We start from the raw sequence: 114,364 nt of genomic DNA on the forward strand, positions 1-114,364 counted from the left end.
GCGAGGACCGCGTATGGGGACCAGGTGGGCAGGTGCGAAGGGCGGGCGGCGGCGAGCAGCGCGACCAGCGTCACCAGGCCGAGCTGGAACAGCAACGCGGCGAGCAGCGGCCACGGCTCGGGAATCGCCGGGCCGGTGGCGGTGGTCAGGCCGAGGGAGGCGGCGCCGAGCACGGTGGCCGCGGTCGCCGTCGTGGCGAGGGTGTGGCGGGGTGGGTGCGGGGAGTCGGCCAGCGGGCGGAGGAGCGTCGCCAGCAGCGCGAACAGCAGCATGGAGAGCAGGAACGCCGCGCGGGCGCCGTCGAGCCGGTGGAGGAGGCCGTACGTGAGGAGCAACAGCGGGGCTCCGACGGCGCAGAGACGCGTCATGGGAGGAAGCGTGCGCCCGGGGCGGGCCGATGCTCATCGGGGTTCTTCCCCTAGAGGACCCGTAAATCGGTGGCCACGGGTGCGAGGATGGTGACGATGATTGATCAGATCGCGGTCACGGGCGGCCCCTACGGCATCACGGTCGATGTGGACGGATACGTGTGGACCACGTTGATCCACAGTGGTCAGGTGGCGCGCGTGTCGCCGGCGGACGGCGCCGTGACGGTGCACGATCTCGGCGCGCCGGAGAGCGGCCCGGCGGTGATCGTGCCGGGCGTGGACGGCGGCGTCTGGTTCACCCGCTCACGCGATCACCGGATCGGGCGGATCACGAGGGACGGGGAGATCTCGGCGACCGAGCTGAGCGGCGAGACCGGCCCCTTCGGCATCACGACCGCGCCCGGCGGAGCGCTCTGGTTCACCGAGATGACCGGCAACTCCGTCGCGCGACGAGACCCCGACGGCAATGTCACCCGCTTTCCCCTCCCGGAGGCCGGCGCCTTCCCCTCGATGATCGCCACCGGCGCCGACGACACTCTCTGGTGCACGCTGAACAGCGCCAACGCGCTGGCTCGCGTGACCCTCGACGGCACCGTCACCGTGCATCCCCTCCCCTCCCCGAACGCCGGCCCGGTCGGCATCGCCTGCGACTCCGAGGGCGCGGTCTGGTTCGCCGAGCTCTTGGCGGGCCGGATCGGCCGGCGTGCCGCGGACGGCACGATCACCGAGTTTCCCCTCCCCGACCCCCGGGCCAAGCCGCACGCGATCGTGGCCGATCCGGCGGGCGGGGTCTGGTTCACCGCGTGGGCCGCGAACCGCATCGGTCACGTCACGCCGGCCGGCGACGTCCGCCACTGGGACCTGCCGACGCCGGACTCCGAGCCGCACGGCATCGCGCTCGCCCCGGACGGCACCGTGTGGGCCGCCCTGGAGAAGGACGCGGTGGCACGCCTGAGACCGTGAAACCGCCGCAGGCGACCCGCAGGGCGAAACCGGCGCGCTGAGGAGCTTGAGCGCTCACGCCGACGATGGGGCCGCGGCATCGAGGAATAACGGTGGCGGCGCTTTCCCACCGCCGCAACCGCCTTGCAACTTCCGCGCGACGCGACGATTTCGTAACCGCTTGTCGGTCTTTCGGGGGTCGCCCGCTTAATGCTCACCCGCTACGTTGACACCTACTAGTCCCGGTTTGCCGCGCCGGGAAGCGCCGTTCGTGAGATCGGAAAGGCGGTCGGATGGGGCGTTCAGGCCGCGTACCTCGTACCCGTGGACTGGCGGGGCAGCAGCGGCCGGAGGCCGGTCTGCCGGCCGTAGAGCCCGAGCGCGTCCACCAGCATCGCCTGTACGGCGTAGGAGTCCGGCAGGCGCCACTGCACCTCCTCGGGCGCGACGGCCCAGCGCACCGCTCCCTCCGGCAGCCGGGTCGGCGGCGCGGGGATCCACGAGCCCGGGCCGTGCCGCACCACGTCCAGCGACTCGTCCAGCTCGGGCCGCAGCGGATCGCCGGGCGCGACCAGCAGCATCCATCGCGCGGTGGGCGTGACCGCGATCGGGCCGCGCACCTGACCGCGCCCCGGGCCGACCACGCCGGCCAGCAGCCGGGCCGCGCCCAGCACCCGCAGGCCCAGGTGCGCGGGCACCTCCAGCACGTCGAACGCGTGGCCGGTGGCGAGCAGCACGGAGTGCGGCCGGGACCGCCACCACGCCGCCACCCGGTCCGTGTCGGCGGTGGCCGCGCGCTCCCAGGATTCCTCGGCCGGGTGACACGCGATCGTGGGACATCCCGGCCGACCGCAGGCGAACCGCCCGCCGGTCAGGCACGCGCCGGGCAGCACCGGCCAGTCGTGGTCGGCGTACCGCAACGCGGCCCGGCGCAGGCGCGGGCGGCGCAGCACGCCGGCCATGTCGGACAGGCTCGTCGGAACGAATGGTGGTCGGGCGCTCCACCGCATGGCTAGAAACCCCCCAGGTCAGCGACTCTTCCGGATTCCAGGGTGATCAAGCCGTCACCCCGCGCACTCGACTTCGTTATCGAGTGTCGTACCGGTTGCAACTTGCATCTGAAGTTACGAACCGCCGTAGCTCGGCGAGCACACTCGCTGTGCGACCGGCACCGAACAAGTGACCCACCGGCACCGGAAATTCAAAGACGTTTTTCTCCGCTCGGGGTGCCGCCATATCGAGCACGCACGAACGTTCCTCCATCCGCGTATCGGGGGCGCCCGAATCGGAGCGCTGGTGGAGAAGCGTTCAGGAGCAATGGGGAGGGCCAGTGGACGAGCTGCCGATCGGACGCCGGGTGGCGTACTGGAGGGGCCGACGCAAGATGTCCCAGCAGGTCTTCGCGGACCGGCTGGGCAAGTCCAAGAGCTGGGTGGACAAGGTCGAGCGCGGGGTGCGCCGCCTCGACAAGTTCTCCGTCATCTACGAGATCGCCGACGTGCTGCAGGTCGACGTGCAGTTGCTGCTCGGCAAGGACCCGGAGCGCCGGCCGGACACGGTGAACTGCATCGACCAGGTCGAGGTCGAGGAGATCCGCTCCGCGCTGGAACGGTACAACCAGATCAGCGCGTTCTTCACGGCCACGCCGCAGGCGCCGCCGCTGCCGGAGATGCGCAAGGCGGTCAGCCACGCGTGGCTGACGTTCCAGCACGCGAAGTACGGCGTGCTGGCCCGCGCGCTGCCCAAGCTGCTCCGCGACGGGCAGGCGCTGGACACGTCCACGCCGGACCCGGACCGCCCGGAGGCCGCCCACCTGCTCGGGCAGGTCTACCAGATCGCCTCCTCCACGCTGCGCAAGCTGGGCGAGCACGAGCTGTCCTGGCTCGCGGCCGACCGGTCCATCGCGGTCTGCCAGCGCGCCGACGATCAACTGCTGGCCGGCGTCGCGACGTACCGGGTGGGCAGCTCGCTGCTGGCGCTCGGCCGCGCCCGGCCGGCGCTGGAGATCCACGTCAACGTCGCCAACCAGATCGCGCCGGCCGGCGACACCGACAGCACGCCGGAGCGACTCAGCGTGTACGGCATGCTGCTGCTCCAGGGCGGCATGGCCGCGGCCCGGCTGGGTGACACCGCCACCGTCCACGATCTGATGAACGAGGCCACCCGCGTCGCCGAGCACGTCGGCGGCGACGCGAACCACTACTGGACCTCGTTCGGCCCCACCAACGTGCAATTGCACCGCGCAGCCGCCCTGGTCGAGCTGGGTGACGGCCGGATGGCGGTCGAGACCCACGACCGGATCAACCAGACCGGCGGGTTCGACGCACTGTTGCCGGAACGCAGGGCGCATCATTACCTTGACCTCGCGCGCGGGTATTCGCAGATGGGCGAGATGGACAAGGCGGGAGAGATGCTGCTCGAGGGTGACCGGCTCGCACCGTCGGAGATCCGCTGCCGGCCGATCGCGCACGCGGTCATCTCGGATGTGCTCCGTCGCACCCGCGGTACGCCGTCTCCGGCCATCGCCGAGTTGGCTGAGCACATGGGAGTTGGCGTATGAAGGTGTACCGACCATGATCGGCGGCGGCGCATCGCGCGTGCTCTACGTCGTGGCCTGCGGTTCTCCGGTCGCCCGCAAGGTGGACGTGCTGGTGGACCTGGCGCGGGCCGACGGCTGGGACGTCTGCGTGATCACGACGCCGGACGGGCGCAAGTTCGTCGACGTGCCGGCGCTGACCACCCGGACCGGGCACCCGGTGCGCACCACCTACAAGAACCCGGGCGACGCGGACGTGCTGCCGGCCCCGGACGCGATCATCGTCGCGCCGGCCACGGTCAACACGATCAACAAGTGGGCGGCCGGCATCGCCGACACGCTCGCGCTCGGGCTGCTGGTGGAGGCGTACGGCAAGGGACTGCCGATCGTCGCCATGCCGTACACGAACGAGGCCATGGCGGCGCATCCCGCGTTCCGGGAGAACATCGAGCGGCTGCGGTCCTGGGGGGTGAGCGTGCTGTTCGGCGACGACGTCGTGGAGCTGCACCCGCCGGGCACCGGCGACCGCTACGTCGACCGGTTCCCGTGGGCGCTGACGCTGGACGTGCTGCGCGTCCGACTCCCCACGGACGGCAGCCTGGCCTGACCCGGCCGATAGAGTTCTGGCCGTGACCCCCAGCGAGCAGACGACCGTCGGCCGGTTGGTGGACGCGCTCGAGGCGCGCTACCAGCCGGCCTGGGCGGAGCAGTGGGACCGCGTCGGCCTGGTGCTCGGCGAGCCGGACGCGGTCGTGCGCCGCGTGCTGTGCGTGGTCGACGTGGTGGACGAGACCGTCGACGAGGCCTTCGAGGCCGGCGCGGACCTGATCGTGGCGCACCATCCGCTGCTGCTCAAGGGCGTGTCGTCGGTGGCGCCGACCACGTCCAAGGGCCGGATCGTGCACCGCCTGATCAGGGGCGGCATCGCGCTGTTCACCGCGCACACCAACGCCGACGCGGCCAGCCCCGGCGTCTCCGACGCGCTCGCCGCCCGGCTGGACCTGCGCGACCTCCGCCCGCTCGCCCCGCACCCGGCCGGCCCGGAGCTCGGCATCGGCCGGGTGGGCACGCTGCCGTCGCCGCGCACGCTGCGCGAGTTCGCCGCGTTCGCCGCGGCCCGGCTGCCCGCCACCACCTGGGGGGTACGCGCGGCCGGCGACCCGGATCGGATGATCCGCACGGTCGCGGTCTGCGGCGGTGCGGGAGACTCGTTCCTGCCGCAGGCGGCCGCCGCCGGGGCCGATGCATACTTGACCTCCGATCTACGGCACCACACGGCCGGTGAGCACCTGGCGAGCGGCGGGCCCGCGTTGCTGGACGCCGCGCACTGGGCCACCGAGCGCCCCTGGTGCGACGACGTGGCGGCCTGGCTGCGCGCCGGGCACCCGGTCGAGGTGATCGTCTCGGACCTGGACACCGATCCCTGGACGCTGCACGCGGCGTCCCCGCTCTCGTCAGAACTGAAGAAGGAGTCCTCGTCGTGAAGGCCGCGCCGCAAGCCCAACGCCGTCTGCTGGATCTGCAGGCGATCGACACGTCCCTGGCCCAGCTCGCGCACCGGCGCAAGACGCTCCCGGAGTACGCGGAGCTGGACACGCTGGCCCGCAACCTCTCCGCGCTGGAGGATGAGCGGGTGCGCGCCCAGGTCACGGTGGACGACCTGGACCGCGACATCGCCCGGCTGGAGCGGGACGTCGAGCAGGTCCGCGCGCGCCGGGAGAAGGACGACAACCGGCTGGCCGCCGGCACCGGCCCGGCCCGCGAGCTGGAGGCGCTGCAGCACGAGGTGGCCAGCCTGACCCGCCGGCAGAGCGAGCTGGAGGACCAGGAGCTCGAGCTGATGGAGCAGCGGGAGACCGCGCAGGCCACGCTGGACGAGATCGCCGGCCGGCAGCAGGCCGCGCGCGATGCCCGCGCCGCCGCCGAGGCCCGCCGTGACGCCGCACTGGCCGAGATCGCCAAGGAGGAGGAGTTCAAGGCGAAGTCGCGGACCCCGCTGGCCGCGGACCTCCCCGGCGACCTGGTCGCGCTCTACGACCGGCTGCGCGAGGCGAACGCCGGGCTCGGCGCCGCGCTGTTCCGGGCCGGTCGCTGCGGCGGCTGCCGCCTGGAGCTGTACGGACAGGAGCTGCACCGGGTCAAGGCCGCGCCGGCCGACGAGGTGGTGCGCTGCGAGGAGTGCGGGCGGATCATGGTCCGTACCGCGGAGTCCGGCCTGTGAGCCTGCGCGTCATCGTCGAGGCGGACGGCGGCTCGCGCGGCAACCCCGGCCCGGCCGGGTACGGCGCCGTGGTCATCGAGGCCGCCACCGGCCAGGTGCTGGCCGAGCGCTTCGACTCGGTCGGCGTCACCACGAACAACGTGGCCGAGTACTCGGGCCTGATCGCGGGCCTGGAGGCGGCGGCCGAGCTGGGCGCGTCCGCGGTGGACGTGCGGATGGACTCCAAGCTGGTGGTCGAGCAGATGTCCGGCCGCTGGCAGATCAAGAACCCGGGGCTGCGCCCACTCGCCGCCACCGCGGCCCAGCTGATCAAGAAGTTCGACGAGGTGGGCTTCACCTGGATCCCGCGCGAGCGGAACAAGGCCGCGGACGCGCTGGCGAACAAGGCGATGGACGGCGGCCGCAGCGTCTCGCCGCAGCCGGTCGCCGACGTGGCCACCGCCGCCCCCTCGGCCAAGGACCTGGCCCGGCGGATCGCGGCCGACGCGGCCGGGCCGGCCCGGGTGACGGTCACGCCGCCGGCGTCCTGGGCGCCGCCGGCGATGACCGCGGCGACCCGGATGATCCTGGTCCGGCACGGCGAGACCGGGATGACCGCGGAGAAGCGCTACTCCGGGCGCGGTGACGTGCCGCTCTCCGCGCACGGGCTGACGCAGGCGGAGGCGGCCGCGCGCCGGGTGGCCGCGCTCGCGCCGGACCTGGCCGCGGTGGTCACCTCGCCGCTGTCCCGCTGCGCCGCCACGGCCGCGGAGATCGCGCGCGCGGCCGGGGGCGTACCGGTGGAGACCGAGGCCGGCCTGATCGAGTGCGACTTCGGCGAGTGGGAGGGCCGCACGTTCGCGGAGGTACGCGAGCGCTGGCCGGCCGAGATGCAGCGCTGGCTAGAGTCGACCGCGGTGGCGCCGCCCGGGGGCGAGTCGTTCAAGGCGGTCGCGAAGCGGATCCGGGGCGCGCGGGCCGCGATCACGGCCGCGCACGAGGGCACCACGATCGCGGTGGTCAGCCACGTGTCGCCGATCAAGCTGCTGCTCCAGGACGCGCTGGCCGCGTCCGACGCGTTCCTGCACCGGCTCTTCCTGGAACCGGCCGGCATCTCCATCGTGGACACCTGGCCGGACGGCAACGTCGCGGTCCGCACGGTCAACGACACCGCGCACCTGGCGTAGCGCCGCCGATTGACGCGCCCCGGGAATCCCACGGGGCGCGATTCGGCGCACCGTTGAACGGTTTCGACCGCGGTCGATAGCCGCCCGGCGCACGATCACGACCGCTCGCCGATCTGTGAGGTGAGTCACTCCCAAGCCGTAATCTTCCCGTGGGTAGTCTCCCCGCGCCCGAGCGTGATCGTTGCACCGGGAGGCGGCGCGCTCCCGTCGCCTCCTGACGTACGCCATCTCCAGGAGGTAGCTATCCATGGCCGAGCCACCGAGCACCACGCCGCCGCCCGACCCGGAGACCGCGGACATCTCGGACACCGAGGCCGCGGCGTCCGCGCCGGCGCAGGCCCGCAGCGACCGCAGCCCGTGGAACTGGCTGCTGATCGTGCCGATCGTGGTGCCGCTGACCACGCCACTGTTCAACCACGACAATCCGCGCCTGCTGGGATTCCCGACGTTCTACTGGTTGCAGCTGGCGTTCATCATCCTCGGCGTCACCACCACCACGGTGGTCTACCGGATGACCGGGCGGGGTGAGCGTCGATGAGCGACCACATCGTCGAGATCGTCGTCTTCACCGCACTGTTCCTGCTGGTCAGCGTGATGGGATTCGTCGCGGCCCGGTGGCGGGCGCCGCAGGACCTCAACCACCTGGACGAGTGGGGCCTCGGCGGCCGCAACTTCGGCGGATGGATCACCTGGTTCCTGGTCGGCGGCGACCTCTACACCGCGTACACGTTCGTGGCGGTGCCGGCGCTGCTGTTCGGCGCGGGCGCGGCCGGGTTCTTCGCGGTGCCGTACACGATCATCGTGTACCCGATGGTGTTCCTGGTCCTGGTCCGGCTCTGGTCGGTGTCGCACCGGCACGGCTTCGTCACGCCGGCCGACTTCGTGCGCGCCCGGTTCGGCTCGCCGACGCTCGCGCTGCTGGTCGCGATCACCGGCATCGCGGCGACCATGCCCTACATCGCGCTCCAGTTGGTCGGCATCGAGGCGGTGCTGAAGACCATGGGCGTGACCGGTGACTCCGCGCTGGCCCGGCACGCGCCGATCATAGTGGCGTTCGCGATCCTGGCCGCCTACACCTATCAGTCCGGCCTGCGCGCGCCCGCGCTGATCGCGTTCGTCAAGGACACCCTGATCTACATCGTGATCCTGGTGGCCGTGATCTACCTGCCCGCCAAGCTCGGCGGCTGGAACTCCATCTTCGACGCGGCCGAGGCGAAATTCGCCGCGTCCCCCGCACCGAACGACGGGATCACGCTCAACGTCAACAACCAGCTGCAGTACATCACGCTGGCGCTCGGCTCGGCGATGGCGCTGTTCCTCTACCCGCACTCGATCACCGGCGTGCTGGCCAGCCGCGACCGCGGCGTGATCAAGCGGAACATGTCCGCGCTCCCCGCGTACAGCCTGCTGCTCGGCCTGATAGCGCTGCTGGGTTTCATGGCGATCGCGGCCGGCGTGAAACCGCTGCCCGGCGCGCGCGAGGGCACGGTGGACAGCAACACGGTCGTGCCGCTGCTGTTCGACCAGCAGTTCCCGGCCTGGTTCGCCGGCGTCGCGTTCGCCGCCGTCGGCATCGGCGCGCTGGTCCCCGCGGCCATCATGTCGATCGCCGCGGCGAACCTGTTCACCCGCAACATCTACAAGGAGTACCTGCGCAAGGACGCGACGCCCGCGCAGGAGGCGAACGTCTCGAAGATCACCTCGCTGGTGGTCAAGGTCGGCGCCGTCGCCTGCATCGTCTTCCTGGACCCGCAGTTCTCCATCGACCTGCAGCTGATCGGCGGCGTGATCATCCTGCAGACGCTGCCCGCGGTCGCGCTCGGCCTCTACACGCGCTGGCTGCACCGCGGCGCGCTGGTCGCGGGCTGGGTCGCCGGCATGGGCCTCGGCATGTGGATGCTCTACCAGATCCCCAACGCCGCCACCGGCCGCGCCCACTTCGGGGGCTCCGCGTTCCCGCTGTCCAAGTTCGGCTTCGACACCACCATGACGATCTACGTCGGCCTGGTCGCGGTCGCGCTCAACGTCCTGGTCGCGGTGATCGCCACGCTCATCCTCCGCTCCATGAACGTGGCCGAGGGCGAGGACGGCACCACCCGCGAGGACTACTTCGCGGACGCCACCACCGCCGCTCCCACCACCCCGGCCGGCTCCACCCCCGCGGCCCCGACCACCACCACGTAGCACTGTCCCCCGCCGCCGCCGGAACAACGGCGGCGGCGGGACGATCCGGATTTTCCCGCTCCCGGCGACCCCGGCCCCGCATGCTCCCGCGGGCAAACCTCGCGGCGCCTCCGCCGCCGCTCCGGCGCCGCATCGGAGCCGGTCCCGCCGCTGCTCACCCCAACCCCGCGGCGCCCGCCGCACTCGCGGCGGGTGCCGCGCGCCGGGGGTCAGCGGGTGGTCGGGGTGATGGTGGGGAGGCAGGCGACGAGGTCGTAGGCGGTGGCGACCGGGAGGTCCTGATAGGTGTCGAGGACGCGGCTGCGGTCGGCGGGCAGGGAGCGGACGTCCGCCAGCACCGGGGCGTCCGCGGCGAGCAGGGCCTCGATGCTGCCCTCCGCCGGGGGTTCCAGGTCCACCGGGACGACCTCGACACCCTCCGGGGCGGTGGCGGAGCGGCGGCGGGCCGGGACGCGGCCGGCGGCGGTGGTCAGCGCGATCACCACCAGGTCGTCGCCCAGGTCGGCGGCGAGGTGGCTGCCGAGGGTGGGCAGTTCGAGACCGGCGGTGGGCAGCGGCACGCGGGTCAGGTGCGAGTTCGCGGCACCGATGACCAGGCGTTCGCCCCGGGCGAGCAGCATGCGGGCGGTCTCGGCCATGGCGGTGTCGCGCGCGTTCACGGCCAGCTCCGCCGTGGCGCCGGCGGCGGCCCGGGCCTGTGCCCGCACCTGCGCGTCGAGCAGCACGGCGAGGCGCAGCTCGTGCCGGGCGGTCTCGCACGCGTCGCGGCCGGCCGCGCGCACGTGCAGCGGGCGCAGCGCGTCCAGGCGCGCGGCCAGGTCCGCCAGCCGGACGGTCAGCGCGTCCCGGTCCGCCGCGGGCAGCGCCAGGTAGGCGGCGAACGCCGGCATCGTGTGCGGCCCGGCCCAGCGCGCGGCGAGCTCGCGCACCGAGTCCACCGCGTCCCGGGTTCCCGCGTCCGCCACGGCCGCGGCGAACCGGGCGAGGCCGTCCAGCGCGGGCAGCATCGAGGCGAGGTCGCCGGGCAGGTCCAGCCCGGTGTAGCGGACCGTGCCGTGCGCGCGCAGCCAGGCGAACATCCGCCGGGTCTCCGGCGCGGTGCCGAACCGGTACGTCAGCCCGCCCGCCGGGAACTCCCCCGCCCCGCCCGCGACCCAGGCCGCCAGCGCCAGGCCCTCGCTGAAGCCGGACTCCTGTGCGTACCCGGTGAAGCCCATCCGCTCGACCAGGAACCGCAGCAGCCGGTGCCGCAGGAGTTGGTACTCCCGCACGTAGTGCGCGGACTCGCCGATCCCGACCACGCGCGCGCCGCCGATCAGCCCGCGCAGCGGTTCCAGGTCGTCGAGCGGGGCGTCCGGGTCCACTGTGCGCAGTGTGAGTCTCACGACCGCGCAGGATACCGCTCGGTCGCGGGCAGCACGGGCGCGCGCTCCGGGCGGATGCCGACGCCGACCACGCGCGCCGGGATGCCGCGCAGCACCGGGAAACGGTCCAGCAGGCGGAACGGCAGCGGCGCGTCGACCGGCCGCTCCGTGCGCAGCAGCGGTGCCAGCACGCCACGCTGCATGATCCGCTGCGCGCGCTGGGTCACCCGGGTCGGCAGCATGCGGCGGCGCTGCACCGCGGCCAGGTCCGCCTCGGTCAGCCGGCCCGCGCGCAGCGCCGGGGTGAGCAGCCGGGCCGCCGCCACCGCGTCCTGGATCGCCAGGTTGATGCCGACGCCGCCGATCGGGGACATGGCGTGCGCGGCGTCGCCGATCAGCAGCGCGCCCGGCACGTGCCAGCGGCGCAACCGGTCGACCTGGACGGTCAGCATGCGCACGTCGTCGAACGAGGTGATCTCCCCGACCCGGTCGGCGAGCCGCGGGAAGAGCGAGACCACCCGGGCGCGGAACGCGTCCAGCCCCTGCGCGACCACGGCGTCGTAGCCGCCCTTGGGGATCAGGTACGCGATCTGCCAGTAGCTGCCCCGGTCCAGCGAGATCAGCGCGCCGCCCGCGCCGACCAGGCCCTGAATGCCCTCCGGGTCCTGCTCGGTGCGCGACAGGCGGAACCACAGCACGTCCATCGGCGCGCCGAACTCCACCGGGGTCAGGCCGAGCTCCCACCGCACCCGCGATGATCGCCCGTCGCAGGCCACGGTCAGTGCGGCGCGGACGGTGAGCGACCGCCCGTCCGGGCCGTGCGCCCGCACGCCGCGCACGGTGCCGTCCGGGTCGCGGAGCAGCGCGGTCATCTCGGTCTCGCGCAGCAGCGTGAACGTGTCGTGGCGGGCCGCCTCCGTGGCCAGCATCTCCAGGAAGTCCCACTGCGGCACGAACATCAGGTACGGCGGCCAGCCGCGCAGCCGGCTGAAGTCGCCGATCCGGCGGGTGCCGTCCGCGAACGTGAGCGTGACGTAGCGGACCTTGCGGTGCGGCAGCTCCTCGGCGCGGCGCGCGAGGCCCAGCTCGCCGATCAGCGCCAGCGTGGACGGGTGGACGGTGTCGCCGCGGAAGTCGCGCAGGAAGTCGGCGTGCTTCTCCAGCACCACCGTGCGCACCCCGGCGCGGGCGAGCAGCAGGCCCAGCATCAGGCCCGCGGGCCCGCCGCCGACGACGCAGACCTCAGTGTTGATCTCATCGGTGCGGTTCATAGCGCACCTCCAATCTCATCGACTGTTGAATTATGGCACACGGCGACCGCCCGCGGATGTCGAACGCACGACATCCGAAACCAGCATGAAATCAAGGTTTATCGATCATCTGGGCGGATAACCCGAGGTCCTGGCGCCTCGACCGCCACCGGGGTGAACATTCCTTAAGGGTTTTCCCTTGCCGGGGCCGCCGACGACCGGCCCACGGACCTCCCGAGCGATGTTTTCCCTGCTCAGAGCCCTCATATCGTCCAGTACCTCATGCGGGAAATAGGCCTTGTGACGGACATTGACCGATGGGAGTCTTTCCGCATCTGGGGCATTGAACTCTGCTGATTCGAGTGGAATGTCCGCTGCCGATCCGTACCCCCACGGAGGACCACGTGAGATCCACAAGCTCCTCGATCCGGCGCTCCGCGACCATCATCGCGGCGCCCGCCATCCTCGTCGGCGCTCTCATCGCCCCCACCAACGCCCAGGCCGCCCCCACGCTCATGACCGAGGCCCACGCGGGCGCGGCCATGGCGCTCAGCACCGAACTCGGCGCCACCCGCACCGCGGGCGCCTACTTCGACGCGGACACCAACCGCATGGTCGTCACCGTCACCGACGCGACCGCCGCCCGCGCGGTGCGCGCCGAGGGCGCGGTCGCCGAGACCGTGACCTTCAGCAACGCGCAGCTCGACGCCGTGATCGCGGACCTCAACACCACCCCGATCGCCGGTACGGCGTGGGGCACCGACGTCATGGCGAACCAGGTCGTGGTCTCCGTCGACAACACGGTCAGCGACGCCGACGTGGCGATCATCAAGGCCAAGGTGGAGAAGGCCGGCGCCGCGGCCCGCCTCGAGTTCACCGGCAAGCTCTCCACCACGATCACCGGTGGCGACGCGATCTACGCCGGCGGCAGCCGCTGCTCGCTCGGCTTCAACGCGCGGTCCGGCTCCACGTACTACTTCGTGACCGCCGGCCACTGCACCAACATCGCGTCGACGTGGACCAACGGCTCCACGACGCTCGGCACCCGTACCGTGAGCAGCTTCCCGGGCAACGACTACGGCATCGTCCGGTACACGAACACCAGCATCGCGCACCCGAGCGCGGTCGGCAGCCAGACGATCTCCTCCGCGGCCACCCCGGCCGTCGGCACCCAGGTCACCCGCCGCGGCAGCACCACCGGCACCCGCTCCGGCCAGGTGACCGCGCTCAACACCACGGTCAACTACGCCGAGGGCTCGGTCTCCGGCATGATCCGGACCACGGTCTGCGCCCAGCCGGGTGACTCCGGCGGCCCGCTGTACCGCGGCTCGGTCGCCTACGGCATCACCTCCGGCGGCTCCGGCAACTGCACCAGCGGCGGCGTCACCTACTTCCAGCCGGTCACCGAGGCGCTCTCGCGTGGCGGCCTGACGGTGGGCGGCTTCTAGCCCCGATCCATCGCACCCCGGCCGAGCCGCTGGATCCCCGCACGGGTCCAGCGGCTCGGTGTTCCGGTCGTGCTCCCCGGGCGTGCGCGGATCAGGCCGCGACGATCGAGGGCTTGGCCGGGAAGAGGTCGTCGAAGACCTGGCCGCGGTCGAACGTCATCGCGTGCGCCCGCGCCCGGACCTCGAGATCACGGCGCTCCTCGGCGGACATCCGGAGCACCACGCGGTCGACGGCCGCCGCGATCCCGGGCACGTCGCCGGCCTCGATGATCACCGCGGCGTCGCCGACCGCCTCACCCGTACCGCCGGTGAGTGCCGTGATTATCGGCCCGCCACCGGCCAGCCCCTTCTCCGCCAGCGCGATGCCGAACGTCTCCACGAAGTCCGGCTCCGGCTTGGTCGGCAGCACGTACGCCGCGCAGCCGTTCATCAGCAGCGGCTTCTCGTCGTCGTCCACGTCGGTCAGGAAGACGATGTTCTCGTCCTCCTTGGCCATCGCCCGCACGTGCTCCAGCGCCGGCCCGGTGCCCGCGACGACCAGCTTGACCCGGTCCCGGCAGGCCATCTGGCCGTACGCCATGACCAGGTCGTAGATGCCCTTGGCGCGCGCCACGCGGGACAGGAACAGCACGTAGCCGTCGCGCTCCAGGCCGCGGCGGGCCAGCGCGGCGTCCACCGCGGCCGGGTCCAGATCCAGGTAGGCGGACGAGTCGATCGGCGGGTAGCTGACCGTGACGCGGCGGCGGCACTCCTCCGCGAAACGCGTGCCGACGGCCGCGTCCACCTCCTCGGCCGAGGCGATGATCTCGTCCCGCGTGTAGTCGGAGACGGCGACCACCTCGTCGCTGGCCAGGAACTGGGTGAGCAGCACGGTGGCGGCGCCGAACCGGCCCTCGCGCAGGCAGTTGCGGATCACGTTGGTGACGTCCGAGCCGACCGCCTTCGCCACCGTGTAGACGTCCGGCGTGAACCCGGCCGCCCGCACCGCGGTGACCGCGTCGTTGACCACCTGCGTGTGCGGCACCAGGTACATGGACAGCACCGTGGTCGGCACCGGCTCGGTGAGCAGCTCGACCAGCCGGCCGGTGAGCCCGGCCAGGTGGCGGCCGTCCGGCACGCGGTAGTCGCCGACCGGCTCCGGGCGCTCGACCGTGATGCCCTCGCTGTACGGCAGCAGCCGGTCCAGCGGCTTCAGCGGCAGGCCGGCCGCCTGCAACGTCGGGATGGGCCAGGTCAGCAGGCGCACGTCGTCGTACCCGCGGGTCAGCGCGACCTCGGCCAGGTTGCGCGCCTCACCCGAATGGCCGCAGATGACCGGATCGGCCCGGACCACGATCACGAGACGGCGACGGGGGTATTTCATGGTCTTTCCTTTTAAGGTGCTGCCGCCGAGTCTGACAGGGACGGCGGGCGGATCCCGCGCCCCCACGAGGACGGCTCCGGACCCAGCGTGAGCTGCAATCTTCCGCCGCGATGAATGTCCGCGGCACTCAGATGCGTGCCTTCCAGGGGCCTGCCGTTGAGGGTGGCGGCCTGAACGTACTGGACCGGCGGGGTCCGATCAATACCGTCGACCCCTATCGGCGAGTCGCGGTGTCCGGTGGTCTCGATAACGAACTCACCGTCCCCGGTCCGGATTGTCGCACTCCGAAACGCGGGCGAATTAATCAGGAAAAGATTCTGACCCGCGACCGGGAAAAGGCCGAGTGACGCCCAGACGTACCAGGCGCTCAGTCCACCCGAGTCGTCGTTGCCCGGCAGACCACCGCGCCCGGTGCCGAACTGCCAGGTCAGAGCCGCATGCACGACCTCGGCGGTACGGTCCGGACGGCCCGCGTAGTGGTACGCCCAGGGCGCCTCCATGTCCGGTTCGTTGTTCAGTCCCTCGAACCGGTTGAGCGCGTATCCGGCGGCCATCTCGGACGGTTTCGGCGCACGGCCGGGCTGGGTGACCGGGTCCGCGCCGTACCCGAAGAATTGGTCCAGAATTCGGGTGAAGGACTCGTCGCCGCCGGCCAGCGCGATTCGCGCGCGCATGTCGTGCAGCAGCCGGAACGAATAGTTCCACTTACCGCCCTCGTAGAACTCCGAGTCGCGCAGCAGCCCGGTCCCCGGGTCGAACGCGTTGCGCCAGCCGCGGCTGCGCTCCTCCAGGTCGTCGGCGAGCCGGCGGTCGTTGAGCGCGCGGGCCACCTTCGCGGTCACGTGGTGCGCGTACGCCAGGTCCAGCGTGTGACTGATCGGGTGCACCACGCCGTGCTCCCAGAAGTCCTCGCCGTACATCCGGCGCAGGTCGTCGACCATGTGCACCAGCGCCCAGTTCCAGTCGATGCCCTCGCGGCCGAGCGCGTGCGCGTCCGCGAGCGCGGTGTGCGCGAGCGCGCTGCCCTGCCGGAAGAACCGGTCCGCGCCGCGCGCCATCCGGTAGCCGATCGGGAAGTTGCCCTCCTCCTCGCACACCCGGATCAGCGACTCCAGCAGGTCGGTGGCCCGGTCCGGGGCTATCGCGGAGAGCAGTGGCAGCTGGGTCTTGTAGATGTCCCACATGGTGCAGACGTCGAACGCGTACGGCCCGGAGTCCGGCCAGAACGGGGACTCGTCGTCGCCGAAGCACGGCTTGATCAGCGAGTGGTAGAGCGAGGTGGCCAGCACCGTGCGGCGGGCCGGCGTGCCGCCCTCCACCTGCACCCGGTCCAGGTGGTCGCCCCAGCGCGCCCGGGTGCGGGAGCGCACCGCGTCGAACGCCGCCGCCTCCGTGCCGCACTCCTTCTCCAGGTTGCGCCGGGCCTGCTCGTGGCCGCGCAGCGAGAAGCCCATCCGGATCTCGACGGTCTGGCCGGCCGCGGTCGGGCCCATGAAGAGCATGCCGAACGGGCGCAGCGTGGTGTGCCGGATGCTGTCGAAGTCCAGCCGGGTGCCGCCGTTGATCAGGCGGCGGTCGTACCAGAGCATCTGCCGCCAGCGCGGCGCGTCGAACTGCATGAAGACCGAGAGCGGTACGCCCTCCATCCACACCGTGCCCTGCGCGAAGCCCTGGCCCATGCTCTCCACCTGGGCGCGCAGCGGGACCGTGCGGCCCAGCTCGATCGCGAGGCCGCCGCAGGACATGTCGATCACGACGCGCGAGCTGGTCGACCGCGGGAACGTGTAGCGGTGCACCGCCACCTTGTCGCCGACCGTGATCTCGCTGCGAATGCCGGTCTCCAGCGTGGCCGCGTAGTAACCGGGCTCGGCCGTCTCGTCGTGCAACGGCCAGGACTGGCCCAGGTCGTCCAGCGGCTGCACCATCGGCGTGACCCGCACGTAGTTGTAGTACTTGCGGATCGCGCCGGTGCCGGACTGCTGGAAGTGCGTGAAGCCGGACGCCTGCATCCGGTCGAACATCTCCTCCGGCACGCCCTCGGTGTTCTTGGCGTACCGGCCGTACCCGGTCGGGTAGGCACCGGAGTAGGCGCAGGCGGAGACCATGCCGAGCGGGGAGGTGGCGCCGGGGTGGGTGTTGCCGACCTGCGGCTTCGGCCACCACCAGGTGGCGGCCAGACCCTCAGCCCGAGGCAGGTCCGTGGCCGCTGTGCCGATGAACGGATCAACGTCGTCTAGGATGCCGAAACTTTACCCGCCGTACGATCTTCGGTCGGTTCCGGGGCTGTTTCGCGCGCCCGTTTTTCGATTGCCGCCGGTGTCCGCCCTTGTCATCCTTACCGAACGCCGTGATCTTGCGGCCCGATCCATCGAGGAGGGATCGACATGAGCTTCGACGTTCGCGCCACCGACCTGCGGGCGCTCAACTCCATGACCAAGTACCCGTCGATCCCGACCTACCACGCGCTCGACCCGCGCAACGGCGGGCTGCTGGACGAGACGGTCCCGTTCACCGGCACGGTGCTGGCCACCGAGAAGGTGGACGGGACGAACGCGCGGATCGTGCAGCTCCCGGACGGCGGCTACCTGCTCGGCTCGCGCGAGGAACTGCTCTACGCGAAGGGCGACCTGATCGGCAACCCGTCGCAGGGCATCGTGGAGAACCTCAAGCCACTGGCCGAGCGCCTCCCCGCGGTGACCGGCGACCTCATCCGCGTGCTCTACCTGGAGCTGTACGGCGGCAAGATCGGTGGCCAGGCCAAGCAGTACAGCACGCGCGGCACGGTCGGCCGGCGGCTCTTCGACACCGCGCTGATCGACGGCTACGTGCCGCTGCTCGCGGCGGCGCCGCAGGAGATCTCGGCGTGGCGGGAGGGTGGCGGCCAGCCGTGGGCGGACGAGGACGCGCTGCGCGCGATCGCGGCCGAGGCCGGCGTCGACCTGGCGCCGCGGCTGTTCACGCTGGACGCGGCGGAGCTCCCGGCCGGCCTGGAGGAGACGCAGGAGCTGCTGGCCACGCGGCTGCCGGCCACGCTGGTCCGACTGGACGACTCGGGCGAGGGCGCGGCCGAGGGCATCGTCTTCCGCACCCTCGACCGCTCCGCGATCGCCAAGGCCCGTTTCCAGGACTACGCCCGCACGCTGCGCCGCCGCACCCGCTAGTCACGCGCGAGGCCGACCGCGTCCCGGACGGTGCGTGGCGAGGTTCTCCACCGGGCTCGTCCGCTGTCCGCTCGGCGGGTACCCGCTCTTCGTCGCGTTCGCCACCACAGCCTGGAGCGCCTACACAGCGCTCACCGGACATCTCGGCGGGGTGATGTTCCAGGACGACACGCTGCTCGCGATCGCGGTCGGCCTGGGTCTCGCGCTGCGGGTGACCGGCGCCGTCGAAGCCGTCCGCCACCTCCGTGCCCGCCGGAGCGCCGCGGCCGGGTAGGCGCGGCGGCCACTACCACCGCACCGGCAGGGATGACAGCCGCCGCGTCGACGGGTCGGGCACCCAGGGCAGCTCGGCCGGGTCCACCGCGAGGCGCATGCGGGGGAACCGGTCGAGCAGCGCGGCCAGCGCCATCTCGGTCTGCACCCGGGCCAGCGGCGCGCCGAGGCAGAAGTGCGGGCCGTGCCCGTACCCCAGATGTGCTCCCTCGGCCCGGCGGAGATCCAGCCGCGCGGGGTCGGTGAAGGCGCGCGGGTCCCGGCTCGCCGCCGGCAGCACGACCGTGACCGGCTCGCCCTTCGGGATGCGGACGCCGCCGACCTCGATCTCCTCGCTCGCGAAGCGCGGGATGGTGAACATCTGCGGGGGCTGCCAGCGGGTCAGTTCCTCCACCGCGCCGGGCAGCAGGGCCGGCTCCGCGCGCAGCGTGGCGACCAGCTCCGGCTCGGCCAGCAGCGTGGCCATCGAGTTGGCGATCAGGTTGGCCGGCACCTGACCGGCCAGGATCAGGTGCCAGACCAGCGTGACCAGTTCGTCCTCGGACAGCCGGTCGCCCTGCGCGACGGCCAGCATCCCGATCAGGTCGTCGCCGGGGCGGCCGTCCCCGACCGCGCGGATCGCGTCGTCGATCATCTCGGGCACCGCGGCCATCAGCGCGCGCCCGTCGCCGGACAGGATCACCGCGCCGTGCGCACGCCACCGATCACGATCCTCCGCCGGTACGCCGGCCAGCTCGCAGATCACGTCCATCGGCAGCGGCTGCGCGAAGAACCTGCGCAGGTCGACCACGCCGTCCTCGGCGTGACCGGGCAGTTCGTCGAGCAGCCGGTCGATCAGCGGCGCGATGCGCGGCCGAAGGTCCTCCGCGCGGCGCGGCGTGAACGCCGGGCGGGCCAGGCCGCGCAGCCGCCGGTGCTCCGGGCCGTCCTGCTCCTGCATGGTGCGCAGGTATTTCCGGCAGTGCTCGGGCACGGCCATCCGCATGAAGCTCTCCGAGGACGGCGCGAGACGCGGGTCGGTGAGCGCGGCGCGGGCGTCCGCGTGGCGGGTGATGCCCCACATCGCCCCGAACCCGGGCGTGACCAGCCGCACCACCGGTGACGTCTCGCGCGCCCGGTCGTACCCGCTGATCGGGTCTTTCAGCAGTTCAGGGTCGGTCAGGTTCAGCTCGGTCACGATACCCCTTCACATGTCGTCGACATTCAGATGCCAACAGTATCTGAATCGCGCGACCGTCTACAGTGCGGGCATGGCAGAGATGGGCGTGATGGTGGTCGAGCTGCGCCGATACCGCACCCACCCGGGCGCGCGGGACGACCTGATCGAGCTGTTCGAACGAGAGTTCATCGAGCCGCAGGAGGCGGCCGGCGCCGCGATCCTGGGCCAGTTCCGCGACCTCGACGACCCGGACCGCTTCGTCTGGCTGCGCGGCTTCCGGGACATGCGGAGCCGGCGGGCCGCGCTGGAGACCTTTTACAGCGGCCCGGTCTGGCGGGAGCACCGCGACGCGGCGAACCGCACGATGGTCGCCTGGGACGACGTGCTGCTGCTCCGGATGCCCGAACCGGCCGTGTTCGACACCGGCGCACGGGCGCCGCTGGGCTCCCCGGTGCCGGCAACCACGATCAACATGCTCATCCAGTACTCGGACGCGCCTCCCCCCACCCCGACGACGCCCAGCGCGCTGGTCACGGAGTACGCGGAGAACGACTATCCGGCGCTCCCGGTGCGTACCGGCGTGCACGCGATCGTCGCGTGGTCCGACGGGCCGATCGACGACAGCACGCTGCCGCCCGGCCGCACCGAGCGCATGCGGCTCGCCCCGACCGCGCGGTCCTGGCTGAGGTGACCTCTTTCGGGGTCGGCCGGGTCGCCGCCCTGAAAGTCCGTTAAGCACCCTTAAGCGGTCTACGTACCCGATGTCGCATCGGCGACCGGCCGGGCAGAGTGGATGCCGGTCGCCCGGCGCGGTCACCGTCCCGCCGTCGGCGGCGTCGCCGTCGCCTCGGGCACCGTCCCGCCGAGGGTCACGGCGGGCGGCGGCCCGGGGCGACATCCAGACCACGACCAGGCTTTAGTGAAGTTCGTCCATGTATCGGGTTTCAGGCGGAGGCCTGGAATACCCCCAGACCGGACGAATACCGCTTTCCATCAACGGGCAGGTCAAGACGGGTTTGGACGTACCTAGATCACCCGAAAGGGTTGCCCGGACGCGCAATACTGCCATCGGATCAGCCCTGGTCAGGGGGATCAACGGCGGAAATCTCCCTTCCAGGGCATGCCGGAAACCTCACCCAGCACTACCGTCACTTGCGATTGGGCATATCCACGGTCATGTCAAGACGTCGAGAAGGAGGTGCAGCTGGTGGCGCGCAATCCCAACCCGACCCGGATCACTGACGAGATCTGGTCACTGTGGGAACGGTTCGACAGGTTGGAATCGTCCGCACTGCTCGGCGGCATCTACGCGGCCAAACCGGGCTACCACAACTACCGCAACGCGGTAGCGACCAGTGACTACTCCCGCGCGGACGTCGCCGCCGACCGGCAGGGGCCGGGCGACAAGGCGGCGGCGCTCGACCTGACGATGTCCGCGGCCGCCATGCGTGCGTACACGTCGCGCCTGGACGTGGCGGCGCGGGCGCGGGACGAACGCCTCTACATCGGCGGCGTACCGATCATCCGCGAGTTCATCGGCACCAAGGACAACCGGTCCGTCTACTGCTACGTCCTCACCGGCGGACGGCCGCTCGGCGTCGGTGCGGACGCCGGACCGGACCCGGGGCGTGACACCACGCACCTCTGGCACCTGCACATCTCGTTCATCCGGCGCTTCGTCAACAGCAGCGACGCGATGAACCGGATCTACTCCGTGCTCGCCGGCGAATCCCTCGCCGACTGGCGGGCGCACGGCTCTGAGGAGGGCGACATGGCTGCGGCCGAAGACATCTGGCGACTGCTCTTCAACGGCGGCTACCCGCCGGGCGTCGCACCGACCCACACCGGCGGCATCGACCGGGCCGAGATCTTCCGCCGGCTCCAGGCCATCCAGCGCGACCTGACGGTCCTCGTCTCGGCCAACCAGAGCACCGTGGACGCCGAGCAGGTCGTCACGAGCACCATGGCCAACCTCTCCCCCGAGCAACTCAGCGAGGCGATCAAAGCCTCCAGCGTCTCCCCCGAAGCCCTGGCCGACGCCATCCCCGACGAAGACGCCCCCGCCGTCCTCAACGCCCTCGCCGCCCGCGTCGCCGCCATCACCGCCCCCGCCGCCAACGCCGAACAATCCATCGACCGCCCCTGACCCCCTTCACCACCACCCGTCGAAGGGCCGGCTCCTCAGGAGCCGGCCCTTCGACATCTCCGGCAAACGCGGGGACAGCGACGACCCGCCTCACCGGCGCCGGTACGCCGCCCACGCCCCGTTCCAGGTGGCGAGGTCGTGCACCCATCCGGCGGTGCCCTGCTGGGCCCGGGCCGACCACTTCGCGGCGCTGTGCAAGGCGAAGTCGTCCAGGACGCCCCGGTCGATCGTCGCCCACGCGGGGAACCGCGCCAGCCAGTCCTCGGCCGCCGCGGGAGTGTGCCCGCTGCCGATCAGCCACTGGACGAGCATCGCCAGTTCCAGCCACGGCGCCGCCCTGGTCGCGTACGCCCAGTCGACGATCCGCAGCCCGGTCGCGGTGACGATCAGATTCGCCGGGTTGAGGTCGGAGTGCACGACGGTGCCGCCGTCCATCGTGGGATGCTCCCAGCCGAGCCGGCCCGCCGGGGTGAACCACGTCCCGTCCGGCGCGGCAATCTCCCCCAGGTCCTCCAGCGCCTCCGCGAGCAGATCGAGGTCCGGGCCGCCCGGGGACAGGTCGGGGTGCCGGCCGTCGAGGTGCTCGAACGCGCCGGCCAGCCAGCCACCGGTCTCGATCTGCCAGAGGACCGCCGGCGGCCACCGGCCGACCGCACCGGTGGCCGCCAGTTCGTAGCGCAACGACCGGAAACTCACGCTCTCCGGACCGCCGGAGGCGGCCTTGATGAACACCGTCCCGGCCGGTCCGGTCACCGCCGCGGCGATCTCCGCGTGATCGCCGCCGGCCGCCGGGCGCACGGTGAAAGGCCTGCCGACCCGGTCGGCGATCTCCGTGGTGACGGCGTCGGGCAGAGCCGTCCAGTCGCTACGCATCATGTCCCTCGCGTCGGTCGGACCACGCCGCCACCGGACTGCGGCGGATTCGGCTTCGCCGTCCCGCCCGCTTCGCTATGGATCGCCGGCGCCTTGTACCCGGTGAACTCCCTGAGCGGCTCCCCGGTGCCATCGTGCTTATCGAACTCAGCCCCCACCCGGGCCACCAGGTCGTCCCACTGCCTTTCGGTGAGCCGGGCGGAGGTGGTCGTCAGCTCCTCGTACTTCAGTCCCGTAGAGATCCATACCTGCGTCTGGTCGTCATCGGCGCCCGGCGGCAGCGACAGTTGCACGCGGACCGAGGCCCGCATCCACCGGGCGATCGAGCCGTCAGGCTCCGACCCGACCACGATCACGCGGCTGCGGTGCCCGCGGACGCTGCACGGGTGGCCCTCGTCCGGCACACACCAGCCCGGATGACCCGCACCGGCCGTCACGGCAACCACCCGGTCGGGCGCACCGCCCCGGGCAGCGCCGCGACCCGGGCCAGCACGGCACGCGCGTCGTTCACCGCCGTGCCGTCCGGGCCGAGTTCCGTGCCCACGATCCGCGCCCACTCCAGCGATGGATGGCCGAGACCATCACCGACCTCCCGCACGATCAGCAGCAGCGGCTCCTCGCCGGCCACGTCCCAGAGATCGGCCGGCTGGAGCGCCAGCGTGGCGCCGGGCTTGATCGACGCCGTGGACGCCTGCGCCGACGGCAGCCACGCGGACGCGCTCATCGCGGGCACCCGGTGCCGGCCGCGCTCCGCGCGCGCTTCGTGTCGTACCCGACCGCCTGACCAAGCGTGACGGGATATCGGATGGGAATCGTCGTCGCGGCCGGCCTCGGCCGTGGCGGGGTCGTCGGCAGGAGCCTGTCCGCCCGCCGAGGGCCGTACGAAGGGCCATGCAGCCACCCGACCACCGGGCACCTCCCTTTTCTCGGGGGCGCGGCAGCAGCGGGAAGTTGCCACGAGTTGCCACCGCACCCGGTTCCGGGGAGTGCGGCGGTGTCGGGGGCCAGCCCGCACCGCTGCGCTCATCGATGACGCGGCGGCGGCAAGAGGCACCGGCTCGGCAGCCGGGTCGGGAGTTCATCGAGCGCCGCCGCGTCGTGATGGAAACGCTACGGGTTGGCGTATCGGCAGGCGAGGGGCTACGCGTTCACTCCCTGTTCGCAGGACGGCGAACACGGAGCGAACGCGTTATGCCGTGCCGGGATGGTGTGCTGGCCGGTATTGCTGGTAGGCCTCGCGCAGTGTCGCGGCCTCGGCCACATTCGGGTCCACCGCCTTCAGGATCTCCGTTGCGCGCCACCAGTTACTGGCGACGATCCGGCCGGATGTGATCGCCTCGGTGGCGTGTGCTGCCGCCTCGTCGTGTTTCTCGGCAGCCAGCAGCGCGAGGCTGAGGTCGAGCTGCGCTGAAGCCATCCGGCGGGGGCGCGCTCCCTCCAGGCGCAGCGACTCGATGACCGTCTGCGCCACCCCCACCGCCGCGGCGTCGCCTGCCCAGGCCAGCGTGGTGGCCGAGTAGCTCTCGGCCTTCGCCGGGTCGTACTGGTAGTGGTGCTCCGGCCGATCCGGGCGAGCCAGGCCGGCCACCAGACGTTCGACGCGGCCGAGCGCTTCTCGCGTCTCCGCCCCCCGCCCCATCCGCGCCCACGCCCGTCCCTCCTGGGCGGTCGCCTGGATGAGCACCGAGCCGCCGCGGGGGGCGACGGCCTGCGCCTGCCGGGAGAGCGCGGCGGCCGCCGCGAAGTCGCCCGTGGTCAGGACCTCCCAGGCGCGGGTCTCCAGGCACCACGCGCGGATCTCGTCATGGCCGACGTGTTCGGCCATGGTGCGGGCGGTTCCGAGGCGAGCGCGCGCCGCCTGTCGCTGCTGAAGATCGATGTGCAGGGTCGCGGCGAGGAGGGACAACCAGGCGCCGGACACCAATATCCGCTGTCGCTGGTGAAGGGTCGCCCGGGCGCCGACGAGCCGGACGACGTAGCCGAGGTGATGCCGTACGCGCGGGAGCAGTTCCTCAGGAGGATCGGTGGCGTAACGCATCGCCATCTCGTCCACGGCCTTCTCCAGCCGGCCGAGGGTCTCGGCGCCCACGTCGCTCGCTTCGATCCGGCGCAGCAGTTCCCACGCGTCCAGTTCGTCGTCCAGGTCCTCGCGAGGCGACTCGGCGATCATGGCCGTCAGGCGTCCGCCGGTGTCGAGCGCCTTGTCCAGCGCCTTGGCGACGTCCGCGTTCGCGGGCTTCCTCCCATTGATCAAGTCGCTGATGTATCCAGTGCTGAAATGGGCGCGCCTGCTCAGCTCGCGATAGCTGAGTCGCCGGTCTTCGACGAGCTGACGCAGTGCGGCACCAAACTCGGGGTGCGGTGCCCCCATGGCGATCTCCCCAGGTAGCGGTCTGGGGGCGGCACGGCCCGGCCGCTACTCCGAGCGGGCCACCGACTCGCACGGTACAACGCGCGGATGCTTCGTGGGGGTTGCCGCCACGACGAAGGGACCTCGCATCCGGTCACGCCGGGCCACCATCGAGACCGGGCGGGTCGCGACGGATGTCGCGGCCCGCCTCTGTGCTGGTCGGCCGGTGGGCGCAGCAGGGATCGAACCTGCGACCCTTCGCTTGTAAGTTCTGCGTGAGGTCGTCCGGCTAGGATCAAAACGGTCCGTGAGCAGGGAATATGCCGCCTCCGAACTTCTACAACCGGCCTCAGACGCCGCCGAACGAGACCGCAAACGAGACCGCACCCCACACCTTAAGGATCCCTCTCGCGCTTCCGTGTCAACTAAAGATCACGGGTTGCCTAACTCGCCGCCTACCGCCTCCGACCTGGGCATCAGCATCCAGGCAAGTCCGCCGCCGTCCAGCATGGTCCCCGCAGTTGATATTCAGTTTGATACTCGGACCATCCTGGTACGCGGCGACAGAGCCTGGCATATCAACCTGATACGGAGCACCGCCAGGTGGTGTTCGTTTCTCAGCCCACCATCCCGGAGTCGTGGCAACTGAGCTTCTTCCCGTGGCCTTCGCGAAAAGCGAGCGGAGATCACCTCGGTCCCAGCTCCGCGCTCGGCCGCGCGATCACCAGCCCCGAGGGGATCACTCGGCGAGATCCGCTGGCTGACTACCCAGATCAACACGCATGGGTGCATAACCACGGACTACTACCCTCACCGCGCAACTGCATGCGTTCTAGGCGAGACCCGGGGGCGGAACACGCGGCGCGCTCGGCAATCAAATATGAGAGCCAAGCAACACTCCTCGTCACCCAACAAGTCCGCCACCTGCACAATTCGCGGCTGCGAGCGCACCTCACCCACTGACGGAGACGGGGCCGGCCCTGCGGTGCATTCCCTTCCAGACGGTCCACCTCTATCGTCTGTAACGGGGGTTTCACAGAACGTGACACCCTCGCACCTAATCGCCGCTCCGGGAGGTTCAGGGTTGGAAACAGTACGGCTGTGGCAGGGAGAGGACTGGGAAAAGTGGTGCCTGCAACTTCTTCAACTGGCATACGGCAGGGACAGCGTGCAGCCCGTCCCCGCACGCCATAAGGGCGATCTAGGCATCGAGGCATTCACCCACGACGGGCACGCATTCCAGTGCTATGCCGTACAAGAGCCCGTACCAACGAAAGAACGTTACGAGAAACAACGAGATAAACTCACTACAGACATTGGGAAGCTTCTAATAAAAAAAGAAGACTTCATACGAATGCTAGGCAGCATTCAACTACACTGCTACTTCTTCATGCTTCCACTATGGGACTCGAAAGAATTAGTTCAACACGCAACAACCAAGGCATTGGAAGTCAAGTCCTGGGATCTCCCATTCATCGATTCTAGCAATTTCCGCATCATGATCGCCAATGATGATTCCTTCGCCGATGCTCGCGGCAAACTTTTAGCCCGCCCCCCTGACTTAGTCTCGATTTCCCCAGTGAACAGTGACGATACAAGCGCTTGGATCAGCGAGAATTCGGAACCGTACGAGACGATAGATCGGAAGCTAACGAACATCTTCACAGAGGAAGAGAGGCGCAAAAGATACATTGAGAGTCTGCTAGGAAAGCATATCGAAAGTGGGAATACCCTCGAAAAGCTACGCACCCGGTTTCCCGACCAATGGGAAGTAGCCGTCGCTACAATTCGTTCACAGGAAAGTTTTCTCGATCTTGAACACCTAGATGGCAGCAAACCGCCGTCAACAACGCTCGTGAAGGAAATCGTCAACGACCTCCGAAACACCCTCACTCGCGACGTTAATCTGATCGGCCCGGGCGCCATTAACGGTATCGCGTGGGGCACAATCGCGGACTGGCTAATTAGATGCCCACTTGACTTCGAGGATGCAGCTTAATCCAATGGACGACATTCTAGAAGAGGCATTTGGAGCGCTGACAACGCCTGTGAGGTTTAGACATCGACCCGACCCAATTCCGGGCGACCTTCGCATCGGATGGCGCGTAACGATGCTAACGCTTGTGCTCGATCAATGTCGAAACAAGACCGCCAACTTGGATCAGGTACACCTTCTGCTCTGGGCTCTGCGAACAGAAAGCGGAAGACGTCTTATCGCTCGATGGTTTGCGGGCGACCGACGCCCGGACGACCCGATCCTGCGATATGACCCCTCCCTAACGCGAACGATTTCGCTCACCGTTGCCTCTGGCCTCGTTAGAAGAAACAAGAATCAAACTCTGACGCTAAGTCAGCAAGGACAGGATGTTGCCTCGGAGGCGAGGCAACAGCGTGTTCTGACAGAAGAGAAGAACACCCTTCTCATCTTGCCGAAATCCATTACACAGGCAAAGGTACGACAGATGCTGGAGTGGCACTGATGCTAAAGATTAGAGCGGTACAGCTTAGGGTTCTAACGCCTGGACCAGTGTGCGGAGCGGACTTCACGTTCGAGAATGGGTTGAATATCTTACGGGCCGACAATAGTAGCGGCAAGTCAACATGCCTGCAAGCGATACTGTACGCCCTTGGCCTTGAAGGAATGCTTAGCCCCAAGCGCGACATCCCGCTGCCGCACGCCATGACCGATGAAGTTGAAGTAGACGGAAAAGCGCACGCCGTACGTAGATCATTTGTTCGCTTGGAGATCGAGAATTCCAGCGGTGAGGTGATCACCGTTCATCGCTCGGTTCGGGACGAGAACGTCGACTCACGCCTCGTTTCAGTTTTCCACGGGCCAGTCATCACCGAAAGTCTAACCAACCAGCCCCGACAGGACTATTTCGTGCGCATGCCGGGTGCCGCGCAACGAAGCACCGGGTTTCATCACTTCCTAGCCGACTTTGTCGGCTGGGCAATTCCACGCGTCACGAAGACCGACGGAAGCGAAGTACCCCTATACGCGGAGTGCCTCTTCCCTTATTCATTTGTGGAGCAGAAACAAGGCTGGCTCAGTGTCCAGCCGAGAATCCCTGGCTATTTCCAAATCAGGGACGCGGTTCGGCGAAGCGCCGAGTTCACGCTGAATCTGGATGCGTACAATCTTGCGCTCCGAAGACAACGCCTTGAGTATGCAAAGACCGTCGCGGAGTCCGATTGGAAGGCACGTCTTCGCGCACTGTCTAACGAAGCAGCATCCGTATCCGTGACTCTGCGCAATGTGCCGGCAAATCCGGCAGCCACGCAAGACGGATTCAAGATCAACGCGCTCGTAGCGCAACCTGATAAAACGTGGTCGACCCTCGAAGAGGAGATTTCTAGGCTTCAGGACATGCTGGAGGAAGTCGCCGTCATTCCCAATACGGGGCCGGCATCCGAGGATCTAGAGGCGGACCTCTCCGAGTCGCAAGACCGTCTTGTTTCTCTAGGTGCGGTCGCAGTTGAAGCAATCGCCGAACATGACGCCGCTCAGCAGCGCGCAACACATCTTAGGGAACGCGTGGTAGCACTGGAGGAGGATTTACAGCGCCACAAGGACGCTGCGCTTCTAACGCGTCTAGGCTCTTCACATTCAGCTCTATTCGGCGAGAATCCTCACTGCCCCACGTGCAGTCAATTTCTTCCAGACGGATTCGATATCACCGTTACCCCAATGGCGGTCGATGACAACATCAAGTTGATCGAACAGGAGCTAATAACTTTTAAGGGCATGCTGTCCGATTCGCTTGCCCGCCAAGAAGTCGAGGCCACGAAAGTTCGTCGACTTCGCGGAGAAGCAAATTTGATTCGTGCGCACATCAGATCACTTAAGGACACCCTGACTGCTCCTTCCTCGATGCCGTCAATCGCGGCAATCGCGCAGCAGGTACGTCTAGAGGAACACATCGGTGTCCTTTTGAAGTTTTCCGACGAAGTTCGGACGGCCGAGACCGACCTAGTGGATCGTGCGCAAGCATGGCGCGTCATCGACGAGGAACTCAAGGCCGCAGGCAGAGACACCCTCAGCATTCTCGACAGAGAAAAGATTCATTTCATTAATGAATCTTTCAGAGACCAACTGCGGGCTTACCAATTCAGCTCCATGGCACCCGAAAATGTAACAATCTCAGAGGATACGTACAGGCCGGTCCATGAGGGGTTCGATCTAGGCTTTGATTTATCCGCAAGCGACATGATTAGGGCCCTATGGGCATACTTGCTTTCTTTTGCAGAAGTTAGCCTAAAGCATGCTACCAATCATCTTGGAGTCCTAGTGCTAGACGAGCCGCGTCAACAAGAAGTACATCGGCGCGACTTTGCTACATTCTTGAGACGACTTGGAAGGGACGGCAGTGACGGGCTGCAAGTCATCGTAGCTACCAGTGAAGAAGATGGAAGCCTAACAGCAATGCTAGGCGACACGCCTCACACAATGATTTCCCTTAGCGCCGGAAGTAAGGTCATTCGACCCTTGCGCTGATTCGATCACCCGGGCCACCGTCGCCCACTGCGGCAGCTCATCGCCGAAACTGTTTAGCAGTGATCTGTTGACTGGACACCTGAATAAATGCTCGGGGTTAGACGCCGTCCGCGGACTTTCCCTGCGCCACTGCCGAACTCGAATCATGCAGCCCATTAGTCAAATGGTCGGAGTAGACTCCAAGGGAACCACCAGTTGGGTATAAAACCTATCGCCCATATGGCGAACCAAACGAGAATCGAGAGTATAATCGCCGCACTTCTCCGTCGCTGTTTTCGACTCATTTTCCTTATCTGCGGGGCCAAACTCGCAGGATCACCCATCAATGAAAACACGCCATAAAATGTGCCACACAGCGCAACTAAGCTGGCGTTGTTTCCAAGCGCCTTATTATGAGATATGCTCATCACTGCTAGCGCCAGACTTAACACTACTGCCAATAGGCCATAAAAGTATGGCGCTACTACCCACTCCCGACGCTCATCTGAGTCACTTGCGGGTCTAAATTTCGCCTCGACAACGATCGCAACAATGAGCGCCGCGTCCACTTCGGCAAGGGTTCCCGCTGCGTCTACGTTCACCGAACAAGGTTCCTTGACTCTACGTCACATGTCAATATTTGATAGCTTGAAGTGAAGCAGCGGTACACACCCTTCCGGCAAGTCCGCCTGCCCGCACGGCGATAGCCGGGCGAAAAGCACGCGAATGCTCCCTACTTCACGGCGCTCCCCTAGCTAGGGCCATCGCAGCTCCTCGCTTGCATTGCAGCGGCATATACGTCTAGACGCATACGCGCCTCGTCGCCCCGATGTTGACACCTACCGTGATGTTGTGATCACACCGGATCGCGAAGGTGCCGCGTATCGGCAGCTCGCCACTGTGCTGCGTAACCGCATCCGCTCCGGCGATCTACATCCTGGTCATCGAATCCCGTCCGAGAAGGATCTCCACGACGAGTTCGGCTTGGCGCGGGAGACGATTCGCCGCGCACTTGCCGTGCTGCGACAAGAAGGGCTTATCGAGGTTCGGCACGGACACGGCACGTTCGTGGCCGAGCCGCCGTCGACGGTAGAGCTAAAGCCGGGCGACAGCGTAACGGCGGTCGGGGCCATAACGGTGACCCGCTTGTCCGGTGAGATCGAGACATATCCGGTCGGCACCACACTCACGGTCATCGAGTGAGCTGACGATGATGTCCCAACTCACGCTAGTGGCTAGCCGGGAACTCGTATGAGCCAGCCTGCGCGGCATACCGTCATCGACGAGTGGACCGGGCGCCACGCGTGCGCGCTCCAAGCCGCTTTTCGGATGTCGCAGGATGAGATGGCGGCGCTGATCGGCGTCGCGAAGCGAACGATCGCGGCCTGGCATGAGCGGCCCGAGGTCCGCATCCGCCCGGAACTACAGCGGGCGCTCGACACGGCATACGAGCGTTCTGCCGAGTCCGTGAAGATCCGGTTCGCGCGGCAGCTCAACGCCGAGGATCGCGCCGACGTTGAGGCGGCCGGCAGCGCAGCACCGCTCACGGTGGCGATAGCTGTCGTCGTCAACGGGGCGCGGGTGCTTCTCGTGTGTCGGCGCGAAGACGACCCGAACGGCATTACCTGGCAGTTTCCCGCGGGGATCGTCAAGCCCGGCGCGAAGCCGCGCACGGTGGCAGTCCGAGAGACGCTGGCCGAGACCGGCATTCACTGCACGGTCATGCGACCGCTGGGGAGCCGCATACATCCGGTCACCGGCGTGTTCGCCGAGTATTTCCTCTGCTCTTACCTGACGGGTGAGGTCGCCAACCGCGACACGGACGAGAACATCGATGCCGTCTGGATTCCCCGTCAGCGTCTCGGCGAGTTCGTGCCCGCCGACCGGGTCTTTCCTCCCGTGATTCAAGCCCTGGAAGACCTGGAAGCGGAGCCATGACTCAAACCGACGAACGCCCTGCCATCGCCGCCGCCATCATCGTTGACGAGGGGCGGGTGCTCATGGTCCGCCGGAAGGTCAAGGAGGGGTCGCTCTCCTGGCAGTTCCCCGCCGGCGAGGTCGAGCCGGGCGAGACCAACGAGCAGGCCGCAGCCCGCGAGGCGGAGGAAGAGACGGGCGTGACCGTGCGCCCCACGCAACTGCTCGGCGAGCGCATCCACCCCAACACGGGCCGGCTCATGCTCTACGTCGCCTGCGAGGTGGTCAGCGGCACCGCGCGCGTCGCCGACGAAGAGGAACTGGCGGAGGTGGCGTGGTGCGACCGCGCCACCCTCGCCGAATACGTGCCGTACCCACTGTTCGAGCCGGTGCAAGAACACCTCAACGGCGTCTTGCGCTGACGAATCCGCCTTACGCGGCGTCGAGCAGATCCGCGAGCCGGGACCGGACTACGCCCTCGTGGAAGTAGTCCGGCATCGGCACTCCGCCGATGGTCTGCCGGTCGGAGGTGACCTCGTCGAGCGACCGCGCCGGCATCGCCTTGGCGAGCTGGAGGCACGCGTTCGCGTACTTGCGTGCCTCCTCCGTCTCGCCGTTCTCCCGGAGGCGGACGGCAAGCGCGTACGCGTACTCGGCGGAGGCCCGGTCCTCCTGGTAGAGGCGCTCCTCCTCGTACTGCTGGCGCAGTTCCTCGATCGACGGCTTCGGCTCCGAGTCGTCAAGCATCAGAACAGGAACCTCTCGGCAACGGTCTGGTAGTCGAACAGCTCCGACTTGTCGAACCACAGGTCCACCTCGTAGGCGGCCTCTTCGACGTTGCCGGAGGCGTGGATCAGGTTCGCCGCGACGGTGCCCTTCTCCTCGGTGTACGCCTTCGACGTGTGCGCGAAGTCGCCGCGGATGGTGCCGGGGGGCGCCTGGTTCGGGAAGGTGCTGCCGACCATGCGGCGGACGTTCGCGACGGCCTCGACGCCCTCGAAGACGTACGCGATGACCGGGCCGGTCTGCATGAAGTTCGCGGTCACGTCGAAGACCGACTTGCCGAACCGCTCCTCCAGGTCGAAGTAGTGGCGCTTGGCGAGGTCGGCGTCCATCTGCACCATCTTGGTGCCGACGACCTTCAGGCCGGCCTCCTCGAACCGCTGCAAGATCTTGCCGACCAGTCCACGCGCGACCGCGTCGGGCTTGAGCAGTACGAGAGTCCGTTCCAGAGCCGCCATGCCTACCTCCAGTTTCACATTCTTCGTGGGACTACAGCTTGCACTATCGGCCTGTGCGCCCGGTCGGCCACCTGCGACATCAGCTCTCCGGGGTGAGGTCGATCCAGTAGTCCAGCTCGACGCGGTCGGAGGGAATGACGATGTCGGTCGCGACCTCGACGACGCGCTCGCCGGCGTACGTCTGCCTGGTGATCGTCACGACCGGCGTACCCGATGGAATGCGCAGTGCCTCGGTCTCCTCGCGGACCGGCATCCGGGCACGCACCCGCTCACGGATGCCGGTGATGACGATCCCGAGGCTGTAGAGCTGAGCGGTATTGCCGCCGGGCCACGGCTCGTTCGCCGGGTCGGCGACCGGTGTCCCCGCCACGTCCGCGAGAAGCAGACAAGACACAGACATTTGCTGCGGTACGCCGTGGGCGCGGAAGACGAAGCGCCGCTCCAGGAGCATGGTGCCGGGCTCGACGCCGAACAGCTCGGCGCGCGCCGACGAGGCCGGGACCTCAGCGAACTCCCTATCGAGGGTGTAGTCCGACCACTGCACCGCCTGGTCCGCGGTGAACGAGGTCTCCGGCCTGGCGGCACCGCGGATCTGGTCGAGTTCACGGCGGTAGCGATCTGAGCCCAGCCGGCGGACCGGCATGACGGGCCGGGCGTAGGTGCCGCGCCCCTGCTCGGTGACGGCGAGCCCTTCGGCGCGGAGAAGGCCGATCGCCTCGCGGACGGTGCCGCGCGAGACGCCGAACTCGTCCATCAGCGCGGCCTCGCTGGGCAGCAGCGACCCGGCGGGTATGGCGCCGGCGAGCATCCGGCGGCGTAGCTCATCGGCCACGGTGCGGTATCGCGGCCGGTCGGGGTGCGGGCTAGACACGTCGGCCACCCTACGCCGCTCCAGAACTCGTACAGATGAGACAAGCGAACCACACGTCTAGACGACTCGTCTAGACAGGTGTACGTTCGGTCCCGCAGCCAGCACCTCGGTGTTTCTAGGGCTAGACGCATCGGTGCTGGCTGCCCGCAGACCGGTACGGCGGTACTCGACCCGTAGCGGGTGCCGTCGTGCCGCCGGGTCTGAGTAAGGCGCCGTACCACCGAAGCCGCGCCGGGATGGATCGGCTGAGTGGGACCTCAGCAGCGAACGCACAGCCGCTCATGCATGTCGTCAAGACCTTTGGAGGTCGCGATGCGTCCGTGGAAGCGCATCAAGTGGTTCTTCAACCCGCACGATCCCGCCGAGCCCATCAAGGTCGTCTCTCGCGCGGTTCGGGTTCCGGTCCGCGGTCACAGCGACCCCGCGTGGAACGCCCCGACGACGCGCCACGAGGCGTTTCGCCTGACGCCGGGCCAGCGAGCGCGGGGTCACGGCGGCCGGTGGCCGTCATGAACGCGGAGCCGACCGCACCGCGGTGCCGCCCGGACATCGTGCCGGGCACTGTGCTCGACCTCGCTCCCATGGACCATCGCGGTGACGGCGGCCGGCTGACCATCCGCGTGACGGAAATCGGCGAGGAATACCAGCTATTGCCCACGCTCGAATGGCTGCGGGTCAAAGGCGTGGTGGTGCGGCCTGACGGCGTGCCCGGCGACGAGACGAGCGCCTGGATTCGCACCGCGGCGCTGGCCGACGCCGTCCGGCCTACCGGCTGGCTACCACCGCCGGACCAGTGAGTGCCCGCAGCGCCATGCGTTGCCTGAGTGCTCAGTCAGAAGGGAGGAGGCAAGTGGAAGAAAAACGTAAACACCCAAGCTGGTGCAGTGACGAGCTGGGGGAGGTCGGCGAGCGCAAGTCGCACATGGTCGTGGTCCATCCGGATGCCCCCGACGATGCGACCGTACGGGCCTGGCTGACTCGGATGGACGGAAGCGACACGGGGCCTGCGATCGTCACGATCGAGGTCGAGGACATCGAGATGCGCGCTAGGCGCGTGCTGACCACCGGCCTGACGCGGGTATTCATCAATGCCCTGGTGGACCTGCGCAGGATGCGGAGGGCCGGAGAGCGCCGCGCCATGGCCGACGGACATCCCGCGTGGTGCAGCCGACTGGAGAAGGCGGGTGAGCCTCACCGATCGCGGGAGGTTAAGGCGACCGAGAAACGCAACGATGACGTCATCCGCGTCTGGCTCGCGCAGGGCGCAAGCCAAGAGATCGCAGCGCCGATGGCGTACGTCGGGATGAGGACTGACGGCGTACTGCTGGAGTGGCCGCCGCTGACCCGGTCTCAGCATCACGCTTTGACGCGCAGACTCTCCCACCTCCTGGATCAGCTCCACACGGCCGGCCCGGGAACGCTCGCACTGCCGCGATCCACGTAGTCGCCCAGTCGCTCTTTCGCGCGCCACAGCCGCGATCGGACGTGGGTGCGCCGCACTCCCTGGCTCGCAAACCTGGGATCTCAGCGGCGCATCCAGCCCCGGTGTGCCGCCGCCTGACAACCGGCACCGCAGGCGGCGGCACACCCCGACCAGCCTTTATCGCCGTGACCGAGAACTCGAACGCTGACAGCCAGCTCCACACCGCATCTGCACGCTGGCGGCCTGTTCCACCCCGGATTGTGCATCGACCGGCAGCGAAGCATCGGGCACGCAAAGCCGGTCCGAGAGGCCGACCCTCTCCCTCCACGGCACCACCGTGCGTCTTCGGCGATACCCGAATCGAGTGATGCTGCTGTGTCACCGCGCGGACGCCGGTCCGATTTCGCATGGCTCCAGCAGCTCCCCAGGTGTGCGGCCCGGCACGCTACGGTGGATCGATGTCTGAGTCCAAGCACATCGCCGCCGTCTATTTCAGCGCAAGCACCCCGGGCGCTTTGTTCGCGAAGGCCGCAGAGTGGTGCAACGCGAACGACGGCAGATACGAGATCGAAGCTGTCCAATTTGAGGAGAATATCCACGGCGTCGCGCCCGACGAACGTTACGACCTCTCGCTGTACTTCGAGCCCAGAAAGTAAGCAATAGACGCCGCAACGGCTACGGACTCGGGCCGTGGAGCCTCCAGGGATCGCCTTTGCTGTGGGGGGCGCTTCTTGGGGGTGATCCGGTAGACCGGCCGGGCGAGTCTGCGTCACACCGACAGAACGCTCCTTCCCTTCCGAAGCGACATGCGTCATCACTGCATCAACGATGCATCGATGATGTGCGCTGCCTTCATCGGCGGCGCGCGATGTCTCCGGTTGACTGGATGTCAGCGGAGGAACGCTTCGGAGGGAGGTTGAGCACCATGAATCAGTCGGACGGAACCGACCCGCGGCGCGGGCGGGATGCCTGCCAGGCGCGGACGACCGTAGGGCGCCAGGCGGGCGAGCGACCGAACATGCGGTCCGCGGCGGGAGCCTGACCACGGGAGACGTAAGCGGCCCAGGTGGCGCGGCTGATCGGCGCGCCGGCTGATCGCAGGTACGCGAGTACGTCTTCGGTCGTCCACCAGTCGGCGGGCAGGTCGTTGTCCGTCGTCTCGGCCATCACGGGCGAGCCTACGCGAGTCTCGCCGCGAGCTGCTCGCTCGCATTCCCAGGGTCTGCGCCGCGTGAGCGGGTAGGCAATCGTCGATTGACCAATACAACGTCAAGCTGTAGCGTCCGCGGCATCGAATACAACGCCACGTTGTATTCGTGGTGCGGTGCCGTTCCATCGACTTCGTCTGAGAGGAACCACGTTCATGAGCACCAGCAAGCAGCGCTTCGACCCGGACGAGCCGGGGCCGGCGGCGGAGAGCCTGAACGCGATCGAGCGGGAGTGGCCGCTGATCCAGGCCGAGATGGAACTCGTCGCGGCGGAGATCCGGGTGTTGACGGCGGAGCCGTCGCCGTCCGCGAACGAGTGGCGCCGGCTGCGGCTCGCCGAGCGCCGGGTGCTGCACGAGGCGGCCGTTCTGGTCGCCCGGCTGACCGAGTCGTCCGGCCGGGCGGCGTGCCACCGCAGGTCCACGCGGACCTCACTGACCTTGCCCGGCCACGGGCTTTCGTGGCATCGAACCGGATTGGAGGCTCCGATGAGTCTCGGAATCTTCTCCCTCATCCTGCTCGGGCTGCTCGCGGTGCTCGTCACCGATCGCAGGACGCGTGGTCGGATCGTGTGTGCGGCGCTGTGCGCGTTCATGCTCGGCCTGGTCGTCGCCGGGTCGAACGGGGTGCTGACGAAACCGGCGCATGCGCTGGTCGACGGTGTCCGGTCGGGCATGACCGCGATCGGGAACTCGCTGGGTGGTAGCGAGTGACGTACAACCAGTTGGTCCGGCTGCGGTGGGGCGTGCGGGGCGCGCTGGCGCTCGGCGTCGCGACTTCAGTCGCGGCGAACGTCCTGCACGCCGAGCCGAACCCGATCTCGCAGGCCATCGCGGCGTGGCCGCCGCTCGCGCTGCTGCTCACCGTCGAGCTGATCTCCCGGGTGCCGGTGCATCGGCGCGGGCTCGCGGTGGTGCGCATGGCGGCGACGGCCCTGATCGCGGGGATCGCGGCGTGGGTGTCGTACTGGCACATGGCGGGTGTCGCGGCCCGCTACGGCGAGGACGGCGCGGCGCCGTACCTGATCCCGATCTCGGTTGACGGGCTGGTCGTCGTCGCGTCCGTCTGCCTGGTCGAACTCTCCGGCCGCATCCAAGCGGCCACGGCACCTCTCCCCGAAGCCGCGTCACCACCCGAGGAAAGTCCGGCACCAGCCCCGGAAAAGACGGACACAACAACGGACACGAGCCCGGACATCGGTACGGCGTTCGCGCCGGATGCGGGCGAGGAGCCGCAGCCCGAAACCGTCGGCGACAGCGACGACGAAAGTCCGGACACCGCGCACCGGCCGGAGCCCGCCGTGGTTCGGAAGCCGAAGCGCAAGCGGGACACCGCGTCCGCGGTCGCCCGGCTGCGCGAGCGCCATCCCGACATGAGTGCGGTCGAGATCGCGCGGCGGGTCGGGGTCACCGATCGGACGGTGCGCCGGCATCTGCGTACCCCCGTGATCGAAGCCGCATGAAGGAGACCTCTCGGATGAGTGCGACCGCACGACACCTCGCCTTCGCGCTCGAAGCGCTGGGCGAGACCACGAACGACGTCGCGGAGTTCCTGGCCGCAGGCGGATGGACCGGTCTTCGCAGCGACGGGCGGGCCTGCCCGATCGCGATCTACCTCAGCAGCGTCGTGCCGAACATCAGCGACGTGTACGTCACGCCGTACGAGCTGGTGGTCGTCACGGGTGACGGCGAGGAGATCGACACCGCGTTGCCGGTCGGGCCGTCCGACTTCGTGTCGGCGTTCGACGACGGCGCGTACGACGATCTCGCGGCCGTGATCACGGATGAGTTCGGCGAGGTTACCGACGACCTCGAACGGTAGCTCCGCCCGGGGCGCGGCCATTCGGCCTCGCAAACCTCCGGCCGCGCCCCGGCCTCCTCGTCAGCCCTCGAAGAGACCTCTGCGGAGGAGACCATCATGACAAGCCCAGATGACTTCGATTGGGCTCGGCACGAAGCCGAGCTGACCGGCGGGCCGCCGCCGGTCGATACGCCGGAAGCGCTGGCGCCGCAGCGATGGAGCGCGGCCGGTCTGCGGGCGGCGAAGCGCCGGCCGATCATCCCGGCGTGGGCGCGGTCCCGCACGGAACTGAAGATCCAGGCGCGGTGGGTGGTCGCGTACTACACCCACGTCTGGGCCTACCACCTGACGCGCAGCCCGAAGTACGCGGCGAAACTCGTCGTCCGGGCGCCGCGCGGCGCGGTCCGGCTCGTCGCCGGCACGGCCCGGTGGGTGGCCGACGCGGAGGGCGCTCCGGTGCGGGCGGCGGCGGTGCGCCGGGAGAATGCGGAGGAGTACCTGAAGCTGTCCCGGCAGCGGGACGCGCGGGTACGGCTCCGGACCGCGTTACTGGTCGCGTTCGTAGTCGGCGGGACGGCTACGGCCGGGCTGCTGGTGGTCGCCGGGACGGAAGCCGCCTGGTATGCGGTGCTCGTCGCCGTGGTGGCGGTGCTCGGCGTGGCGGGCACGCCGGCGGACCGGCCGCTCGTCGACACCGCGGTCTCGACGACGCGGGCGCCGAACCTCACCTCCGATGTGGTCCTCTCCGCGCTCGGCGCGATCGGTGTCGCGGGCATCAATCAGGCGATCTCCCGTCGTGGGCTTCAGGACGCGATCCGGTTCGCGGAGCCGATCAGCCGGGACGGTCCCGGATGGCGCGCCGTCGTCGATCTGCCGCCGGGGGTCACGGTTGACCAGGTCGTGGAGAAGCGGAAGGAGCTGGCGTCCGCGCTGAGCCGGCCGCTCGGGTGCGTGTGGCCGGAGGGCAACGTTGAAGTGCACCCGGGCCGGCTGGTGCTGTGGGTCGGAGACGAGGATCTGTCGAAGGCCGAGCAGCCGGCGTGGCCGCTGCTGAAGGATGGGACGGCGAGCCTGTTCCGGCCGGTGCCTTTCGGAACCGACCAGCGAGGGCAGCCGGTCGGGGTGACGCTGATGTTCGCCTCGATGGTGATCGGGTCGATTCCGCGGATGGGCAAGACGGTGGCCGCGCGGCTGCTGTTGCTCGCGGCGGCGCTCGACGTGCTCGCGGAGATCCACGCGTACGACCTGAAGGGCATGGGAGACCTGGCCCCGGTCGAGCCGGTCTGCCATCGCTACCGCGCCGGGTCCGATGACGACGATGTCGCGTATGGGCTGGCGGACATGCGGGAGCTGTCGGCGGAGCTGGCGCGGCGGGCGCGGGTCCTGCGGGAGTTGCCGCGGGAGCTGTGCCCCGAATCGAAGATCACGCCGGAGCTGGCCGCGCGCACGGCGTACCGGCTGCATCCGATCTTGATCGTGGTGGACGAACCCCAACGGTGGTTCGAGCACTCCGAGTATGGCGAGGAACTGCGGGAGATCGCGGAGGACCTGGTCCGGCGCGGGCCGGCGGCGGGGATCATCGCGGTGTTCGCCACGCAGCGGCCCGACGCGAAGTCGCTGCCCACAGGGATCTCGGGCAACGCGGTGCTGCGGTTCTGCCTCAAGGTCATGGGGCAGATGGAGAACGACATGGTGCTCGGGACCAGCGCGTATCGCAACGGCCTGCGGGCGACCATGTTCAGCCGGCGCGACCTCGGGATCGGGTATCTCGCCGGGGAAGGCGACGAGCCGCAGATCACCCGGACCTACAACGTCGACGGGCCGGCGGCCGAGGTGGTGGTGCGGCGGGCGCGGGCGCTGCGGGAGAACGCGGGGCGGATCACCGGGCACGCGCTCGGCGAGGAGTTCGCGCCGGCGGCCGTCGCCTCCGTCTCGGTGCTCGACGACATCGCGGCCGTGGTGCTGAGCGGCGAGACGAAAGTCTGGTGCGAGACCGTCGCGGCGCGGCTGGCGCAGTTGCGGCCGGATGCCTACGCGGGCTGGGACAGCGAACAGGTGACGGTGGCGCTCAAGCCGTACCGGGTCAAGGTCCGCCAGGTCTGGGGGACCGACCGAAGCACCGGGCTCGGCGCGAACCGGCGCGGGTTCGAGAGAGCGCAGCTCCTCGCGGCCATCGCGGAACGTAACCGGCGACGAGACGCCGGATAGGCCGCTTGTGGTGCTAGGTCTAGTACCCGCGGGCCGCTAGACCTAGCACCTCCGCTAGCAGGCTCTAACCCCATCTACCAGGACGCTAGCAACCTAGCGGCTCTCCCCTCGCACGCCCTGAAACCGGCAACGGAGGCGCTCGTGCACCCCTCTCACCTGCTAGAGACCCTGCTCTGCACAATCCCTGTCCTCGTCACCATCGGTTACTTCGGCTTCTGCCGGATCAGCCCGTTCGGGCGGTGTCGTGTCTGCCGGGGCACCGGCCGGGCGCGGCGCCAGTACGGCCGAGTCAGCCGGGCGTGCCGGCGGTGCGACGGCACCGGGCTCCGCGTGCGGACCGGCACCCGCGCGATCAACCGAGCCGCGCGGCTCTACCGCGACGGCGCGAGCTGAGCGGGCGGCCCGTCATGGCGAAGCACCAACGAGCGCTCCGCATCGACCTGGGCGACGGGCTTGGGCTCGTCGAGCTGCGCCGGGGCACCGACGAAGACGGCGGGACATGTGCGGAGATCCGCTTACGAATCCCGCTCGCCGACAGCAAAGCCGCCGCGCGGCGGCAGCTGATCGCGCTTCTTCCCCACCTTCGACACCTTGCAGCCGACGTGGCCGCGCGCCGGCGGCCCGCACCACGGCATTAATCCGCAACCTTGAAAGGACTTTCGCGGTGAACGGAACGACCGTACGGGCGGTGCTCACCGCTACCGAACGGGGCTGGCCCGTCTTTCTGCTCGGCCGGTCGAAGCGACCGACCGCCAACTACCCAGGCTGTTACGAAGGCAGCGACTCCTCAGACCGGGAGGCCGTAACCGTGCGAACGACCAAGCTGCCCCACTCCATCTCTGCGTTCGACCACCAGGAGGAGCGCGTGCATGTCGCCGACGACCGAGTCGTGCTGACCGTCGAGGAAGCGGCCCAGCGGCTCGGCATCGGTCGAACCACCATGTACGCGCTCGTGATGAACGGCGAAATCCGCTCCGTCACGATCGGCCGGCTCCGCCGCGTCCCCGTCCGCTGTCTCGCCGAGTACGTCGATCACCTGCTCGACACCGACCCACCCCACACCGCGGCCTGAAAGGGGTGCCAGCATGGGAAAGCGCAAGCCGAACGGCGCATCCAGCATCTATCAGGGCAGCGACGGATCGTGGCACGGCCGCGTCACGGTCGGGGTGAAGGACGACGGCAAGCCCGATCGCCGGCACGTCCGGGGCAGGACCGAGGCCGAGGTCACGAAGAAGGTTCGGCAGTTGGAGCGGGACCGGGACCAGGGCACGGTTCGCACGGCCGGGCAGCGCTACACGATCGGCTCCTGGTTGGCGCACTGGGTCGAGACGATCGCGGCGCCATCGGTCCGCCCGACCACGCTCGCCGGCTACCGTACCGCCGTCTATCGGCACCTCATCCCCGGTCTGGGGGCTCATCGGATCGAGCGATTGTCGCCGGAGCACGTGGAGAAGCTGTACGCCAAGCTTCGCCGCGACGGACACGCTCCCGGCACCGTCCACCACATCCACCGCACGCTGAGGACGGCGCTCAACGTCGCGGTACGCCGTGGCCATCTCAACCGCAACGCCGCGTCGCTCGCGAAGGCTCCACGGCTCGATGAGCACGAGATCGAGCCGTTCACCGTCGAGGAGGCGCAACGCCTGCTCGCTGTGGCCGCGACGCGTCGGAACGGCGTTCGCTTCGCCTTGGCGCTCGCGCTGGGCCTCCGCAAGGGTGAGGCGCTGGGCCTCAAGTGGCGCCGAATCGACCTGGAGCGCGGACTGCTTCGTACACCGAAGCAGCTCCAGCGGCACCGATGGGAGCACGGTTGCGGCGATCCTCGGGCTTGTGGCGCGGCGCGCCACAAGCGGGAGCCCTGCCCGAAGGACTGTCGCCGGCATCAGCGGGCGTGCCCTCCCCCGTGCCCGCCGACCTGCACCCGGCACGCGAGTAGTTGCCCGGATCGACACGGCGGGGGCCTCCGAGAGGTCGACGTGAAGTCCCGCGCCGGCCGCCGGGGTGTGGGTATCCCGGCGCCGCTGATCAAGGCGCTGAGGGAGCACCGGGAGGCACAGAAGAAAGAACGCGAGAAGGCGGCGGATCTCTGGGAGGAAGGCGACTGGGTATTCACCCAGGAGAACGGCCGCCCGATTGATCCCCGTGCCGATCACGACGCTTGGAAGGCACTACTGAAGGAGGCCGGTATGCGGGACGCGCGGCTGCACGATGCCCGGCACACGGCGGCGACGATGCTGCTCGTGCTCGGCGTGCCGGTGCGGGCCGTCATGGAGATCATGGGCTGGTCGCAGATGTCGATGAGCACGCGGTACCAGCACCTCACGCCACAGCTCATCGACGGCGTCGCCGGACAGGTGGCCGGCCTGCTCTGGGCACCGGAATGAGACCACCGGGTCACAACTGAGACCAGAAATGAGACCGGGCGGGTCGCGACGATTGTCGCGGCCCGCCCTTGTGCTGGTCAGCCGGTGGGCGCAGCAGGGATCGAACCTGCGACCCTTCGCTTGTAAGGCGAATGCTCTCCCGCTGAGCTATGCGCCCGGAACTTGCGTCAGCCTACCCTGCAAGTGGGTCAGAGGCGGAGTGAGGCCAGGGCCGCGCGCCAGGCGGATTGGTCGCGGGGGCGGGCGCGGTCTTGGAGTTCGGCGAAGCGGACGGTGCCGGTGGGGTCGATGATGAAGGTGCCGCGTTCGGCGGTGCCGCGTTGTTCGTCCAGGACGCCGTAGGTGCGGGCGACCTGGCCGTGCGGCCAGAAGTCGGCGAGCAGGGGGAAGGTGAAGCCCTCACGGTCGGCCCAGACGCGGTGGCTGAAGATCGAGTCGACGCTGACGGTCAGGACCTGAACGGTGTCGTTCTGGTACTCGTCCAGCCGGGACTGTAGTTCGTGGAACTCGCCCTGGCAGGTGTTGGTGAACGCCAGCGGGTAGAAGACCAGCAGGACCGCCCGGCCGCCGCGGTACGACGAGAGCCCGATCTCCTGGTTGTTCTGGTCGCGGAGCAGGAAGTCGGGTGCCGTCTCCCCCACCTGGATCACGGCCGCCGACCTCCCGTCGCTGGACATGCTGAGCCGCGGCGGCACGGGCCCGGTGCCGCCGCGACGGTGAAACCATCCGGCCGCTCGCGAGCAGCGGCCGGCAAGCTTGTTATTTCTTGGCCCGGACGGCACGCGGCGTAACGAGCCGCGCGGCGGTCCAGTCCTTGCCCGCGTTCACCGTCGAGGTCTGGGTCAGACCAGCGGTCGGTGCCGATTCGCTGATCTCACTCGGCTCGACGTGGCCGTCCCTGCCCGCCTTGGGCGTCAGCAGCCACACCGTACCGGCGTCGGCCAGCGGGCCGAGCGCATCGGTGAGCAGCTCGAACAGGTCACCATCGCCGTCGCGGAACCAGACCAGCGCCACGTCGACGACCTCGTCGGTGTCCTCGTCGACCAGGTCGTTGCCACTACGGTCGGCCAGGGCGTCGCGGAGATCATGGTCGACGTCCTCGTCGTACCCCATCTCCATGACCACCATGCCCGGTTCGATGCCGAACCGGTCCGCCAGGCTCCGTACGCCGTCGGCGGCCTGACCAGCGGTCGCGCTCACTGTTGAGTGCCTCCTTGTCTCCTGCTCATCCCCGGCCGCCGGTCGGCGGCACTGAGGTCTCCCGATACCGGGGTCTCCCCCGAAACCCGATGACCGGTAGTCCACACAGTTACCGGCCCGGACGCAAGTGGCACACCGAGCCTTCGGCGAGATGTTGCGTCCGGTTGGTTACTCGTGACGATCCAGCTCATCGGGATACATAGTGTCACGGGGCGAGCAGGGCCTGGGCACCTTGGGCGATGGAGTCCTCGGAAACGAGCACCTGGCGGGCGGCCGGGCCGAGCGGGATGAACGAGTCGACGGACGCGACGCGCCGGGCCGCTCCGACGAATCCGGCGTCCACCAGCGCGGCCAGCACGCCCTCGCCGACGCCGCCGGAGCGCCGGGTCTCGTCCACGATCAGGACCCGGCCGGTGGCGGCGGACTCGCGGATGATGTCGGCCACCGGCAGGGGCGCCAGCCAGCGCAGATCCACCACGCGGACGCCGTAGCCGGCCGCGGCGAGCCGGGCGCCGACGCGCAGCGACATGCGTACCCCGTTGCCGAACGTGAGGATCGTCAGATCCTCCGCGGAGCCGAGTGGGTAGACGCGGGCGCGCCCGATCGGGACGTGCGCCGCGTTCCACCCGGACGGGGCGGTGTAGGGCGCCAGCCACTCGCCGTCGCCGTCCGCGTAGAGGTCGCGCGTGTGGTAGAGCGCGATCGGCTCGACCACCGCGACCACGGAGCCGTCGGTCTGCGCGGACGCCAGGCAGGTGCGCAGCATCGGCGCCGCGTCCTCCGCGCGGGACGGCACGGCCACCACCAGGCCCGGGATGTCGCGGAGCACGGCCAGCGAGTTGTCGTTGTGGAAGTGGCCGCCGAACCCCTCCTGGTAGCCGAGCCCGGCGATGCGCACCACCATCGGGTTCCGGTAGGCGCCGCGGCTGAAGAACTGCATGGTGGCGGCCTCGCCCCGGAGCTGGTCCTCCGCGTTGTGCAGGTAGGCGAGGTATTGGATCTCCGGGACCGGGAGCAGGCCGGCCAGCCCGGCGCCGAGCCCCAGGCCGAGGATCGACGTCTCGTCCAGCAGCGTGTCCAGCACCCGGTCCCGGCCGAAGCGATCGGCCAGGCCCTTGGTCACGCCGTACACGCCGCCCTTGGCGGCCACGTCCTCACCAAAAACGATCATGCCGGGGTACGTGAGCGCGGCATCGGCCAGCGTCGCGTTGATGGTCTGCGCGAGAGTGAGCGGCCCGCGCGTCTCCGGCAGCCGGTCCAGCGCCGCCGCCCGCGCCGCCGCGCCCGGGCCGGTCGCGAACGAGGCCGCCTCCGTGATCGCGTGCGCCACCCGGACCGGCCGGCGCGGCGCGATCGGCGCCATCACCTCGGCCGCGGTGGCGAGCTTGGACTCGCCGAGCACCTCCTCCGCGACCTTGCGGACCAGCCAGCCGATCTCGTCGTACCGTCCGATCAGCTCCGCGGGCCCGGCCAGTCCGGCCTCGACCAGCAGCCGCGCGGTGGCGACCAGCGGGTCCCGGTCCAGGTCCGCGGCCAGTTCGGCGGGGGTGCGGTAGGCGGTCTCCACGTCCGCGCCCGCGTGGCCCATCAGCCGGACCAGCTCCAGGTGCAGCACGGCCGGGCGGCGCTCGGTACGCACGTACGCCGCGGCCTCGGCGGCGGCGTCGTACGCGGCGGCCAGGTCGCAGCCGTCCGCGTGGAAGTACCGGATGCCCGGCCGGGAGGAGAGCAGCGCCGCCACCCAGCCCTCCGGCGACGGCACGCTGATGCCGAGCCCGTTGTCCTCGCAGACCAGCAGCAGCGGCACCTTGGAGCCGGAGTGGTCGGACCAGCCGGCCGTGTTGAACGCGGCCTGCGCGGCGGCGTGGTTGACGGACGCGTCGCCGAACGAGGCGACCACGATCGCGTCCCGCGGCCACGGCGAGACCGGCTGCGGCCGGGCCGGGCCGGGGCGCTCGGCGGACGCCAGGTGCCGCGCATGCTCGATCGCCACGGCCGCGCCGACCGCGCGGGGCAGGTGCGACGCGACCGTGGACGTGGTCGGCACGACGTGCAGCGCCGCGTTGCCGAAGACCTTGTGCCGGCCGCCCGCGATCGGCTCCCGGCTGGACGCGATGACGCCGCGCAGCACGTCCCGCGCGGCCTCGGCCAGCGACACCCCGTCGTCGTGCTCGGCCGCGGCGTGCCGGGGCCCGTCGCCGAGCGGGGACTCGCCCCCGGCCGCCTGCACCGCGCGGGCGCAGTAGAAGCCGCCGGAGCGGTAGTGCAGCAGCGCCGGGTCGGTGTGCCGGACGGCGGCCGCGACCGCGGCGTTGCCCTCGTGACCGGACGAGCCGATCGTGTAGAACCCCTCGCCGAAGCTGCGCAGCCAGCGCGAGGCCAGGTCGAGGTGGCGGCTGGTCAGCTGGGCGTCGAAGAGTTCGAGCGCCCGGGCGCCGGTCAACCCGCTGCCGTCCCGGACGGGGTCGGCGGACGTCCGCCGCTCGTCCGGCTTGGTCAGCGCGCCGACCGCCTCCCGGAACCGCTCGTCGAGATCTTGAGGGGTGGTCACCCCGAAAGCATTACCGACCCGTACCGCCCGGGGCCACTCCAGCGGTCCGATGGAGAGCGTTCACTCACGCCACCCGGCCACCTCGACGCCCTTGCCCACCTCCGCGCGGAAGCCGAGCACCACCGTGCGGCTCTCGCCGGCCGGCACGCGCAAGCGCCAGGTCAGCTCGCCCATCTCGGTGCGCTCGGCCGGTGCCGGGTCGAGCCGGGTCTCGCGTACCGAGATCGCCTCGTCGCGGGAGAGCGGCAGCTGATCCAGCACCGTGACCTGCGCCTCACGCGGCGAGTGGTTGGCGATCGTGATCGTGTACTCCGCCTCGTGCCGGCGGGTGGCGGAGAGCGCGGCCTTGGACGCGGTGCGCCGGGTCTGCTGGCGCTCCACCCGTACCCGGTCGTCGACGCCGAGCGCCAGCTCCAGTTCCTCACCGGGCGCCCAGGGCCTCAGGTGGGTACGCCCGACGAAGTCCCCGCCGTGGAAGACCGCGGCCGGGCCGGGCAGCAGCGTGTGCTCGCCGGTGTTCGTCACGGTGGCCCGCAGGTACGCGCTGGTGTCCCGGACCGGCGCGGTCACGTGGTCGAGCCGGGCCGGCAGCTCCATCGAGGCCACCACGGCCCGGTGCGCGGTCCCGTCCGCCGGCACCGCGACCGGGCGCGCCGGGCGGTAGGTGGCCGCGGCCGTGCCCTGCTCCACGGTGGCGACCGCCTCGGCCACCTTCGCGCGCCGCAACGGCGGCGGGGCCCCGCCCGCGGGGACCGCGACCGGCCCGTCGTCCGCCGCCTCCATGGCGAAGGCCGCGCCGTAGGCGGGCGCGGGCGGCGGCACCGGCCGGGGCATCGGCGCCGGGCGCCGCCGGTCCAGGAACCACGGGTCCAGGTCGGGCACGCTGACCAGGCTCGCCGGGCGGGCGGTGGACAGCCGCAGCTCGGTCTCCGGCCAGTCCTCGCCGGTGTGCTGTGACACCAGCCCGAACCAGGTCAGCGTGAGCGTGTCGCCGCGCTCGTCCAGCCGTACGTCGTAGCTGGACTCCCAGGACGCGCCGGTCGCCACGTAGGACAGCTCCAGCTCGACCTCGCCGGTGTGCGCCATCTCCAGCGCCACCATGGCCACCAGCCGGTCCGGCGACGCCGTGGCGTAGCGCGCGGCGAGTTCCCGGTGCACCGCGGACAGCTCCTCGTCCAGCGACTCGCGGCGCCGGGCCGCGTCACGCTGCCGCGCCTTGCCGGCCGCCAGCTGCTCGGCCAGCGAGTCGCCGAAGGCCGCGATCGCGCCGGGCGCGGCGGTGCCCTCGGCCAGTGCCTTGGCGTAGCTGGTGCCGGCCCGGCGCCCCAGCTCGTGCAGGAACTCCGTGCGCTCCTTCTCGATCGCGGCGTCGTCGTCGAGCTCGCGCAGCGCGGTCTCCAGCGACCGGCGCCGCTCCTCCAGCGCGGTCACCTCCGGGTCCGTGCTGCGCGGCCGGTAGAACGTGGCCACGTCCACGCCGAGCACGGTGGCGGCGCCGTGCCCACCGACCCGCACCGAACCGGGGTCGACGGTCTGCGGCAGCGGCCCGACCGGGACGGTGTGGTCGCCGGCGGGCAGCCGCACGCTGGCGCGGCGCGTGACGCGGGCACGGTCGGGGTAGACGGTGACGCCGACGATCGCGGCGTCGACCGGCTCTGTGATCACCGGTTCGCTCATGCGGCGCTTCCTGGCACGCCGCGGTCGCACTGACTCATGGCACGAAGTTAGCGCGCGTAGTCACCGAGCCCGTCGCGCAGTACGCCGTAGGCGGCCCTCGCCTCCGCGACCGCCACCGGGTACGCCTCGTCCGCGCTCAGCCCGGCCACCAGCCGGCTCACGTTCCGCGTGGCGAGCTCGTGGGCGACCGCGTTGAGCTGCGCGGCCGCGGTGTGGGCGAGCACGTCGTCCGGCGCGGCACCGGTCGCCTCGGCGAGCGCGGACGCGAGCGCGCCGGTGTTCCGCGCGGAGAAGCCGGCCAGCCGTTGCAGTAGCGCCGGCGTCTCACGAATCAGCCGCTGGATCGCGATCACGGACGGTGCGTCGCTCAGCCCGGTCGGCGGCTCGCGCTCGGCGAGGCCGCGCAGGAAGTTCTCCTCCAGGGCGTCCACCGCGGACTGGCCGGGGCGGCGCTCGCGGACCGCCCGGGCGGACTCCTCCGCGTGCTCCTCGACGGGTGCCATGACGATGTCTTCCTTGCTGCGGAAGTAGTTGAAGACGGTCATCTTGGACACCTGGGCGGCCGCCGCGATCTCCGCGACCGAGACGTCGTCGAAGCCACGCTCCACGAACAGGGCCACCGCGGCGCGGATCAGCGCGGCCCGCGTCTGCCGCTTCTTCCGCTCCCGCAGCCCCTCCACGCCCGGAAACATACCAGGCATAAATTTTGACTTGTCATAAACTTATACTCGATCCAACATAAGCTCATGACGACACGCCTTCGGCGGCGGCTGACGCTCGCGGCCGCGCTCTGCACCGTGCTCCTCGCCGTCCTGGACCAGAACATCGTGGCCGCGGCGAGCCTCCCGATCGTCACGGACCTCGATCCCACGCACGGACTCGACCGACTGCCGTGGCTGGTCAGTGCGTACGCGCTGGCGTCCGCCGCCGCGCTCCCGCTCTACGGCAAGCTCTGCGACACGGCGGGCACCAAGCGCGTGTTCCTGGCCGCCGTCGCGGTCTTCCTGCTCGGCTCCGTGCTCTGCGGCGCGGCCACGAACATGGCCTGGCTGATCGCGTTCCGCGCGCTCCAGGGGATCGGCGGCGGTGGCCTGATGAGCGTCACCATGGTGCTGATGGCGGAACTCACCGAGCCCGGCGAGCGCGCCGGCCGGGGCGCCGGCATCGGCGGGCTGGTGGCCGGCGTCGGACTCGTCGCCGGCCCGCTGGCCGGTGGGCAGCTCGCCGACCACCTCGGCTGGCGCTGGATCTTCTATGTGAACGTGCCGCTCGGGCTGGCGATCCTCGCCGTGGTCGCACTGGCCGCGCCCACGTCCGCCCGGCACCGGCCACACCGCATCGACTACCTCGGTGCCGCGCTGGCCGCGCTGCTCGCCTGCGCGGTGCTGCTGATCACGGACTGGGGCGGCGACCGGTACGCCTGGACGTCCGGGCCGATTCTCGCGCTCGCCGCGCTGACCGCGGCACTGCTCGGGCTGTTCCTGTGGCGTCAGCGCGCGGCCGCGGAGCCGATCCTGCCGCTGTCGCTGTTCCGGAACCCGACGTTCCGGGTGGCGATGCCGGTGCAGGCGCTGGTCGGCTTCGGCATGATCGGCGCGGTCGTCTACACACTGCTGTATCTCCAGGTCGCGCGCGACGTACCGGCGGGGTCCTCGGGCTTGCACCTGATCCCGCTGGCGCTGGGCATGACCGTCTCCGGGATCGCCGGCGGGCGGGCGGCGACCGGTGACCGCGCCCCGCTGCTGTGCGGCCTCACCGCGACGACCGTCGCGATCGCGCTGTTCGGGCTGCTCGGCACGGACACGCCGTACCCACTGATCTGGGGTGTCCTGGCACTGCTCGGCGCGGGGCTGGGGCAGGTCGTCGGCCGGCTGATCACGATCACGCAGCAGGCCGTGGACGCGCGGCACCTGGGCGTGGCCACCACCGCGATCCGGTTCGCGCAGACGCTGGGCGGCGCGCTCGGCGCCGCGCTGTCCGGCACGATCCTGGTCCAGCGGTTCGCGGCCGGCTCACCGACCACGGACCCGGCCGCGATCCCGGCGCTGCCGCCGGCGGATCGGCTGGCGGCGCTCCAGGCGTTCGTCTCCGCCATCGACACCGTGTTCCTGACCGCGGGTGTGGTGATGGCGGCCTCGGTGGCGCTGGCGCTCCTGTTTCCCCCGGCCGGCGGCCCGCGCGGCGCGAGGTCGGTCAGCCCGGCAGGAAGGAGAACCTGATCTGGCGCTCCGGGTTGTCGCCGTTCGGGTCGACCAGGCAGATCGACTGCCAGGTGCCGAGCGCGATCCGGCCGGCCAGCACCGGCAGCGTCGCGTGCGGGGGCACGAACGCGGGCATCACGTGGTCGCGGCCGTGGCCGGGCGAGCCGTGCCGGTGCCGCCAGCGGTCGTCCGTGGGCAGCAGGTCGTCGAGCGCGGTGAGCAGGTCGTCGTCGGAGCCGGCTCCGGTCTCCAGGACGGCGATGCCGGCGGTGGCGTGCGGGACGAAGACGTTGAGCAGACCGTCGCCCTGCCCGGACACGAAACGGGAGGCTTCGTCCGTGATGTCCACGACGGTGGGCTCGCCTCCGGTACGGATGGTGATCACCTCGGTGCGCATGACGCGCAGTCTCCCACCTCGGACATCTCCCGCGTTAAGCGGAAGTTACCGCCCGGTATCTGTGTCAAGCATCGCGTCTGACGGTGGTAAGCGTGACGCCCCCCGTCACACGAGGCAGGATGGCCAGAGAGACTTATCCCACAGATATGCCGTTTCCATCTACCCTGAGGAATGCCCGTGGCCACGGAACGCAAGCGCCCGGTCATCAGCGATGGCCTACCAAGCCAGCTTCCGGACATCGACCCCGAAGAAACCAGTGAGTGGGTCGAGTCGCTTGATGGAGTGATCGACGAGGGCGGCGCCAAGCGCGCGCGCTACGTCATGCTTCGACTGCTGGAGCGGGCGCGGGAGCGACAGGTCGGCGTGCCGCCGCTGACCGCGACCGACTACATCAACACCATCCCGCCGGAGCGCGAGCCGTGGTTCCCCGGCGACGAGATGATCGAGCGCCGGATCCGCGCGTTCATCCGGTGGAACGCCGCGATACTGGTGCACCGCGCGCAGCGGCCGGAGATCGGCGTGGGCGGGCACATCTCCACGTACGCGAGCTCCGCCAGCCTCTACGAGGTGGGCATGAACCACTTCTTCCGGGGCAAGGACCACCCGGGCGGCGGCGACCACATCTACTTCCAGGGCCACGCGTCGCCGGGCATGTACGCGCGCGCGTTCCTCGAGGGCCGGCTCACCGAGGACAACCTGGACGGGTTCCGCCAGGAGCTGTCGCACCGCGGCGGCGGCCTGCCGTCGTACCCGCACCCGCGGCTGATGCCGAACTTCTGGGAGTTCCCGACCGTCTCCATGGGCCTCGGCCCGATGAACGCGATCTACCAGGCGCGGTTCAACCGCTACCTGCACAACCGCGGCATCAAGGACACGTCGGACCAGCACGTGTGGGCGTTCCTCGGCGACGGCGAGATGGACGAGGTCGAGTCGCTCGGCGCGATCGGCCTGGCCGCGCGCGAGGAGCTGGACAACCTCACCTTCGTGGTCAACTGCAACCTGCAGCGCCTCGACGGGCCGGTGCGCGGCAACGGCAAGGTCATCCAGGAGCTGGAGTCGTTCTTCCGCGGCGCCGGGTGGAACGTCATCAAGGTCGTCTGGGGCCGGGAGTGGGACCCGCTGCTCGCCGCGGACACCGACGGCGCGCTGGTCAACCTGATGAACACCACGCCCGACGGTGACTACCAGACCTACAAGGCGGAGTCCGGGGCGTACGTCCGGGAGCACTTCTTCGGCCGCGACCCGCGTACCCGCAAGATGGTCGAGGGTCTCTCCGACGACGAGATCTGGGGCCTGAAGCGCGGCGGGCACGACTACCGTAAGCTCTACGCGGCCTACAAGGCGGCGATGGAGCACACCGGGCAGCCGACCGTGATCCTGGCCAAGACCATCAAGGGCTGGACGCTGGGCTCGCACTTCGAGGCGCGCAACGCGACGCACCAGATGAAGAAGCTGACGCTCGACGATCTGAAGACCTTCCGGGACCGGCTCTACCTGGACATCTCCGACAAGCAGCTGGAGGAGAACCCGTACCTGCCGCCGTACTTCAAGCCGGCGGAGGGCTCGGAGGAGCTGCAGTACCTGCAGGAGCGCCGGCGCGCGCTCGGCGGCTACCTGCCGTCGCGGCGCACCGAGGCGAAGAAGCTGCCGATCCCGGCGAGCGAGACGTTCGGCGACGTCAAGCGCGGCTCCGGCAAGCAGAAGATCGCCACCACCATGGCCTTCGTCCGGCTCCTCAAGGATCTGATGAAGGACAAGGAGTTCGGCAAGCGCTGGGTGCCGATCATCCCGGACGAGGCGCGCACGTTCGGCATGGACTCGCTCTTCCCGACGAAGAAGATCTACTCGCCGCACGGCCAGAACTACACGTCGGTGGACCGCGAGCTGTTCCTGTCGTACAAGGAGTCGACGACCGGCCAGATCCTGCACGAGGGCATCAACGAGGCCGGCTCGGTCGCGTCGTTCACGGCCGCGGGCTCGTCCTACGCCACGCACGACGAGCCGATGATCCCGCTCTACATCTTCTACTCGATGTTCGGGTTCCAGCGGACCGGCGACGGCTTCTGGGCCGCGGCGGACCAGATGGCGCGCGGCTTCGTGCTCGGCGCCACCGCGGGCCGCACCACGCTCAACGGTGAGGGCCTCCAGCACGAGGACGGTCACTCGCTGCTGCTCGCGGCCACGAACCCGGCGGTCGTGGCGTACGACCCGGCGTACGCGTTCGAGATCGCGCACATCGTGGAGAACGGCCTGCACCGCATGTACGGCGAGAAGCAGGAGAACATCTTCTACTACCTCACCGTCTACAACGAGCCGATCATCCAGCCGGCCCAGCCGGACGACCTGGACGTGGAGGGCCTGCTCAAGGGCATCTACCGCTACTCCCCCGCGCCCGCGGTGGACGGCGACGCCCCGAAGGCGGCGATCCTGGCCTCCGGTACCGGCATGGGCTGGGCGCTCAAGGCGCAGCAGCTGCTGGCGCAGGACTGGGGCGTGGCCGCGGACGTGTGGTCGGTGACGTCCTGGACCGAGCTGCGCCGCGACGCGGTCGAGGTCGAGGAGCACAACCTCATGCACCCGTCGGACGCGCCGCGCAAGCCGTACGTCCAGGAGAAGCTGGCCGGCGTCGAGGGCCCGGTGGTGGCCGTCAGCGACTGGATGCGCGCGGTGCCGGACCTGATCGCGCGGTGGATCCCGGGGTCCTACACGTCGCTGGGCACGGACGGCTTCGGCATGTCGGACACCCGGCACGCGCTGCGCCGCCACTTCCACGTGGACGCCGAGTCGATCACCGTGGCCACGCTGCGCCAGCTCGCGCTGGACGGCAAGGTACCGGCCGGCGTACCCGGGGACGCGGCCCGCAAGTACGCGATCGACGACGTGCACGCGGCGCCGGTCGGCGAGACCGGCGGCGATTCCTGACATTCCGCCACGAATCCCCTGCCGGCGTCACCACGGCGACCGGCAGGGGATTTCTCACTTTCGCTCAGAACAGGACATGATCCGTCGATCTGGCCGGTCATGCGTGTTGGTGGGTTGCAGAACGGGTTCCAGCTGCGGCACAAGCTGCTGATGCTCGGCGTCGGCGGCGTGGTGGTGACCGCGTCGATCCTGGTCGGCGTGGGCGCCTACGAGTCGAACTCGTTCCAGGAGACCACCGAGGAGAGCGTCAACACGCTCACCCAGGACGACCTCAACCACGTCAGCGCCGGCATCACCCGCCTGGTGAAGGCGTCCGGCGACACGGTGCAGAACCAGGTCAACGCGAACATGACCACCGCGAACACGGTGCTGGCCAACTCCGGCGGGATGAGCCTCGACGGCGGCCAGACCGTCTCGTGGAACGCGATCAACCAGGTGGACCAGAAGACCACCGCGGTCTCGCTGCCGCGCGTCGAGGTCGGCGGCGAATGGCTCGGCCAGAACCGGGACCTGCGGAGCGCCACGCCGCTGGTGGACGACATCACCGGCCTGATCGGCGGGTACGTCACGGTCTTCCAGCGGATGAACGAGGCCGGTGACCTGCTCCGGGTCGCCACCAACGTCAAGGCGGCGAACGGCAACCGCGCGATCGGTACGTACATCCCGGCGAAGAACGCGGACGGCTCGGACAACGCGGTCGCCTCCGCGATCAAGGCGGGCAACTCCTACCGCGGCGTCGCGCAGGTGGTCGGCACCTGGTTCATCACCGCGTACGACCCGGTCAAGGACGCCAACGGGCGGGTGATCGGCTCGCTGTTCTACGGGGTGCCGCAGGCCGAGGCGATCCAGGAGCTGACCGACACCATCGCGGCCACCACGGTCGGCCGGAACGGCTGGGTCTCGGTGCTCAGCGCCGGCGCCACCGACCGGGGCCGGGTGATCGCCTCGAACATCGAGGAGGCGGTGGGCGAGACGCTGCTGGACGCCACGGACGCGGACGGCACCGCCTACGTCGACGAGATCATCTCCACGGCCGAGTCGCTGGAGGCGGACGCGGGCGCCACCGCCACGTACCAGTTGGCCGGCACCACCGACTCCGCGGTCGCGGACACCCGCACCGTGATCAGCTACTACGAGCCGTACAAGTGGGCGATCGCGGTCGGCGGCTACCTGCCCGACTACTCCGCGGCGCTGGACAAGGTCGAGGCGGGCCGCAGCGAGATGCTCACCGCGTTCATCGCGGTCGGCCTGATCCTCGCGCTCGGCGGCGGCGTCATCGCGTACGGCCAGGCCCGTCGCATCTCCCGCCGGGTCGGCGACCTGACCGGCGCGCTGGCCGGGCTGGCCGAGCGCGACCTGACGGTCCGCGTGGCCCCGAGCGGCGGCGACGAGATCGCCCGGATGGGCCACGCGCTGAACACCGCGGTCACCGGCCTGCGCGAGCTGATGAGCGAGGTCACCGACGCGTCCCGGCAGGTCTCCCAGGCCGCGGGCCGGGTCGCGGACGTCGGCGGCGAGCTGGCCACCGCGTCCTCCACCGCGTCGTCCGAGGCGGGGGTGGCCGGCCGGACGGCGGCGGACGTCTCCCGCGCGGTCTCCACGGTGGCCGCCGGCGCGGAGGAGATGGGCGCGTCGATCAGCGAGATCTCCAGCAACGCGCAGGAGGCCGCCGCGGCCGGCCGGGACGGCGTCGGCCTGACCAAGAAGGCCGCGGACGTGATCGACGAGCTGCGCGTGTCCAGCGAGAAGATCGCGGACGTGGTGAAGCTGATCGCCAGCATCGCGGAGCAGACGAACCTGCTCGCGCTGAACGCCACCATCGAGGCGGCCCGGGCGGGCGCGGCCGGCAAGGGCTTCGCGGTGGTCGCGGGCGAGGTCAAGGAGCTGGCGCAGGAGACCGCGCGGGCCACCGAGGACGTCACCGCGCGGGTGTCCGCGATCGACGCCGACACCGCGAAGGCGGTCCAGGCGATCGAGGCGATCACCGCCACGATCACCCGCGTCAACGACTTCCAGAACGCGATCGCGGCCGCGGTCGAGGAGCAGGCCGCGACCACGAACGAGATGGCCCGCAACATCGGCGAGGTGGCGCAGGGCAGCGAGCAGATCGCGGCGACCATGAACCGGGTCAACGACACGGTCGACACCACCCGCGGCGCGGTCGACACCTCGCAGGCGGCGGCGAGCACGCTCAGCGGCACCGCGAGTCACCTGCAGACCCTGGTCGGCCGGTTCCGCCTCTGAAGATCATTTCGACGGTACGGGTCCGGGCCCGGCGGCCTCCGCGGAGGCGCCGGGCTCGGCGGCCTTCCGTTCGGCGCGTCGAGCGACTAAGGTCCGAACACCTTTCACGTTTCGCAGGCCCCCGCGCGCCGGAGGTGGCAGCTGACCACCATCGACCCCACACCCGCCTCGCTGCCGCCCGCGCTGACCGAGCCGACCGTGCGCGTCCCGCGTACCTGGACCGCACTGCTGTTCAGCGCCAACCTCGGCCTCTGGATGGCGTTCTTCACGCCGATCCAGGTGCTGCTGCCGATCCAGATCGAGCGGATCGCCCCGGCCGGCAAGGAGGCCGCGCTCGCCTGGGTGATGGCGGCCGGCGCGTTCGCCGCGATCATCGCGAACCCGGTGGCCGGTGCGCTCTCCGACCGCACCTGCCCGCGGATCGGCGGCCGGGAGCTGGGCCGCCGGCACGCCTGGACGTTCGGCGGCGCGGTGCTGGCCGCGGCCGGCCTGGTGCTGCTCTCCCACCAGCACACGCTGCTCGGCGTGGCGCTGGCCTGGACCGCCGTGCAGATCTGCCTGAACGCGATGCTCGCCTCGCTCACCGCGGCCGTTCCGGACCGGGTCCCGGTGGCGCAGCGCGCGGCCGTCTCCGGCTGGGTCGGCATCCCGCAGTCGCTCGGCCTGGTCGTCGGCGCGATCCTCACCACCGCGGTCTTCACCGGCACCATCGGCGGGTACGCCGCGATCGCGATCGCGCTGCTGGTGCTCGGCCTGCCGTTCGCGCTGCGCACCGCGGACGACCCGCTGCCGCGCGACCACCGCCCGCCGCTGTCCCCGCGCGCGCTGGCCGCCGCGATGTGGATCAGCCCGCGCCGCCACCCCGACTTCGCCTGGGCCTGGGGCACCCGCTTCCTGGTCCAGCTCGGGAACGCGCTCGGCACGCTCTACCTGCTGTACTTCCTGGCCGACGGCGTGCACCACGCCGACCCGGAGACCGGCCTGCTGATCCTGATCCTGCTCTACACCGCCGGCATGATGGCCACGGCCGTGCTCGCCGGCCGCGTCTCGGACCGCTCCGGCCGCCGCAAGCCGTTCGTCATCTGGTCCGGCGTGGAGATGGCCGCGGCCGCGACGATCCTCGCCGTCTGGCCCACCTTCCCCGCCGCGATCGTGGCGGCCGTCCTGCTCGGCGGCGGCTACGGCGTCTACCTGGCCGTGGACGCCGCGCTGATCACCGAGGTGCTGCCGGCCGCCACGCACCGCGCGAAGGACCTCGGCGTCATCAACATCGCCAACGCCGCGCCGCAGGTGCTCGGGCCGCTGCTCTCCGCCCCCATCGTGGTCCATCTCGGCGGCTATCCGACGCTGTACGTACTGACCGCACTGATCACGCTGCTGGGCAGCGCGTTCGTCCTCAAGATCCGTACGGTCCGCTGACCCGCCGCGGGCCGATCGCATACGCTTGCCCGGTGTCGATCGCCGTCGGAGTGCCGTTCCTGCTGCTCGGGGCCGCGGTGGCGGCGGCCTGGACCGGCGTGACCCGGCACCGGACCGCGACGGCGCTGGTGCGGACCGGCCGCCGGGTGCCCGGCGAGATCGTCGACGTCCGGCGGGTGACGAGCGCCGACGGCACCGAGGGGTTCACGCCGGTCGTGCGGTTCCGGACGCGGAACGACCACGAGGTGATCGCCCAGCCGAGACGCGGGCAGACCGCCGCGACCGTGCGCGGCAACCGCGTCACGGTCATCTACGACGAGTCGCGGCCGACCCGGATCATGGTCGACGGCGCGGGTTTCGTGACCGGCGACCGGCGGGCGGCTCTGCGGCTCGCCGCGCACCTGGCGGCCGGCGCGGTTCTCGCGGGCGCCGCGGTGGCGATCCACGTCGCGGCCCGGTGAGCGTCCGCTCGGGGCGCGTCGAAATCGGCTGGGCGCCGCCGTTAGGCTGAGCGGGTGACGGTACGTGTGCGATTCGCCCCCTCTCCCACTGGCATGTTCCACGTCGGCGGCGCCCGGTCCGCGCTGCAGAACTGGATCTACGCCAAGCAGCAGGGCGGGGTGTTCGTGCTGCGGGTCGAGGACACGGACGCGGCGCGCAACAAGCCGGAGTGGACCGAGGGCATCCTGAACGCGCTGGACTGGATCGGCATCCGCCGCGGCACCTACGAGGGGCCGTACTTCCAGTCGGCGAACGCGGAGAAGCACCGCGAGGCCGCCCAGAAGCTGTACGCGGCCGGCCGCGCCTACTACTGCGACTGCACCCGCGAGGACGTGCAGGCCCGCAACGGCTCGCAGCACCAGGGCTACGACGGCTTCCACCGGGACAAGGGGCTGGAGCCGGGCGAGGGCCGCGCGCTGCGCTTCCGTACGCCGGACGAGGGCGCCACCACGGTGATCGACCTGGTGCGCGGCGAGCCCACGTTCGAGAACAAGAACCTGGAAGACTTCGTGATCGCCCGCGGCGACGGCTCGCCGGTGTTCCTGCTGGCCAACGTGGTCGACGACATGATCATGGGCATCACGCACGTGATCCGCGCCGAGGAGCACCTGCCGAACACGCCGAAGCAGCAGCTGCTGTGGGAGGCGCTCGGCGTGAAGCCGCCGATCTGGGCGCACGTGCCGGTCGTGGTCAACGAGAAGCGGCAGAAGCTGTCCAAGCGCCGCGACAAGGTGGCGCTGGAGCAGTACCGGGACGAGGGCTACCTCGCGGACGCGATGCGCAACTACCTGATGCTGCTCGGCTGGGCCCCGTCCGGCGACCGCGAGATCGTGCCGTGGTCCGTGATCGAGGACGAGTTCCGGCTGGAGGAGGTCAACCCCTCCCCCGCGTTCTTCGACGAGAAGAAGCTGCGCGCGTTCAACGGCGAGTACATCCGCGCGCTCAGCCTGGACGACTTCATCGCCGCCTGCCAGCCCTTCCTGGCCAACGGCCCGTGGGACGCCGCCGACTTCGACCCACTGGTCTTCGCGAAGGTGGCGGAGCTGGCGCAGACCCGGATCGCCCTGCTCAGCGAGATCAACCAGAACGTGGACTTCCTGTTCCTCCCCGAGCCCCCCACCGACGAGGCCGCCTGGGCCAAGGCGATGAAGGAGGGCGCCGCCGACCTGCTGGCCGCCACCATCACCGCCTACGAGGCCCAGGAGGACTGGTCCCCCGAGGCACTGAAGGCCACCCTGGAGGCGGTCGGCGCGGAGCGCGGCCTCAAGCTCGGCAAGGCCCAGGCCCCGATCCGCGTCGCGGTCACCGGCCGCACGATCGGCCTCCCCCTCTTCGAGTCCCTGGAGGCCCTGGGCCGGGACCGCATCCTCACCCGCCTCCGCACCGCCCACACCCGCCTCACAGCCTGACCGCCCCGCACCGCACCAGCCACGGCGTGCCCCGCCACAGCGGACCGGCCACAGCGGGACCGGCCACAGCGTGACCCGCCACAGCGGACCGGCCACAGCGGGACCGGCCACAGCGTGACCGGCCACAGCGGGACCGGCTGGCTCGCTGCGGCGCCGCCGCAGCGAGCGCTCCGCCCGAGGCGCTCCGCCTCGCCGGCCCTCCACCCCTGCGCGTCGATCTAGGGCGGATTCCGGCGAGTCGATCTCCAGTCGCGTGAATCCCGCCTAGATCGACGCGCAGGGTGCGCGCACGCCACGCCGGCGGACATCCCACCCCACACGCCCGCGCCGCCCCGCCCACCCCGCGCCGATCTAGGGCCGATTCCCGCGCGTCGATCACCAGTCACGCGAATCCGGCCTAGATCGACGCGCGAGGTGGGTCGACGCGCGGGGTGGGTCGACGCGCGAGGTGGGTCGACACGCGGGGTGGGTGGGCGTGCGGGCGGGTGGGTCAGGGGGTTGGGGTGCGGGTGCGGCCCCAGGCGATGGTGCCGCCGGCGATCGCGATCACGAGGAGGACGCCGCCGACGGCCCAGGGCCACCATGGGGTGTTCTGGTCGGTGCTGTCGCCGGCGGTGGGGTTGAGGACCGGGGCGTCGGTGGCGGGGACGGCCTCGGTGGTCGCCGGGGCTACGGCGGAGGTGAGGGCGGCGGACGGCGTGGGTGAGGCGGCGGACGCGGCGGCGGCGGAGAGGGTGAACGTGAAGTCGCCGGTGACCGGGTGGCCGTCGTCGGAGGGGATCTCGTAGGTGACCTTGTAGTCGCCGGCCGGGCCGGGCTTGAACGGGGCGAACACCTTCTTGCCGTCGAAGCGAGGGGTGCCGCTCAGGCTGGACGCGCCGCCCGGGCCGGTGATCGTGATTGTGGTGCTGTCCTCCTCGACCGCGTCGAGGAAGCGGAGCTCGATCTCCTTCGGCGCGGTGTCGACCGTGGCGCGGTCCTCCGGGCTGCTGCCGGTGAAGGAGTTGTGGGCGAGCGCGGGCGACGCTCCGGCGAGCGCGGCCAGCAGGCCGGCGCAGACCGCGAGTGTCCAGCGTGTGCCCCTGAGACCCATCAGATACCTCCAGCTGGTTACGATGCGGCGGCTGATCAAGGATTTATCTTCTTTGTCGGCCGCGAGTCGCACATGGTTCCAAATTCCGGCCAAGGCCGATGCAACATTCGCGTGTCCTGCGAACTCTAGAAGGGTAGGCAGGGCAGAGGTCTCGATCCGAGGAACGGGCGGGTTTCATGATCCGAGAGAACGTCCGGCGGTTCGTCACCGGTGCGGCCATGGCCGTTCTGGCCGTGACCGCGCTGCTCGTCGGCCCGGGACCGGCGCTGGCCGACGACGCGAAGCCGACCGCGGTGGTGCTCTCCGGCGACGATCTGGAGGACTCGATCGAGATCACCGCGGAGGACGACGGTGACGAACTCTTCGAGGCGATGCTCAGCCAGGTGAGCTGGCTCACCGGGGAGAGCGGCCGGGCCGCGACGCCGGACGAGAAGAAGCTCGGGCCGAAGTACACGCTGATCGTGCGGTACGGCGACCGCGACCGGTACTCGTACGACCTGTACCCGCTGGCCGAGGGGGGTCCGCGCGCGTTCCGGCCGGGCCAGCAGCCGGACGGGAAGACCACGGACGCCTGGTTCTTCGGCCGGCTCAACATGCCGATGGCGCTGCGCTCGGCCGGTGCGCCGCTGCCGGACACGATGGACGTGATGACCGGCGGCGTCGGCGGCGGCGAGCGGATCAACGAGCAGCAGGAGGTGGACCCGGCAGCGGACATCTTCGCGGGTATGGGTGGTCTGCCCGGCATGCTGGCGATCAACGCGGGCGTGCTGCTGCTCATCACGGGCGGCCTGGCCGGCATCGCCTACCTGGCACGCCGCCGCGGCTGAGAGACCGGCGCGGCCGAGACCGGCACCGCCGCCGCGCCTGAGAGACCGGCGCGGCCGAGACCGGCACCGCCGCCGCGCCTGAGAGACCGGCGCGGCCGAGACCGGCACCGCCGCCGCGCCTGAGACCGGCGCGCGCGGTTGAGGGCCGCGCCCCTCAGGGAACGCGGACCGTGATGGCCCCCGGGACCACCTTGGCCTTGAGCTTGCGGGTCATCGACCGGTCCCCTCCGTCCAACTCGTACAGCGTGGGCTGGGAGAAGCGCACGTCGACGCGCTTGGCCCGGGTGATCTGGACGAACGGTGAGCGGTCCGAGCGCCCCAGCGCCATCCGGCCCAGCGTGCGCGCCCACTCGATCGCGTTCTGTGAGGTGGCGACGCCCACGTCCAGCCACCCGTCGTCCGGCTTGGCGTCGTCGAAGGCCTTGATCCCGCCGGTGATCGTGCTGACGTTGCCGAACAGCACGCAGCTCGCGTCGCCCTCGAACCAGGTCGTGCCGTCCACCACGACGCGGGTCGGTGCCGGATCGTCCTGGATGTGGCGCAGCCCCGTCCAGACGTAGGCGAGGCGTCCGAGCTGCTCCTTCGCCCCGCGGTCCGCCTCCTTGATCAGGTGACCGTCGAAGCCGGCGCCGGCCATCACCGCGAAGTGCTCACCGTTGATCTTGCCGAGGTCGAGCGTGCGGGAGGTGCCGTGCAGCCCGATCCGGACCGCCTCCGCGAGGTCCTCGGGTATGCCCAGGTTCGTGGCGAACAAATTCGCGGTGCCGGCCGGGAGGATGGCCATGGTCGCGTCCGTGCCGGCCAGCGTGTCCACGCAGCGCTGCACCATGCCGTCGCCACCCCACACGAAGATCAGCTTCGCGCCCTCGTCGAGCGCCTTGCGGATCTTCTTGGGCGCCTTCCTGCTCTTCGGCACCTCGTACCAGATCAGCTCGTCGTGGATCTCGTCGGTGAGCAGCTTGCGCAGCTCGTCGAGCCCGCCGCCGAGCACCTTCCGCCGGTGCGCGATCACCGCCACGTCACTCCGTTTCGCCATGTACCTCCTCATACCCGGATCGCGGCGGGCGCCAATCATTCAGCCGGGTTCGGTGCCGACGTCGCGGCGGCCGAAGCCGTAGACGGCCAGGGTGAGCAGGGCGGCGGTGAGCAGGATCAGCAGTACCTCGTAGCCGCCGGGGCCGGCCGGGTGCGGTGGCCAGTAGTCGCTGAGGTGATAGTGGAACGGCGACAGCCAGCGCATGGCCCGGGCTTCCTCGGCGGTGTCGGCCAGCGCGCGCAGCGTGTACGCCACCGTGGCCACGCCGCCGGCCAGCGCCAGCGCGACCGCGCGGTCGCCGGTGAACGCGCCGGCCGCGAAGGACATCGAGCCGAAGAACAGGCCGACCAGCACCAGCCCGGCGCAGGCGGCCGCCACGTGCGCGGTGTCGATGCCGATCCGGCCGACGAAGACGAACCACTGCACCACCGCCCAGATGGTCAGCCCGGCCAGTGCGATCGAGGCGGCGAAGCCGGCGTACCGGGTGAGCACCAGCCGGCGGCGGCCGATCGGGCCGGCCAGCAGCAGTTCCAGCTCGCCGGTCTCCTCGATGCCGGCGACCGCCCGCGCGCCCAGCCCGATCGCGCACAGCACCACCAGCAGCGGCGGCATCAGGCCGTAGACGGTCAGCTCCAGGTAGCCGGCGAGCGGCACGATCTCGAGCGGGATGTCCGCGACGAGGCTGTCGTAGATGACCACGTAGCCGACGCCGAACACGGCGGCCACCGCGGCCCAGCCCAGCGCCCGGCGGTGGAACTCGGCGAGCGTACGCAGGAAGAGGCTCACGGCCGGTTCCCGAACGGCTTGTGCACGGCCGTGTAGTAGCGGTCGATCAGCGCCTCGCTCGGCGTCGGCTCCGTGATGATCATGTCGGTGACCGTGTGCCGCGCGGCCGCCTTGATCAGCGGGTCCAGCGGGCCGTCCACCGCGCACCACAGCACCCGCCCGTCCACGCCCAGGTCCGTGACGCCGGGCAGGCCGAAGAAGTCCGCGCGCGGCACCGGCTCCGCGAAGTGCACCTGCACCCGCCGGGCCTGCCGGTGCGCGGCCTGCTCCACCCGCTCGACCGCGACCAGCCGGCCCTCGTGCAGCACGCCGACCCGGTCCGCGACCTGCCACGTGTCGGACACCTGCCGCGCGCACAGCACCACCGTGCGACCACGCTCCCGCGTCTCGCGGATCAGCGCCAGCAGTTCGCTGCGGCCGGCCGGGTCCAGCCCGGCGGCCGGCTCGTCCAGCAGCAGCAGGTCCGGATCGTGCATGAACGCGGCCACCAGCCCCAGCCGGCGCCGGTTGCCGGGCGAGAGCGAGCGCGCCCGCCGGCCGGTGTCCAGACCCAGACGATCCGCGAGGGTACGTAACCGCACCGTGTTCCGCCCGCCGCGCGCCCGGTCCAGCGCGTGCAGCAGCGACAGCACGCTCTCCCGGCGCTCGAACGTCAGCTCGGCCGGGCAGTACCCGATCCGGGCGCGCACCGCGACCGCGCTCGGCTCCTCGCCCAGCACGCTCACCCGCCCGGCCGAGGGCCGGACCAGGTCGAGCAGCATCCGCAGCGTGGTGGTCTTCCCGGCGCCGGACGGGCCGAGCAGCCCGAACACCTCGCCGGCCGGGACGGTCAGGGACAGGTCGTGCACGCCGCGCCCGTCCGCGTACCACTTGGTCAGGTGTTCCGCCGCGATCGCCACCGGCGCAGGGGTCCCCATCCCTAGAGGATGCGGCGCGCACCGGCCCGGCGGACAGCTCGGGGCGCTGGGCGTTTGCTGACAGTTTCCTATGCGTGCCTGGTAGCGTTCCGGCCCGTGAACGACCTGGTGGAGACGTTGCGCGCGGCCGGGTGCGTGTTCGCGGAGGACGAGGCCCGGGTGCTGCGCGCGGCCGCGGGCACGCCGGGCGAGCTGGCCGCGATGACCGCCCGCCGGGTGGCCGGGGAGCCGCTGGAGCACGTGGTCGGCGCGGTGGAGTTCGCCGGCCGGCGGTACGCGGTGGCGCCCGGCGTCTTCGTGCCGCGGCGGCGCAGCGAGCTGCTCGTCCGTACCGCCGTGGGGTCGGTGGGCCGGGGCACCGCGGTGATCGTGGACCTGTGCTGCGGGTGTGGCGCGCTCGGTGCCGCCACCGCGGCCGCGCTGCCCGGTGCGCGCCTGGTCGCGGCCGATGTGGACCCGGTCGCCACCGCCTGCGCCCGGCGCAACGTGGAGCCGCTCGGCGGGCGGGTGTACACCGGGGACCTGTTCGCCCCGCTGCCCGCGGACCTGCGCGGCACCGTGACGATCCTGCTGGCGAACGTGCCGTACGTGCCGTCCGCCGAGGTGGCGCTGATGCCGCCGGAGGCGCGGGACCACGAGCCCCGGTTCGCGCTGGACGGCGGTCCGGACGGCCTCGCGCCGCTGCGGCGGCTGGCCGCGTCCGCGGGTGACTGGCTGGCGCCGGGCGGCCTGCTGCTGACCGAGACCGGTGGCGCGCAGGCGCCCGCGGCCGCGTCGGTGCTGCGCGCGGCCGGCCTCTCCGCGGCGATCGTCTCGGATGATGATCTTGGGGCGACCGCGGTCGTGGGACGCCGATAGGCTGGCCGCATGGAAATCAGGACGGCGACCGACGCGGACTGGCCGGGCATCTGGCCGATCCTGCGCTGGGTCATCTCGACCGGCGAGCACTTCACCTGGGGTCCGGACACCACGGAGGAGTGGGCGCGCGGCAAGTGGATGACCGCGCCGCCCGGCCGCACGCTGGTCGCGGTCGACCCGGACGGCACGATCGCCGGCACCGCGTACACCACGCCGAACCAGCCCGGGCACGGCGCGCACGTGGCCAACGCGGGCTTCGCGGTCTCGCCGGAGCACGGCGGGCGCGGCATCGGCCGGGCGCTCGGCGAGCGCGCGCTCGCGGACGCCGCCGCCGACGGGTACCGGGCCATGCAGTTCAACGCGGTGGTGTCCACCAACGCGCCGGCCGTCAAGCTCTGGACGGCGCTCGGCTTCGATATCCTGGCGACCGTCCCGGAGGCGTTCCGGCACCCCACGCAGGGGTACGTCGGGCTGCACATCATGCACCGCACTCTGTAGCAACCGCCCGGCTCGACTAGGGTTCTCCTGGTGACGGAGCTGCCGATCTGCCGCACCTGCGGGGTGCAGTACGGTGCCGCGAGCTTCGACGCGCGGACCTGCGCCATCTGCGCGGACGAGCGGCAATACACGGGCTGGGAGGGCCAGCGCTGGACCACGCTGGCCGGGCTCTCCGCGGCCGGGCACCGCGGCGTGGTCCGCCCCGAACCGCCCGATCTGTGGGGCGTCGGCGTCGAGCCGGCCGTGGCCATCGGGCAGCGCGCGCTGATCGTGCCCGGCGAGGGCGGCAACGTGCTCTTCGACTGCGTGCCCTACCTGGACGATCGCACGGTCGCGGCCGTGCACGAGCGCGGCGGGCTGGCCGCCATCGCCATCTCGCACCCGCACTTCTACGGCGCGATGATCGAGTGGAGCCGCGCGTTCGGCGACATCCCGGTGTACGTGCACGCGGCCGACCGGCAGTGGGTCAAGCGGCACGGCAACGTGCGCCTGTGGGAGGGCGAGACGCTGGAGATCCTGCCCGGGCGCACGCTGATCAACTGCGGCGTGCACTTCCCCGGCGGCACCGTGCTCCATTGGGCCTCGGGCGGCGGCGCGCTCTGCACCGGCGACATCTTCACCGTGGTGATGGACCGGCGGTGGGTGAGCTTCATGTACTCGTACCCGAACCTCATCCCGGAGCGCCCGGCCGTGATCACGCGCGCGCTGGAGCTGGTCGAGCCGTTCGAGTTCGACACCATCTACGGTGGCTGGTGGGGGCGTGTGGTCACCGGCGGCGCGAAGGAGGCACTGGCCGCGTCCGCCGCGCGGTACCTGAGCCGGCTCCATTGACGAACCCGCGCGCCGGCCCGGAAGTGCCTCTGCGACCATGTGGGACGCATTCGCGTTCGCAGGGGGTCGCATGAAACCGCTCCTGCCGGGGGACCCGGCCCGGATAGGTCGCTACGAGCTCGAAGCGCGCCTCGGCGCCGGCGGCATGGGCGTCGTCTACCTCGGGCGCACACCCGGCGGCCGGCCCGCCGCCGTCAAAGTGATCAGCCCCGGCTACCTCGCCCACCCCGAGGCGCTGACCCGGTTCCGGCGCGAGGCCGACACGCTCCGCACGGTCCGCAGCGCCTACACGGCCGCGCTGATCGACGCCGAGCTGGCCACCGCGCCGTACTGGATGGCCACCGAGTACATCCCCGGCCCCACGCTCGCGTCCGCGGTCGCCACCAGCGGCCCGATGCAGGCCGTCGACGTGGTCCGGCTGATGGCCGCGCTCGCCGAGGGCCTCTCCGAGATCCACGCGCACGGCATCTGCCACCGCGACCTCAAGCCGCAGAACGTGATCCTCTCCGCCACCGGCCCGCAGCTCATCGACTTCGGCGTGGCCCGCGGCGCCGACGACGCCGGCCTCACCGAGAGCGGCACGTTCATGGGCACGCTCGGCTACACCGCGCCCGAGCTGATGGACGACGAGGACCTGACCCCGGCCGCGGACGTCTTCGCGCTCGGCGCCACCACCGCCCTGGCCGCCACCGGCCGGCGCCCGTTCGGCGGCGGCGCGGTCGAACGGGTCGCGCTCCGCGTCATCCGCGAGGACATCGACCTCGACGGCGTCGAGCCGCGCCTGGCCACGCTGATCCGCGCGTGCGTCGCCCGCGACCGCGCCACCCGCCCCACGCCGGACGCGATCATCGACCACTGCCGCGAGTGGCTGGGCAGCGGCGGCACCCCCTTCCCGGCGGCTTCCGCCGCCTCACGACCATCCAGCACGGGTACGCCGCCGGCCGCCCCGGTCCGGTCGCCGTCCGCCGCGAGCGGGTCGTCCGGCGCGGCCGGGGTTCGGGGTGCGGCGAGCGTCTCCGGAGGAGGCTCCGGCGGGGGCGGGACGAGCGACGCGGCGGCGTGGGCGGCCGAGTTCAGCCGGGCCACCGGCACCAACCCGAGCGCGTGGGCACCTCCCGTCCCCGGGCAGCCCGCGTCCACAACAAGCGCCGACCGGCGGACCGGCGCGGCCGACGCCGGCAGCCCGCAGCAGGGGAATGTCGCCGAGAGCGGCGACGGTGCGGGCAGCGTGACCGGTGCCGGCGGGAGCGGCGGCCCGGGTGGTAGCTCCGGCCCCGCAGCCGCCGCGAACCGCGGAAGCGACTCGTCCGCTGGTGGTACGGGCGCGGCGGTCGGCTCAGGTGGCACGACCAGCGAGGGCAAGTCGCGTGACGCGGGCGCGCCGAACAGCCCTGGCACCGCGACGAGCGAGCGCGAGCCGCGCGACGCGGGCACCGCGAAGACGGCCGACGCCGGCATCCCGAACGACACCTCAGCGGGCGGGACCGACCCGCGCACCGCGCGTGGCGGGAACACCCCGACCGGCATCAGCACCCCGGCCGGCCCGAGTACCGAGGCCAGCCCAGGTATCGCAGCGGGCTCAAGTACCGCAGCCGGTCCAGGTACCGCAGCCAGCCCTGCTACACCAGTGGACCTGGGAAACGCCGCAAGCCCTACTGGTGCAGCGGGCCCACGAAACGCCACTAACCCGAGCACCGCAGGCAGCCCGGGCACCGCAGGCAGCCCCAGCGCCACAGGCAGCCCCAGCACCACAGGCAGCCCCAGCACCACGCCCATCCCGACAACGACGGGCAGCCCGACAACCGCGGGCAGCCCGACAACCGCGGGCAGCCGGAGTATCGCAGCCAGCCCTGGTACCGCGGCTAGCCCAAGTATCGCGGCTGGTTCGAGTGCCGCCGGGACTGCGGGTGGTCAGGGCGGCGCCGGGAGCGGGAGTGCCGCGGAGAAGGGGGCCGGGCGGCACGCCGGGCCGGGGAGTCCGCCGGAGGCGGGGAGCGGTGGGCCGGGTGCGGGCGTGACGGTGGAACCCGCTCGCGGCAGCGGGTCCAGCGGGGAAGGCCGACGGCGTACCCCTGGAAAGATTTTGATCGTGGTTGCCGCGGCCGTGGCCGGGGTGCTGATCGCGGTCGGTGGCACGTTCGCGGTGCTCAGCGGGTCGGGCGCGGAGCAGGACGCGCCCGCGGATGCCGCGGGCGTGCCCGCGCCGATGTGGAGCCTGGGCCTGCCGCAGACGGCGCCGCCGGTGGCGACGCTGCCGCCGTCGCCCAAGGCGCCGGCGGTGAGCACGCCGACCAGCGCCGACGACCGCTGCATCCAGGCGCCGGCCGGTGGCGGTGGCGTCGGGGTGGCGGCCTGTGACGGGTCGGCCGGGCAGCGGTGGGGCTACGACGAGCAGGATCGGCTGTGGTACGCGGCCGGTGCTGGCGCCCGGTGCCTGATCGTGCGCGTGGACGCCGGCTTCGACGTGCGGCTCGGCGAGTGCACCGACGCCGCCCCGCGGTTCGCGCACCAGGCGAACGGCACGCTCCGGCTGGCCGGCACCGACCGGTGTCTGACCATTCTGGACACCGCACTGCTCTCGGCCCAGCCGTGCACCGGCGCACCTACTCAGGTGTGGCGGATGCCGGCTCGGTCCTGACCATCGGCAGCAGCGTGCGGCTGCGGCCGGGGCGCGGGTACGCCTCGGCCGCCGCGGCGAGACGCTGGGCGTGGTCGCGCTGCTTCTGCCAGTGCCCGTAGAGCGCGCCGCGCCGCGACAGCCGGTCCACCTCGCTGATCGTGGCCGGGTCGACGTCGCCGGGCGGCGCGTCCCGCCACGGCGTGCCGGGCAGCGGCATGAACGTGTGCGCGTGAATGCGCGCGCCGAGATCGGCCAGCTCACGCGCGAGCCGCAGCGAGTCCTCGGTGTCCTGCCCGTCCTCCCCCGGCATCCCGAAGATCATGTCTACGTTGATCCGGAACCCCTCCTCGACGCCGAGCCGCACCGCGCGCCTGACCTCCTCGACGCCGTGCCCGCGCTTGGCCGACGCCAGGATCCGGTCCGACCCGGACTGCGCCCCCACGATGATGTTGTTGTTCGCGCAGTACCTCTTGACCAGCCGCAACGTTTCCCGGGTGATGTGCTCCGGCCGGATCTCACTCGGAAACGACCCGAAGAACACCCGCCCACCCGGCCCGATCCCCTCCCGGCAGGATGCCAGCAGTTCCTCCACCGCCGCGAGGTTCGGCTCCTCGGTCTGGCTGCCGTAGCTGAGCGCGGTCGGCGTGATGAACCGGACGTCCCGCAGCCCGCGCTCCCGCATCCGGTCCACATGCCAGCGCACGTTCTCCACGCTGCGGTGCCGGAACCGCGCGGAGAACATGAACGGCGTCTGGCAGAACCGGCAGGCGTACACACATCCGCGGGTGATCTCGAGCGCGTTGAACCGGTCCCACTTCAGGGCGAAACCGGGGAAGTCGTCGAGCGGGCGCTGCCGCGCCTTACCGGTCCTGACGAGCTTGCCGGTGGCGTCGCGGTAGGCCAAGCCGGTGATGCCGGTGGGGTCGCCCTTGGCGTCGACCAGGCTGATCAGCGTCGACTCCCCCTCGCCGATGGCGGCCATGTCCCAACCGGCGTCCAGGGTCTGCACCGGCTCGGCCGTGGCGTGCACCCCGCCGGCCAGATGCGTGACGTGCGGACCGTCGGCCAGCGCCCGGATCTGCTGGAGTTCCTCGGCCAGCGCCGCCGCGTCCGGCGAGTAGAACGACCAGAGCACCAGCACCCGGGTGTCATCGGCTTCTCGGATGTGCCGGGCCGTCTCCTCGGTGCTCTCCCCGAACCGGACCTCGAACCGGGTCGCGGTCTCGTGCTCACCAAGCGCGCCGAGTAGCGCGTGGAAACCGTAGGTCACCGCCTTGCGGTAACGCAGCACCAGAACCAAGTCCAGACCAGCCATGCGGCGATTTTGCCAGCACCTGCTGGTGCGACCGTCGCCGCACCGAGACTACTGGCCACGGAATATAAGTTCTCCTAATACTCGAAACCATGTGGGAGGTAGTGCTCCATCCCGAGGTCGAAGCATGGTTTCTCGATCTGTGCCGCACCGACTCGGAGACCGCGGATCTCATCTCCGAGGCAATCGACGTGCTTGTCGCCCAAGGGCCGGCTCTGGGCCGTCCGTTGGTCGACCGGTTGAGGGGCAGCGACCTCCACAACATGAAGGAATTGCGTCCGGGCTCCACAGGGACAACCGAGGCTAGAATAATCTTCGCGTTCGATCCGGCACGCGAAGCCGTGTTCCTCGTCGCCGGCGACAAGTCGGGCCGATGGCAAGCCCCATACCGCGAGGCGATCCCCTTGGCCGATGTCCGGTTCGCCGAGCATCTAGCGGCGCTGAAAGAGGAGGAGCAGTCATGACTGAGGCAGCCAACTGGCGCGAGGTCAAGGCCAAGGCCCGCGCCATCGACCCGACCTGGGACAGCAACGACCGAGTGGCCCGGCGTCAGCACATGCGCGAGCAGATGCTCGCCGCTGTCAGCGGCGCCCAGCTGGCCGACATCCGGCAACACCTCGGCATGACTCAGGCGCAGCTCGCTGAGGCCGCCGGTCTCTCACAGGCGCGCATCAGCCAGATTGAGAATGGTGACGCGGTGGGGCTGGACACTCTGCGCGCCTACGTCATCGGACTCGGCGGACACCTCGACATCGTCGCCCGAATTGGCAACATTCAGCTCAACGTGGCCTAGGAAACGGCGACTCTCCCTCGCCGCTCCGTTGCCCCAACCGCTACCGGGCCGCAGCCACCAACGCCAAATCCCTGCCATGGGCAACCGCACTTCGCCCAAGTCTCCACGACGAGGGCCACCCGGAAGCGACGGAGCACTGCCACGGTCTCGCCGGCGCCTGATCCGATGGGATGCTGCCGAGCAATCTGCCCAGCCGCAGCAGGAGGCCTCTGCCGTTGCAAGCAGGTTGCGATCGGCCCGACTTCGTCAGGTGGCTCAGCGCCGTGCCCTGGCAAGCACCTCCTCTGCGCTCAGGGCGCTCGGCGGGTGGTGACTCAAACTCATCGGCACGGAGATCTTACTGAACCCGCCGCTCTCGTCGGACAGGTAGAAGGATCCTGGCTTCAGGCCTGACACATCGATGGGCTCGCTGAAGCGACCTTGAAGCAACTGTCGCACCGCCGCTATCTGCGCCGGTGCCTTGATGAGACCGTAGAACTGGGTCGCCGCGTTGCCGACGATCTGATTGTGGATGCCTCGCGGAGCTTGCGTGGCGAAGATCAGTCCCAGACCGTACTTGCGGGCTTGGCTGGCGAGCGCAAGGGTGCTTTCGGTGGCTGCCGTGGTGAGACCTGAGGGTGCGATCGTTTGGGCCTCGTCCATCACGAGCAGCCCGCTCAGCAAGTGGCCGCTCGCAGGGTGCGCTTTTATCCAGGTCATCAGCCCCATCTGAAGTTGGTTGACGAAGCTCTGCCGCTGCTCCTCACTGCTCAGGCCGATCAAACTGATTACCGAGATCCGGGCGCGCACGCCCGGTGATGGGGCCAGGAGCGCGCCCGGAACGAGCGGGGTGCCCGCACCGCCGAAGAGCGGATCATTAATGCAGGCGGCGGTCAGGGTTTGCGCCATGTCACTAGCAATGTCCACCGACCGTTCCAGGGAGGCCACGTCTTCGGGCAGGTCGGCCAGCAGAGCTATGAATTCCGCCAGTGACCCGCCGCCTCGGTGTGCGAAGTACGCCAATGCCTTTCGCAGAATGGCTCGCCCGCGGTCGGTCCGGGCGGTGTTTCCGGAGAGTCGCGCGCGAGGCGCCAGGGCAGCAACCGCGATGTCGAGGCCGATGGCGAGGTCATCCGGGTCGTCCAGAACCGTTGTGAGATCGGGCAGTGGTTGGAGAGTAAGTGGCCTGCCTGCCTGACGGCGCGGCGTCCAGACGATGACCTCGGTCTGTTTCAAGTACGCTGCGGCCAGCGCCGCATCGCCCGGGCCCCATCGGGTGGGCGGCTCTGGCCACGGATCGCCGAGCCGGGCAAGGTCGTTGTTCGGATCGAGAACGATGCTTGACACGCCGCGTAAGGCGCACTCCTCGATCAGCCGCCGGATCAACACGGTTTTGCCTGATCCGGAACCGGCGAAGATTGCTACGTGCTTGCGCAGCGACTCTATGCGCATAGTCACCGGCGTTCCGTCCTCAGCAATACCCAAAGCGACCGTTCTGCCGTCGATGACCGGCTCGCCGAGAGGCGGGTCCGGGCCGTCATGCGTCGAGGAGGCAGCGTTGCGATTAACCGCCATCTCACCCAGTATCTGGCCCATCAGCACCGTGCCGCCAGCCGGCCGCCTAGCCATGAGCCATGCCGTCAGCATTTTGCTGGGCTGCTCGAGCAGGACGCGTAGAGCTGCGAATACCTTGAGGTCATCCGGCGATGGCGTGATGATTCGACCTCCTGCTGCTTCGAATCCTTGCCACGTTTGGGTGGTCGCCGGACCACTCGACCAGTGTGTACCCGCGGGGCGGAGGATGACAGCAGCACGCTTCGCCACGTGGGAGTCGAGGGCAGCAGCTCGCTTCAAGCGCTCGATCCGGGCGATGACCGAGCGGTGGTGCTCCTTCGCGATGCAACGGATCGACCAGTGCTCCTGGTCATCGGTGTCGGGGTCAAGGAAGTGCCGCAGCATCGCATGGAAGACCGGAGTGGCCCCGGAGCCGGCCTGAACCTCGTACTCGTTAGCGGCGCCCGTTTCAATCACCCACGCACGAAGCCCGGCGGTGAGCAGTGACGGCATCGCCGCGTCTTCCGTCTCTGGCGACAGCGCGGCGTCGACCGACGCCTCCGCCACTAGCGTCGCAAGCCGCTCGTCGAGGGCGATCAGCTCCGTGTCGGACGTCCTCGGCGGCTCGGTTTGGGCATCCTCTGTCGCGTCCCGGAGGTCGGCTAGCGGCCGGATCTCATCAGCGCGCAGGCAGGATCGGATGTGCCAGTCCACCCGCTGCAACAGCATGCGTGGCGTGAAATCCCGCGCGTGGCTGAACGCGTCCTTCGGGACTGGCCACGTCGGGTACGGCGGGGTGAATCCCAAGTGCTCGAACGTCGCGGCGAGCCGCCGGGCTACCAGCCGTCGGGCGAGTTCGGCCGAGGGAAGGCGATGGAGCTGAGTCTCTCGCCGAAATCGGTCTGGAACTGAACCTACGGCATGGTCACGGATCAGGTCCCAAGATCGGCGTAAGCAGGCAACCAGCAGGACGGTACGCCGCAGCGACTGGCGGATCTCCATCAAGCCACTGCCCAGTTGATCTGCTAGCGGCGCCAGCACTATGTCGTCGTCGTGGGACGTGCGGGATTGCGCAAAAATCGTGTCGATCTGATCGAAGGCCAGGGCTATCGGTCCGGTAAGAGCGAGGATCCGGGACATAGATTCTGCGGTTTCGCGCGGTTCCGCCGAAGCGACTGGAAGGCCCCAGCGTGCCCAGTCCTCGGTTGCGTCGTCCAGACGAGACTCGAGGTAAGCCTCGCCGATGTCGGTGATTCGGGGGTCGTCGGCCGCCAGCATTGTCACAGCCCGCAACGTCGTCCCGAACATCTGGCCCGAGCCGGGTACCAAGCGCCGAACCGCTCGCTCGAATCCGATCAGCGCGGAGGGGGTGAGGGCGATGGTCCCGGCCACCCGGTCGCGGGTTTCCTGATCTACTTTGGCAAGGTCGGCCAGGCGCGTGAGTAGCAGTTGCAGCTGGGTGCCGGTCCGGCCGGGGCGACGGAGGTCCTCCACGAAGGTGTGCACAATGTCGGGCCAGAACTCTCGTCCGCGCGTCAGACCTGCCAGCAGGAAGTATCCGCCCTGGCCCTGAACATATTCGCGGGTCCAAGACAGCAGGTGTGTCTTCCCTGATCCTGGCTGCCCTTCAACCACGATGCCGAGTGGGCTCTCGTCGTCATCTGCAGCGGCTTCGCGAACGGCGGCTCGGATGATTCGATAGACATCTTCGTTCAGACCAGTGACATGCGCTTCGGGTGGCTGCCACACACGGGAGGATGTCGGCGCCCAGTTGAACGAAATAGCATCCAGTGCCCGGCGCTCGTCTTCCCTCATCGGTCACTCACCAGAATCAGGTGCATCTGTTGTCCACTGAGAACAACTGCGGCATCCCGCGCCTCGGCCGTGAGCGCTGCCCGGTCCGGATCAGGTTCGAGCTGAATGCGGCGCTGGCGATCCATATCGATCAGCGTCCGGTCTACTTCACCGCGGTCCGTCACATCGAGGTGCTTGCGCAGATCCGACAGGCTGACCGTCCCACCGGGTCGGCTCACCAGATTCCGGTAGGTCGCGAGGATGCGGTCCGGCAACGACGGCGGTGGAACGCCGATATACGAACGGAGCTCCGGCAGCGAATCGGGCAGCGTACGGGCGACGAGCTGCCACGTGGCGTACAAGATTCGATCGGTGGGTGTGGCGCCGTCCGGCGCCTCGGCCGACAGCTCGGTGCGGCACCGTCGCAGCCCCGCATCGGTCAACTGGTGCGCGTAGGCGTTGTGCGCCGCGCGCGTCCACGTGATGAATCCTCGCCCGTCAAGCTCGTTACGCTCAGTCGCCTCAATCTTGAAGCCGAAGCGTTCGTGAATGACGCGGTTGGTGGTGGCGTCGGGGTGGAACACGAGAGCGATCAGTGCCCGACGCGCACGTGCGGAGAGCGGCTTGTCCGTCATGGTGAGCTCCTTCCGGGAGTACGGTCAGACGAATGCATCTATGGCGGCAAGCAAGGCCCGTAGCTCGGCGGCGGCATCAGGGTCGACGGCCTCGAAGTCAGCCACCGTTAGCTCGGACCGCAGGCGGAAGAGAGTAGCCAGGACATTGCTGCCGAAGCCCTCGCGGAGGATCGCCATGTCGTCGTCGGGGACATCGGCGAACTCCTGGCGTTGGCTGGCAGGTATGTCATTGCGAAATCCCTTTTTCATGTCGTAGACAGCGCGCTGCCGGGGAAGCAGGCGCTTCAACGCTTGAGTACGGAGGCTGGCCGCGTCACTGTTTCCACAATGTTCGAGTACCAAGTCGGGCACATAGTTCTCGGCCTCTCGCCAGGCCAGTAGGTGCACGTAGGCGCAGTGTTCGGCCAGGCTCGCGGCCTTCTCAACGTTGCCGACCGCGTCCAGGGTCATCCGGTCGCTGTCGAGGAGCGCAATCACTCGGACCAACCGCCGGAATTGTTTGGCCGCCTTGGCGGCTACCCGTGGCATCCGGCCGCTGCCGCCGCTGTGTTGAACTCTCAGCCAACCCTGCTGATGCGCGCGACGCAGCCGGTCCGGACCGAAAACCGCGATCAGCGTCGCGAGGAAGTAGTCGCCGTCGGAGAACTCATCCTCGACCACGACGACTGCTGACTGGCCGAGGTCTATCGCGAGGTCTACCAGATTGTCGGCGTCCACCACGACGGGACTGCGCTGGCCGATGCCGGTCCATGCCGCTTCACGCTTCGAGGCCAGGCGCGCCAACGAAGCATAGGTTTCGGCGAGGGACGGGAAGTGCAGCGGCACAAACGCAGCGAAGTCGTCAACGGTGAATGGATCGATGACCCAGTCGTGCCGGCCGCTGTCGAATGTCTCCAGCAGGCCGAACACCGCTTGAACAGCCCGTTTCCCCGGCCGGCGCACACGGAAAACCTCACGGTCAATCGCGACCCGCATTCTCGACCCTCCTTTCTCGCTGCGCCCGCACCAACGCACGCGTCTCGTCGTAGTCCTCGGTGAACACGCCTTCGGGCCAGTAGTCGACGTTGCCGTCCGAATCGATGTGGATCGGCCGGATGACAGAACTGCGGTCTGCGCGATCGACGAAGTGAACCGCAACGGTGGTGGGATCAGCCCCGAATCTCCCTTCGGCGATCCGACGGCGAAGTCGGAGAAGGAACGTCTCGCTGTGTGTCTCGATGAGGAACCTCGTCGACGTATCTCGGACTGCCTTCAGGTACACGTCGGCGAGCATCGCGTGCGCGGCGGGGTGCAGATGGAGCTCGGGCTGCTCGACGATTTCCAGTACCGGCCGCTGGCCCGGCCTGATTTGGTCGATCGCACGCTGGACGAAGATCGGAAGCATTTGCGCGATGCCGGTGCCGGTGTCGGCTAGGTTCACTTGGACCGAGGGATCAGCTTCTGAGGTCAAGACGATGGCCCATGTTCCGAAGCGGTCGACGGCATCGACCCGCCACCCCGGAAGATGGCCGGCCATGGCTTCATTCACTGAGCGGATCAGGCGACTCCCGTCCCAGGCGCGATCACCGGCAAGGATGGCGGCGGCGTGCTCGCCGGTCGCTCCGACTTCCGTTTTTGTGCGACCCGGCAACCGGTAGCGGCGGTGCGGCCGGTCACGGAAGGGCCCGAGGTAGCGAATGTCGGGATAATGGTCGCGGATCTGGCGGCCCACGCTCACAAGGCTTTCTCCCGCCACCGGTTCGTCGATCAGGCGGTGCGGCAGCAGCCCCTGGAACTCGACGGCGGATCGCGACACGTGTCCGTCAAGGTAGGCGTCATAAACCGGGAAGCGATCCGTCTCCGGGATTTCGGCAACCCGCACCAGACGGCCCATCGACGTCCCGGTTCGGAACAACTCGAGCGACTCAACGACTTCACGGTGCTTCTGTGGCAGATGGCGGACACTCGCCGTCATCTGGTAGAGATCCTCCGCCGCCCGAACCGCGACTTCCACACCGATGCCTGGGTCAGCCGCTTGTCCGCCGTGAATCAGATCGACAAACGATTCGAGCAGTTCCTCGTCGATCTTGTCTATGTCCACCGGTTCGAGCGAGTCGGTCTTGATGCCGCCGCCAAGGATGACCGGAGCGCGGACGAGGGCGCTCTTGCCGGCGTTGTTGCGGCCGAGGACCACGGTGATCGGCCGGAGCTCGATGGACTGCCGGCTGGCGAAGCCCCGATAGTTAGTCAAAGCCATCCGCGCCAGAACCATGCCGCACACGCTAACTAGTAGCGAGCCGACTCCTCTACGTAGTTGGCAGAAGATCGGACGGTTCGGCGAACAAGACAAAAGCGACTCAATTGCATTGCGGGCAAGCAGCAGCTACGTCGACGCGCTACATCGATGCGGTGAGCCAAGGCGTGGCCGCGGCCGCACTACCGGGACCGGGCAACAACACCGACGCCTCCGCCTGCAACGACATCCGTCAAGCCACCCCATGGGACCGCCTGGTGGCCGTATCGCTCCGGACGATGGCCACACCGAGATCAGCAGGAGTCAGTCCGCTTGCTGACATGTAGTAGTTCAGGTTGCTACGGGCAGGCGTACACGCACCCGCGCGTGATCTCCAGCGCGTTGAACTTGTCCCATCTGAGGCCGAAGCCCGGGAAGTCGTCGAGCGGGCGCTGCCTCGCCTTGCCGGTCTTCCTCACCGCGCCGGTCGCGTCCCGGTAGGCGAGCCCGGTGATACCGCTCGGGTCGCCCTTCGCGTCGACCAGGCTGAGCAGTGTCGACTCCCCCTCCCCGATCGCCGCCATGTCCCACCCGGCATCCAGCGTCTGCACCGGCTCCGCCGTGGCGTGCACTCCGCCGGCCAGATGCGTGACGTGCGGCCCGTCGGCGAGCGCCCGGACCCGCTTGAGCTCCTCGGCCAGCGCCGCCGCGTCCGGCGAGTAGAACGACCAGAGCACCAGCACCCGGCTCCCCGCCGCCTCCCGCACGTGCCGCGCCGTCTCCTCCACGCTCTCCCCGAACCGCACCTGGTACCGGGTGGCGGTCTCATGCTCCCCGAGCGCCCCGAGCAACGCATGAAACCCATAGGTGACCGCCTTGCGGTAACGCAGCACCAGCACCAGCTCAGCAGCACCCATCCCGCGATTCTGCCAGTCGCGTCGAAGGGTGCCTGCCGGCGCGTCAGTCGAGGTAGGCATCCCAGTCGTCGTCGGAAGGTCCGACCGGTCCGGCCTCGCCGGCCGCGAGACGAGCGCGGATGTCGGACTCCCACTCGACGGCCCACCGGCAGAGCGTCGTGATGTCGGCGCCGGTCAGTCCGTAGGCGGCGAATCCCCGCTCGTCCAGTTCCTCCGCCGCGCCGAGCCGGTCGGCGAGGTCCTCCAGGGCGAAGCCCGCGGTGTGTCGGGCGGCCAGTTGTTCGAGTTCGCGCCAGCCGTACCGTGCGTGCGCGGCGTGCACGTCGATGAAGTCGCGGTGCGCCGCGCGGTCGTACAGCGCGCGGACCTTCAGGCCGACGGCGTCGTCGAAGGCGAGGACCGGACCGATGCTGAGCTGCACCGGCGGCCCGATAGCCTCCTTGAGCAGGTCGACCTCGCAGGTCCAGAAGTCGTCGGACACCAGCAGACGGGCCATCCGAGGCGTTGCCTCGACGAGGTCGGCGGTGTGGCCGGCTTTGCGGTACGCCTCGGCGAGCCGCTCGGCGACCAGCGGCAGCGGCAGCGCGGTGGCGGTCGCGAAGTCGATGTCGCGCGACGGCCGGTCGACGATCTGGTGTGCGGCGAGGGCGTACCCACCGGCCAGGACCAGGCCCAATTCCGGACCGGCCGCGAAGCCGACCCGCAGTAGCGCCTTGTGCAGATCGTCCACCGCGGTGCCCGTCAGCCGGCAGTGGCCAGGTCGGGAAGCCGTGCCTCCCAGAGTGCGACCAACTGCCGTGAGGTCAGCCGCCGGATGCGCGGCCAGTCGCGGCGCAGGAGGTCAGGATGTACGTACGTGATGATGTCCTGCCGCTGACCGCAGTTCAGCAACGTCCGATACAGGGTCAATCGCTGACGGTGATCGGTGATGTCGAACTCGGTGGACCCGGACCATGCGAGCCGCACCGGCAGCCGCACGACGCCGCGATCCGGCCCGGCGAGGAGATCCAGCGCCTCCGGGATGCGCTTCTCGGCCCCGATCAGCCGGGACGGCAACGGCGTGGTCGTCACGCCCACAAGCTACTCCTCCTCGGTGAAGACGGTCTCGCGGCGGCGGCGGATGGCGGGGAGTGTGACCAGGATGATCGCCGCCGCGGTCAGGGCCAGCAGGGTGGCGGAGATCGGGCGGGTGAGGAAGACCAGGGCGTCGCCGCGGGAGATGATCAGGGCGCGGCGCAGGTTCTCCTCGAGGAGGGGGCCGAGGACGAAGCCGAGCAGCAGCGGCGCCGGCTCACAGCCGCAGCGGATCAGGACGTAGCCGAGGAGGCCGAAGAACGCGATCGCGTAGACGTCGTACGCGTTGAAGCCGAGCGAGTAGGTGCCGATCACGGCGAACAGCACGATCATCGGGAACAGCACCTGGTACGGCACGCGCAGCAGGCGCACCCAGATGCCGATCAACGGCAGGTTGAGCAGCAGGAGCAGCAGGTTGCCGATCCACATCGACGCGATCAGGCCCCAGAACAGCGCCGGCTCGTCGTTGATCACGTTCGGGCCGGGCGTGATGCCGTGCACGATGAACGCGCCGACCATCAGCGCCATCACCGGGTGGGCGGGCAGGCCGAGCGTGAGCAGCGGGATGAACGATGTCTGCGCGGCCGCGTTGTTGGCCGACTCGGGGCCGGCGACGCCCTCGATCGCGCCGTGGCCGAACTCCGCGCGCCGCGGGGAGATGCGCTTCTCGACCGCGTACGACGTGAATGAGGCCAGCACGTGGCCGCCGCCGGGGAGCACGCCGAGCGCGGCGCCGAGGCCGGTGCCGCGCAGGATGGGCCCGACGATCCGGCGCCGGTCCTCCCGGGTGGGCCACAGGTGGGTGACCGCGCCGATCGCGGCCGGGCGGCTCCGCTCGTTCTCCAGGTTGCGCAGGATCTCCGCGATGCCGAACATGCCGACCGCGACGGAGACGAAGTCGATGCCGCCGTACAGCTCGCGCTGGCCCAGCACGAACCGGGGCGTACCGGTGTAGATGTCCTGGCCGACCGTGCCGAGCAGGACGCCGAGCGCGATCATCGCCAGCGCCTTGAGCACGGAGCCGCGGGCCAGCGCGATGGACACGACCAGGCCGAACAGCACCAGCGCGAAGTAGTCGGCCGGGCCGAACCGCAGCGCGAGGCCGGCCAGCGGCGGCGCGGCGACGGCCAGGGCCACGGTCGCCACCGTGCCCGCGACGAACGAGCCGACCGCGGCGGTGGCCAGGGCCGGGCCGGCGCGCCCGCGGCGGGCCATCTCGTGGCCGTCGAGCGCGGTGACGGCCGCGGACGACTCGCCGGGCAGGTTGATCAGGATGGCCGTGGTCGAGCCGCCGTACTGCGCGCCGTAGTAGATGCCGGCCAGCATGATCAGCGCGGTGACCGGCTCGAAGCCGAAGGTGATCGGCAGCAGCATCGCCACGGTGGCGGTCGGGCCGATGCCGGGCAGTACGCCGACGGCCGTGCCGAGCAGCACGCCCAGGAAGCAGTAGAGCACGTTCTCGATCAGCAGCGCGGTCGAGAAGCCCAGCGCGAGGTTGCCGAGGAGGTCCACGCCTACCCGCCCCACAGCGGGATGCGCACCTGCAGCCCGACGACGAAGATCAGCGTGGCGGCCGCGGTCAGCCCCGCGGTGACGGCGACGGCGGTGAGCGGCCGCACCCGCCGGCTGGCGAGCGCGGTGAGCAGCGCGGTCACCACCGAGGCCGGTACGAATCCGAGCGTGCCGACGGAGAGCCCGAAGAACGCGACCGCGGCCGCGATCAGCGCGATCGCGCGCCAGGGCACCGCCTCCCAGGTGATCACCTCACCGGCGACCAGTCCCTTGACGACGATCGCCAGCCCCAGGCCGGTCACGATCGCGCCGACCAGCAGCGGGAAGTAGCCGGGGCCCATCCGCAGCGCGGTCCCCCGGTCGTAGCCGAGCGCGCCGGCCACGAAGGCGGCGCCGATCACGACGAAGACGCCCCCGGCGAGCACGTCCGGGAGGGACCGCCGCCACCGCATCTAGGAGGCCTCGACGCCGGCGTCGGCGATGACCTTCGCCCAGGTGGTGAGCTGCTCCTGCAGGTGCGCGCGGTGCGCGTCCGGGGTCGCGTCCGCGGCCGCGACCGGCGCGGTGCCGAGCTTGGCCATCTGGTCCACGACCGCCGGGTCGGCCAGCGCGGTCTGCAGCGCGCCGGACAGCTTCCGCACGACCTCCGCCGGCGTGCCGGCCGGTACGTACAGCCCATGCCACACGCTGACCCGCAGCGCGGGCATGCCGCTCTCGGCCGTGGTGGGCACGTCCGGCAGGCTCTTGACCCGCTCCGGCGTGGTGACCGCGTACGCCTTCACCTCGCCCGCCGCGATCTGCCCGCTGGTGTTGGTGGTCTGGTCGCACATGAAGTCGACCTGGCCGCCGACCAGGTCGGTCAGCGCCGGCCCGGTGCCCTGGTACGGCACCTCCTGCACCTGCACGCCGGCCGCGGCCTGGAACAGCAGGCCGCACAGGTGGGACGCCGCGCCGATGCCCGCGTTGGCCAGCGTGACGTCGGCCGCGTTCGCCTTCACGTGCGCGGTCAGGTCCGCGAACGTGGCGGGCGGGAAGTCCTTGCGGGCCACGACCGTCATCGGCACCTCGGTCACCAGCCCGACCGTCGCGAAGTCCTCCAGCGGCCGGTAGCCCAGGTTTTTGTACAGCGCCGGCGCGGTGGACATGCCGATGTGGTGCATGAGCACGGTGTAGCCGTCCGCCTTCGCCTGCGCGACCTCGCCGGCCCCGATCGTGCCGCCCGCTCCCTCCACGTTCCGCACGACGATCTCGCCGCCGAGCGCCGCCGCCATCGGATCCGCGATCATCCGCGTCACCGTGTCCGTCGGCCCGCCGGCGCTGAACGGCACGATGATCGTGATGTTCTCCCCCGGGTAGGCGTCACCGCCGGCACCCCCGCCGCCGTCGGAACAGCCGGCGACGAGCGAGCCGACCACGAGCGCCACCAACGCCCGCCTGCTGCGCATGCCCATGTCCTGACCTCCATGCCGTACGGCGGCGATGATTTATCGACGACCGTATTCACCTGTGAGGTTGATCACTAGGGCGCGCGCCCGGCTGTCACCGAACCGCGATCAACGGTTGGTCAGGCCGCGACGTAGACCCAGGCGCGCACGCCGGACCCGAGCGAGACCAGGATGCGGTGGTGATCGTCGATCTCGTAGCGGTCGGCCACGGCCAGCTCGTCCTCGGTCACGTCGAAGACGGTGCCGTCCACGCCGTCGGCGTCGTCGCCGGTGTGCCGGACGACGGGGTGGTGGCTCGGCGGCACGTCCGGGTCGGCGACCTCGAGCAGTTCCGCCGCGTAACCGGGCAGCCGATCTCGGCGTCCGTCCAGCTCGCGGCCGAAGTTGGCACGCTGAACGGCCGGATCCTGCAGGGTTCCGTACGAGAAGAGCAGCGGCATGCCGCGATGCTGACACAGCCGGGTAACGCCCGCGCTAACGACGGTTTGGGCGATCCCGCTCTCCGGGGCAATACTCAGCGAAAGATCAACCAGGCAGTTCGAGCGGATCCGAGGTCACGCCGTGCCGACGTCGCCGGGCACCGACGCCCACCCCCACACCACGGCGCCGGGCGTGCCGGCCGACCTGCCCTGGCACCGCGCCCACCGGCTGGCCGCCACGCTGCCCGTACCGCTTCCCGCGGAGCGGGTGCCGCTGGACCGCGCGCACGGCCGCACGCTGGCCGAGCCGGCCGTCTCCGCCGCGCTGCTGCCCGGCACGGACACCGCCGCCATGGACGGGTACGCGATCGCCGGCCCTGCGCCGTGGCGGATCACCGGCCGGGTCCTGGCCGGCCATCCGGCCACGGACGTGACCGCGATGGCGCCGGGCACCGCCGTCGAGATCGCCACCGGCGCGCCCGTCCCACCCGGCGCGGGCGCGGTGCTGCCGATCGAGCTCTGCCTGGTGGAGGGCGACACGGTCCGCCCGTCCGAGACCGGGCCCGGCCGCACCCACATCCGGTACACCGGCGAGGACCTCACGCCCGGCCGGTTGCTCGCGCCGGCCGGCGCCCGCGTGACGGCCACGCTGACCGGCCTGGCCGCACACGCCGGCCTGGACGAGCTGACGGTCCGCCGGAGCCCGCGGGTACGCCTGATCGCCACCGGCGACGAGGTGATCGGCTCCGGCGTCCCCGCCCCCGGGCAGGTGCGCGACGCGCTGACCCCGCTGCTCACCGCGCTGCTCGCGGGCACCGGCGCCACGCTGGCCGGGGCCGCGCACGTGCCGGACCGGGCCGAGCTGCTGGCGGAGTCACTGACCGGCACGGACTGGGACGTTGCGGTGGTGACCGGCTCGTCCTCGGTCGGCCGCGCGGACCATCTCCACGGCGTGCTCACCCGGGCCGGCGCGCGCTGGCACGTCGACGGGGTGGCCTGCCGGCCCGGTCACCCGCAGGCACTGGCCCGGCTCGGCACCGGCCAGTGGGTGGTGGGGCTGCCCGGCAACCCGTACGCCGCGCTGGTCGGCGCCGTCACGCTGCTCCGCCCGCTGCTCGACGCGCTCCAGGGCCGCACCCGGCCCGCGCCGCTGCGGCTGCCGGTGGCCGGGAAGGTCCACCCGTACGACGGCGGCACCCGGCTCGTCCCGGTGCACCTGACCGGCGGCCACGCCACCGCGATCCAGGGCGCGCGGCCGGCCAGCCTGCTCTCCGCCGGGACCGCGGACGCGCTGGCGGTGATCCCCGCCGACTGGACGCCGGGCGCGCCCGCCGACCTGTTACCCGTGCAGTGACGCGCCCTTGAGGATCTTGTCGACCGCGTTCTTCGGCGCGTGCAGGCCGATGCCGACCAGGTTCAGGTCGTCGCGCTTGACCCCGGCCACCGCCTCCCGGTTCGCCGCGTCGTGCCCGGTGGTGAACAGCTCCTCCGTGAAGATCGTCATGGGTACGCCGCGGGACAGTGCCCGCCCGTGCGCGGCGGTGAGCAGCGCGGCGTCCCCCGCGAAGACCAGCACCGGCTGCCCGAACATCGGTAGGTAGGCGGTGCCGTCGGCGTCCGCGTAGGGCTCGCCGAGCAGCGACGGCCGCGTGCCGGCGAGCCCGCTGATCAGGAAGGCGGTGACGTTCAGCCGCTGCCAGGTCAGCAGGTCGTCGCGGAGCAGAACAGCAATCTTGGTGTCGAACCGGACCGTACTCATGGGCACAGTCTCGTGCCGGGCCGAGGCGGTGGTCTTGTACGTTTCTCACCATGCGTGAGCTGGTCACCGCCTGGCGGCCGACCGTGCCGGGCGTGCGCGAGGTCTTCCACGCCCGGTTCGTCGCCCACGCGTACCCCGCGCACACCCACGACGCCTGGACGCTGCTGATCGTCGACGACGGCGCGATCGCGTACGACCTGGAGCAGCACCATCACGGCACCGGCGGCGCGATGGTGACGCTGCTGCCGCCGCACGTGCCGCACGACGGCCGCGCCGCCACCACGCACGGCTTCCGCAAGCGGGTGCTCTACCTCGACCCGGGCGTGCTGGGCGAGGACCTGATCGGCGCCGCCGTGGACCGCCCCGGCCTGGACGACGCGCCGCTCCGCCACCGCGTCCACCAGTTGCACGCGTCGCTGGTCAGCCCCGGTGACGCGCTGGAGGCGGAGAGCCGGCTGACGCTGATCCGCGACCGGCTGCGCGGCCACCTGCTTCCGCACGTCCCGGACGGGCCGCCGGCGGCCCGCGGCCTGGCCGGCGACCTGCGCGACCTGCTGGACCGGGACACCGTCACCGGCCTGACGCTGCGCGACGCCGCCGCCGAGCTGCACGCCCACCCGAGCCACCTGGTCCGCGCGTTCACCCGGGCGTTCGGCCTGCCGCCGCACCGCTACCTGACCGGCCGCCGGGTGGACGCGGCGCGCCGCATGCTGCTGGCCGGCATGCCGCCCGCGGAGGTCGCGACCGCGGCCGGCTTCCACGACCAGCCGCACCTCAACCGGCACTTCACCCGCGTCCTGGGCGTCACACCCGGCCGCTACGCGGCACGATCACGAGCATCAGCGGGTACGCGGATGAGCGCCCCGGCCGCGACGGCCGAGACGCTCACCCGTACCCCCCGGTGAATTCAGTCGCCGACCCGCACCGCGCTCGGCAGGAGCGGGACGTTCGTGGCACCGGCCGCCCGACGCTGGTCGGCGCCGGCCACGGCCTCCGGCCCGCACAGCGACCCGACGATCAGGTTGTTGAGCGCCGTGATCATCTCCGGCGTGGACGCGAAGTTGATGCCGTAGTTACCGCCCCAGGCGAGCTGGGTGCGCCCGTCGGTCGAGGTGAGCACCTGCGTGATCTGGCCGATCACGCCGCCGTCGTGGCCCCAGAAGGTGCCGCACGGCAGCTGCAGCGCGTAGATGCCGAGGCCGTACCGCAGCGCCTCGGGCATCTCCGGGTACCACGGCACCGTCTCCAGCATCGCCGCCTGCTGCGCCGGCTTGAGCAGCTTGCCGGTGATCAGCGCGCGGTAGAACGTGTTCAGGTCGGGCATGGTGGAGATCATCTCGCCGGCCGTCCACGCCCAGGTCATGTTGTAGACGCTGAAGTCCCGCAGCGTCACCTCGCCGGTCTCGGCGTCCGGCCACGGCACGTACGCGCCCGCGTGCGGTCCGCGGATTCGCGGGTCGGCGCCCGGGAAGTAGGTGGTCCGCAGCCCCAGCGGCTTGATGATCCGCCGGTTGACCTCCTTCTCCACCTCGTTGCCGGTCACCTTCTCGATGATCAGTCCGGCCAGGATGTAGTTGGTGTTCGAGTACGACAACAACTCGCCCGGCGCGCCCGTCTCCGGGAACGTCAGCCCGAGCCGGACGAGCTCGTCCGGCGCGAAGGTGCGGGTCTGCCACTCCTCCACCGCCTCGAGCGAGTCCAGCCCCAGCGTGTAGTTGCCGATGCCGCTGGTGTGGTTGAGCAGCATGCGCACCGTGATCGCCGGGTCCAGGCCGAAGCGCGGCAGCAGCTGATCCACGCTGGTGTCCAGCGACAGCCGGCGCTCGCCGACCAGTTGCAGCACCGTGGTGGCGACGAACGTCTTGGTGACGCTGCCGATCCGGTGCCGCGAGTCCGCCCGCGCCGGCGCGCCGCTCTCCACGAACGCCACGCCGGACGCGCCGGTGAACGTCTTGCCGTCCCGGCGGACCTGCGCGTACGACCCCGGCACACCGGACGCGGTGATCGCGTCCAGCAGTGGCTGGATCTCGCCCTTCAACGCGTTGCCCGGCGCGGCGAACGCCACCCCCGTGTGGGTCAGTGCCGCGGTCCCGGCCAGCACGATCGCGGCCACGGCCGCCCCGGCCCGGTTCCACAGTCCTCTGTTACGCCATGGTTTCGACATGCGTCCATCCTGGGCGGCCCCCGGCCCCCGGGTCGTCGCCCGCGCAGCGGAACCCCGTCTCCTCCTCGGGACGGACCTTTCCCCGCCGCCCTCCCCGTCCGAGAGGACACCGATCCCCGAGGGGTGGAGATCGAAGATCCACTCCGCCAGACCGCGATCTGCGACCTTGCAGAATGGGGTCTGGCTTTATGCCCGGAGGCGTGCCAGACTTATTTTCACGGTTGGAGCGGCACTGCAGATCGGTACTTACAACGGCATTTCGGCGGGTCAGCGCACGGCCTCCCGAGTCGCCGGCAAGAGAGCGGACGAAGGCACCTGGCGGCAACCGGGTGCCTTCGTAGTGTCCGGCCAAGGTCATCTTCGCGAGCCCACCGCTACTGACTCCCAGAACAGCGACGCATCGACGGTCGCAATATCAGCCGGTCGCCAGCACAACGGCGAGTCGGCCACACCGGCGGTTGTCAACCCCGTAAGATGGATCGCATAGTGCGACCTCGCAGATCGCTTTCTGCAGCGGGTGACCTTCCTACATAGGGGATCTGGACGTCATGACCACGCCTCCGGGCGAATCGCCGGCCGTCGCGCGACGTCGGCTGAGGCTCGCGCTGCGGCGCGCCCGCGAGGAGATGGGCTACACCCAGCACCAGGTCGCCGAGGAGATGGAGTGGTCCATCTCCAAGGTCATGCGCATCGAGAGCGGCGAGGTCACCGTCTCGGTCAACGACACACGCTCGCTGTTGACGTACCTCGGCGTCACCGACCGCGAAGAGGTCGCGCGGCTCGTGCAGTCCGCGCGCGACGCGCGCAAGCGCGAGTGGTGGGACGAGCCGCGCTACCGCGAGCACGTGCCGCCCGCGCTGCGCCGCCTCATCCAGTTCGAGACCGAGGCGCGGAGCATCCGCTACTTCTTCCCGATGATCATCCCCGGTCCGCTCCAGGTGCCGGACTACGCGCGGGCCATCCTCCGGGCCCACTTCGGCGACGTGGACACCGAGCTCACCGCCGCGCGCCTGGAGGCACGTCAGCGGCGCCGCCAGGCGTTCCTGGGCCGGCGCGACGCGCCGGACGTCCGGTTGCTGCTGGACGAGTCCGTGCTCCAGCGCACGCTGGGTGACTTCGGCCTGCTGTCGAAGCAACTGTTCGACCTGCATGCCCTGGCCGGGCAGGGGCGGGTGACGGTGCGCATCATCCCCTTCACCGCCGCCGTCGCGCTGCCGCTGCTGGGCACCTTTGAGATCTACGGCCTCGGTGGCGGCGACTCCGCCCTCGAGGACGGGGACAACGGCGTCGACGACGCCGTGATGTATCGCGAGAGCAACCTTCTCGACGAACTCGTGGAGGACCAGGCAGCCGTCAGCAGACATCTGACGGTTTTCGAGAATCTCTGGGCCGGCGCCCATGACGAGGCGACCTCCATCCAGATGATTCAGGAGGCCGCGGAGAAAGCCGCCGCCGCCTCCGCCGGGTCAGGCAGATAGATCATCGGAACAGCTCCGGGCAGTCCGGGGCCCTAGAAAGGCACAACCAGTGACATCGCACAACACCCTCGCAGGCTGGCAGCGTAGCTCGTACTGCGGGAACGGCGCCTGTGTCGAGATCGCTTCGGACGACGCGCGCCGATACATGCGGGACGCCAAGGAGATCCAGAGCCCGATCCTGGCCTTCTCCAACGCGGCCTGGGGCTCCTTCATCTCCGACATCAAGAGCGGCCAGATCAGCACTAAGTGACGACCGATCAAGAGGGTGCGGGCGTGCAGACGGTCGCACCCCCTTGGAAAGGATGAATGAACCGGGACTGACTGGTATACAACGGACGCCACCGGTGCCTACCCCGTGACACTGGTTCCCTACTGTGCGCTCATATGCCTATGGTGGAGGACGAGGCACAGGGAGGGAGCACCCATGCAGACCGATCTGCAGCTGCGGTGGCACCGCGCCTGCGGTTCCAGCGCATGCGTGGAGGTGGCGACGACGCCATCGGCCGCGTACGTGCGCGACTCCGAGGCACCACAGGGTGACCGGCTTGCCGTGTCGGCGCCCGCCTGGAGCGCGTTCATCACCGCCGTCGCCGAGGACGGCATTCCGACCGACCGTCACTAGTGCGCACAGCGGGGGCGGGGCCCAGGCCGCCCCTGGCCGAAAGCGGATCAGCCGGACCGTCGCTCCGCGGTCCGTTCGACGAGGCCCAGCAGGTCCTCCAGGTCCGCCTCGAACTCCGCGTCGCGCTCCTCCGCGGAGCCGGCCGTGAATCGCCCGGTCACCTCCGAGGCGCCGTAGCCGAGCGCGAACGTCGACAGCATCCGCTGCAACCGCAGCACCTCCGCGCGGGCCACGCCGGCGTCGCGCAGCGCGTCGCGGATGCGTTCCTGCACCCGGTCCGCGTCGTCGCCCGCCTCCGCCGCCGGACGCGCTACCAGCAGCGGGTACGCACCGGGATGCGCGTGCGCCAGGTCGCGCGCCGCACGGGCGATCGCGCGCAGCCGGTCCCGCCAGTCGCCGTCCGACTCCGACGAGTCGTGCAGTTCCTCCAGCAACTGCCGCACCAGGCCGTCGAGCAGCGCCTCCTTGTTCCCCACATACGGGTAGAGCGCCATCGAGCTGAGTCCGACCCGGCGTCCGACGGCACGCATCGAGACCGCGTCCAGGCCGGCTTCGTCCGCGAGTGCCATGGCCTGCCGCAGGATCACCCGCTGCTTCTCGTCCACCTCACCGAACGTAGAGCGAATCCCGTCCGTACGCGGGCGAATCAGCACCAGCGGCGCGGCGGGCGGCCTCGGCCGATCTTGCGGCGGCGGGGGCGGACCGCGCCGTGCAGGTGCGCGCCGGCCCAGCCGTTGAGGCGGGTCTGGCAGCCGCCCGGGTTGCCGGAGCCGGGCAGCGGCAGCTCCGTGACGTCCTCCGGAGAAGCGTGGGAGCGGTGCTGGCGGGGAACCACCCGGCCACCGCATCCGTTGTCGTCCGGCTCGGGGAAGTCCGCTGGACCTTCCTCCGCCATGTGCTCCTCCTTGCTGAACCCGTTCCGTGCGGTGCGCGCGGTCGACCATGCGCGCCCCCGCGGTCGCACCCGTCGAGAGTAAGCGGTTTCAGGCGCCGTGGGGGCCTCACACGCTGCGGTGAACATCACTCGCGTCCATGCCTTGATCAGGTAATACATGGTCATCCGGGACGCGCCGCGCGGGGCGCCGGGAGCGTCGTGGCAGGCTTGGCCGGTGGCGAATGCGGCGGACGGTACGGCGACGGGCGGCACCAGGGCCGGCGAGCCGGAGGGCGGCGAGCTGGCCGCCACGGTACGGCGCATCGAGCGGAGCGCGGGCGGCCTGGCCACCGCCGCGATCGCCCGGATGGACGAGACGCTGCCGTGGTTCCGGGAGTTGCCGGCCGACCAGCGGTCGTGGGTGATGCTCGTCGCACAGGCGGGCGTCCGGTCGCTGGTGGAGTGGCTGCGCGCCGGCGGCAACACGCAGGAGGTCTCCGACGAGGTCTTCGCGACCGCGCCCCGCGCGCTGGCCCGGGCGATCTCGTTGCAGCACACGGTCGCGCTGGTCAAGGTGACCATCGACGTGGCCGAGGAGCAGGTGCCGGAGCTGGCCGCGCCGGGCGAGGAGGTCGCGCTGCGGGAGGCGATGCTCAAGTTCTCCCGGGAGATCGCGTTCGCGGCCGCGCGGGTCTACGCGCGGGCCGCCGAGTCGCGCGGCACCTGGGACGCCCGGCTGCAGGCGATGCTGGTGGACGCGCTGCTGCGCGGCGACTCCTCGGACGTGCTGGCCAGCCGGGCGGCGGCGCTGGGCTGGGCGGACGCGGCGCCGGTGGCGGTCGCGGTGGGCCGCTCCCCCGGCGGCGAGCTGGCCGCGGTGCTGCACGGGTTCTACCGCTCGGCGCGGCGGCTGGGCGTGGAGCTGGTCGGCGGCGGGCACGGCGACCGGCTGGTGCTGGTGATCGGCGGCGCGCCGGACCCGGTGGTGACCGTGCAGCGGCTGCTGGAGGGGTTCGGCGAGGGCCCGGTGGTGGTCGGCCCGACCGTGCCGAGCCTGGACGCGGCCACCGAGTCCGCGCGCGCGGCGCTGACCGGCTACCGCAGCGCGGTGGCGTGGCCGTCGGCACCGCGCCCGGTCGCGGCGGACGACCTGCTGCCGGAGCGGGCGCTGGCCGGCGACGCGGAGGCGCGGCGCACGCTGCGGGACTCGGTCTACGGCGCGCTCACCCGGGCCGGCGGCGAGCTGATGGAGACGCTGGACGCGTTCTTCGCGGCCGGTGGCGTGCTGGAGAGCGCGGCGCGCGGCCTCTTCGTGCACCCGAACACGGTCCGCTACCGGTTGAAGCGGATCGCGGAGGTGACCACCTTCTCGCCGCTGAACCCGCGGGACGCGTTCGCGTTGCGGATCGCGCTCACCATCGGCCGCCTCGATCCGCCGAACGCGGTGTTGCCTCCGTCACGCGCCATGCCCCGCCAGCCGTAGCTTTGTAGGTATCTCACAAAACCGTTAGTGTGGTTTGGTGCCTGTCAGCAGCGATAGACGGCGCCGGCATCCCGCAGAGTGTCAACCGTGCTAGCCGTTCTCTCCCCAGGGCAAGGATCCCAGAAGCCCGGCTTCCTCACGCCGTGGCTCCAGCTCCCCGACGCCGAGGCCCGCCTCCGCGCGTGGTCCGAGCTGGCCGGCGTCGACCTGGTGCACCTCGGCACCGAGGCGGACGCCGAGGAGATCAAGGACACCGCGCGCACCCAGCCGCTGCTGGTCGCGGCCGCGCTGCTGGCCGCGGAGCGACTCCCGCTGACCGACGCGACCGTGGTCGCCGGGCACAGCGTGGGCGAGCTGGCCGCCGCCGCGATCGCCGGCGTGCTCACCCCGGAGGCCGCCGTCACGCTGGCCGGCGTGCGCGGCCGGGAGATGGCCGCGGCGTGCGCGCTGGAGCCGACGAGCATGGCCGCGGTGCTGGGCGGCGAGCCGGACGAGGTGGTGGCCGCCATCGAGTCGTACGGGCTGCACGCCGCCAACCGCAACGGCGCCGGGCAGATCGTGGCCGCCGGCGCCAAGGACGCACTGGACACGTTCGCGGCCGACCGCCCCGGCGGCGTACGGGTGATCCCGCTGGCCGTGGCCGGCGCGTTCCACACGCCGTACATGGCGCCCGCCGAGACCGCGCTGGGCGCCGTCGCCGCGGGCGTGGCCACCGCCGACCCGGTCCGGATCATGCTGTCCGACCTGGACGGCGCCGCCGTCGCGGACGGCACCGAGCTGCTGTCCCGCCTGGTCCGGCAGGTCACCGCGCCGGTCCGCTGGGACCTGGTGATGCGCACGCTGGCCGAGCGCGGCGTCACCGCGGTGATCGAGCTGGCCCCGGCCGGCACGCTCGCCGGACTGATCAAGCGTGAACTCAAGGGCCCCGGCCTTCCCGAGATCGTCACCCTGAACACGCCGGACGACCTGCCCGCGGCGCTCGATCTGATCGCCCGGCACGGAGCCACCACGAGTCCCGAAGGGCAGAACTGACATGGCAGGCAGCCGCATCCTCTCGCTCGGGCACTATCAGCCGTCCCGAGTCGTCACCAACGACGAGCTCTCCCAGACGATCGACACCAACGACGAGTGGATCCGGGACCGGGTCGGCATCGCCGAGCGGCGCGTCGCGGACGGCGAGTCGGTCGCGGACATGGCCACGTTCGCCGCGGAGAAGGCACTGGCCAACGCGGGGCTGACCGCCGCCGACATCGACCTGGTCGTGGTCGCCACCTGCTCCGCCGAGGACCGGTGCCCGACCGTCGCCACCCGGGTCGCGGCCCGCCTCGGCATCGCCGCGCCCGGCGCGTTCGACCTGAACGCGGCCTGCTCCGGCTTCTCGTACGCGCTGGCCACCGCGGACCACGCGATCCAGGCCGGCACGTCCCGCCACGCGCTGGTCATCGGCGCGGAGAAGCTCTCCGACATCACCGACTGGACCGACCGCACCACCGCCGTGCTGTTCGGCGACGGCGCGGGCGCGGCCGTGGTCAGCGCCGTGCCCGAGGGCGAGCCGTCCGGCATCGGCCCGGTGCTCTGGGGCTCCGCGCCGGAGAAGGGCGACGTGCTGCGGATCGAGGGCTGGCGGCCGTACATCAAGCAGGAGGGCCAGGCGGTGTTCCGCTGGGCCACCACCGCGATCGCGCCGGTGGCGAAGCAGGCCTGCGAGCGGGCCGGCGTCGCGCCGGAGGAGATCGCCGCGTTCGTCGCGCACCAGGCCAACACCCGGATCATCGACGGCATCGTGAAGCGGCTCGGCATCCCGAACGCGGTCGTCGCGAAGGACCTGGTCGAGTCCGGCAACACGTCCGCGGCCAGCATCCCGCTGGCGCTGTCCAAGCTGGTCGAGCGGCGCGAGGTGCCGTCCGGCGCGCCGGTGCTGCTGTTCGGCTTCGGCGGCGGCCTGACGTACGCCGGCCAGGTCGTGCGCTGCCCCTGAGTTCTCGTTCCCGGAACCGCGAACGAGTAGCAAGACCCAACCCGAAAGGACCACCACGCACATGGCTTCCCGCGAAGAGATCATCACCGGCCTCGCCGACATCCTGAACGAGCTCGCCGGCGTCGAGCAGTCCGACGTGACCGAGGAGAAGACCTTCACGGACGACCTCGACGTCGACTCGCTCTCCATGGTCGAGGTGATCATGGCGGCCGAGGACAAGTTCGGCGTGAAGATCCCGGACACGGAGATGCAGAACCTCAAGACCGTGGGCGACGCCGTCTCCTACATCGAGGCGAACCAGAAGTGACCTCTGTCGACGTCGTCGTCACAGGGCTCGGCGCCACGTCCCCGCTCGGCGGGGACGTGGCGTCCACCTGGGACGGCATGCTCAACGGCCGTTCCGGGGTCAGCAAGCTGACCCCGGACTGGGCGGCCGAGCTGCCGGTGCAGATAGCCGCGTCGCTCGCCGTCGACCCCTCCGAGATCATCGAGAAGCCGAAGCTGCGCAAGCTGGACCGCTCGGAGGCGATCGCGATCATCGCGGCGCGCCAGGCGTGGGCCGACTCGGGGCTGGCCGGCTCCGGGCTCGACCTCGAGCGGCTCGGCGTGAGCATCGGCTCCGGCATCGGCGGCGCCACCACGCTGCTCGACCAGGACGACATCCTGGAAGAGAAGGGCGCGCGGCGGGTGTCGCCGCACACCGTGCCCATGCTGATGCCGAACGGCCCGGCCGCGTTCGTCGGCCTGGAGCTCGGCGCGCAGGCCGGCGTCCACTGCGTGGCCAGCGCGTGCGCCACCGGCGCGGAGGCGATCGCGCTGGGCCTGGACCTGATCCGGGCCGGGCGTGCCGACGTGGTGGTGGCCGGCGGCACCGAGGCCGTGATCCACCCGCTGCCGATGGCCGGCTTCGCGTCGATGCGCGCGATGTCCACCCGCAACGACGACCCGGAGCGCGCATCCCGTCCGTGGGACAAGGGCCGCGACGGCTTCGTGCTCGGCGAGGGCGCGGGCGTCGTGGTGCTGGAGCGGGCCGACCACGCGGCCGCGCGCGGTGCAAGGGTCTACGCCCGGCTGGCCGGCGCGGGCATCACCTCGGACGGCTTCGACATCGTGCAGCCGCACCCGGAGGGCGCGGGCGCGATCCGCGCGATCGGCAAGGCGCTGCGCGACGCGGGCCTGACCGGCGCCGACATCGCGCACGTGAACGCGCACGCGACGTCCACGCCGGTCGGCGACATCGCGGAGATCGCGGCGCTGCGGGCCGCGGTCGGCACGCACCCGGTGGTCACCGCCACCAAGTCGATGACCGGGCACCTGCTGGGCGCGGCCGGCGCGCTGGAGTCGATCGCGACCATCCTGGCGATCCGCGACAGCATCGTCCCGCCCACGATCAACCTGGACGACCCGGACGACAAGCTGGACCTGGACGTGGCCGCCCACAAGGCCCGTCCGCTGGAGATCCCGGCCGCGCTGAACAACTCGTTCGGCTTCGGCGGGCACAACGTGGCGCTGGTCTTCACGCGCGCGTAAGTCGGCACCACCATGAGGGGGCGGCTCGGGTGAGCCGCCCCCTAAAACCCGTTACCGGGGCAGCAGCTCGTAGACCACGGCCTTGCCGTTGTCGTAGCGCAGCGTCGCCCACGGGGCCAGCGCCTCGCTCGGCGCGGTCACCGGCGTGTCCGTGCCGTTCGGCAGCCGGTCCAGCACCAGCCAGCGCACGCCGTGGTCGTCCCGGAGTGCGTGCAGGGTCGCCTCGGTCGGCGCGACGAAGGCCTGGTCATTGAGCGCCAGCAGGTCCTGGTCCCAGAAGTCGACGAACCCCAGCGGCGCGGCGCGCGGCGCGAAGCCCCAGCCCTCGACCAGCACCGGCCGCTCCGAGTAGGCGCTGAGCCAGAACGAGCGCGGGTCGCACCGCTTCTCCTCGAACACCAGCGCGCGGCAGTGGTTGTTGGTGGCCAGCACGTCCTCCGGGTCGCTGTGCTCACGCACCCAGCGCGCCACGTCGATCCGGTAGCCCGGCATCGCGGTCAGGAAGTAACCGCCGCCGTTCGGCCGATCCATGCCCTTCTTCATGTCCATCACGAGACCCGGCGCACCGACCGTCAGCGCGGCGGCGAGCAGCACCACCGAGCCCTTGCCCCGCATGGCGGTGAATCGCCGCGCCAGCAACCACCACAGCGCCGCGCCGACCACCGCGATCGCGGCCAGCACCAGGCCGTAGCCGATGATCGGCCGGACCCGGACCACCCACGGGAACTGCGCCGGCGCCACCGCGAACACCCAGTTGATCACGGTGAGCAGCACCGCGAACACGCCGGTGGCGATCGCCAGCATGATCTTGGCCCGCCGGCTGTACTGCGCCCTGTCCAGCAACAGCGCGAAACCCCAGACCGACAGGATCACGCTGTACGTGTAGCCGGTGCGCGCGAAGTACTGGTTGCCGTCGCTCGGCTGGTCGATGATCAGGAACGTCAGGATTCCGGCCAGCGCGCCGCCGAACAGGAACCACTGGGTCGGATCGAGCCGCCCGCGCTGCACCCACAGCAGCGCCACGATGCCGCCCTGCCGCAGGTGCAGGTTCATGATCCAGGCGAACCAGACCAGCACCATCATCAGCGCGGCCGGGTACGGCCCGTACTCGCCGGTGTACCGGGTCAGCGTGGCCGCGAACTTGACCGTCACGCCGTACGCCTGGAAGTGGAACAGCACCGCGGTGGCCAGCAACTGCGCGCCGCCGGCGATCAGCCCGCACCAGATCACCGCCCATGGGATCCGCCGCTCGGCGATCAGCAAACCGGCCGCCGTGATCAGCAGGCCGACCGCCACCACCGGGATGGTGCTGGCCTTCGCACCGCTGGAGACCAGCATGAACACCACGACCAGCACCCAGGCGCCGGGTCCGAGTGACCGGATCGGGCGGTCAGGGCGCCGGTCGATCACGTCGGCGAGCACGATCATCATGGCGATCAGCAGCGCCCAGCCGTGGATCATCGACATGCCGTGCCAGACCACGAAGCCCATCTGCGTACCGAGCGGCATGCTGACCGGGTCGGTGAAGTTGACCTCGCCGATCACGCCGAACAGCACTGCCGCGCCGGCGCCGATCCAGGCGCGGCCGCTGAACCGCCAGCCGGCCACCGCGATCAGCACCATGGCCAGCGCACACAGCGCCGGGATGGTCAGCCGGTACGCCACCGTGTTCAGGTCGATCTGCCCGATCAGGCTGGTCGACGCCATGTGCGCGTAGGCGAACCAGTGGTAGTACAGCGGCTCCTCGGCCACCTGCGGCACGTGGATCGGCCAGCCGTACTTGGCCTCACCGGCGAGCGACAGCTGGTACGCGAGGTCGAGGTACTGCATGTTCGAGTCGGAGGTGGGGATCAGCACGTTGCGCCGCAGGAACGTCTCCGACAGGTAGGCCATGAAGAACACGACCACGCCGGTCACGGTCCATGAGAAGCCGAGCGGCACCCTTGCCGCGTAGTCGCGCGGCAGCCAGTGCCGGCGCAGCGCAGGCACTGCCAGGAACGGCACGATCACCAGCAGCGGCCACAGCCACAGCCACGGGCGCACCCCGGTGGCAGCGGCCACCGCCCAGGCCGCCAGCTCCAGGCAGATGCCGACCGCGGCACCCATCGCCAGGTCCTCGAGCAGCGTGTGCGGATTCCGGCGCACCGACCGGTAGACCAGCGTGCCCGGGACCAGGACGGCCACGAACGCGTACACGGCGTACTTCACGATGTCCAGGACGGGAGTCTGGGACGCCAGCAGCGCGATCACCACCGCGGCGACACCCGCGACCAGCGGCAGCCAGCGCTGCCACCTGCTCGGTCCGGGCTCACTCCGCGGCGTCGCTGTCGTCGGACTCGTCAACTCCGCGACCACACTCATCCCTTCATCGGTCGGATCGGCGTCGGCCGGAAACCCTGGGAACCTACCGCAGCCGGTCGACCGTTCAGCAGGTGGTACGTGAAAGACCGTCGACCTCCACCGGCGAGGTGCCCTCCGGCTTGGCCTTGCCGGCGAGCACGGCGGCGAGCGCGGTGAGCTGCGCGGGCGCGGGCGAGTACGTGGCCAGCAGCGTCGGCGACGACGCGGACGCCAGCACGTACGGCAGGTCCATCGCCACCGTGACCTGGGCTCCCGGCGACAGGTCGGCGGCGCCGTCGCCGTACCCGACCAGGTGCACCGTGGTCCGCCCGCCGCTCGCCGCCACCTCCACGCCGGCCGCGCGCAGCGCGTCCTCCAGCGTCTTCTTCGCCGCGGCGCGGTCGCCCGCCACCGTGACCGTGACCGGGCCGGCGACCGCCGCGCCGTCGCAGCCGCCGCGCAGCACCGTGACCGACCGGCGGGCCAGGTCCGCCAGCGGCTCGGCCCCGGACGTGGCGCCGACCGTGGACATCGGCGGCGCCTCCGCGCGGGCCAGCGTGAACCGGAGCGTGAGCACGCGGGTGACCGCCTCGGTCAGCCGCTCCCTGCTGAGCGAGCCGTCGCGCAGCGCCGCCAGCAGGCCGTCCCGCGCCGCGGGCAGGTCCGGCGGCATCAGCAGCAGGTCGTTGCCGGCGTTGAGCGCGCGCACCGCGGCCTCGCCCGCCGGCCACGCCATCGCCGGCTCCATGTTGAGCGCGTCGCTGACCACCACGCCCTCGAACTTGAGCTCGCCGCGCAGCAGGTCGGTGAGCACCTTCTTGGAGAACGTGGCCGGCACGCCCGGGTCGATCGCCCGCACGTCCAGATGGCCGGACATGACCAGTTGCGCGCCCGACTCGATGCCGGCCCGGAACGGCGGCAGGTCGCCGGCGTCCAGCGCCTTGCGGTCCTGGGTGAGCACCGGCAGCGTGTCGTGGCTGTCCGCGGTGGTGTGGCCGTGGCCCGGGAAGTGCTTCAGCGCGGCCGCGACGCCGTGCGTCTGGAGACCGCGCACCGCGGCGGCGACCTGCTCCGCGACCGCCTTCGGGTCGTCACCGTACGACCGGGAGCCGATCACCAGGCCGCCGGGGCCGCCGAGCACGTCGGCGACCGGCGCGAAGTCCACGTTGACACCCATCGCGGCCAGCTCGCCGCCGGCCACGGCCCACGCCTTCTCGGTCACGCCGACGTCGCCCGCGGCGCCGAACGCCATGGCCCCGGGCAGCGTGCTCACGCCGTTGCGGATGCGGGTGACCACGCCGTACTCCTGGTCCGTGCCGATCAGCATCGGCGCGGCACCGGCCGCCAGCCTGGCCTGCGCGTCCTGGAGCCCCGTGGTCAGTGCGCGCACCTGCGCCGGGTTGTCGACGTTGGTGGTCGGCTGGTTCTTGCCGGTCGGGTCGTCCGCGCTGAAGCCGACCAGGATCACGCCGCCGAGCCGGTACTTCTCCACCATCTGGGCCGGGGTGTCCACACCGGCCAGCTCCTGGTTGCCCGCCTTGGAGCCGGCCGAGACGTCGGTCGCGGACGCGCCGTACGCGTACGGCATCAGCACCTGGCCGACCAGGTCCTCGTCGCTCAGCTTCGCGACCAGCGCCGCGGCCTGCGTGGCGGGGTCCGGCGCGGACGAGGGCACGCTCAGCGGCGCGGTGGCGTGCGGGGCCGGCTCGGGTCCCGCCGAGGGCTGGGTGCCGCACCCGGTCAGGACGAGCGACAGGAGCAGCGGGGGTACGGCGAGGGAGCGCCACCGGATCGACCGGTGAACGCCATCGGGTATGTCCGGCACGCGCGCCATTCGACCAGGCGTGCCGGAATCAAGCAACCCGGCTGGTCATCCCCGAGCGTCCATCAACCCACCCGGGTCAGCACCATGTTCGGCGCGCCGTCGCCGGCGTACCGGTAGGGCTCCAGCTCAGCGTCCCACGCCGTGCCCATCGCCTTGTCGAGCGCGTGCGCCAGCGCCTCGGGACCCCGGGCCGAGGACATGATGGCCCGCAGGCGGTCCTCACCCAGCTGGATGTCGCCGGCCGCACCGCAGGTCGCGCGGAACAGCCCGCGACCCGGCACGTACATGAAGCGCTCGCCGTCGACTCCGTGGCTGGGCTCCTCCGTGATCTCGAAGCGGATCATGGGCCACTGCCGGAGCGCAGCCGCCAGCTCCGCCCCGGTGCCTGGCCGCCCGCTCCACCCCGACTCCGCCCGGCGGGCGCCGGGATCGACGGGCTGCGCGGACCAATGCAGCTTGACCGGCGCGGTGAGGACGCGCGCGATCGCCCACTCGACGTGCGGGCACACGGCGAGCGGGGTCGAGTGGACGTATATGACGCCACGCGTTGGCACGGTGACCTCCCGAAGACACGAGGTGCGTCTTCCCCTACGACCTCGATCTCCACGGTCGGCCGGGTTTCATGATGCCGTCTGTGGCGGATGGTGCGCCAGAGAATCCGGCAACTCTGTTCTCGGATCGGCCGCTTTTCTGCGTACGCCCGCCCTGGTGTAGGCTTTTCGCGGGCGACTATGGTCGCCTTCTCTCTTTCTGTGAATGTCGGCAAGGAGTACCTCCGTGGCGAGCAACACCTCTAAGACCGCGCGCGCATCAGTCCGCGCTGGACAGGGCCAGGGTGCCGCCCTGAGCGTGCTGGGCGAGTACAAGTACCTGATCCCGCTCAACAAGGGCAAGCACGCGTACGTGCGGAACCTGACCAACGGCAAGACCACGCACATGAGCACCTCCTCCGACGCGTTCGTGGAGGAGATCCGGGTGCTGGCCGCCGCCGGTCACGGTGCGAAGATCCGCGCCGAGCTGGCCGCGCTGAGCGAGGCGCACCCGCAGGACGGCTGGTCCACCACCGAGAAGAAGCTCGTCGACGCGGGCGTCTTCGAGGGCTGAGTCACCGCTCTTCGCGAAGGGCCGGCACCGTCACGGTGCCGGCCCTTCGCGCGTTCACCCGCTGGAAATTCTCGCGCCGAGGCGTGATGATTGTTACCCGCGGGTACAGGGTGGGCCGCGGCGAATCATTCGCGGAGGTGCCCATGTCGCAGCGCCAGACCCTCCTCCCCACCGGCACGGAGGTAACCCTTTCCGACGGCGTCCGGGTGCACGCCGAGACCGGCGGAGACCCGGACGCACCGCTGACCATCGTGCTGCTGCACGGCTGGACGCTGGACGTGCGCTGCTGGCACCGCACGCTCGGCGCGCTCGCCGGCCGGCTCACCACCCGGGCGCGGATCGTCGCCTACGACGCGCGCGGTCACGGCCGCTCCGACGCCACGCCGCTGGACCGCGCCACGCTCGGCCGGCTCGGCGACGACCTGCGCGAGGTGCTGGACGAACTGGCCCCCACCGGCCGGGTGATCCTCTGCGGCCACTCCATGGGCGGCATGACGATCATGGAGTACGCGCACCGGCACCCGGAGCACTTCGCGTCCCGCATCGCCGGCCTGGTGCTGGTCTCCACGTCCGCCGAGGGCACCTCCCGCACCCACTACGGCCTCCCCGACCGGCTGGCCACGCTGTTCCGGCTGGCCGAGACGACCGGCGCGGGCGTGCTGGCCCGCTGCGGCACCTGGCGCCCGCACCGCGCGGTGCTGCCCGTACTCGGGCCGGCCATCCGCTGGCTGCTCTACGGCGACCGCTGCGAGGGCGCGGACCTGCGACTCACGCTCTCCAGCGTGGGCCGGTGCTCGCTGCGCGCGATCGGCGGCTTCCGCACCTCGATCGGCATGCAGCAGCGCCTGGACACGCTCTCCACGCTGGGTGACGTACCCGCGGCGGTGCTGGCCGGCAGCGACGACCGCCTGACGCCGCCCGCGTGCGCGGAGGCGATCGCGGACGCGCTGCCCGGCACCGAGCTGACGCTCTGCCCCGGCGGCGGCCACATGCTGATGCTGGAGCGGCCGTCCGAGGTCGCGACCGCGCTCGCCGCCGTCACCAACCGCGCGGCCATGGCGACGCCGCTGCGCGCCCCCGGCCGCCACTCCCGCCGGCCGTCCCGGGACGTGTCCCCCGGCGCCACGCAGGCCGCGTGATCACCGCCGCTACCGGCCGGTAGCGGAAAACGTCGACACGCCCGGGCGCGGAGCGGTAGGTTCGATGGCCGCACCCAAAGCTCAGGAGCACGACACCCGGTGACCGACGCCAATATCCTGCAACAAGAGATCGCCCTCGAGCAGCGCCACGTGGACGTCGTCTACGCCCGCCTCGCGCAGCTCCGCCAGGAGGCGGCGAAGGCCGAGAAGGCGGGCTACGGCCTCGCCCGGGTCGGCAACTTCGGCGCGCTCGTCGAGCGGGACGCGATGGTCTTCCACGCGGCCCGCCGGCGCCAGGCGCTGGACACCGAACACGAGGGCCTGGTCTTCGGCCGACTCGACCTCAAGACCGGCCAGGTCTACCACGTGGGCCGGCTCGGCATCCGCGGCGAGGCCTCGGAAACGCTGGTCATCGACTGGCGCGCCCCCGCCGCGGCCGCGTTCTACCAGGCCACGGCGAAGGACCCGCGCGGCGTCGTCCGGCGGCGCATGATCCGGTCCACCGGCGAGCGGGTCACCGGCGTCGAGGACGACCTGCTCGACCCGGAGGCCGCGCCGGACGACATGCACGTGGTCGGCGACGGCGCGCTGCTGGCCAGTCTGGGCCGCGCCACCGGCACCGGCATGAAGGACATCGTCGCCACCATCCAGCAGGAGCAGGACGAGGCGATCCGCGCGCCCGCCTCCGGCGTGACGATCGTGTCCGGCGGTCCCGGCACCGGCAAGACCGCGGTGGCGCTGCACCGCGCGGCGTACCTGCTCTACTCGGACCGCAACCGGTTCGCCGGCGGCGGCATCCTGGTGGTCGGCCCGTCCGGCGTGTTCGTCAACTACATCGCCACCGTGCTGCCGTCGCTCGGCGAGGACTCCGCCACGCTGCACTCGCTCGGCTCGCTGGTGCCCGGCATCAACGCGGTGCGCGTCGACCCGGCCGCGGTCGCCGCCGTCAAGGGCTCGCTGCGCATGCGTACCGTGCTGGAGCGCGCCACCCGCGACGCGGTCCCGTACGGCCCCACCGAGCTGCGCCTGCTCTACCGCGGCACGCTGCTGCGGCTCTCCGCCGAGGACCTCGACCGCGCGCGCGAGCGGGCGCTGCCCCGGGGCGCGCGCCGCAACGAGTCCCGCCGGGCCGGCTTCGACAACATCTTCCAGGCGCTCTGGACGCAGGCGCAGCGCCTGCGCGTACCCACGCTGCCCGCCCGGCCCGACTTCGAGGCCGAGCTGTCCGAGCGCGACGACTTCCGCGACTTCCTGCGCAACTGGTGGCCCCGGCTGCGGCCGATCCGCGTGCTGGAGTGGCTGGCCGACCCGGAGCGGCTGCGGCGCTACGCGCACGGCATCCTCTCCAACGCCGAGATCAAGCTGCTCCGCGACGCGTTCACCAGTCTCGCCTCGGACGGCCCGACCATCGCCGACGTGGCACTCCTCGACGAACTGGACGCGCTGCTCGGCCAGCCCCGCAAGCCGCAGCAGCGCAACCGCAACCCGTTCTACGCCGGCGGCGGCGTGCAGGAGGTCAGCACGTACGCGGACCGCCAGCAGGCCGCCCGCGCCGCCGCCACCGAGCGCCCCGAGGACTACCGCGACTACGCCCACGTGGTGGTGGACGAGGCACAGGACGTCTCACCGATGCAGTGGCGCATGCTCGGCCGCCGCGCCTCGATCGCCTCCTGGACCATCGTCGGCGACCCGCTCCAGGCCGCCTGGACCGGCGACCCCGCCGAACTCGCCCGCGCCCGCGACCAGGCACTCGGCACCAAGAAGCGGCACGAGTTCACGCTCAGCACCAACTACCGCAACTCCCGCGAGATCTTCGAGGTCGCCGCCGCCGTCATCCGCCGCGCCTTCCCCGGCGAGCCGCTCCCCACGGCCGTCCGCTCCACCGGCGTGTCCCCCATCGAGCGCACCGTCCACCCCGACGAACTCCCCGGCACCGTCCACGACTCCGTCACCGAACTCCTCAAGCAGGTCGAGGGCACGGTCGGCGTGATCACCCCGGTCCCCCGCCGCGCCGAGATGGCCGCCTGGGTCGCCGACCTGGCCGACGACCGCGTCCAGGTCGTCACCAGCCTCCAGGCCAAGGGCATGGAATACGACGGCGTCGTCCTCGTCGAACCCGAAGACATCCGCACCGACTCCGAATCCGGCGTCCGCACGCTCTACGTCGCCCTCTCCCGCGCCACCCAACAACTGATCACAGTGGGCACGCGGTCGTACCACTAGCCTTCTTCTTTTCCCACTTCCGGCGTGGCCGGTGTCCGCATGCTCCCGCGGGCACCGGTCGTCGCTGGCGCTCCTCCCTGCCGGCCCCGTAACCACTCCCGCCAAACCCGAACCCCACCCACCCTGGACCGTCCCAGCCAGCCCGGATCAACCCGCCCGCTCCGCTCACGCTCCGCCCCGCACGCGAGCCCGCGCGGTACACGGCCGAACAACACCACGCGGCTCCCGCCGTCGGCCGCCTCCCGTGGCACGGCCGGCTCCCGCCGTCGGCCGGCCCGCGTGGCACAGCGAGTTCCCGTCGTCGGCCCGCGTGGCACGGCGAGTTCCCGCCGTCGGCCGGCCCGCGTGGCACGGCGGGTTCCCGTGGGTAGTCGCGCCCGCCGTGGCGCTGCGGACCTAAGTGCAGCCCGGCCCGCGCACGGGCGCTCCGCGCCCGATATTTCACCATATCGACGGAAAGCATGATCGCCGGTAACGACTTTGTGAGGCTCAGGCACGTTATTCGGCCTGAATAACGTGCCTGAGCCTCACAAAGCGAGGCACTCACGGAATCCGCCCCGATAACCACGTCCCCAACCGCAACTACCCCCTGCCGTACCGATTGCACCGCCAGCACGCACCGCGACACCGCGAGCACCGCTCGTCCTGCATCCGTGGATCTAGGCCGAATTCGCGCGATTGGAGATCAAGGCACCGGATTCTGCCCTAGATCGACGCCGACAGGGCGACGCGGCGCTGCTAGCGACGCGGACGGGGCGACACGGCGCTGCTAGCGACGCCGACAGGGCGACGCGGCGCTGCTAGCGACGCGGACGGGGCGACGCGGCCCCGCCAGCGACGTGGCCGGGGCGGCGCGGCGCTAGCAGTGCGCAAGGGCGGGTGGTAGCGCCGCACCGCTCTGGCCCGCACTCGTCGATCAAGGGCGGATTCCCGTGATCAGAGATCAAAGCACCGGAATCCGCCCTAGATCGACGCGGACGGGCGCGGCGCGGCGGCGACCACGCGGCGCGGCGCCAGAGCGGCGCGGGTCGGCACGGCGCCAGGGGCCGGTGGGGCGAGGGCGGCACGGGGCGAGGGCGGCACGGGGCGAGGGCGGCACGGGGCGGCACGGCGCCAGGGGCGATGGGTGCGGGTTAGTCGGGTGGGTTGCGTGGGGGTGGGATGGGAGGGCTGAGTTCGGCGAGTTGGCGGCGGGCCTCGGCGAGGTCGTCCTCGAGGCGGACGATGCGGCAGGCGGCGGTGAGGGGGATGCCCTCGTCGAGGAGTTCGCGGGCGCGGGCGGCCAGGTCGAGTTGGTGGCGGGAGTAGCGGCGGTGGCCGCCGGTGGAGCGCTGGGGGGTGATCAGGCCGGCGTCGCCGAGTGCACGGAGGAAGGCGGGGGTGGTGCCGACCAGGTCGGCTGCGGTGCCGATGGTGTAGGCGGGGTAGTGCTCGTCGTGGACGTGGCCGGGGCGGGTCACTCGGTGCCTTTCGCGCGTCGAAAAGGCCCCGGGGCGCTAGGCGCCCCGGGGCCCGGGCAGACAGTTTCCACACTCGGGACCGTCGTCGACGATGACGAACGGTGCCGCGCGAAACGATCCGATCTGCCGGGTGATCTTCATTGCGGTGCATTCCGGTTGCGGAACGGGCCGCGACCCGGCGATGGAGAAACTACCCGAATCTCGTGAGCCGACCGAGGTCGGCAAAGGCAGCGCTCGTGGCGACCACCCCTTTGTCGGTTGGGGACGGGATTGCTTCGAATACCTGGGATATGTCGTAGCCCTCCTTACCAACTCGGCCTCCGGAGCCGGAACGCGTGAACGCCCTCGCCTGTCGGCGACACGGGGAGCGCATCCGGCGCCTCTTGCCCGCTCGTCATGCTCTCGGTCATCACCAGCGAGCTTTCTAGACAAAGACTAGATCCGCCGCAGGCAAATATCTAGCCCCGGTACGGTAGATTTTTTGTTCCACTGATCAACGGTTTATTGACCGGACGATTGAAGGATCAAGCGTCGGAGAGCGCAGACACCACGGACGCGCGCGCCGCCCGCCGGGCCGGGAGCACGGCCGCGACCAGCGCGGACAGCGTCGCGACCAGCGCGAACAGGGCTAGCTGGCCGACCGGCAGGACCGGTGCTCCACTCCCGTACGCGCTGATCAGCCCGAGCGACGCGGCCCAGCCGGTGGCGGCGCCGAAGACCACGCCGGTCAGCGCGCCGACCAGCGCCATCAGTGCGGCCTCGCTCAGCAGCGTGGCGCGCAGCTGCGCGCGGGTCAGGCCGAGCGCGCGCAGCGTCGCGGACTCGCGGGTGCGCTCGAAGACGGACAGCGACAGCGTGTTGCCGATCCCGAACAGCGCGATCAGCACGGACATGCCGAGCAGCGCGGCGAAGATGGCCAGCAGCTCGTCCAGTGACGCGGAGAGCGACTCGGCCTGGTCCGCCGCGCTCTCCACCTGCACGAGGGGATATCCGGCCAGCGCCGCGTCCACCACCCGGCGCGCCGCGTCGGTGGTCGTGCCGGCGGCCACGTCGATCAGCACCCGGTTCGGCTGCCCCGCCCCGTACGCGGCGGTGAACCCGTCCCAGGAGAGCATGACCGAGGCGTCCAGCGGCGCGTCGTCGTACAGCGCGATGATCCTGACCGTGCCGCCGCCCGGGAGCGTGAGCCGATCGCCCAGCCCGGCCCCGCGCGCGGTGGCGTAGTCGCGCTGCACGGCCGCGGTGCCGACCGTCAGCGCGCCCAGGTCGCCCTCCTTGACCTCGGGCCGCACCTCGCCCGAGGTGGCCCACACCGCGCCGTCGCCGTGGAAGTCCGGGTCGGTCTCCCGGGACGCCAGCCGGGCCGGCGCCACCGTGGCCAGCTCCGGCCGCGCGGCGAGCGCGTCGATCGCGGCCCGCGGTACGCCGTCCGCCGCGGTGACCGGCCCGTCCACGTTCACCCGCTTGGGCGTCAGCACGAAGTCGACCGGGAAGTTCTCGGTGAGTTCCCGCCCGGCCTGGTCGCGCGCGGTGGCCAGCAGCACGCTGAACAGCGACATCAGCGTCACACCGATCATCAGCGCGCTCGTGGTGGCCGCCACGCGGCGCGGGTTCCGGTACGCGTTCAGCGTGGCCAGCCGCACCGGCACGCCGAACACCCGGGCCGGTAGCGCGCCCAGCGCCCGGATCACCCGCCCGATCACCAGTGGTGCGCCGGCCACCATGCCCAGGAAGATCAGCATCGCGCCGCCCAGCACCAGCGGCAGCCCGGCGAAGTCCAGCCCCAGCCCGGCCAGCGCGATCAGCAGCCCGAGCCCGGCGGGCACCGCGCAGGCCACCGCGCGGGCGCGCCGCCCGGTCTCCCGGTGCTCGCGCGTGCCCGCGTCGCGCAGCGCGGTCAGCGGCGGCACCCGGCTCGCCGCGACCGCCGGCACCAGCGCGCCGAGCAGCGTCAGCGCGGTGCCGAAGCCGACCGCGACCAGTACGGTCGGCCAGCGCAGCACCAGCGGGTGGTCCGGGATCGAGGTGGCGACCAGTTCGCGGGAGAGGAGCAGGCCCCAGCCGACCACCAGGCTGGCCAGCACGCCGCCGAGCGAGGCGAGCACGCCGAGCACGGACGCCTCGATCAGCACCGTGCCGAGCACCTGCGGGCGGGACGCGCCGACGCAGCGCAGCAGCGCGAGTTCCCGGGCGCGCTGCGCGGCCAGCACCGCGAACGTGTTGTAGATGACGAACCCGGAGACGGTCAGCGCGACCAGGCCGAACCCGATCAGTACGGAGAGGAAGCCGTCCACGTACTTGGCGGCCTCGGTGGCCAGCTCCGCGGCGAGTTCGTCGCCGGTCATGGTCCAGCCGCCCGGCACCGCCGCGCGGACCCGCGCGCGCAGTTCCTCCTGGCTGACGCCGGGCGCCGCGGTGGCCACCACCTGGGTGTACCGGTTCGTGTTGGTGATCCGGAGCAGGTCGGCGTCGGTGAGCGCGCCGACGGACGCGCCGCCGAAGAGCTTGTTGACGCCCAGGTCGAGCACGCCGACCAGGGTGAAGTCGACCGGCGCGCCGTCGGGGCCGACCAGCCGCACCACGCCGCCGAGCGTGAAGCCCTGCTGCTCGGCGGTCTGCCGCTCCACCGCGATCTCGCCGGTCCGCTCCGGTACGCGCCCCTCCGCCACGTCGAAGCGCGACAGGCCCGGGGAGGTGGGGACGGAGATGCCGTAGCCGACGTGCCCGCTGGTGATCAGCAGTTTGCCGTCCGCGCCGAGCATGCCCAGGTTCGCGATGACCCTGCCGTCCGCGGCGGCGACGCCGTCGACCGCGCGCACCCGGTCCAGCGTGTCGCGGTCGAGCAGGCTCCAGCCGGACTGGACCACCACGTCCACGTTCCGGGACGATTTCGCCAGGTCGTCGTAGAACGCGGCGCGCGCGGTGTCGCCGTAGACCAGCGAGCCGGCGAGGAAGCTCACGCCGACCACGATCGCGGCCGCGGTCATCAGCAGCCGGACCCAGTGCATCCTCAGGCCGGCGAGCGCGGTGCGGAGCAGCGGGAATCGCATCTGATGATCAACAGGCGGCACGGCGCCAAGTGTGGCCTCTCAACGTTGAACCGCCAAATAGCCGATCAGCTGCGGGAACCGGGCGGGCGGGGCATGATTCGGTACGGATCAGAGACGTCCATGGATGGAGTTGAAACATGCAACGCCGTACCGTTCTCTCGCTCGCCGCCGCCGTCCCCGCGGCCGCGCTCGTCGCGCCCGGCGCCGCGCACGCCCACGGCGGGCGCACCGTCACCACCATCGACCTGCCGGCCGGCTGGCAGCCCGAGGGCATCGCGATCGGTGACCGCCCGTACGCCTACTTCGGCTCCCGGGTCAGCGGGTCGATCTACCGCGCCAGCCTGCGTACCGGCGAGGGCGAGGTCTTCAGCGAGGGCCCCGGCACGCCGTCGCTCGGCCTGAAGCTCGACGACCGGAACCGGCTGTTCGTCGCCGGCGGCACCGGCGGCGACGCGCGCGTCATCGACGCCCGCTCGGGCCGGGTGCTGAAGTCCTACCGGCTCGCCGCCGCCGGCGCGTTCGTCAACGACGTGGTGCTGACCGGCGACGGCGCCTGGTTCACCGACTCGTACAACCCGGTGCTCTACCGGCTGACCCTCGGCCGGCGCGGCGAGCTGCCCGCGTCCGCCACCTCGCTGCCGCTGACCGGCATCACGTTCACGCCCGGCGGTGTCAACGCCAACGGGATCACGCTCACGCCGGACCGCCGCGCGCTGCTGGTGGTGCACTCCCCCACCGGCGTGCTGTACCGGGTGGACCCGCGCACCGGCGCCGCGGTCGCGGTCGACCTGGGCGGCGAGACGCTGGTCAACGGCGACGGCCTGCTGCTGGAGGGCCGCACGCTCTACGCGGTGCAGAACCGGCGCAACGAGGTGGCGGTGGTCCGCGTCTCCCGCGACGGCACCTCCGGCCGGGTGGTCACCCGCGTCACGGACCCGAGCTTCGACGTGCCGGCCACGGTGGCCTCCTACGGCGACCGCCTGTGGTTCCCGAACGCGCGGTTCACCACGCCGCCCACGCCGGAGACGACCTACACCGCGGTCTCCATCCGGAAGCCGTGACCGCCGCGCGCGTGGCACCCGTCGGGCCCGGCGGGTGCCACGCGCGTGTCGACAGCGATTCCCAGTCCCATCTTTGCATACATAGCAATACGAACATATATTGCGTACGTGAGTGCGGGACGACGGAAGGTGTAGCTCGTGGGAGCGGGACACGACCACGGACACGCGCTGGCCGAGACCGGCCGGCGACACCGCGGCAGGCTGTGGACCGCCGTCGCACTGCTCGCCGGATTCCTGCTGGTGGAGGCGGTGGTGGCGGTCCTGAGCGGGTCGCTGGCGCTGCTCTCCGACGCCGGCCACATGTTCACCGACGTGCTCGGCATCGGCATGGCGCTGGCCGCGATGACCGCGGCGGCCAAGGCGACCGGCGGCGACCGGCACACGTTCGGGCTGTACCGGCTGGAGGTGCTGGCCGCGCTGGCGAACGCGGTGCTGCTCACCGGCGTCGCGGTCTACGTGCTGATCGAGGCGGTGCGCCGGCTCGGCGCGCCGCACGAGGTCGCCACCGGGCCGATGCTGCTGGTCGCGGTCGGCGGCCTGCTGGTCAACCTGGTCGCGTTCGCGCTGCTGCGGTCCGGCGCGAAGGAGAGCATCAACGTGCGCGGCGCGTACCTGGAGGTGCTCGGCGACCTGTTCTCGTCCGTCGGCGTGATCGTGGCCGCACTGATCATCTCCGCCACCGGCTGGTGGTACGCGGACCCGCTGGTCGCGGTGGCGGTCGCGGTGCTTATCGTGCCGCGCACCTGGAAGCTGGGCATGGCCGCGCTGCGCATCCTGGTGCAGGCGGCGCCGCCGCACCTGGACGTGAGCGCGGTGCGCACCAGGCTGGCCGCGGTCCCGGGCGTGTGCGACGTGCACGACCTGCACGTCTGGACGCTCACCTCCGGGATGGACGTGGCCAGCGCGCACCTGCGCCTGGACCCGGCCGCCGAGGCGGCGATGGTGCTGACCACGGCCCGGGAGGCGCTGCACCACGACTTCCACATCGACCACGCCACGCTCCAGCTGGAGCCGCAGACCCCGACGCCCTGCGGCCCCAGCTCCTGGTGAGGCGCGGTCAGCAGCCGATCCGGGCGCTACCGAGCGCCACGTCGTCATACCACAGCGTGTCGGCACCCTCGCCGTAGCTCTCCCAGCCGAGCCGGAAGTCGGTCAGCGCCGGCCGCCACGTCTTGGTCAGCCACTGCCGGTCCACGTCCGGCGTCGGCTCGCCATCCACCCGCAGGCCGGTCACCTCGGTGCCGTCCACCCAGGTGGTGAGCGTGCCCGCGGCGCCGTCGACGGCGAACTCGACGCAGGTCCAGACGTTCACCGGCAGCGGGCGGCTGAGCGCCACGCCGACCGGGCTCTGCTCGGGCAGCGTGGCGTCGTCGGACTGCCGGTTCCACTGCAACGCCGCGTTCTGCCCGCCCATTCGCAGGTCCCGGTTGCCGTCGTTGGTGTCGCGCATGGCCAGGAAGGTCACGTGCGCGGCCGGCAGCGGCGTGGTGTGCCGGACCCAGAAGCGGCCGAACCGCGCGCCGCTCAGGTCCGGCGCGGCGCGCACGAACACGTGGTTGCAGTAGCCGGCCGCGCCGGCCACCCTGATCGATCGGGTGCCGCTGTGCGCGACCGTGGTGTCCACGGTCGCGGTGCCGGTGCCGGAGCAGTCCTGGGACGTGACGGTCCAGGCGCCGGACGGCACGGTGCCGGTCTGCGACTCGAAGTCGTCGCAGAGCACCGCGGTCTCGCAGGCCGTGGCCGCGCCGGCGGCGGGTGCGACGGCCACCGCGGCCGCGGCCGCGAGCAGGGCCGCCGGGAGCGCGGCGAGGAGGAGACGTGGTGAAGCCAAGGGAGGATCCTTCCGGGGGGCCGCCGCGGGCGCGGCGGGGTGATCGGCGAGGACGCTGCCCGGCTCCCGAATCCATCGACGTTCATCATCGTATGCCCGGGTGCCCCTAAGGGCCAGCGGGGCGCGGTTGCGCCCGCCGTCGTACGGATGACGTCGTCCCCGGGATGACGCGGCCGCCCGCCGTACCCCGGGATGATCCGGGTCATGAACACACTGAACAGGCGCGCGCGGAAGACGCTGCTGACCGCGCACGTGGCGACCTCGGTCAGCTGGCTCGGCGCGGATCTGGTGCTGGTGGTGCTGGGCGCCGCGGCGCTGTCCGGCCGGGCCCCGGACGGGCTCTACCCGGTCGCCGCGCTGATCGGCGACTGGCTGCTGCTGCCGCTCACCGTCGCGATCTGGCTGATCGGCGTGGCGAACGCGGTGCTCACGCCGTGGGGGCTGCTCACGCACTGGTGGGTGACGGTCAAGTTGATCGTCACCACCGTGATGCTCGGGCTGGTATACCTGCTGCTCACGCCGGGTCTGCGGCAGGCCGCCGAGTCGGGCGCGGAGCTGGCCCGGGAGGACCGGCTGAACATGGTGGTGGCGCCGGGCGTCTCCGGCGCGCTGCTGATCTTCCTGATCGCGCTCTCCGTGTTCAAGCCGTGGGGACGGGTTAGGCGGGCCGCTCCGCGGTGACAATACGACCATGCGGGTTCTCATCACGAACGACGACGGGATCGACGCGATCGGGCTCCGGTCGCTGGCAGCGGCGGCGGTGAAGGCGGGCCACGAGGTGGTCGTGGCCGCGCCGCGCACGGAGCACAGCGGGTACAGCGCGGCGCTGATCGCCGCGCCGAACGACGACGGCCAGATCGTGGTCGAGCCGCACACCTTCGACGAGTTGCCGGACGTGCCGGCCTACGGTGTGGCCGCCTCGCCCGCGTTCATCGTGGTCCTGGCGCTGCGCGACGCCTTCGGCCGGGCGCCGGACGTGGTGCTCTCCGGCCCGAACCGGGGCGCGAACGCGGGCCACGCGGTGCTGCACTCCGGCACGGTCGGCGCGGCGCTGACCGCGGCGTCCGGCGGCCTGAGCGCGATCGCGGTCTCGCTGGACGTGGTCTCGCCGCTGGTCGACGGCGGCTCGCTCCAGGCGCTCAGCGAGGTGGGCGACGACCGGCGGCACTGGGACACCGCGGCCACCGCCGCGGTGAACCTGCTGGCCACGCTGACCGGGCTGCCGGCCGGCAGCGTGCTCAACCTCAACGTCCCGGACGTGCCGGCGGAGGAGCTCAAGGGGGTACGCCGCGCCGCGCCGGCCGGCTTCGGCCAGGTGTCCGTGGCGCTGGAGGAGTCCGGCGAGGGTTACCTGCGCACCGGGATGCGGATCAGCCAGGAGCGGGCCGCGCCCGGCACCGACCTGGCGCTGCTGGCGGACGGATTCGCCACGGTCACGCCGCTCACCTCCGTGGACGACGACCGGTCGGTGGAGCTGGCGCTGCCGTGAGCGCGCACCACAGCGTCACCGCGAACTCCGCGGCCGTGGGCCGTTCCGCGGGCCGCTTGCGCATGCTCCACCGGCAGGCCTCCGCGACCGCGCACGGCAGGCCGTCGATCGGCAGCACCGGCGTGGGCGCGAGCCCGTGCATCGGCCCGGCGAGCAGCGCGCCGGGCCGGGCCGCCGGGTACGGCGAGCGGCCGGTCAGCAACTGGTAGAGCAGCACGCCGGCGGCGTAGACGTCGTCGGCCGGGGACGGCGGCGGGCCGAGCCGGGCGCGCCGCTCCCCGTCCGGCTCGATCAGCGCGGCCAGGCCGAAGTCGACGATCTTGATGCCGTGCGAGGTGAGCATGACGTTCGACGGGTTGAGGTCGCGGTGCACCACGCCGCGCCGGTGCGCGGCGGCGAGCACGTCCGTGACGGTGGCGACGATCCGGACGGCCTCGCGCCAGGGCAGCGCTCCGCCGGCCACCCGCCCGGCCAGTGAGACGCCGGTGAGCAGCTCCATCGCCACGTACGGCACGGTGCGGCCGTCGGCCAGGCCGGCGTCGCCGTAGTCGTAGACGCGCGGGACGCCGGGGTGGCGGAGCCGATCGGTGATCCGGGCCTCGCGGCGCACGCACTCGCGCACCCACGGGTCACCGGAGGCGAGGACCTTGACCGCGGTCGCGCGCCCGTGCCAGGTGTCGATCGCGTGGTAGACGGTGGAGACGCCGCCCCAGGCGACGGGACCGATCAGCACGTATCGGCGGGCGAGGGCGGTGCCCATCCGCAGGGTCCGCCCGGCACCCGGCTGCGAGGAGGCCACGCATGGACTCTTCCGCAGTGGTGGATGCCGGGCAAGACTCCTTTCGGTGCCGGCGCGGTCAGGCGCCGGCGGGAGCCTCGGGCGCCGCGTCCGCGAAGTACGGCTCCGGCGCCCCGAACAGACCGAGCAGCCCGGTTACCCAGAGCTGCCGGTGGACGAACCTGCTGGGCTGCGTGACGGCCAGCTTGCAGCCGGTCACCTCCGCAGCCTGGAAGCCCGAGACGAGCGCGCTGATCCCGACCGAGTCGATGAAACTGACCAGTCGCATGTTCAGCTCGATGCGGGACGGGCGCCCCTTGGTGAGCACCGCCGAGACCGCTTCGCGGATCTCGTGTGCCGTGTCTACATCGATTTCTCCGCGCGGAGCGATCTCGACGACATCATTGGGGAGCATGGTCGTGACGATCGACAGGCTCACGCGAGCACCTCCACCCACACCCGATCTGACAAGGGGTTCTTCAGTACGCGGGCCGCGACCGAGCGTATTCCGCCACGAAGCCCGGTCGCTAGCCCCTGCCGCGCATGGCATTTTCACCGGCATGACGCCCCTAACCCCACGCCAAATCAGGAAAAACGCCCATATTGCATGTAAAGCATCACATCTCCGCGGGCTCGACCCCGTCCGGGCCCGCGACCCGCACCACCTTAGCGACAGCGAACCAACTCCGCCTGTGTGGAACCTGAGCGACAGGTCGAAGAAGGGTTCCCAGCGTGACGGACGGTGACAGAGGTTAGCAAGGGACGCCTGGCGTCCACCGTCCCATTTAGCAGGCGCCGCGAAAATTCCTCGCGCGGGATACTCACCCGATCGGGTCGGTCACCAGGTGATCCACCGGCCCGGACCCGCCGCGGGGGTACCCGATCGGGGTACCCGGCGCGCGGCGGCGTCCGGCGGCCAAGGGTGCGGCGACCGGAACCGACGATCACCGTATCCCGGCCGGCTCCGCCGCCCGCCGCAGACCTGCGCATTCGTGACGGCGCACACCCCGGCGTCCCGGCGCGGGCGAATCGGCGCGGACGGGTTTGCACCCCCCGATCGGGGGGCACCACCACCGCAGGGCTCGAAAAGATGTTGCACGGGCGCCGCTTTCTCTGGTGGCCGGCACGGACCTGGAGGAGGTAGAGCTTCATGGGAACCAACCTGCTTCACCGCAAGAGCAAGACCGAGAGGGCGACCCAGCAGGCCTGGGACTACCTCAAGCACACGGTGGAGTCGGCCGGAGACCTGGCCGGCAGCACCCGGAGCACGATGAGCTCCACGGTGAGCTCCGCGGCCGGCACGATCGGCGCGGCCACGAGCGAGGCCAAGTACCGCGCTCAGGCCGCACTGGACGCGCTCGCCGGTCGGCGCCCGGCTCTGCCGTGGACGCTGATCGCGGGAGCGGCCGTGATCGGCGTGGTGGCCGGTTTCGCGGTGAGTGTCGCCGCGCGCCGGTCGCTGGCGGAGCGCCCGGTCGAGGACGAGATCGACGACGCCGACGAGGTCGTGGCGATCTACACCGGCGACCGCACCCCGGTCGGCCTCAACGACTGAGTGCCCCCTCCACCGGTGGTGCCCCGTTCCCCGCGAGGGAGCGGGGCAGCACCGGCTGCGGCCGTCCGTACCGGCGCCGGCTTCTGATCGTGATCGCCGGCCGATACGGTGTGGACCATGGCGAGCCGGCAGTCCCCCGAGGAGATCGTCCAGACCCGGCAGGTGTCGGTCGGCGCGGTGCTGGAGGGGCGCGCGGACCTGCGGTTCTACCACTACAAGCACCTGGCGGTGCTGTCCGACGGGAGCACCGAGCCGGAGCGGCTGGCGCGGCTGATGGCCGCGGTGGAGCACCTCGACGCGTACGGCTGGGAGTTGGTCACACTCTCCCCGTCGACGGACGCGCGGCGCCTGATCGCGGTCCTCCGCCGACGCGGTTGATCGCCTTGTTAGGCTAGCCTCACCTGATTCGCCATCCGGGAGGCTGACCGTGAGCAGACTGCGCGCCGAAGGGCTGACGCTGGCGTACGACGCGCGCACGGTCGCCACCGGGCTCAGCGTCGAGATCCCGGACAACTCGTTCACCGTGATCGTCGGGCCGAACGCGTGCGGCAAGTCCACGCTGCTCCGCGCGCTCTCCCGCATGCTCAGGCCGAAGACCGGCACGGTGCTGCTGGACGGCAAGGGCATCGGGTCGTACCCGGCCAAGGAGGTGGCC

Annotated in this window: 108 protein-coding genes, 1 tRNA gene and 1 pseudogene (2 of these 110 only partly in view); 60 read left to right on the forward strand and 50 right to left on the reverse strand. The window is 70.8% G+C overall.

Going from position 1 to position 114,364, the window contains the following annotated elements; genetic code table 11:
• Positions 1-368: the 5' portion of a hypothetical protein gene (locus J2S41_RS25580; protein WP_310371214.1), read on the reverse strand. 124 nt of this gene lie to the left of the window's left edge; 368 of the gene's 492 nt are visible here — the first part of the coding sequence; the start codon lies at positions 366-368; its stop codon lies off the left edge, out of view.
• Positions 369-464: 96 nt separating this feature from the next.
• On the opposite strand from J2S41_RS25580, the gene J2S41_RS25585 reads away from it, so the two are divergent.
• Positions 465-1,331, forward strand: a complete 867-nt coding sequence (locus J2S41_RS25585; protein WP_310371215.1) for a Vgb family protein — start codon at positions 465-467, stop codon at positions 1,329-1,331.
• A gap of 281 nt (positions 1,332-1,612) precedes the next feature.
• Here the strand turns inward: J2S41_RS25585 and J2S41_RS25590 are convergent, their stop codons facing one another.
• The gene (locus J2S41_RS25590) at positions 1,613-2,272 is read right to left on the reverse strand and encodes a bifunctional DNA primase/polymerase (protein ID WP_310371218.1); all 660 of its coding nucleotides are present in this window, start codon (positions 2,270-2,272) and stop codon (positions 1,613-1,615) included.
• A 368-nt stretch (positions 2,273-2,640) separates the two neighbouring features.
• Between J2S41_RS25590 and J2S41_RS25595 the strand changes: the two genes are divergently transcribed.
• From J2S41_RS25595 to mctP, 7 genes are all read left to right on the forward strand, one after another.
• A complete protein-coding gene (locus tag J2S41_RS25595; protein ID WP_310371219.1) occupies positions 2,641-3,870 on the forward strand; it encodes a helix-turn-helix domain-containing protein in 1,230 nt (409 codons plus the stop codon).
• A 13-nt stretch (positions 3,871-3,883) separates the two neighbouring features.
• The gene (locus J2S41_RS25600; RefSeq protein ID WP_310371221.1) at positions 3,884-4,453 is read left to right on the forward strand and encodes a flavoprotein; all 570 of its coding nucleotides are present in this window, start codon (positions 3,884-3,886) and stop codon (positions 4,451-4,453) included.
• A 22-nt stretch (positions 4,454-4,475) separates the two neighbouring features.
• Positions 4,476-5,330 (forward strand): Nif3-like dinuclear metal center hexameric protein, encoded by an 855-nt coding sequence (locus J2S41_RS25605; RefSeq protein ID WP_374728164.1) that lies wholly within the window; start codon positions 4,476-4,478, stop codon positions 5,328-5,330.
• Entirely contained in the window at positions 5,327-6,067 is a 741-nt protein-coding gene (locus J2S41_RS25610) for a zinc ribbon domain-containing protein (RefSeq protein WP_310371223.1), read from the forward strand. Before J2S41_RS25605 ends, J2S41_RS25610 begins: the two co-directional genes overlap by 4 nt.
• A complete protein-coding gene (locus tag J2S41_RS25615; protein WP_310371225.1) occupies positions 6,064-7,233 on the forward strand; it encodes a bifunctional RNase H/acid phosphatase in 1,170 nt (389 codons plus the stop codon). The genes J2S41_RS25610 and J2S41_RS25615 overlap by 4 nt, the downstream gene beginning before the upstream one ends.
• A gap of 247 nt (positions 7,234-7,480) precedes the next feature.
• Positions 7,481-7,771, forward strand: a complete 291-nt coding sequence (locus J2S41_RS25620; protein ID WP_310371227.1) for a DUF3311 domain-containing protein — start codon at positions 7,481-7,483, stop codon at positions 7,769-7,771.
• Positions 7,768-9,417 carry a monocarboxylate uptake permease MctP gene (mctP, locus tag J2S41_RS25625; protein ID WP_310371229.1) on the forward strand — a complete coding sequence of 550 codons (1,650 nt, stop codon included), beginning with the start codon at positions 7,768-7,770 and terminating at the stop codon, positions 9,415-9,417. Before J2S41_RS25620 ends, mctP begins: the two co-directional genes overlap by 4 nt.
• A 209-nt stretch (positions 9,418-9,626) precedes the next feature.
• On the opposite strand, the gene J2S41_RS25630 is transcribed toward mctP, so the two are convergent.
• Both J2S41_RS25630 and J2S41_RS25635 read right to left on the reverse strand, forming a co-directional pair.
• Positions 9,627-10,802, reverse strand: coding sequence for an erythromycin esterase family protein (locus J2S41_RS25630; protein ID WP_310371231.1), 1,176 nt, complete (start codon positions 10,800-10,802; stop codon positions 9,627-9,629).
• Positions 10,799-12,034, reverse strand: coding sequence for an FAD-dependent oxidoreductase (locus J2S41_RS25635; RefSeq protein ID WP_310376534.1), 1,236 nt, complete (start codon positions 12,032-12,034; stop codon positions 10,799-10,801). Before J2S41_RS25635 ends, J2S41_RS25630 begins: the two co-directional genes overlap by 4 nt.
• A 401-nt stretch (positions 12,035-12,435) precedes the next feature.
• Here J2S41_RS25635 and J2S41_RS25640 point away from each other — a divergent pair, with 401 nt between their 5' ends.
• Positions 12,436-13,479 carry a S1 family peptidase gene (locus J2S41_RS25640; protein ID WP_310371233.1) on the forward strand — a complete coding sequence of 348 codons (1,044 nt, stop codon included), beginning with the start codon at positions 12,436-12,438 and terminating at the stop codon, positions 13,477-13,479.
• A 91-nt stretch (positions 13,480-13,570) separates the two neighbouring features.
• On the opposite strand, the gene J2S41_RS25645 is transcribed toward J2S41_RS25640, so the two are convergent.
• Both J2S41_RS25645 and J2S41_RS25650 read right to left on the reverse strand, forming a co-directional pair.
• Positions 13,571-14,842: a glycosyltransferase gene (locus J2S41_RS25645; protein WP_310371234.1), complete on the reverse strand. Its 1,272-nt coding sequence runs from the start codon at positions 14,840-14,842 to the stop codon at positions 13,571-13,573.
• An 11-nt stretch (positions 14,843-14,853) separates the two neighbouring features.
• Positions 14,854-17,082, reverse strand: a complete 2,229-nt coding sequence (locus J2S41_RS25650) for a GH92 family glycosyl hydrolase (protein WP_310376535.1) — start codon at positions 17,080-17,082, stop codon at positions 14,854-14,856.
• A gap of 144 nt (positions 17,083-17,226) precedes the next feature.
• Between J2S41_RS25650 and J2S41_RS25655 the strand changes: the two genes are divergently transcribed.
• Positions 17,227-18,003 carry an RNA ligase family protein gene (locus tag J2S41_RS25655; RefSeq protein WP_310371235.1) on the forward strand — a complete coding sequence of 259 codons (777 nt, stop codon included), beginning with the start codon at positions 17,227-17,229 and terminating at the stop codon, positions 18,001-18,003.
• A 34-nt stretch (positions 18,004-18,037) separates the two neighbouring features.
• Positions 18,038-18,277, forward strand: a complete 240-nt coding sequence (locus J2S41_RS25660; protein WP_310371237.1) for a hypothetical protein — start codon at positions 18,038-18,040, stop codon at positions 18,275-18,277.
• 12 nt (positions 18,278-18,289) lie between these two features.
• On the opposite strand, the gene J2S41_RS25665 is transcribed toward J2S41_RS25660, so the two are convergent.
• Positions 18,290-19,453, reverse strand: a complete 1,164-nt coding sequence (locus J2S41_RS25665; protein ID WP_310371239.1) for a cytochrome P450 family protein — start codon at positions 19,451-19,453, stop codon at positions 18,290-18,292.
• Between the two features lie 73 nt (positions 19,454-19,526).
• Here J2S41_RS25665 and J2S41_RS25670 point away from each other — a divergent pair, with 73 nt between their 5' ends.
• Positions 19,527-20,126 carry an NIPSNAP family protein gene (locus J2S41_RS25670; protein ID WP_310371241.1) on the forward strand — a complete coding sequence of 200 codons (600 nt, stop codon included), beginning with the start codon at positions 19,527-19,529 and terminating at the stop codon, positions 20,124-20,126.
• A 516-nt stretch (positions 20,127-20,642) separates the two neighbouring features.
• On the forward strand, positions 20,643-21,581 hold the full coding sequence (locus J2S41_RS25675; protein ID WP_310371242.1) for a hypothetical protein: 939 nt from the start codon (positions 20,643-20,645) through the stop codon (positions 21,579-21,581).
• Positions 21,582-21,671: 90 nt separating this feature from the next.
• Here J2S41_RS25675 and J2S41_RS25680 read toward each other — a convergent pair whose 3' ends face one another.
• The 4 genes from J2S41_RS25680 to J2S41_RS25695 form a co-directional block, all read right to left on the reverse strand.
• Complete coding sequence (locus tag J2S41_RS25680; protein ID WP_310371243.1) at positions 21,672-22,457, reverse strand: phosphotransferase family protein; 786 nt, start codon at positions 22,455-22,457, stop codon at positions 21,672-21,674.
• Complete coding sequence (locus J2S41_RS25685) at positions 22,454-22,810, reverse strand: hypothetical protein (RefSeq protein ID WP_310371244.1); 357 nt, start codon at positions 22,808-22,810, stop codon at positions 22,454-22,456. Before J2S41_RS25685 ends, J2S41_RS25680 begins: the two co-directional genes overlap by 4 nt.
• Before the next feature lie 77 nt (positions 22,811-22,887).
• Positions 22,888-23,178 carry a hypothetical protein gene (locus J2S41_RS25690; protein WP_310371246.1) on the reverse strand — a complete coding sequence of 97 codons (291 nt, stop codon included), beginning with the start codon at positions 23,176-23,178 and terminating at the stop codon, positions 22,888-22,890.
• Positions 23,179-23,643: 465 nt separating this feature from the next.
• Positions 23,644-24,825: a helix-turn-helix domain-containing protein gene (locus J2S41_RS25695; protein ID WP_310371248.1), complete on the reverse strand. Its 1,182-nt coding sequence runs from the start codon at positions 24,823-24,825 to the stop codon at positions 23,644-23,646.
• A gap of 1,063 nt (positions 24,826-25,888) precedes the next feature.
• Here J2S41_RS25695 and J2S41_RS25700 point away from each other — a divergent pair.
• From J2S41_RS25700 to J2S41_RS25720, 5 genes are all read left to right on the forward strand, one after another.
• Positions 25,889-26,803: a hypothetical protein gene (locus tag J2S41_RS25700; RefSeq protein ID WP_310371249.1), complete on the forward strand. Its 915-nt coding sequence runs from the start codon at positions 25,889-25,891 to the stop codon at positions 26,801-26,803.
• Positions 26,804-27,283: 480 nt separating this feature from the next.
• Positions 27,284-29,302 carry an AAA family ATPase gene (locus J2S41_RS25705; protein ID WP_310376537.1) on the forward strand — a complete coding sequence of 673 codons (2,019 nt, stop codon included), beginning with the start codon at positions 27,284-27,286 and terminating at the stop codon, positions 29,300-29,302.
• A gap of 831 nt (positions 29,303-30,133) precedes the next feature.
• Positions 30,134-30,484 carry a GntR family transcriptional regulator gene (locus J2S41_RS25710; RefSeq protein WP_310371251.1) on the forward strand — a complete coding sequence of 117 codons (351 nt, stop codon included), beginning with the start codon at positions 30,134-30,136 and terminating at the stop codon, positions 30,482-30,484.
• Positions 30,485-30,532: 48 nt separating this feature from the next.
• Positions 30,533-31,219 (forward strand): NUDIX domain-containing protein, encoded by a 687-nt coding sequence (locus J2S41_RS25715; protein ID WP_310371253.1) that lies wholly within the window; start codon positions 30,533-30,535, stop codon positions 31,217-31,219.
• The gene (locus J2S41_RS25720) at positions 31,216-31,620 is read left to right on the forward strand and encodes an NUDIX hydrolase (protein WP_310371255.1); all 405 of its coding nucleotides are present in this window, start codon (positions 31,216-31,218) and stop codon (positions 31,618-31,620) included. Before J2S41_RS25715 ends, J2S41_RS25720 begins: the two co-directional genes overlap by 4 nt.
• Before the next feature lie 10 nt (positions 31,621-31,630).
• Here the strand turns inward: J2S41_RS25720 and J2S41_RS25725 are convergent, their stop codons facing one another.
• The 3 genes from J2S41_RS25725 to J2S41_RS25735 form a co-directional block, all read right to left on the reverse strand.
• On the reverse strand, positions 31,631-31,945 hold the full coding sequence (locus tag J2S41_RS25725) for a hypothetical protein (RefSeq protein ID WP_310371256.1): 315 nt from the start codon (positions 31,943-31,945) through the stop codon (positions 31,631-31,633).
• On the reverse strand, positions 31,945-32,439 hold the full coding sequence (locus J2S41_RS25730; protein WP_310371258.1) for a nucleoside-diphosphate kinase: 495 nt from the start codon (positions 32,437-32,439) through the stop codon (positions 31,945-31,947). Before J2S41_RS25730 ends, J2S41_RS25725 begins: the two co-directional genes overlap by 1 nt.
• A 79-nt stretch (positions 32,440-32,518) precedes the next feature.
• The gene (locus J2S41_RS25735; RefSeq protein WP_310371259.1) at positions 32,519-33,310 is read right to left on the reverse strand and encodes a GntR family transcriptional regulator; all 792 of its coding nucleotides are present in this window, start codon (positions 33,308-33,310) and stop codon (positions 32,519-32,521) included.
• Between the two features lie 509 nt (positions 33,311-33,819).
• On the opposite strand from J2S41_RS25735, the gene J2S41_RS25740 reads away from it, so the two are divergent.
• The 3 genes from J2S41_RS25740 to J2S41_RS25750 all read left to right on the forward strand — a co-directional run bounded on the left by J2S41_RS25740 (position 33,820) and on the right by J2S41_RS25750 (position 35,389).
• On the forward strand, positions 33,820-34,107 hold the full coding sequence (locus J2S41_RS25740; protein WP_310371261.1) for a hypothetical protein: 288 nt from the start codon (positions 33,820-33,822) through the stop codon (positions 34,105-34,107).
• A gap of 53 nt (positions 34,108-34,160) precedes the next feature.
• Positions 34,161-34,754, forward strand: coding sequence for a hypothetical protein (locus tag J2S41_RS25745; RefSeq protein WP_310371262.1), 594 nt, complete (start codon positions 34,161-34,163; stop codon positions 34,752-34,754).
• Between the two features lie 437 nt (positions 34,755-35,191).
• On the forward strand, positions 35,192-35,389 hold the full coding sequence (locus J2S41_RS25750) for a hypothetical protein (protein ID WP_310371264.1): 198 nt from the start codon (positions 35,192-35,194) through the stop codon (positions 35,387-35,389).
• A gap of 274 nt (positions 35,390-35,663) precedes the next feature.
• Here the strand turns inward: J2S41_RS25750 and J2S41_RS25755 are convergent, their stop codons facing one another.
• Complete coding sequence (locus J2S41_RS25755) at positions 35,664-35,900, reverse strand: helix-turn-helix transcriptional regulator (RefSeq protein WP_310371265.1); 237 nt, start codon at positions 35,898-35,900, stop codon at positions 35,664-35,666.
• Between the two features lie 196 nt (positions 35,901-36,096).
• Here J2S41_RS25755 and J2S41_RS25760 point away from each other — a divergent pair, with 196 nt between their 5' ends.
• The 6 genes from J2S41_RS25760 to J2S41_RS25785 all read left to right on the forward strand — a co-directional run bounded on the left by J2S41_RS25760 (position 36,097) and on the right by J2S41_RS25785 (position 42,333).
• Positions 36,097-36,654, forward strand: a complete 558-nt coding sequence (locus J2S41_RS25760; RefSeq protein ID WP_310371267.1) for a DUF6284 family protein — start codon at positions 36,097-36,099, stop codon at positions 36,652-36,654.
• The gene (locus J2S41_RS25765; protein WP_310371269.1) at positions 36,651-37,403 is read left to right on the forward strand and encodes a DUF2637 domain-containing protein; all 753 of its coding nucleotides are present in this window, start codon (positions 36,651-36,653) and stop codon (positions 37,401-37,403) included. The genes J2S41_RS25760 and J2S41_RS25765 overlap by 4 nt, the downstream gene beginning before the upstream one ends.
• Before the next feature lie 14 nt (positions 37,404-37,417).
• On the forward strand, positions 37,418-37,762 hold the full coding sequence (locus J2S41_RS25770; protein ID WP_310371272.1) for a hypothetical protein: 345 nt from the start codon (positions 37,418-37,420) through the stop codon (positions 37,760-37,762).
• A 96-nt stretch (positions 37,763-37,858) separates the two neighbouring features.
• Entirely contained in the window at positions 37,859-39,949 is a 2,091-nt protein-coding gene (locus tag J2S41_RS25775; RefSeq protein ID WP_310371273.1) for an ATP-binding protein, read from the forward strand.
• A gap of 664 nt (positions 39,950-40,613) precedes the next feature.
• Complete coding sequence (locus J2S41_RS25780; RefSeq protein WP_310371275.1) at positions 40,614-41,021, forward strand: helix-turn-helix domain-containing protein; 408 nt, start codon at positions 40,614-40,616, stop codon at positions 41,019-41,021.
• Positions 41,022-41,034: 13 nt separating this feature from the next.
• Positions 41,035-42,333 carry a tyrosine-type recombinase/integrase gene (locus J2S41_RS25785; protein WP_310371277.1) on the forward strand — a complete coding sequence of 433 codons (1,299 nt, stop codon included), beginning with the start codon at positions 41,035-41,037 and terminating at the stop codon, positions 42,331-42,333.
• 85 nt (positions 42,334-42,418) lie between these two features.
• Here J2S41_RS25785 and J2S41_RS25790 read toward each other — a convergent pair.
• The 6 genes from J2S41_RS25790 to J2S41_RS25815 all read right to left on the reverse strand — a co-directional run bounded on the left by J2S41_RS25790 (position 42,419) and on the right by J2S41_RS25815 (position 48,441).
• A tRNA-Val gene (locus tag J2S41_RS25790) sits at positions 42,419-42,490 on the reverse strand.
• 31 nt (positions 42,491-42,521) lie between these two features.
• Positions 42,522-42,983, reverse strand: a complete 462-nt coding sequence (locus J2S41_RS25795; protein WP_310371279.1) for a peroxiredoxin — start codon at positions 42,981-42,983, stop codon at positions 42,522-42,524.
• Positions 42,984-43,092: 109 nt separating this feature from the next.
• On the reverse strand, positions 43,093-43,533 hold the full coding sequence (locus J2S41_RS25800) for a DUF3052 domain-containing protein (protein WP_307239136.1): 441 nt from the start codon (positions 43,531-43,533) through the stop codon (positions 43,093-43,095).
• A gap of 205 nt (positions 43,534-43,738) precedes the next feature.
• Positions 43,739-46,084: a thiamine pyrophosphate-dependent enzyme gene (locus J2S41_RS25805; protein WP_310371284.1), complete on the reverse strand. Its 2,346-nt coding sequence runs from the start codon at positions 46,082-46,084 to the stop codon at positions 43,739-43,741.
• A 60-nt stretch (positions 46,085-46,144) separates the two neighbouring features.
• On the reverse strand, positions 46,145-47,761 hold the full coding sequence (locus J2S41_RS25810; RefSeq protein ID WP_310371285.1) for a mucoidy inhibitor MuiA family protein: 1,617 nt from the start codon (positions 47,759-47,761) through the stop codon (positions 46,145-46,147).
• A 47-nt stretch (positions 47,762-47,808) separates the two neighbouring features.
• Positions 47,809-48,441: a TetR/AcrR family transcriptional regulator gene (locus J2S41_RS25815; RefSeq protein WP_310371287.1), complete on the reverse strand. Its 633-nt coding sequence runs from the start codon at positions 48,439-48,441 to the stop codon at positions 47,809-47,811.
• Positions 48,442-48,507: 66 nt separating this feature from the next.
• Between J2S41_RS25815 and J2S41_RS25820 the strand changes: the two genes are divergently transcribed.
• Entirely contained in the window at positions 48,508-49,980 is a 1,473-nt protein-coding gene (locus tag J2S41_RS25820; RefSeq protein ID WP_310371289.1) for an MFS transporter, read from the forward strand.
• On the opposite strand, the gene J2S41_RS25825 is transcribed toward J2S41_RS25820, so the two are convergent.
• Complete coding sequence (locus tag J2S41_RS25825) at positions 49,955-50,359, reverse strand: YjbQ family protein (RefSeq protein WP_310371291.1); 405 nt, start codon at positions 50,357-50,359, stop codon at positions 49,955-49,957. The genes J2S41_RS25820 and J2S41_RS25825 overlap by 26 nt on opposite strands.
• Before the next feature lie 177 nt (positions 50,360-50,536).
• On the opposite strand from J2S41_RS25825, the gene aceE reads away from it, so the two are divergent.
• The 5 genes from aceE to gltX all read left to right on the forward strand — a co-directional run bounded on the left by aceE (position 50,537) and on the right by gltX (position 58,854).
• Complete coding sequence (gene aceE / locus J2S41_RS25830; RefSeq protein WP_310371294.1) at positions 50,537-53,281, forward strand: pyruvate dehydrogenase (acetyl-transferring), homodimeric type; 2,745 nt, start codon at positions 50,537-50,539, stop codon at positions 53,279-53,281.
• Positions 53,282-53,380: 99 nt separating this feature from the next.
• Positions 53,381-55,525 carry a methyl-accepting chemotaxis protein gene (locus J2S41_RS25835; RefSeq protein WP_310371296.1) on the forward strand — a complete coding sequence of 715 codons (2,145 nt, stop codon included), beginning with the start codon at positions 53,381-53,383 and terminating at the stop codon, positions 55,523-55,525.
• A 141-nt stretch (positions 55,526-55,666) separates the two neighbouring features.
• The gene (locus J2S41_RS25840; protein ID WP_310376539.1) at positions 55,667-56,944 is read left to right on the forward strand and encodes an MFS transporter; all 1,278 of its coding nucleotides are present in this window, start codon (positions 55,667-55,669) and stop codon (positions 56,942-56,944) included.
• A 32-nt stretch (positions 56,945-56,976) separates the two neighbouring features.
• The gene (locus J2S41_RS25845) at positions 56,977-57,405 is read left to right on the forward strand and encodes a DUF3592 domain-containing protein (protein ID WP_310371298.1); all 429 of its coding nucleotides are present in this window, start codon (positions 56,977-56,979) and stop codon (positions 57,403-57,405) included.
• Positions 57,406-57,459: 54 nt separating this feature from the next.
• Positions 57,460-58,854 (forward strand): glutamate--tRNA ligase, encoded by a 1,395-nt coding sequence (gltX, locus tag J2S41_RS25850; RefSeq protein WP_310371300.1) that lies wholly within the window; start codon positions 57,460-57,462, stop codon positions 58,852-58,854.
• 490 nt (positions 58,855-59,344) lie between these two features.
• Here the strand turns inward: gltX and J2S41_RS25855 are convergent, their stop codons facing one another.
• Complete coding sequence (locus J2S41_RS25855) at positions 59,345-59,947, reverse strand: copper resistance CopC family protein (RefSeq protein ID WP_310371302.1); 603 nt, start codon at positions 59,945-59,947, stop codon at positions 59,345-59,347.
• Between the two features lie 176 nt (positions 59,948-60,123).
• On the opposite strand from J2S41_RS25855, the gene J2S41_RS25860 reads away from it, so the two are divergent.
• Positions 60,124-60,774 carry a hypothetical protein gene (locus tag J2S41_RS25860; protein WP_310371304.1) on the forward strand — a complete coding sequence of 217 codons (651 nt, stop codon included), beginning with the start codon at positions 60,124-60,126 and terminating at the stop codon, positions 60,772-60,774.
• Positions 60,775-60,928: 154 nt separating this feature from the next.
• Here J2S41_RS25860 and J2S41_RS25865 read toward each other — a convergent pair whose 3' ends face one another.
• Genes J2S41_RS25865 through J2S41_RS25875 form a run of 3 tightly spaced genes read right to left on the reverse strand, consistent with a single transcriptional unit; the run spans position 60,929 to position 63,513 of the window.
• Complete coding sequence (locus J2S41_RS25865) at positions 60,929-61,810, reverse strand: diacylglycerol/lipid kinase family protein (RefSeq protein WP_310371306.1); 882 nt, start codon at positions 61,808-61,810, stop codon at positions 60,929-60,931.
• 39 nt (positions 61,811-61,849) lie between these two features.
• Positions 61,850-62,596, reverse strand: a complete 747-nt coding sequence (locus J2S41_RS25870; protein WP_310371308.1) for an ABC transporter permease subunit — start codon at positions 62,594-62,596, stop codon at positions 61,850-61,852.
• Positions 62,593-63,513 (reverse strand): ABC transporter ATP-binding protein, encoded by a 921-nt coding sequence (locus J2S41_RS25875; RefSeq protein WP_310371311.1) that lies wholly within the window; start codon positions 63,511-63,513, stop codon positions 62,593-62,595. Before J2S41_RS25875 ends, J2S41_RS25870 begins: the two co-directional genes overlap by 4 nt.
• A gap of 96 nt (positions 63,514-63,609) precedes the next feature.
• On the opposite strand from J2S41_RS25875, the gene J2S41_RS25880 reads away from it, so the two are divergent.
• From J2S41_RS25880 to J2S41_RS25895, 4 genes are all read left to right on the forward strand, one after another.
• Positions 63,610-64,371, forward strand: coding sequence for a putative protein N(5)-glutamine methyltransferase (locus J2S41_RS25880; RefSeq protein ID WP_310371313.1), 762 nt, complete (start codon positions 63,610-63,612; stop codon positions 64,369-64,371).
• A gap of 9 nt (positions 64,372-64,380) precedes the next feature.
• Positions 64,381-64,869 (forward strand): GNAT family N-acetyltransferase, encoded by a 489-nt coding sequence (locus J2S41_RS25885; protein WP_310371314.1) that lies wholly within the window; start codon positions 64,381-64,383, stop codon positions 64,867-64,869.
• A 30-nt stretch (positions 64,870-64,899) separates the two neighbouring features.
• Complete coding sequence (locus J2S41_RS25890) at positions 64,900-65,700, forward strand: MBL fold metallo-hydrolase (protein WP_310371315.1); 801 nt, start codon at positions 64,900-64,902, stop codon at positions 65,698-65,700.
• Positions 65,701-65,770: 70 nt separating this feature from the next.
• Positions 65,771-68,338, forward strand: coding sequence for a protein kinase domain-containing protein (locus J2S41_RS25895; protein WP_310371318.1), 2,568 nt, complete (start codon positions 65,771-65,773; stop codon positions 68,336-68,338).
• Here the strand turns inward: J2S41_RS25895 and J2S41_RS25900 are convergent.
• Positions 68,304-69,635 (reverse strand): TIGR04013 family B12-binding domain/radical SAM domain-containing protein, encoded by a 1,332-nt coding sequence (locus J2S41_RS25900; RefSeq protein WP_310371320.1) that lies wholly within the window; start codon positions 69,633-69,635, stop codon positions 68,304-68,306. The genes J2S41_RS25895 and J2S41_RS25900 overlap by 35 nt on opposite strands.
• A gap of 89 nt (positions 69,636-69,724) precedes the next feature.
• Between J2S41_RS25900 and J2S41_RS25905 the strand changes: the two genes are divergently transcribed.
• Together J2S41_RS25905 and J2S41_RS25910 are read left to right on the forward strand one after the other, a co-directional pair.
• On the forward strand, positions 69,725-70,096 hold the full coding sequence (locus tag J2S41_RS25905; protein ID WP_310371322.1) for a type II toxin-antitoxin system RelE/ParE family toxin: 372 nt from the start codon (positions 69,725-69,727) through the stop codon (positions 70,094-70,096).
• The gene (locus J2S41_RS25910; RefSeq protein ID WP_310371324.1) at positions 70,093-70,425 is read left to right on the forward strand and encodes a helix-turn-helix domain-containing protein; all 333 of its coding nucleotides are present in this window, start codon (positions 70,093-70,095) and stop codon (positions 70,423-70,425) included. Before J2S41_RS25905 ends, J2S41_RS25910 begins: the two co-directional genes overlap by 4 nt.
• A 255-nt stretch (positions 70,426-70,680) precedes the next feature.
• On the opposite strand, the gene J2S41_RS25915 is transcribed toward J2S41_RS25910, so the two are convergent.
• The 11 genes from J2S41_RS25915 to J2S41_RS25965 all read right to left on the reverse strand — a co-directional run bounded on the left by J2S41_RS25915 (position 70,681) and on the right by J2S41_RS25965 (position 81,987).
• Positions 70,681-73,773, reverse strand: coding sequence for a helicase HerA domain-containing protein (locus J2S41_RS25915; RefSeq protein WP_310371326.1), 3,093 nt, complete (start codon positions 73,771-73,773; stop codon positions 70,681-70,683).
• A complete protein-coding gene (locus tag J2S41_RS25920; RefSeq protein ID WP_310371328.1) occupies positions 73,770-74,387 on the reverse strand; it encodes a hypothetical protein in 618 nt (205 codons plus the stop codon). The genes J2S41_RS25915 and J2S41_RS25920 overlap by 4 nt, the downstream gene beginning before the upstream one ends.
• A gap of 24 nt (positions 74,388-74,411) precedes the next feature.
• Positions 74,412-75,362, reverse strand: a complete 951-nt coding sequence (locus J2S41_RS25925; RefSeq protein WP_310371330.1) for a hypothetical protein — start codon at positions 75,360-75,362, stop codon at positions 74,412-74,414.
• Entirely contained in the window at positions 75,346-76,638 is a 1,293-nt protein-coding gene (locus J2S41_RS25930; protein WP_310371332.1) for an AAA family ATPase, read from the reverse strand. The genes J2S41_RS25925 and J2S41_RS25930 overlap by 17 nt, the downstream gene beginning before the upstream one ends.
• Before the next feature lie 320 nt (positions 76,639-76,958).
• Positions 76,959-77,516, reverse strand: a complete 558-nt coding sequence (locus tag J2S41_RS25935) for a radical SAM protein (RefSeq protein ID WP_310371334.1) — start codon at positions 77,514-77,516, stop codon at positions 76,959-76,961.
• A gap of 43 nt (positions 77,517-77,559) precedes the next feature.
• Positions 77,560-78,246: a nucleotidyl transferase AbiEii/AbiGii toxin family protein gene (locus J2S41_RS25940; protein ID WP_310371336.1), complete on the reverse strand. Its 687-nt coding sequence runs from the start codon at positions 78,244-78,246 to the stop codon at positions 77,560-77,562.
• A gap of 11 nt (positions 78,247-78,257) precedes the next feature.
• Entirely contained in the window at positions 78,258-78,587 is a 330-nt protein-coding gene (locus J2S41_RS25945; protein WP_310371338.1) for a hypothetical protein, read from the reverse strand.
• A 9-nt stretch (positions 78,588-78,596) separates the two neighbouring features.
• Positions 78,597-80,117, reverse strand: a complete 1,521-nt coding sequence (locus J2S41_RS25950) for a tripartite tricarboxylate transporter permease (RefSeq protein ID WP_310371340.1) — start codon at positions 80,115-80,117, stop codon at positions 78,597-78,599.
• Complete coding sequence (locus J2S41_RS25955) at positions 80,105-80,554, reverse strand: tripartite tricarboxylate transporter TctB family protein (protein ID WP_310371341.1); 450 nt, start codon at positions 80,552-80,554, stop codon at positions 80,105-80,107. Before J2S41_RS25955 ends, J2S41_RS25950 begins: the two co-directional genes overlap by 13 nt.
• Entirely contained in the window at positions 80,555-81,547 is a 993-nt protein-coding gene (locus J2S41_RS25960) for a tripartite tricarboxylate transporter substrate-binding protein (RefSeq protein WP_310371343.1), read from the reverse strand.
• Positions 81,548-81,666: 119 nt separating this feature from the next.
• The gene (locus J2S41_RS25965; protein ID WP_310371344.1) at positions 81,667-81,987 is read right to left on the reverse strand and encodes a gamma-glutamylcyclotransferase family protein; all 321 of its coding nucleotides are present in this window, start codon (positions 81,985-81,987) and stop codon (positions 81,667-81,669) included.
• A 121-nt stretch (positions 81,988-82,108) separates the two neighbouring features.
• Between J2S41_RS25965 and J2S41_RS25970 the strand changes: the two genes are divergently transcribed.
• Positions 82,109-83,320 (forward strand): molybdopterin molybdotransferase MoeA, encoded by a 1,212-nt coding sequence (locus J2S41_RS25970; protein ID WP_310371346.1) that lies wholly within the window; start codon positions 82,109-82,111, stop codon positions 83,318-83,320.
• Here the strand turns inward: J2S41_RS25970 and J2S41_RS25975 are convergent.
• Complete coding sequence (locus J2S41_RS25975; RefSeq protein WP_310371348.1) at positions 83,306-83,725, reverse strand: DUF2000 family protein; 420 nt, start codon at positions 83,723-83,725, stop codon at positions 83,306-83,308. The two genes, J2S41_RS25970 and J2S41_RS25975, sit on opposite strands and share 15 nt — an antisense overlap.
• A 50-nt stretch (positions 83,726-83,775) precedes the next feature.
• On the opposite strand from J2S41_RS25975, the gene J2S41_RS25980 reads away from it, so the two are divergent.
• Positions 83,776-84,630: a helix-turn-helix transcriptional regulator gene (locus J2S41_RS25980; protein ID WP_310371350.1), complete on the forward strand. Its 855-nt coding sequence runs from the start codon at positions 83,776-83,778 to the stop codon at positions 84,628-84,630.
• Positions 84,631-84,632: 2 nt separating this feature from the next.
• On the opposite strand, the gene J2S41_RS25985 is transcribed toward J2S41_RS25980, so the two are convergent.
• Positions 84,633-85,889 carry a serine hydrolase domain-containing protein gene (locus tag J2S41_RS25985; RefSeq protein WP_310371352.1) on the reverse strand — a complete coding sequence of 419 codons (1,257 nt, stop codon included), beginning with the start codon at positions 85,887-85,889 and terminating at the stop codon, positions 84,633-84,635.
• A gap of 548 nt (positions 85,890-86,437) precedes the next feature.
• On the opposite strand from J2S41_RS25985, the gene J2S41_RS25990 reads away from it, so the two are divergent.
• The 3 genes from J2S41_RS25990 (at position 86,438) to J2S41_RS26000 (ending at position 87,989) form a co-directional block, all read left to right on the forward strand.
• Entirely contained in the window at positions 86,438-87,367 is a 930-nt protein-coding gene (locus J2S41_RS25990; protein ID WP_310371354.1) for a helix-turn-helix domain-containing protein, read from the forward strand.
• Between the two features lie 49 nt (positions 87,368-87,416).
• Positions 87,417-87,617: a DUF397 domain-containing protein gene (locus J2S41_RS25995; RefSeq protein WP_310371356.1), complete on the forward strand. Its 201-nt coding sequence runs from the start codon at positions 87,417-87,419 to the stop codon at positions 87,615-87,617.
• Positions 87,618-87,791: 174 nt separating this feature from the next.
• Positions 87,792-87,989 carry a DUF397 domain-containing protein gene (locus J2S41_RS26000; protein WP_310371357.1) on the forward strand — a complete coding sequence of 66 codons (198 nt, stop codon included), beginning with the start codon at positions 87,792-87,794 and terminating at the stop codon, positions 87,987-87,989.
• 47 nt (positions 87,990-88,036) lie between these two features.
• Here J2S41_RS26000 and J2S41_RS26005 read toward each other — a convergent pair whose 3' ends face one another.
• Both J2S41_RS26005 and J2S41_RS26010 read right to left on the reverse strand, forming a co-directional pair.
• Positions 88,037-88,594 carry a TetR/AcrR family transcriptional regulator gene (locus tag J2S41_RS26005; protein WP_310371359.1) on the reverse strand — a complete coding sequence of 186 codons (558 nt, stop codon included), beginning with the start codon at positions 88,592-88,594 and terminating at the stop codon, positions 88,037-88,039.
• A 41-nt stretch (positions 88,595-88,635) separates the two neighbouring features.
• Positions 88,636-88,884 carry a hypothetical protein gene (locus J2S41_RS26010; protein ID WP_310371361.1) on the reverse strand — a complete coding sequence of 83 codons (249 nt, stop codon included), beginning with the start codon at positions 88,882-88,884 and terminating at the stop codon, positions 88,636-88,638.
• 157 nt (positions 88,885-89,041) lie between these two features.
• On the opposite strand from J2S41_RS26010, the gene J2S41_RS26015 reads away from it, so the two are divergent.
• The 5 genes and pseudogenes from J2S41_RS26015 (at position 89,042) to fabF (ending at position 93,854) form a co-directional block, all read left to right on the forward strand.
• Positions 89,042-90,346 (forward strand): PucR family transcriptional regulator, encoded by a 1,305-nt coding sequence (locus J2S41_RS26015; protein ID WP_374728165.1) that lies wholly within the window; start codon positions 89,042-89,044, stop codon positions 90,344-90,346.
• 87 nt (positions 90,347-90,433) lie between these two features.
• Positions 90,434-91,366 (forward strand): annotated as a pseudogene (locus J2S41_RS26020) (ACP S-malonyltransferase); the annotation flags it as partial.
• A 13-nt stretch (positions 91,367-91,379) separates the two neighbouring features.
• The gene (locus tag J2S41_RS26025; protein WP_310371365.1) at positions 91,380-92,324 is read left to right on the forward strand and encodes a beta-ketoacyl-ACP synthase III; all 945 of its coding nucleotides are present in this window, start codon (positions 91,380-91,382) and stop codon (positions 92,322-92,324) included.
• Between the two features lie 61 nt (positions 92,325-92,385).
• Positions 92,386-92,631 (forward strand): acyl carrier protein, encoded by a 246-nt coding sequence (locus tag J2S41_RS26030; protein WP_310371367.1) that lies wholly within the window; start codon positions 92,386-92,388, stop codon positions 92,629-92,631.
• Positions 92,628-93,854 (forward strand): beta-ketoacyl-ACP synthase II, encoded by a 1,227-nt coding sequence (gene fabF / locus J2S41_RS26035; protein ID WP_310371369.1) that lies wholly within the window; start codon positions 92,628-92,630, stop codon positions 93,852-93,854. Before J2S41_RS26030 ends, fabF begins: the two co-directional genes overlap by 4 nt.
• Positions 93,855-93,905: 51 nt before the next feature.
• Here fabF and J2S41_RS26040 read toward each other — a convergent pair whose 3' ends face one another.
• From J2S41_RS26040 to J2S41_RS26050, 3 genes are all read right to left on the reverse strand, one after another.
• Positions 93,906-96,197, reverse strand: coding sequence for a DUF2339 domain-containing protein (locus tag J2S41_RS26040; protein ID WP_310371371.1), 2,292 nt, complete (start codon positions 96,195-96,197; stop codon positions 93,906-93,908).
• 82 nt (positions 96,198-96,279) lie between these two features.
• Positions 96,280-98,010 carry a glycoside hydrolase family 3 protein gene (locus J2S41_RS26045; RefSeq protein WP_310376543.1) on the reverse strand — a complete coding sequence of 577 codons (1,731 nt, stop codon included), beginning with the start codon at positions 98,008-98,010 and terminating at the stop codon, positions 96,280-96,282.
• Positions 98,011-98,081: 71 nt separating this feature from the next.
• Positions 98,082-98,573: a DUF3145 domain-containing protein gene (locus J2S41_RS26050; protein WP_310371373.1), complete on the reverse strand. Its 492-nt coding sequence runs from the start codon at positions 98,571-98,573 to the stop codon at positions 98,082-98,084.
• A gap of 223 nt (positions 98,574-98,796) precedes the next feature.
• Between J2S41_RS26050 and J2S41_RS26055 the strand changes: the two genes are divergently transcribed.
• From J2S41_RS26055 to J2S41_RS26065, 3 genes are all read left to right on the forward strand, one after another.
• Entirely contained in the window at positions 98,797-99,123 is a 327-nt protein-coding gene (locus J2S41_RS26055; RefSeq protein WP_310371374.1) for a hypothetical protein, read from the forward strand.
• A 143-nt stretch (positions 99,124-99,266) separates the two neighbouring features.
• Positions 99,267-100,262, forward strand: a complete 996-nt coding sequence (locus J2S41_RS26060) for an alpha/beta fold hydrolase (RefSeq protein ID WP_310371376.1) — start codon at positions 99,267-99,269, stop codon at positions 100,260-100,262.
• A gap of 99 nt (positions 100,263-100,361) precedes the next feature.
• Positions 100,362-102,485, forward strand: a complete 2,124-nt coding sequence (locus J2S41_RS26065) for a HelD family protein (protein ID WP_310371378.1) — start codon at positions 100,362-100,364, stop codon at positions 102,483-102,485.
• A 1,133-nt stretch (positions 102,486-103,618) separates the two neighbouring features.
• Here the strand turns inward: J2S41_RS26065 and J2S41_RS26070 are convergent.
• Both J2S41_RS26070 and J2S41_RS26075 read right to left on the reverse strand, forming a co-directional pair.
• Positions 103,619-103,945, reverse strand: coding sequence for a MerR family transcriptional regulator (locus J2S41_RS26070; protein WP_310371381.1), 327 nt, complete (start codon positions 103,943-103,945; stop codon positions 103,619-103,621).
• Between the two features lie 524 nt (positions 103,946-104,469).
• Positions 104,470-106,995: an ABC transporter permease gene (locus J2S41_RS26075; RefSeq protein ID WP_310371383.1), complete on the reverse strand. Its 2,526-nt coding sequence runs from the start codon at positions 106,993-106,995 to the stop codon at positions 104,470-104,472.
• 137 nt (positions 106,996-107,132) lie between these two features.
• On the opposite strand from J2S41_RS26075, the gene J2S41_RS26080 reads away from it, so the two are divergent.
• Positions 107,133-108,056 (forward strand): SMP-30/gluconolactonase/LRE family protein, encoded by a 924-nt coding sequence (locus tag J2S41_RS26080; RefSeq protein WP_310371384.1) that lies wholly within the window; start codon positions 107,133-107,135, stop codon positions 108,054-108,056.
• 138 nt (positions 108,057-108,194) lie between these two features.
• Positions 108,195-109,106 (forward strand): cation diffusion facilitator family transporter, encoded by a 912-nt coding sequence (locus J2S41_RS26085; RefSeq protein ID WP_310371386.1) that lies wholly within the window; start codon positions 108,195-108,197, stop codon positions 109,104-109,106.
• 7 nt (positions 109,107-109,113) lie between these two features.
• Here the strand turns inward: J2S41_RS26085 and J2S41_RS26090 are convergent, their stop codons facing one another.
• Entirely contained in the window at positions 109,114-109,887 is a 774-nt protein-coding gene (locus J2S41_RS26090) for a hypothetical protein (RefSeq protein ID WP_310371388.1), read from the reverse strand.
• Positions 109,888-110,091: 204 nt separating this feature from the next.
• Between J2S41_RS26090 and J2S41_RS26095 the strand changes: the two genes are divergently transcribed.
• Both J2S41_RS26095 and surE read left to right on the forward strand, forming a co-directional pair.
• Complete coding sequence (locus J2S41_RS26095) at positions 110,092-110,568, forward strand: hypothetical protein (protein WP_310371390.1); 477 nt, start codon at positions 110,092-110,094, stop codon at positions 110,566-110,568.
• Between the two features lie 10 nt (positions 110,569-110,578).
• Positions 110,579-111,376, forward strand: coding sequence for a 5'/3'-nucleotidase SurE (surE, locus tag J2S41_RS26100; RefSeq protein ID WP_310371392.1), 798 nt, complete (start codon positions 110,579-110,581; stop codon positions 111,374-111,376).
• Here surE and J2S41_RS26105 read toward each other — a convergent pair.
• Both J2S41_RS26105 and J2S41_RS26110 read right to left on the reverse strand, forming a co-directional pair.
• On the reverse strand, positions 111,330-112,175 hold the full coding sequence (locus J2S41_RS26105) for a serine/threonine-protein kinase (protein WP_310371394.1): 846 nt from the start codon (positions 112,173-112,175) through the stop codon (positions 111,330-111,332). The two genes, surE and J2S41_RS26105, sit on opposite strands and share 47 nt — an antisense overlap.
• A gap of 58 nt (positions 112,176-112,233) precedes the next feature.
• Positions 112,234-112,593, reverse strand: a complete 360-nt coding sequence (locus J2S41_RS26110; protein ID WP_306826585.1) for an STAS domain-containing protein — start codon at positions 112,591-112,593, stop codon at positions 112,234-112,236.
• 711 nt (positions 112,594-113,304) lie between these two features.
• Here J2S41_RS26110 and J2S41_RS26115 point away from each other — a divergent pair.
• The 3 genes from J2S41_RS26115 to J2S41_RS26125 form a co-directional block, all read left to right on the forward strand.
• The gene (locus J2S41_RS26115; protein WP_310371396.1) at positions 113,305-113,709 is read left to right on the forward strand and encodes a hypothetical protein; all 405 of its coding nucleotides are present in this window, start codon (positions 113,305-113,307) and stop codon (positions 113,707-113,709) included.
• Positions 113,710-113,826: 117 nt separating this feature from the next.
• On the forward strand, positions 113,827-114,087 hold the full coding sequence (locus J2S41_RS26120) for a transcriptional regulator (protein ID WP_310371398.1): 261 nt from the start codon (positions 113,827-113,829) through the stop codon (positions 114,085-114,087).
• A gap of 49 nt (positions 114,088-114,136) precedes the next feature.
• Positions 114,137-114,364, forward strand: partial view of an ABC transporter ATP-binding protein gene (locus J2S41_RS26125; RefSeq protein ID WP_310371400.1) — the 5' portion only. It continues 579 nt past the right edge of the window; only the first 228 of its 807 coding nucleotides appear in the window; it begins with the start codon at positions 114,137-114,139; its stop codon lies off the right edge, out of view.

It is taken from the genome of Catenuloplanes atrovinosus, from assembly GCF_031458235.1.
Classification (GTDB): domain Bacteria; phylum Actinomycetota; class Actinomycetes; order Mycobacteriales; family Micromonosporaceae; genus Catenuloplanes; species Catenuloplanes atrovinosus.

Excerpts from the sequence above, each read along its gene's own strand:
- J2S41_RS25585 (WP_310371215.1), top strand. The coding sequence starts at position 465 with ATGATTGATCAGATCGCGGTCACGGGCGGCCCCTACGGCATCACGGTC.
- J2S41_RS25590 (WP_310371218.1), bottom strand. The coding sequence starts at position 2,272 with ATGGCCGGCGTGCTGCGCCGCCCGCGCCTGCGCCGGGCCGCGTTGCGG.
- J2S41_RS25600 (WP_310371221.1), top strand. The coding sequence starts at position 3,884 with ATGATCGGCGGCGGCGCATCGCGCGTGCTCTACGTCGTGGCCTGCGGT.
- J2S41_RS25620 (WP_310371227.1), top strand. The coding sequence starts at position 7,481 with ATGGCCGAGCCACCGAGCACCACGCCGCCGCCCGACCCGGAGACCGCG.
- mctP (WP_310371229.1), top strand. The coding sequence starts at position 7,768 with ATGAGCGACCACATCGTCGAGATCGTCGTCTTCACCGCACTGTTCCTG.
- J2S41_RS25645 (WP_310371234.1), bottom strand. The coding sequence starts at position 14,842 with ATGAAATACCCCCGTCGCCGTCTCGTGATCGTGGTCCGGGCCGATCCG.
- J2S41_RS25655 (WP_310371235.1), top strand. The coding sequence starts at position 17,227 with ATGAGCTTCGACGTTCGCGCCACCGACCTGCGGGCGCTCAACTCCATG.
- J2S41_RS25670 (WP_310371241.1), top strand. The coding sequence starts at position 19,527 with ATGGCAGAGATGGGCGTGATGGTGGTCGAGCTGCGCCGATACCGCACC.
- J2S41_RS25680 (WP_310371243.1), bottom strand. The coding sequence starts at position 22,457 with ATGATGCGTAGCGACTGGACGGCTCTGCCCGACGCCGTCACCACGGAG.
- J2S41_RS25690 (WP_310371246.1), bottom strand. The coding sequence starts at position 23,178 with ATGAGCGCGTCCGCGTGGCTGCCGTCGGCGCAGGCGTCCACGGCGTCG.
- J2S41_RS25695 (WP_310371248.1), bottom strand. The coding sequence starts at position 24,825 with ATGGGGGCACCGCACCCCGAGTTTGGTGCCGCACTGCGTCAGCTCGTC.
- J2S41_RS25705 (WP_310376537.1), top strand. The coding sequence starts at position 27,284 with ATGCTAAAGATTAGAGCGGTACAGCTTAGGGTTCTAACGCCTGGACCA.
- J2S41_RS25715 (WP_310371253.1), top strand. The coding sequence starts at position 30,533 with ATGAGCCAGCCTGCGCGGCATACCGTCATCGACGAGTGGACCGGGCGC.
- J2S41_RS25720 (WP_310371255.1), top strand. The coding sequence starts at position 31,216 with ATGACTCAAACCGACGAACGCCCTGCCATCGCCGCCGCCATCATCGTT.
- J2S41_RS25725 (WP_310371256.1), bottom strand. The coding sequence starts at position 31,945 with ATGCTTGACGACTCGGAGCCGAAGCCGTCGATCGAGGAACTGCGCCAG.
- J2S41_RS25730 (WP_310371258.1), bottom strand. The coding sequence starts at position 32,439 with ATGGCGGCTCTGGAACGGACTCTCGTACTGCTCAAGCCCGACGCGGTC.
- J2S41_RS25740 (WP_310371261.1), top strand. The coding sequence starts at position 33,820 with ATGAACGCGGAGCCGACCGCACCGCGGTGCCGCCCGGACATCGTGCCG.
- J2S41_RS25750 (WP_310371264.1), top strand. The coding sequence starts at position 35,192 with ATGTCTGAGTCCAAGCACATCGCCGCCGTCTATTTCAGCGCAAGCACC.
- J2S41_RS25755 (WP_310371265.1), bottom strand. The coding sequence starts at position 35,900 with ATGGCCGAGACGACGGACAACGACCTGCCCGCCGACTGGTGGACGACC.
- J2S41_RS25760 (WP_310371267.1), top strand. The coding sequence starts at position 36,097 with ATGAGCACCAGCAAGCAGCGCTTCGACCCGGACGAGCCGGGGCCGGCG.
- J2S41_RS25770 (WP_310371272.1), top strand. The coding sequence starts at position 37,418 with ATGAGTGCGACCGCACGACACCTCGCCTTCGCGCTCGAAGCGCTGGGC.
- J2S41_RS25775 (WP_310371273.1), top strand. The coding sequence starts at position 37,859 with ATGACAAGCCCAGATGACTTCGATTGGGCTCGGCACGAAGCCGAGCTG.
- J2S41_RS25785 (WP_310371277.1), top strand. The coding sequence starts at position 41,035 with ATGGGAAAGCGCAAGCCGAACGGCGCATCCAGCATCTATCAGGGCAGC.
- J2S41_RS25810 (WP_310371285.1), bottom strand. The coding sequence starts at position 47,761 with ATGAGCGAACCGGTGATCACAGAGCCGGTCGACGCCGCGATCGTCGGC.
- J2S41_RS25820 (WP_310371289.1), top strand. The coding sequence starts at position 48,508 with ATGACGACACGCCTTCGGCGGCGGCTGACGCTCGCGGCCGCGCTCTGC.
- J2S41_RS25825 (WP_310371291.1), bottom strand. The coding sequence starts at position 50,359 with ATGCGCACCGAGGTGATCACCATCCGTACCGGAGGCGAGCCCACCGTC.
- J2S41_RS25835 (WP_310371296.1), top strand. The coding sequence starts at position 53,381 with ATGCGTGTTGGTGGGTTGCAGAACGGGTTCCAGCTGCGGCACAAGCTG.
- J2S41_RS25855 (WP_310371302.1), bottom strand. The coding sequence starts at position 59,947 with ATGGGTCTCAGGGGCACACGCTGGACACTCGCGGTCTGCGCCGGCCTG.
- J2S41_RS25860 (WP_310371304.1), top strand. The coding sequence starts at position 60,124 with ATGATCCGAGAGAACGTCCGGCGGTTCGTCACCGGTGCGGCCATGGCC.
- J2S41_RS25865 (WP_310371306.1), bottom strand. The coding sequence starts at position 61,810 with ATGGCGAAACGGAGTGACGTGGCGGTGATCGCGCACCGGCGGAAGGTG.
- J2S41_RS25875 (WP_310371311.1), bottom strand. The coding sequence starts at position 63,513 with ATGGGGACCCCTGCGCCGGTGGCGATCGCGGCGGAACACCTGACCAAG.
- J2S41_RS25885 (WP_310371314.1), top strand. The coding sequence starts at position 64,381 with ATGGAAATCAGGACGGCGACCGACGCGGACTGGCCGGGCATCTGGCCG.
- J2S41_RS25895 (WP_310371318.1), top strand. The coding sequence starts at position 65,771 with ATGAAACCGCTCCTGCCGGGGGACCCGGCCCGGATAGGTCGCTACGAG.
- J2S41_RS25900 (WP_310371320.1), bottom strand. The coding sequence starts at position 69,635 with ATGGCTGGTCTGGACTTGGTTCTGGTGCTGCGTTACCGCAAGGCGGTG.
- J2S41_RS25905 (WP_310371322.1), top strand. The coding sequence starts at position 69,725 with ATGTGGGAGGTAGTGCTCCATCCCGAGGTCGAAGCATGGTTTCTCGAT.
- J2S41_RS25910 (WP_310371324.1), top strand. The coding sequence starts at position 70,093 with ATGACTGAGGCAGCCAACTGGCGCGAGGTCAAGGCCAAGGCCCGCGCC.
- J2S41_RS25915 (WP_310371326.1), bottom strand. The coding sequence starts at position 73,773 with ATGAGGGAAGACGAGCGCCGGGCACTGGATGCTATTTCGTTCAACTGG.
- J2S41_RS25920 (WP_310371328.1), bottom strand. The coding sequence starts at position 74,387 with ATGACGGACAAGCCGCTCTCCGCACGTGCGCGTCGGGCACTGATCGCT.
- J2S41_RS25925 (WP_310371330.1), bottom strand. The coding sequence starts at position 75,362 with ATGCGGGTCGCGATTGACCGTGAGGTTTTCCGTGTGCGCCGGCCGGGG.
- J2S41_RS25930 (WP_310371332.1), bottom strand. The coding sequence starts at position 76,638 with ATGGTTCTGGCGCGGATGGCTTTGACTAACTATCGGGGCTTCGCCAGC.
- J2S41_RS25935 (WP_310371334.1), bottom strand. The coding sequence starts at position 77,516 with ATGGGTGCTGCTGAGCTGGTGCTGGTGCTGCGTTACCGCAAGGCGGTC.
- J2S41_RS25955 (WP_310371341.1), bottom strand. The coding sequence starts at position 80,554 with ATGCGGTGGCGGCGGTCCCTCCCGGACGTGCTCGCCGGGGGCGTCTTC.
- J2S41_RS25960 (WP_310371343.1), bottom strand. The coding sequence starts at position 81,547 with ATGCGCAGCAGGCGGGCGTTGGTGGCGCTCGTGGTCGGCTCGCTCGTC.
- J2S41_RS25965 (WP_310371344.1), bottom strand. The coding sequence starts at position 81,987 with ATGCCGCTGCTCTTCTCGTACGGAACCCTGCAGGATCCGGCCGTTCAG.
- J2S41_RS25975 (WP_310371348.1), bottom strand. The coding sequence starts at position 83,725 with ATGAGTACGGTCCGGTTCGACACCAAGATTGCTGTTCTGCTCCGCGAC.
- J2S41_RS25980 (WP_310371350.1), top strand. The coding sequence starts at position 83,776 with ATGCGTGAGCTGGTCACCGCCTGGCGGCCGACCGTGCCGGGCGTGCGC.
- J2S41_RS25985 (WP_310371352.1), bottom strand. The coding sequence starts at position 85,889 with ATGTCGAAACCATGGCGTAACAGAGGACTGTGGAACCGGGCCGGGGCG.
- J2S41_RS25990 (WP_310371354.1), top strand. The coding sequence starts at position 86,438 with ATGACCACGCCTCCGGGCGAATCGCCGGCCGTCGCGCGACGTCGGCTG.
- J2S41_RS26000 (WP_310371357.1), top strand. The coding sequence starts at position 87,792 with ATGCAGACCGATCTGCAGCTGCGGTGGCACCGCGCCTGCGGTTCCAGC.
- J2S41_RS26010 (WP_310371361.1), bottom strand. The coding sequence starts at position 88,884 with ATGGCGGAGGAAGGTCCAGCGGACTTCCCCGAGCCGGACGACAACGGA.
- J2S41_RS26015 (WP_374728165.1), top strand. The coding sequence starts at position 89,042 with ATGGTCATCCGGGACGCGCCGCGCGGGGCGCCGGGAGCGTCGTGGCAG.
- J2S41_RS26025 (WP_310371365.1), top strand. The coding sequence starts at position 91,380 with ATGGCAGGCAGCCGCATCCTCTCGCTCGGGCACTATCAGCCGTCCCGA.
- J2S41_RS26030 (WP_310371367.1), top strand. The coding sequence starts at position 92,386 with ATGGCTTCCCGCGAAGAGATCATCACCGGCCTCGCCGACATCCTGAAC.
- J2S41_RS26060 (WP_310371376.1), top strand. The coding sequence starts at position 99,267 with ATGTCGCAGCGCCAGACCCTCCTCCCCACCGGCACGGAGGTAACCCTT.
- J2S41_RS26075 (WP_310371383.1), bottom strand. The coding sequence starts at position 106,995 with ATGCGATTCCCGCTGCTCCGCACCGCGCTCGCCGGCCTGAGGATGCAC.
- J2S41_RS26080 (WP_310371384.1), top strand. The coding sequence starts at position 107,133 with ATGCAACGCCGTACCGTTCTCTCGCTCGCCGCCGCCGTCCCCGCGGCC.
- J2S41_RS26095 (WP_310371390.1), top strand. The coding sequence starts at position 110,092 with ATGAACACACTGAACAGGCGCGCGCGGAAGACGCTGCTGACCGCGCAC.
- surE (WP_310371392.1), top strand. The coding sequence starts at position 110,579 with ATGCGGGTTCTCATCACGAACGACGACGGGATCGACGCGATCGGGCTC.
- J2S41_RS26115 (WP_310371396.1), top strand. The coding sequence starts at position 113,305 with ATGGGAACCAACCTGCTTCACCGCAAGAGCAAGACCGAGAGGGCGACC.
- J2S41_RS26120 (WP_310371398.1), top strand. The coding sequence starts at position 113,827 with ATGGCGAGCCGGCAGTCCCCCGAGGAGATCGTCCAGACCCGGCAGGTG.